The sequence below is a fragment of the Rhodovulum tesquicola genome (assembly GCF_024128855.1).
Taxonomy (GTDB): Bacteria; Pseudomonadota; Alphaproteobacteria; order Rhodobacterales; family Rhodobacteraceae; genus Rhodovulum; species Rhodovulum tesquicola.
This window is the reverse complement of record NZ_JAMYDV010000011.1, coordinates 1-105,248: the sequence shown is the minus strand read 5'-3', so window position 1 is coordinate 105,248 and position 105,248 is coordinate 1. Positions and strand designations below refer to the sequence as shown.

Below are 105,248 nucleotides of genomic sequence, written 5' to 3'. Positions count from 1 at the left end.
CTCGGTGCCGGGGCTCAGGATCGAGGTATCGACCTCGCCCGGCGCGATGGCATTCACCCGAACGCCCAGCGGCCCGAAATCATGCGCCATCTCGCGGGTCAGCGCGGCCAGCGCCGCCTTGGACGTGGCATAGGCCGCCCCCGCAAAGGGATGCACCCGGCTGCCCGCGATCGAGGTCACGTTCACGACCGCACCCTTCGCCGCGACAAGTTCATCCTGCAACCCGCGTGCCAGCACGATCGAGGCGAAGAAGTTCACGTTGAACACATGGCCCCAGATGCGCAGGTCGGTTTCAAGCGTGTTCATCCGCCCGCCGCCCTCGGCCTTGGGCGATATGCCGGCATTGTTGACCAGGGCGTGCAGCTTGCCCTCGGGCAGCTTGCCGCGGACCACCTCGATCGCGCGTCTGGTGGCCGCGGCATCGGCCAGGTCGATCTGGACATGGTTCTCGGCCCCGCCGGGCCAGGGGCAGCGCGGATCGAACGGGTGGCGCGAACAGGTCAGAACCCGCCATCCCTCGGCCGAGAAGCGTTTCACGGTGGCATGCCCGATGCCCCGGCTGGCGCCGGTCAGAAGCAGGATTCTCTGGCTCATCGCGCGTCCCTTCCTTGAGGGGCCACCCTACGCAGGCGCGACGAAAAGACAATCGCCCTTGGCGTGCGGGCCCGGGCGGGATAACAGATGCGCCCAGAGGCCGGACCCGAGAGATGAGAAAACAGACCGCCATGAATCGCGACTGGATCGCCACCGCCCGGACGCTGTCCGAGGCGCTCCCCTATCTGCAGCGCTACACGGGCGCCATCGTCGTGATCAAGTTCGGCGGCCATGCCATGGGCGACGATGCCGAGATGGAAAGTTTCGCGCGCGACGTTGTGCTGATGCGCCAGGTCGGCGTGAACCCGGTGGTCGTGCATGGCGGCGGGCCGATGATCAACGAGATGCTGGCGAAACTGGGCGTGCAGTCCGAGTTCGTGCGCGGCAAGCGGGTGACCGATGCCGCCACCGTCGAGGTGGTGGAAATGGTGCTGTCGGGCCGCGTGAACAAGCGGATCGTGCAGGCGATCAACGATCAGGGCGGCCGCGCGGTGGGCCTGTCGGGCAAGGATGGCGGGCTGATGCTCTGCGAGCAAACCGACGCCGCGCTGGGGTTCGTCGGCACCCCGTCCGAGGTGAACCCCCGCGTGCTGCACAGCCTGTTCGAGGCGGGCATGATCCCGGTCGTGGCGCCGATCGGTGCGGGCCGTGCGGGCGAGACCTTCAACGTCAATGGCGACACCGCGGCGGGGGCCATCGCCGCCGCGCTCAAGGCCGACCGGCTGCTCTTGCTGACCGATGTGGCGGGGGTCAAGGATGCGGGCGGCGAGGTGGTGACGGAACTGACGCCCGACCATATCCGCGCGCTGACCGAAGAAGGCGTGATCGCGGGCGGCATGATTCCCAAGACCGAAACCGCGCTGGCCGCCATCGAGGGCGGCGTGCGGGCGGTGGTCATCCTGGACGGACGAGCCCCCAATGCCTGCCTTCTGGAACTTTTCACCGATCATGGTGCGGGATCGCTGATCCGCGCGCCGCGTCAAACGGGCTAGGCGGCCCGGGAAAGCTGTGACAGGATGCCCCCAACCGACGAGCAGCAAGACGGCCCGCCGATGACCCTGCGCCTGATCCTGGTCCGCCATGCGAAATCCAGCTGGGACGATCCGGGGCAGGACGACCATGACCGTCCGCTGAACGCCCGTGGCCGTGACGCAGCACCCCTTATCGCCGACTGGCTGGCCGAACGCGGGCATGTCCCGGCCGAGGTGGTCGCCTCGACCGCGCGGCGCACCGTCGAGACCTGGGAGCGGATGGCGCCTGCGCTGGGCGAATGTACCGTGATGCGGCGCGATCCCGCGCTGTATCACGCGCCTGCCCAACGGATGCTGGAGGTTCTGAGGCATTGCGCGGCCTCGCCGGTGCTGATGCTGGGGCACAATCCCGGCATCGGGGAGTTTGCCGGGCGGTTGTTGCGGAAGGCGCCGGAAAGCCAGCGTTTTCAGACCTATCCGACCTGCGCGACGCTGGTGGCCGAGTTCGATGCCGGGGATTGGAGCGATGTCGCCTTCGGCACCGGCCGGGTGGTGGACTTCGTGACGCCGCGCGACATCGCGTCCTGACCCGGCCGGGTGGTGCGCCTCAGTCGGCGCCGCCGGGGTTGCCGGTGAAGGTGATCGTCACATCCTCGTCCCGCGCGATGAACTGGCAGGCCAGCCGGTAGCGGGGCGGCATGTCGCGCACCTCGGCGTCCTCGATCTCTTGCGCGGTCAGCTTGCCGAGTTGGGTGAGCGTCAGTTTTTCCTTGTCCGTCAACATGATCGCCTTTTTCCGTTCGGGCGCGTCATAGCTGACCTCGATCAGGCAGGAGCCGCAATTGCCGTCGCGGCATTCGAAGGGGATCGGGATCCGGTTTTCCTCGGCGAGGGCGAGGATGGTCTTGGTGTCGCCAGCGATGGCGTAGACCGCCTTGTCCTTGTGCATCAGGGGCGAAGAGAAGGTCACGATGGCCATGTCACGTTTTCCTGTCCTTGGCGCCCCGGAAGGGGCGGGAATCTCGGGGTTAATCGCTTGCGCGTCCCCGCCGGAGAGCTAGCAGCAAGCGTGCCAAGGCGGCGGATCCCCGAAATCGGAAAACCGTCGGATTTTCATCGGACTTTCATCGGACTTTCTGTCGGGTTCTGGTCGCAAAGCCGACATCCCCGACGCGGGCTGTCGGTGGGGGGATCGGGGGAAGGGGGGGACGCCCCCCAGCGGCCGGGCCTAGCGGAAGGGCAGGGCGTAAAGAAGCCCGCCATTGGTCCATTGCGCGTTCAGCCCGCGCGCCAGACCGACCGGGGTCTTCTGTCCGATATATTTCTCGAACAGCTCGCCGTAATTGCCGCCGGCCTTGATCGCCCTGACGGCCCAGTCCGCTTGCAGGCCAAGCATCGCGCCCAGATCGCCCTCGGTGCCGAGCAGGCGGTTGATCTCGGGGGTCGAGGTCGGGTTGGCGGCCAGCTCGTCGATATTGGCCGAGGTCACGCCGTATTCCTCGGCGGCGATCAGCGCGTTCAGCGTCCAGCGCACGATATCGGCCCAGTCATCGTCGCCATGGCGCACGACGGGCCCCAGCGGTTCCTTGGAGACAAGCTCGGGCAGGATCACATGCGCGGCCGGATCCTCGAAGGTGGCGCGGGTGGCGGCCAGCGCGGAGGCGTCGTTGGTGTAGGCCTCGCATTCGCCCGCGAGGTATTTCTGAACCGCGGTCTCGTCGCTGTCCACCGGCACCGGCTGGAAGCCGGTATTGTTCGCGGCGAACAGCCGCGCCATATTCGCCTGGCTGCCCGCGCCGCCGGGAATGCAGACCGTCGCCTCGTCGAGTTCGCGGGCCGAGGCGATCCCGAGGGATTTCGGCACCATGACCCCCTGGCCGTCGTAATAGCTGACGCCGACGAAGGTGACGTCCTGGCCGACATCGCGCCCGAAGGTCCAGGCGATGTTGCGCGACAGGATGTCGATCTTGCCGTCCGTCAGCAGGTCCATGCCTTCCGCATCGGTGCCGGCGACATGGAACTCCACCGCCGCGGCATCGGACAGCACGGCCGCGGCCACGGCGCGGCAGATCGCCACGTCGAACCCCTGCCAGTTGTCACTTGAATCGGGGGCCGAGAAGCCTACGAGCCGGGAGTTGATGCCGCAGCTGACCTTGCCCCGCTCCCTGACCGCCTCCAGCGTTTCGGCGGGAACGGATCCCGCCCCGAGGCTGGCGGCGGCGAACACGCCGAGCAGGAGGGATCGTATCATTTGCACCTCTTCCCGAGTTTTTCCGCCCCTCGGACGGCCAGTTCTGCCCGCCTTGCCCGGGCAATGGCCCGCCCGGATAACGCACCCCCATCGGCGGTGCAAGATTGGGCAAATTAACCGGGCGAGGTCAAGGCCGCACAGGCCCGCATCTTCCCCCGCCTGTCTTTCCCCCGGCCGGTCCTGCGCATGTGCGCAGACCCGGCACCTGCCGCCAGCCCGGCAGGATCACGGCATCGGGCGCGCGAGATCGAGGAAGCGGCGGGCCTGAAGGAAGTCGCGCCGCCGGGCGGCCGCGACCTCGGCGGCCTCGTCGTCGATGCCCCATTGATCCTGTTGCCAGGTCTCGTCGATGCGCGAGAGATCCCAGAGCCGTTCGATCGGCGCCACCGCCCGGTCGAGCGCGGCCAGCCCGATCACCAGAGAGCCCGACAGCGCCACCAGGTCATGCAGCGCGGTCAGCGCAAAGGCATCCTGTGCCGCCACCCGGGCCGCCAGACGGGCAAGGCTGTCGGCGGGCTGGGCACAGGGCAGGAGGCCCGCGGTCGGGATCAGCGGGGCGCGGAGGCTGTCGCGCGCCCAGTCGAGCAGCGGGTCCCAGGACGCCGCCTGGCGGGCGACCAGTTCGGCGGGGCTGTCGGCGCGGTGGCAGATCAGGTCGCTTTCGCCATAGGCCGCGATCAGGCAAGCGACCTCGGCCTGCTGGGGGCGGACCCGGTCGATGGCGGCATTGGCGGCGCGGGTGACGGGCATGGTCAGCGGGCGCAGTTCGCGCTCCTGCGCGTCCCATTCGGCGGCGGCGGCCTCGGCCATGGCGCGGGTGGGCAGCAGGAAGGCGGCCTTGGCCGGGGTGCGGACCGGGCGGCCGTCGAGCAGCACGGCAAAGCCCGCCTCGGTCTCGTCCACGCTGGCCTCTGCCCAGAAGCGTTTCGGTGCCCAGGCGGTCATGCCCGCCCCCAGAGCCGGTCGAGCGCGCCCGGCAGCGCGGCGAAATCCTCGATCAGCGCATCCGCGGCGGCCAGCCGGTCCGCCGGGTGATAGCCCCAGCGAACGCCCAGCGTGCGCACGCAAGCCGCGCGCCCCATCGCGATGTCGAATTCGGTATCGCCGATCATCACCGCGTTTTCCGGCGCCACCCCGGTTTCGTCAAGCGCGGCCAGCACCATGGCGGGATGCGGCTTGGACGGGTGCAGGTCGGCATGCTGGCGGGTCACGAAATGGCGGGCCAGCCCATGCGCGGCGAGGATCGCGTCGAGCCCGCGGCCCGACTTGCCGGTGGCGATGCCCAGAAGCGTGTTGTCCTGCGCGGCCAGCGCCTCGATCGCGGCGCGTGCGCCGGGATAAAGCGGCGAGGCGGTCTCGGTGCGCCGGGTGAAATACTGGCCGCGATACCGCTCCACCATCCGCGCGCGGCCCTCCTCGGGCAGGTCGGGGGCAAGACGGGCCAGCGCCACGGGCAGCGAGAGCCCGACCACCGACAGCATCGCGGGCAGCGGCGGCGGAGCCAGCCCCTCGGCGGCGAAGGCGGCGGTCATGGCGGCGGCGATATGCGCCTGGCTGTCGACCAGCGTGCCGTCCACGTCGAAGATCACCAGCCGCAGCCCGCTCACGCGAGATCCTCGAACGGGTCGGCGGGCACGTCGCTTTCGGCCCAGCCCAGCATGTCCCAGGTGCGCTTCATGTGCTCGGGCAGGGGCGCGGTGATGGTCAGCACCTTGCCGGTGACCGGATGGGTCAGGCGCAGGTGGCGGGCATGCAGGTGCAGCTTGCGGCTGACCTCGCCGCCCAGCTGCGCGCCCCAGCCCTCGCCCTCGTTGACCTGGCCGGAGCCGCCATATTTGCCGTCGCCGATCACGGGATGGCCGATCTCGGCCATATGCGCGCGCAATTGATGGGTCCGCCCCGTGACCGGCACCAGCGCGCACCAGCTGACGCGCTTGGCCAGCGAGGACAGCACCGCGTAATCGGTCACCGCGCGCTTGGCGTCGGGGGTCTTGTCCACCTTGTCGGGATGGATGCAGCGCATCTTCTCGCCCTCGCCGCCCGCGCCGTGGCCCGGCGCCTTGACCAGCCCGAAGCGGATCGTGCCCATCGCGGGGCTGGGCACGCCCGCGACGGCGGCCCAGTAGATCTTGCGCGTCTCGCGGGCGCGGAAGGCCGCCGTCAGCGCATGCGCCACCGCGCGGGTGCGCGCCAGCAGCAGCACGCCCGAGGTGTCGCGGTCCAGCCGGTGCACCAGCCGGGGCTTGTCCTCCAGCCCGAAGCGCAAGGCCTCGGCCAGCCCGTCGACATGGCGGGTCTGGCCGCTACCGCCCTGGGTCGCCAGCCCCGGCGGCTTGTTCAGCGCGATGATGTGGTCGTCGCGATAAAGCACGCAGGCCCGGATCATCGCCGCATCGGCCTCGCCGACCGCGGCGCGCGGCGGCGCCTCGCCCGGCGCGGGCAGCGGCGGAATGCGCACCTGCTGGCCCTCTTCCAGCCTCGTGGCGGGTTTCACCCGGCCGCCATCCACCCGGATCTCGCCCTTGCGGCACATCTTCTCGATGCGGGTCTGGGGAACATGCGGAAAATGCCGGCGAAACCAGCGGTCCAGCCGCTGCTCGCCCTCGCCCGGCGCCACCGTCAGGGTCTGCACGCCCGTCATGCCATCAGCCCCCGCGCCACCCACAGCCCCGCCGCAATCGCCAGCAGCGACAGCGCGACCGAGGCGAAGACATAGCCCGCCGCCATATGGACCTGCCCGCGCTCGTAAAGCGTCAGCGCATCCAGCGAGAAGGCCGAGAAGGTGGTGAACCCGCCGAGGATCCCGGTCATCAGGAAGGGCGCATAGGCATTGCCGAACTTCCGCGCCAGCACCACCACCAGCACGCCCATCAGGAACGAGCCCAGCACATTCACCGTCAGCGTGCCCCAGGGATAGCCCGGCCCCATCAGCCGGATCGTCGCCAGCCCGGTGAGGTAGCGCCCCAGCGCCCCGATCGCGCCGCCCAACGCCACCTGAAGGATCGTTCCGATGCTTGTCATGGGCCTCCCTTCTGCGCCTTGGCGCGCGTTGTCAACCGCCCCCGGCCCTGGCTTCTTCTGGCCTCAAATATCCCGGGGGGGTCCGGGGGGGCAGCGCCCCCCCGCCGGGTCGCCCCGGCGACAGCCGGGGCGAAACCCCTCGCGGCGCTAGCCCTCGCCCCGCCGCTGGGCACGCAGCCTCGTGAAATGGTCGAGGCGGCGCTTCAGCTCGCGCTCGAAACCCCGCTCCACGGGGCTGTAATAGACGCCGCGGGTCATCGCCTCGGGGAAATAGTCCTGCCCCGAAAAGGCGTCCCGCGCGTCATGGTCGTATTCGTAGCCCGCGCCGTAACCCTCGTCCTTCATCAGCTTCGTCGGTGCGTTCAGGATATGTTTCGGCGGCGGTTCGGACCCGGTGCGTTTCGCCGCCGCCCGCGCGTTCCTGTAGGCGGCATAGCCCGCGTTCGATTTCGGCGCGAGCGCCAGATAGATCACCGCCTGCGCAAGCGCCAGTTCGCCCTCGGGGCTGCCCAGCCGTTCATAGACGGACCACGCATCCAGGCACAGCGTCTGCGCCTGCGGGTCGGCCAACCCGATATCCTCGATCGCCATCCGGGTGATGCGCCGGGCCAGGAAACGCGGATCCTCGCCGCCCTCCAGCATCCGCGCCAGCCAGTAGAGCGCGGCATCGGGGTCCGAGCCGCGCACCGACTTGTGCAGGGCCGAGATCAGGTTGTAATGCGCGTCCCCCGACTTGTCGTATTGCGCGGCGCGTTTCTGCAGCCGCCGGGCCAGCGCCTCGGGCGACAGCGCGCCCTCGACTTTCCAGGCCGCGATCTGCTCGATCAGGTTCAGAAGCGCGCGGCCATCGCCATCGGCCATTTCCAGCAATTGCTCGCGCGCGGGCCCGGTCAGCGGCAGGGCGTGGCCAAGTTCCTGTTCGGCGCGTTGCGCCAGCAGTTCCAGATGCGCCAGATCCAGCCTTTCCAGCACCAGCACCTGCGCCCGGCTCAGGAGTGCCGCGTTCAGTTCGAAGCTGGGATTTTCCGTGGTCGCGCCCACAAGCAGGATCGTGCCATCCTCCATATGCGGCAGGAACCCGTCCTGCTGGGCCTTGTTGAAGCGGTGGATCTCGTCCACGAACAGCAGCGTCCCCTGGCCGTTCGCGTGGCGCAGTTTCGCCGCCTCGAACACCTTCTTCAGATCCGCGACCCCGGTGAAGATCGCGCTGATCTGGACGAAGGAAAGGTCGGTCTCGTCGGCCAGCAGCCGCGCGATGGTGGTCTTGCCCACGCCCGGCGGCCCCCAGAGGATCAGCGAGGACAGCGTGCCCGAGGCCAGCATCACGCCCAGCGGCCCCTCGGGGCCCAGGACATGGTCCTGCCCGATCACCTCGGCCAGCCGTTTCGGGCGCAGCCGGTCGGCCAGCGGGCGGGGGCCTGGCTTGTGCGGGGGGGCGGGGTCGATGCGGTCGAACAGGTCAGCCATCGGCCAAGCCTAGGGCAAGGCGGTCAGACACGGAAGCGCAACACGCCGCGCCGGTCGCCCCGCAGATATTCGACATGCCAGTTGCGCCCGCCCGCGTGGGCGGCCTCGGCCACGTCGGCGGTGCTGCGGATCGGGCGGTCGTTCATCAGCAGCAGGATATCGCCCGGGCGCAGGCCGATCCGGGCGCCCAGTTCGCCCGGATCGGTGACCAGAACGCCCTGCGCCTCGGCGGGCAGGCCGGTCTCCTGCGCGACGGCGGGGTTGAGATTGACGACCGACAGCCCCGCCAGCACGCTGCGCCCGGTGACGGTGAGCGGGGCGCGGGGCGGGGTTTCGGGGGCCGCGATCAGGGCGACGCGGGCGGTCCGTTCGCGGCCCTGGCGCAGGTAGGTGACGGCGATCTCGCCGCCCACGCCCTCGGCCGAGAGGCGGAAGAGCATTTCCTGTGGCGTGTTCACCGGGGCGCCGCCCAGTTCCAGCACGACATCGCCCACCTTGAGCCCCGCCTTGCCGAAGGGGCTGTCGGGGTGCAGGTCGCTGAGCACGACGCCCTGCGGCAGATCGAGGCCGAAACCCTCGGCCAGCGCGGCGTCGACCGGCTGGCCCGAGACGCCCGCCCAGGGGCGCTGGAACCGGTCGCGGCCCGCGCGGGCCTGGTCGACGAAGCGCGTCACCAGATTGGCGGGGATCGCGAAGCCGATGCCGTTCGAGCCGCCCGAGCGCGAGAGGATCGCGGTGTTGATGCCCACGAGGCGGCCCGCCATGTCGACCAGCGCGCCGCCCGAATTGCCCGGGTTGATCGCGGCATCGGTCTGGATGAAATAGCCCCGCCCGCCGCCGATCGACAGGCCCGAGCGCGCCAGTCCCGAGACGATGCCCTGGCTGACGGTCTGGCCGACGCCGAACGGGTTGCCGATGGCGAGCACGAGCTCGCCGACCTCGACCGTGTCGGAATCGCGGAACGGGAGCGCGGGCAGGTCGCGCGCGCCCTGGAGGCGCAGGATGGCGAGGTCGGAGTCCTCGTCCGAGAGCAGCACCTCGGCGTCGTATTCGCGCCGGTCGGTCAGCACCACGCGGATCTCGGTGGCCTGGCCGACGACATGGTAGTTCGACACCACCAGACCGTCGGCGGACACGATCACGCCCGAGCCCAGCGCGTTCTGCACGCGGGGCTGGACCCGGCCGAAATCGCGGAAGAGCTGCGAGAAGAACGGATCGCCCGCGAAGGGGGTGACGCGGTCGGCGACCACGCGGCGGGCGTAGATATTGACCACGGCGGGCGCGGTCTGGCGCACCACGGGGGCGAAGCTGAGGCTGATTTCGGCCGCGCTGGCGGGCGGGCGGCGGTCCTCGGCGGCCAGCGGCTGTGCGGCGAGGGCAAGGCAGAGCAGGACAAGGAGGCGCGTCATGGCGGAATTCGCGGTTGCGATCATTCAGGATATGCGTGCGCCCGGGCCGGAGGTCAACGCCCCGGCACCCCCCGCCCACCCAGGCGGGGGGTTCGGGCAGCCTCAGTGCAGGTTGGACGCGAAGTTCATCGAGACCACCTGGTTCTTGATGCCGTCGATCTCCATCACCGGGCCCATGGCGGTCATGTCGATGCCGACACGCTTGTACCACAGGGTCCAGTTGGCGTTCAGCAGCGTCAGGCACTGGCTGGCGCCCAGGCTGCGGGCGGCCTTGGCCAGTTCCTGCACGAGGTTGAAGTAGATCGGGCGGCGCTGGACCAGCGGCACGCGCTGCGACACGAAGAGCCGCGAGCTTTCCCACACGGTTTCGGCCACGGGGGCCTCGTCATGCAGCAGGTGCGAGGGGATGGTGTCCAGAAGCCCCTTCTGCGCGTCGCGGATCATGTAGGTGTAGATGCCGCAGCGCGCGGTGGTCGGTGTCAGGCGGTTGCCCGCGAGCACCTGGCCCAGCTCGTCATGGACGACGACCCAGCGGCTGGCGGGGGTGTCGTACTGGTCATATTCCATCCCCAGCGCCTCGGGGAGGTCCCATTTGTTGCGCTCGATGAAAAGCTCGCGACGCGCGCGAAGCATGTTTGCGAAAAGCTCGCCATGGTTGTGAAGGTTTTCGAAGGAAAGGGTCGTGGTCTGCATAAGAGCCTCCTGCAGGGTTGGTGGTGTGGTCTGTAACCTTGCGGAGGGCGACGGCCGTCAGAGCAGCCTGTAATCCTTGGCGCGCTGAATCGCTTCGGCTGTGGTGCGCGCCATCAGCCGCTCGCGGGCAGAGGCGAGACGGGCCTTGAGCGCACTTTCCGATATCCCCAGCTTGCTGGCAGCGGCCGCATGGCGGTCGCCGTCCGCGATGCATTTCAGCGCCTCGATCTGAGCCTTTGTCAGCTCTTGCGGCGGCTCGGTCATGTCGTGCAACCGACGCACGAGGGCCTCGATCTTGTCGATCTCGGCATCCTCGAATTCCCGATCTGCTCGTGCCACACTCGCAATGGTCCTGGAGGCGATCGGCCCCCAGGAGATCGTCACGCCGTACCTCAAGCCGAAACGCGCGGCATCCTCGAGAATGCCGAACGGATCGGGGATGTTCTGATTGCTCCACCGTGTCGCGCCGGTGGTTGAGAAGCCCCAGGCGACCATCGGGTCGCGCAGGACATATCCACGTTCGGTGTAGTGGGCCAGCCACTCCGGGTCGTAGCTCTGGAAGGTCATCAGGGGGGAGGTAAAGCGTATGTGGAGCCCGATGTTGTACCCTTGGGGAGCCAACGAGTCGAGAACCCTGAGTTCCCTGTCAAACACGGCCTTTTCGAACATGACTTTTTAGACAAGTTGAAGGTTTTGCAGTCAACCGTAAATTGTTGCACGAGGAGCGCGCGCATTGCATAGTTAAGGGGAGTAGACGGTGCATTCAATCCACCCGAACCATTTCAACCAGTTGATGCGGCTGCCCGCGGGCATCCGGACGGACCTGCTGGAATTCCTGGGCGCGACGCCCGTCGCCGATATCCAGCTTGAGCGGATGCTGCGCGAGATGGACCGACTCGTGGAGGACAGCCGGGCGAGGGCGGGAGCCGAGGTCATGGCCTGAACATCGCGCCCGGGAATTGAGCCTGCGGCCGATTGAACAAGGCCCCGCCATCCGGCGGGGCCTTTTCCTTTTGCGCGGGCATCGGTCCGGGCGGTCCGGGCGTGCCTTATTCCTCGGCGTCGGCCTCGGCCTCGAGCCGGGCGCGGTCGGCCGCACCCTTGGCGTCGGGATCGCGGTCCACCAGCTCGACGATGGCCATCGGCGCCATGTCGCCATAGCGGAAGCCCGCCTTCAGCACGCGGACATAGCCGCCCTGGCGTTCGGCATAGCGCGGACCCAGAACCTCGAACAGCTTGGCCACATGGGCGTCCTGCTTGAGCTGCGCCGCGGCCTGGCGGCGGGCATGCAGGTCGCCGCGCTTGCCCAGCGTCACCAGCTTGTCGGCGATGCGCTTGAGTTCCTTGGCCTTGGGCAGCGTGGTCTTGATCTGTTCATGTTCGATGAGCGAGCCGGCCATGTTGGCGAACATCGCCTTGCGGTGCTCATGGGTGCGGTTCAGGCGGCGATAGCCGCGGGCGTGACGCATTTCTCTTCTCCGGTCTTGCCCTCGTTGGGGCGGTTTTGCTTTGTCCGGCAGCCCATGCGTGCGGGCCGCTCTCCTTGGGGCGGGTTGCCCTTGTCGTCGTTGCGGTGGGTTGGCACCCACCCTACCCGTCCGGCGTAGGGTGGGTGAAACCCACCGTCCCTCAGAACTGGTCCTCGAACTTCTTGGCCAGATCCTCGATGTTCTCGGGCGGCCATTCCTCGACATCCATGCCAAGGTGAAGGCCCATGCCCGAAAGCACTTCCTTGATCTCGTTCAGCGACTTGCGGCCGAAGTTCGGGGTGCGCAGCATCTCGGCTTCGGTCTTCTGGATCAGGTCGCCGATATAGACGATGTTGTCGTTCTTCAGGCAGTTGGCCGAGCGCACCGAAAGTTCCAGCTCGTCCACCTTCTTGAGCAGGAGCGGGTTGAATTCCAGCCCCTCGTCCTCGGAATCGCGGCCGGCGGATTCGGGCTCGTCGAAATTGACGAAGATCGACAGCTGGTCCTGAAGGATGCGGGCGGCATAGGCCACCGCGTCATCGGGGGTGAGCGAGCCGTCGGTCTCGATCTTGAGCGTCAGCTTGTCATAGTCGAGCACCTGGCCCTCGCGGGTCGGCTGCACGTCATAGGCGACCCGCTTGACCGGGGAATAGATCGCGTCGATCGGGATCAGGCCGATCGGTGCATCCTCGGGGCGGTTCTTGTCGGCGGCGACATAGCCCTTGCCGGTATTCACGGTCAGTTCCATGAACAGATCCGCGCCCTCGTCGAGATGGCAGATCACATGGTCGCGGTTCAGCACCTCGATGCCCGCGGTTTCCGAGATCTCGCCCGCGGTGACGACGCCCGGCCCCTTGGCGGAGACGGTCAGCCGCTTGGGCCCCTCGACCTCCATCCGGAGGGCGACGCCCTTGAGGTTGAGGACGATGTCGGTCACGTCCTCGCGCACGCCCGCCACCGAGGAAAACTCGTGCAGGACGTTGTCGATCTGGACCGACGTGATCGCCGCGCCCTGCAGCGAGCTCATCAGCACGCGGCGCAGCGCATTGCCCAGCGTCAGGCCGAAGCCGCGCTCCAGCGGTTCGGCGACCACGGTCGCCTGGCGCGCGGGATCGTTGCCCGTCCGGATGTCGAGTTGCACCGGCTTGATGAGTTCCTGCCAGTTCTTGTGGATCATGTGCGTCTCCTCAATTCCTGTCCTTCGCCCATGTCCGTAGCGAAGGACGCCCGAGGGAAATGGCCTGCGACCCGGGCCGGCATCGCCTGGCCCGGGTAGAAAGAATGCCCGATCAGACCCGGCGGCGCTTGGGCGGACGGCAGCCGTTATGCGCGATGGGGGTCACGTCGCGGATCGAGGTGATGTTGAAGCCGACCGCGGCGAGCGCGCGCAAGGCCGATTCGCGGCCGGAGCCGGGGCCCTGCACCTCGACCTCGAGGGTGCGGACGCCATGTTCCTGCGCCTTGCGGCCGGCATCCTCGGCGGCCATCTGGGCGGCATAGGGGGTCGATTTGCGCGAGCCCTTGAAGCCCATCGTGCCCGCCGACGACCAGGCGATCGCGTTGCCCTGCACGTCGGAGATCAGGATCTTGGTGTTGTTGAAGGAGCTGTTCACATGCGCCACACCGGCGGCGATGTTCTTGCGTTCCTTGCGCTTGATGCGGGTCTTTTCGCGTGCCATCTGTCCTGCCCTCCCTTATTTCTTCTTGCCGGCAATGGCTTTTGCCGGGCCCTTGCGGGTGCGGGCATTGGTGTGGGTGCGCTGGCCGCGCACGGGCAGGTTGCGGCGGTGGCGAAGCCCCCGGTAGCAGCCCAGGTCCATCAGCCGCTTGACGTTCATCTGCACTTCGCGCCGCAGATCACCCTCGACGGTGAGATTGGCGTCGATATGCTCGCGGATGGCCAGAACCTCGGCATCCGACAGGTCGTTGACGCGGCGGGCGGCGTCGATGCCGATCGCGTCGCAGATCGCGCGGGCCGAGGACGGGCCGATGCCGTGGATATAGGTGAGTGCGATGGGGACGCGTTTCCCGGTGGGTATGTTGACGCCAGCGATACGAGCCAAACGTATGTTCCTTCGGTTGCGGTTCCGTAATCCCGGAACCTTTTTTCACAACTGAGGCCCGAAAGCATCCTGCCTTCGGGCCGCTCTGCCCGTTGCCGCCGCGGCGCACGCCTTGTGCGACAAAAGGTCGATTCATGATCGAGACGCCGTGCCTAGGGCGAATCCCGTTTCCCGTCAAGGGGGAGTATCACGCCTTGTCAAGCGCCGCCTTGATCTCGGCCGACACGGCGTCGATCTCGCCCAGCCCGTCGACGACGGAAAGCTGACCCTTGGCGTGGTAATAGCCGATCAGCGGCGAGGTCTTCTTGTAATATTCCATCAGCCGCTGGCGCAGGCTGTCGGCATTGTCGTCGGCGCGGCGGGTGAACTCGGTCGCGCCGCATTTGACGCATGTGCCGTCGGCCGGAATCGGGCGGCTGATGTCGTTATAGACCTCGCCGCAGCCCGCGCAGGTCGAGCGCGCGGTGATCCGCGCCACCAGCGCCTCGTCATCGACGCGCATCTCGATCACGGCATCGAGCCGCTGGCCCATGTTGTCGAGCAGGGCGCCCAGCGCGTCGGCCTGGGCCAGCGTGCGGGGGAAGCCGTCGAAGATGAACCCGCCGCCGCCGCCTTCGAGCTTTTCGGCGATCAGGCCGATCACGATCTCGTCGGTCACCAGTTCGCCGCGATCCATGACCGCCGCCACCCTTTTTCCCATCTCGGTGCCCGAGCTGCGCGCCTCGCGCAGCATGTCGCCGGTGGAAAGCTGGGTCATGCCCCGTTCCTCCACGAGCCGGCGGGCTTGCGTGCCCTTCCCGGCCCCCGGGGGGCCCAACAGGATGATGTTCATCTGCGCGCTGTCCCTTTCCTTGCGCCTTTGCGCTTGCGTCTGAGTTGCGATTTCTCGATCAGCCCCTCGTACTGGTGCGCCAGAAGATGGGACTGGACCTGCTGGATCGTGTCCATCGTCACCGAGACGACGATCAGGACCGACGTGCCGCCGAAATAGAACGGGATGGCAAGCTGGGCGCGCAACACTTCGGGCAGCATGCAGACCAGCGCCAGATAGCCCGAGCCGAGCACCAGGATGCGGGTTACGACATAGTCGAGATATTCCTGCGTGCGCTTGCCCGGCCGGATCCCCGGAACGAAGCCGTTCTGGTTCTTGAGATTCTCGGCCACGTCCTCGGTCTTGAAGGCCACGTTGAACGTGTAGAAATAGGTGAAGAAGATGATCATGCCCGAGAAGAAGGCGAGATAAAGCGGCTGGCCGGGACCGAAATAGGCCAGCAGCGCCGTCATCACCGGCCCCGCCTGGTTGTGCGAGAAGGTCGCCACCGTCGTCGGCAGCAGCAGCAGCGACGAGGCGAAGATCGCCGGGATCACGCCCGCCGGGTTCACCTTGACCGGCAGGTGCGAGGAGCCGCCGTCATAGACCTTCATCCCCACCTGGCGGCGCGGATACTGGATGTGGATCTTTCGCAAGGCCCGTTCCATGAACACCACGAAGGCGATCGTGACCACGACCATCACGATCACGCCGATGATGACCACGGGCGAGAGCGCGCCGGAGCGGCCCTGGCTGAAGAACTGCGCAAGCGCCGCGGGGATTTCCGCGATGATGCCGACGAAGATGATGAGCGAGATGCCGTTGCCGACGCCGCGCGCGGTGATCTGTTCGCCCAGCCACATCAGGAACATGGTGCCGCCGACCAGCGTGATGACCGTGCCCGCGCGGAAGAACCAGCCCGGATCGGAGGCAAGCCCCCCGGCCTCGAGGCTGACGGCAAGGCCATAGGCCTGGAAGGTCGCGAGGAACACCGTGCCGTAGCGGGTATACTGGTTCAGCTTCTTGCGGCCCTGCTCGCCCTCTTTCTTGAGCTGTTCGAGCTGGGGCACCATCGCGGCCAGAAGCTGCACGATGATCGAGGCCGAGATATAGGGCATGATGCCGAGGGCGAAGATGCCCATCCGCCCCAGTGCGCCGCCGGTGAACATCGACAGGATGCCCCCCAGACCGGCCGCGGCCTGGTCCATGAAGTTGCGCAGCTCGACCCCGTCGATGCCGGGCACCGGGATATAGGTGCCCAGGCGATAGACGATCAGAAGACCGAGGGTGTAGAAGATGCGCTGGCGCAGCTCGGTGGCCTTGCCGAAGGCCCCCCAGCTCATGTTCGCGGCCATTTGCTCTGCTGCAGATGCCATGCTGAGCCTCTGTTCAAGGACAACGCCGCCGAAACCGTCTTCCGGCTCCGGCGGCGCAATGGAAAACTAGGTCAGGATGTAAGCGGCCCGGAGCCCGCGAACAACCACTTATTCGGTCGCCTCGGCCGGGGCGGCGGTCTTGAGCGTGCCGCCGGCCTTTTCGACCGCCTCGACAGCCGCGCGCGAGGCGCCGGTCACGTCGAGCGTCAGCTTGCCGGTCACCTCGCCCTTGGCGAGCACGCGGACGCCGTCAAGCTTGCGGCGCACCAGGCCCGAGGCCACCAGCGCATCCTCGGTGATGGGCGCCGTGCCGTCGAGCTTGCCCGCATCGACGAATTTCTGGATCAGGCCGAGATTGACCACCGCATAGGCCTTGCGGTTCGGCTTGGTGAAGCCGCGCTTGGGCAGGCGCTGGTAGAGCGGCATCTGGCCGCCCTCGAAGGCGTTGATCGAGACGCCCGAGCGGGATTTCTGGCCCTTGATGCCGCGCCCGGCGGTCTTGCCCTTGCCCGAGCCCGGGCCACGGCCGACCCGCTTGGCCTTTTTCGCGGCACCCGGGTTGTCACGGAGTTCATTGAGTTTCATGTCGCTTCTCCTGAGCCGGACGCGCCCCCGAAGCGAATTGGGCGGCCACGGCGTTAGCTGGATGTGAGATGGGGCCCGTGGGGGCCACCGGGGGCGTATAGACGGGACTCCGCGCCCATGCAACCCTTTGCGCGCGGCATCGGGACGCGCGTCCGGCAGGGGGCATTGTCTTCGGTCGGGCGGGACGCTGGCGCGGGGAGATGCGAGCGGAACGGGTCTCGCTTGCGCCCTGGTGGCCGATGGCTCGGCGATGGACCGCCGCCTCCGCGGGCCGCAACGGCAGCGCGCCGAGGGGGGAATCTGCCCCGCGAAAAGCCCGCAAAAGAGAAAAGCGCCCCAAGTGATGCGGGGCGCTTTCCGATCCGTAGGGTGGGTGTCAACCCACCGCCCGCTCAGCCGCGTTCTTCGACGATCTCGACGAGATGCGGGATCTTGGCGACCATGCCGCGGATCGAGGGGGTGTCCTCGAGTTCGCGGGTGCGGTGCATCTTGTTCAGGCCCAGGCCGATCAGGATCTGGCGCTGGACGGCGGGGCGGCGGATCGGCGAGCCGATCTGCTTGACCACGATGGTCTTCTTGGTCATGGGATCGCCTCCTTACGCTTCGGCGACGGCTTCGGTCGGCGCGTCATCCCGTTTCAGGATGTCGGCCACCTTCTTGCCGCGGCGCTGCGCCACCTGACGGGGCGAGCTTTCCTTGCGCAGCCCGTCGAGCGTCGCGCGGATCATGTTGTAGGGGTTCTGCGAACCGATGGATTTCGCCACCACGTCCTGGACCCCCAGCATCTCGAACACCGCGCGCATCGGGCCGCCCGCGATGATGCCGGTCCCTTGCGGGGCCGAGCGCATCACGACGCGGCCGGCGCCGTGGCGGCCTTCCATGTCGTGGTGCAGGGTGCGGCCCTCGCGGAGCGGCACGCGCATCATGGACCGCTTGGCCTGTTCGGTGGCCTTGCGGATCGCCTCGGGCACTTCCTTGGCCTTGCCCTTGCCGAAGCCCACGCGGCCCTTCTGGTCGCCCACCACCACGAGGGCTGCAAAGCCGAAGCGCTTGCCGCCCTTCACGGTCTTGGAGACCCGGTTGATCGCCACGAGACGATCGGCGAATTCCGGGGTTTCGTCGCGGTCGCGGCGGTCCCGGCGTTGTTCACGTTCTGCCATGTCTCGTCTCCTCAGAACTTCAGCCCGCCCTCACGGGCGGCATCGGCCAGCGCCTTGACGCGCCCGTGATAGAGGTAGCCGCCGCGGTCGAAATAGCATTCCTCGACCCCGGCCTTCCTGGCCCGCTCGGCGATCGCCGCGCCGACCTTGGCGGCCGCCTCGACATTGTTCTTGCCGACCACGCCCAGATCCTTTTCCAGGCTGGAGGCGGCGGCCAGCGTCACGCCGGCGACATCGTCGATCAGCTGAACGCTGATGTTCTTGTTGCTGCGGAAGACCGACAGGCGCAGGCGCCCGTCGTTCATCTTGCGCAGCTTGTTCCGCACGCGCAGGCGGCGTTTCTGGAACAGGTCCCGTTTGCTGTTTGCCATCTGTCGCGCCCTTACTTCTTCTTGCCTTCCTTGCGGAAGATGAACTCGCCCTTGTAGCGGATGCCCTTGCCCTTGTAGGGCTCGGGGCCGCGCCATTCGCGAATGTTCGCTGCCACCTGGCCGACCTGTTGCTGGTCGATGCCCTCGACGACGATCTCGGTCTGCTTGGGCGTCGTCACGGTGACGCCCTGCGGAACCTCGAAATTCACGTCATGGCTGTAGCCGAGGTTCAGCTTCAGCATGTTGCCCTGGATCTGGGCGCGGTAGCCGACGCCCTGGATTTCGAGCTCGCGCTTGAAGCCCTGGGTGACGCCGGTCACGAGATTCGCGACCATGGTGCGCGACATCCCCCATTGCTGGCGCGCCCGCTTGGAGCTGCCCCGGGGGGTGATGCTGACGGCGTTGTCCTCGACCGCGATGGTGACATCGTCGGTCGCGGTGAAGCTGCGGGTGCCCTTGGGCCCCTTCACTTCGACGGTCTGGCCGGAGACGGATGCGGTCACACCCGACGGCAGCTCGACCGGTCTTTTGCCAATACGAGACATTGCCTTCCTCCTTAGAACACGGTGCAGAGCACTTCGCCGCCGACATTCGCCGAGCGCGCGGCCGCATCCGACATCACGCCCCGAGAGGTCGAGACGATGGACACGCCCAGGCCCTGACGCACCTGCGGCAGCTCGCCAACGCCCATGTAGACGCGGCGGCCGGGTTTCGACACGCGCTTGAGTTCGCGGATCACGGGCTGGCCTTCGAAGTATTTCAGGCTGACTTCGAGTTCGGGCAGGCCGTTGGGGCCGTCCACCTTCTCGTAGCCGCGGATGTAACCTTCGTCGGTCAGCACATCCAGCACCCAGGCGCGCAGCTTGGAGGCCGGGGTGCGGACGGTGGACTTGCCGCGCATCTGCGCGTTGCGGATGCGGGTCAGCATATCGCCGAGAGGATCGTTCACGGACATTTCTTCCCCTCCTTACCAGCTCGACTTCACCATGCCGGGGATCTGGCCCTGAGAGCCGAGTTCCCGAAGCATGATCCGCGAGACCTTGAGCTTGCGGTAATAGGCGTGCGGACGCCCGGTGAGCTGACAGCGGTTGTGCAGCCGCGTCGCCGAGGAGTTGCGCGGCAGCTTGGCGAGCTTGAGCTGCGCCTTGAACCGCTCTTCCATCGGAAGCTCCTCGTTTTTCGCGATCTCCTTCAGGCGGGCGCGCTTGGCAGCGTATTGCTTGACCAGGCGCTGGCGCTTGAGTTCGCGTTCGATCATGGATTTCTTGGCCATTGGTCCTGTTCCTCCCGCGATCAGCTGTTGAACGGCATGTTGAAATGCTTCAACAGCGCCTTCGCTTCCGCGTCGGTTTTCGCGGTGGTGGCGATGACGATGTCCATCCCCCAGACCTCGTCGACCTTGTCATAGTCGATCTCGGGGAAGACGATGTGCTCTTTCAGACCCATCGCGTAATTGCCGCGTCCGTCGAAGGACTTGCCGGGAACGCCGCGGAAGTCGCGGACCCGGGGCATGGCGATGGTGATGAGGCGGTCGAGGAATTCGTACATCCGGTCGCCGCGCAGCGTGACCTTGGCGCCGAGCGGCATGTCCTCGCGGACGCGGAAGCCGGCGATCGACTTCTTGGCCTTGGTGATGACGGCCTTCTGACCGGCGATGCGGGTCAGATCCTCCTGGGCCGACTTGGCCTTCTTGGAGTCGCGGACCGCCTCGGCGCCGCAGCCGATGTTCAGCACGATCTTGTCGAGCCGCGGGATCTGCATGTCGTTCCTATAGCCGAACTCTTCCTTGAGCGCGGCCTTGATGGTCTCGCGGTAGACCGATTTCAGGCGCGGGGTATAGGTGGCGGCATCAAGCATCGATCGCGTCCCCCGTGGTCTTGGCGTAGCGCACCTTCTTGCCGTCCTCGATCTTGAAGCCGACGCGGGTGGGCTTGCCGTTCTTGTCGATGATGGCAAGGTTCGACAGGTCGATCGGCATCGCCTTGGAGATGCGGCCGGCCTGGGTGGTCTGGGTCTGCTTCTGGTGGCGGATCGCCATGTTGATGCCGTCCACCACGGCCTTGCCGCCCTTGGGATCGACGGACGTGATCACGCCCTCGCGGCCCTTGTCCTTGCCGGCGAGCACGATGACCTTGTCGCCCTTCTTGAGCTTGGCAGCCATCACAGCACCTCCGGGGCGAGCGAGATGATCTTCATGAAGTTCTTCGCGCGCAGCTCGCGCACCACCGGCCCGAAGATGCGGGTGCCGACGGGTTCGAGATTGTTGTTGAGGATCACGGCGGCGTTGCGATCGAAGCGGATCGCGGTGCCGTCCTCGCGGCGCACTTCCTTGGCGGTGCGCACGACGACGGCCTTGCGGACATCGCCCTTCTTGACGCGGCCGCGCGGGATCGCCTCTTTCACCGACACCACGATGATGTCGCCGACGCTGGCATATTTCCGCTTGGACCCGCCGAGGACCTTGATGCACTGAACCCGGCGTGCGCCGGAGTTGTCAGCGACATCCAGATTGGTCTGCATCTGGATCATTTGGTTTCTCCCGACCTTTGGGGACGTCTTGCCCCAGGGTTTCGTTCAAACCGGGCTGTGGGGATCAGGTCAGACCTGCGCCACCACCTCCCAGCGTTTCGTCTTGGACTTGGGCGCGCATTCCTGAATGCGCACGATATCGCCGACCTTGAAGGTGTTGGCTTCGTCATGGGCCCGGTATTTCTTGGACTTGCGGATCGTCTTCTGCAGCACGGGGTGCTTGAAGCGACGCTCGACCAGGACCGTCACGGTCTGGTCGTTCTTGTCCGAGGTCACGGTGCCTTGCAGGATACGTTTGGGCATCTGTCTGGCTCCTTACTCGGCCGCCGCGCGGGCTTTTTCGTTCAGAACGGTCTTGACCCGGGCGACATTGCGCCGGATCTGCCGGACACGGGCGGTGTTCTCCATCGCGCCGGTGGCCTGCTGGAAGCGGAGGTTGAACGCCTCCTTCTTCAGGGCCACAAGCTGATCGCGGAGCTGGTCGGGGGTCTTGTCCCGAAGTTCGCTGGCGTTCATGCGCCTTGTTCCTTTCAACATCACCGAAGGGCCCCCCTTGGGTCACCCGGGATTCGGTGGAGTTCGTGTAGAAGCGTCGCCTATAGGGGAGATGCGATGGTGAGGCAAGCCGAAAGTCTCGGGGCGCGATCCTTTCGCAAGGGACGGTGGCGCCCGATCGCGGCGCGCCTCAGCGGGCGCAGTCGGTGCATCTGGTCATCGTGGGATCGAGATCGAGGCGCGGCAGGCCGATGAAATCGCCGCAATCGGCGCACCAGCCGAACTCGCCGTTCCCGATCCGCCGGATCGCGGCGTCCAGCGCCCGGCCGCGGGCGTGGCGGCGGGCATCCTGGGCCGCGGCCATCGCCTGTTGCTGAATGGCGTCCATGCGGCTGAGCCGTCCGACGCTCTGCTGGTCCAGTTCCACGGGCCTGCGATCGGCGGCGGTGCTTGCCGAGGCCGACCGAAGGGCGTCGAGCTCGGCGCGCAGGCGCGGCAGGAACAGCGCCTTCAGCGCATCCGGGTCGGGCGCGTCGGTCATTCGGTTCACCGCATCAGCACGACGGGGCATTTGCAGGTGCGGATCATCGCGGTGGTGGTCGATCCGATGACCAGGGTGCGGATGCGCGAATGGCCATAGGCGCCCATCACCAGAAGGTCGATCCCGCCGCTCTCTGCCAGATCGCCCAGCGCCTTTTCGGGCTGGCCCTTCAGAATGCGCGTCTCGGCCTCGTGGCCGCCGGCCTTCAGCGTGGCCCGCGCATTGTCCAGCGCGCTGCGCAGTTCGGCATTGTCGGACCCGGCGCTGGCTACGATGACCTCGAGCCCGGCAAACAGCGGATCGCGGGCGACGTAGTCGACCGCCTTCATCGCGGATACGCCGCCGTCATAGGCGATCAGCACACGGTTGATCGGCCTGAAGGCACGGTTGGCGACGAAGACCGGCTTGTGGCTGGCGCGCACGATGCGTTCGAAATTCGAGCCCAGATGCGGGCTGTCCGGCCCCGCCGCCTCGCCGCGCTTGCCGATCAGGATCATGTCGGCCACGCCTTCCTTGGCCTCGACGGTGGCCACGATGTCGTCATGGCGCAGCCGCGTGATGACGTTCTCGATCCCCTCGGCCTCGATCAGGGCCTTGGCATCCTCGAGGATCGCGCGGCCCTGGGCCTGGGCGAGCCTGGCGTGCTGTTCGTCCAGCGCGGTGAGCTGTTCCATCAGCGTCGAGCGCGCGCCCAGCCGGATCGAGCCGGACAGGTCGCGCTGTCCCCGCGCGCGGCGCGGGTCGATCACATGGTAGAGCTTGACCTGTGCCCCGGTGCGGCCCGCGATCCAGGCGGCATGGTGGCAGACGCTTTCGGAATAGGCCGAGCCATCGACCAGCGCCATCAGTATTCCAGACATCCTTACCCCCTCAATGTCCCACCAGATCCTTCATCGCGTCCGGCTTGTCATGCACAGCCAGCCGGTCGACGATGGTCTCGGACGCCTTGTTCAGCCCCACGATCTCGACCGTCGCGCCTTCGCGGCGGAACTTGAGCACGGCCATGTCCAGCGCCGCAACGGACGAAACGTCCCAGATATGCGCGCGGCTGACGTCGATGGTGACGCGTTCCAGGGCCTCCTTGAAGTCGAAGGACTTCATGAAATCCTCGGTCGAGGCGAAGAAGAGCTGGCCCTCAACCACATAGGTCCGGGTGCGGCCGTCTTCGGAGATCTCGGATGTGACGCGGAACAGTTGCGCGATCTTGCCCGCGAAGAAGATGCCCGACAGCAGCACGCCGACCAGAACCCCGATCGCCAGGTTGTGGGTGTAGACCACGAAGAACACGGTCGCCAGCATCACGATCGAGGACGAGCGCGGATGTTCGCGCAGGTTCCGGATCGACGACCACGAGAATGTCCCGATCGAGACCATGATCATGATCGCCACCAGCGCGGGCATGGGGATCTGGCCCACCAGATCGCCCAGCACCACGATCAGGAACAGCAGCATCGCGCCTGCGCTAAAGGTCGACAGCCGCCCCCGCCCGCCGGATTTGACGTTGATGATCGACTGCCCGATCATCGCGCAACCCGCCATGCCGCCGATGAACCCGGTCGCGGTGTTGGCGATGCCCTGCCCGATGCATTCCTGGTTGCGGTCGGAGGGCGTGTCGGTCAGGTCGTCGACGATGGTCTGGGTCATCAGGCTTTCCAGCAGGCCGACCGCCGCAACGCCGATGGAATAGGGCAGGATGATCTGCAGCGTCTCCAGGGTCAGCGGGATGTCGGGGATCAGGAAGACCGGCAGCGTGTCGGGCAACGCGCCCATGTCGGACACGGTGCGCACATCGAGGCCCAGCAGCGTCGCCGCAACCGTCAGCACCACTATGGTGACCAGCGGCGAGGGGATCGCGGTGGTCAGCAGCGGGAAGAGATAGATGATCGCAAGGCCGGCCGCGACCATCGCGTAGGTCACCCAGGTCACGCCGGTCAGTTCCGGAATCTGCGCCAGGAAGATCAGGATCGCCAGCGCGTTGACGAAGCCGGTTATGACGGATCGCGAGACGAACCGCATCAGGTGGCCCAGCTTGGCCAGCCCCGCGCCGATCTGGATCAGCCCCGCCAGAACGGTCGCGGCCAGCAGGTATTCCAGCCCGTGTTCCTTGACCAGCGTGACCATCAGCACCGCGGTCGCCGCCGTCGCCGCCGAGATCATGCCCGGACGCCCGCCGGTGATCGCCACGATCACCGCGATCGAGAAGGACGCGTAAAGCCCCACCTTGGGGTCGACGCCCGCGATGATCGAGAACGCGATCGCCTCGGGGATCAGCGCCAGCGCCACGACAAGCCCGGCCAGGATGTCGCCTCGGACATTGCCGATCCACTGGTCGCGGTAGTCGTAAAGCGATTTGATCATGCTCAACTCGATTCCTTTTCATCGCTGCGCGCTGCGATGCGCGGCGGTCTGGATTTTCGGTCTACCGGAGGGTTTTCACCCCGAGGCACCATTCAGCGAGGCGCCGACAAGATGCGGTTCGGACCCTGAATAAAGGGATTCCCGCGAAACGCAAACGGACAAGCCCGCGCAGCGGGGCCTGCCTGCAACTGCGGCCGGCGATGCGGCCTGCGTGGGGAGGGGCCGCGCGATGCGGCGGGCAGCCTGCGGACCGGGCAGGCGGGACCGGGCCGAGAAGGGCCGGGTCAGGTCACGACAGACCGATTGTCAGGGGCGCCGCCTGGCCCGCTTTCCGGTCCGCCCGACGCGACAGGATCTGCTTGCGGTCACGTCGGGGCGGCAGGGAAGTCATGCGGTCATGCCCCGGTCGCATCGCCCGCAAAGCGGCATGCGCGATCTGCGCCGCCCGGCTCAGGCCGAGCCGAGCGCGTGATCCCGGGCGTGGTTCCGGTACTGGGCGATGGCCCAGTACATCTTGCTGCGCGCGGTTAAGGGGGAGGGCGACGGTTCGACCGACGCCTCGTTCTGCTTCAGGATCCATTTCGGACCGATCCGGACCATCCAGCGATGTCCCTGATCCTTGAAATAGAACGGCACGATTCCGTCGATCGTGCCCTTGCCGACGAGTTCGTTCTCTCTTTCCTGAATATCGACCTTGAGTGTCATCTGGTATCCTTTGACTTCAAGCTGCGGGGTTCGCGGCCGCCTGCCACGTCCGTTGCGGGCGGTGTGCCGGAACTTCCTTGATTTATGATGAATGCGATCGAATGGCCGGACCGCCGAAACGTGCATCGGGCCCGCCTTCCCGGAAGACATAGGAATTTCGAGCGGGTTTGTCCACCGTTGCGCGCCCGTCCTGCCGTGGCGCGGATGATCGGCGCGCGGCGTCGTGCGGTGGCGGCCCCGGCGAGGCGTTGCCGGAAGGGTCGGCGGATCATCCCGGCTTCCGGGTCTCGATGCAGGCCGCCCCGGGCCTGTCGAAGACGGCCATCTGGCTGGCGCCGCCGAGGTCGGGATGCTGGCCCGCGATGTCGTGGAACGCGACCGCGTAGCCCGCAGCCCCGGCCACGCGCTGGCACCATTGCCGGAATTTCGCCCGAGGCCATTCGAACCGGTGACCGGGATGGCGCATCCGGTGCGGCGGCACGCCGAGCAGCGGGTTGAACTCGGCATTGGGCGTCGTGATCACGATCATGCGCGGGCGCATTCCGAGGAACAGGGCGCGCTCCAGCTGCGACAGGCGGCCTGGGTCGATATGCTCGATCGTCTCGACGAGAATGGCGCAATCGAACCCGGCCAGATCGGGTGTGGGATCGGTCATCGAGGCTTCGCGCAGGTCGATCCGGGGGGGGAAGGGGCCGAGCGCGTCCAGCCGTCCGCGCAACCGCGCCAGCGCGCCGCGGCAGATATCGACGCCGACGAGTTCCGTGAGGCCGGGCTCTGCGGCCAGCCGCACGAACAGGTCGCCATCCCCGCAGCCGAGATCGACCACCCGGGCCGCACCGCTGTCCCGCAGGACCGCTTGCACCGCCTGCAGCCGCTCCTCGTGCAGCCAGCTTGTCATGCGCCCGTCTCCGGGCGGCGCAGCAGCGCCAAGTCCATGACCGGCAGCTCGCAGGCCCAGCCCCGGTCCTCTGCCGGAAACCGGAAGGTCCAGGCCCGGTCGAACACGAGATGGGTCGGATCCTTGCTGCAATGCCGGTCGACGAACCGTGACTCCCCGGTCTGGAAGCAGGTCTGGAATGCCAGCCATCCGCCGGGGCGGACCGGCGCGCGCAGGCGGTCGAATTCCTGCGCCGGACGGTGAAAATGCTTGGCCGTCCCGGCCCCGCAATTGCCGCGCGCGGCCTTGGAGGCGGTGAAACGGCGCGTCATCGGGACAACCTGTCCAGCATCATTTCCCACATTTCGACACCAGGGCGCCGACCGACGGCGGGGCGTGGTCGCGTTCCCCGAACAGATGGCCCATGGCATCACCGCCCGCAACCGGCCCGGTGGTCCCGGCGGCATTTTCCGAATGGCCCGGTATCGGCCGGTTCGCCCGGAAACCCGGGCGCCGCCGACCGCAATCGCTTGCGTCCCCGACGCGCCGATTGCGCATCGGGGCGGTTGCCATGCACAGGGCGCGCAATGTGGGCGGAGCGCGCAGCGGCGGACTGGGCCAGCCTGCCACAGTGCAGCGATGCCGGCTTCCCCGGGCATTGCCGGAGCCGGGGATATGTGGCATCACCTTTTCAGGTTAATTTCGAGCCGGAGACTTCAGCCGCATGCCCGATTACGACGCCCTCCGCGAGGCCATGGTCGATACCCAGGTCCGGCCCTCGGACGTGACGCGCCTGCCGATCATCGAGGCGCTTCTTGCGGTCCCGCGCGAGGAATTCGTGCCCGCGGGGCTTCGCGGCGCGGCCTATATCGGGGAAAACCTGCCCCTCGCGCCCGGCCGCACCGTGCTGGAGGCGCGCAGCTTCGCCAAGATGCTCGAGGCGGTCGCCCCGGGGCCCGGCGATCTGGTGCTGGATCTGGGCTGCGGGCTTGGCTATTCGGCCGCCGTGATCGCCCGGATGGCTGATGCGGTAATCGCGGTCGAGGAGGATGCGGCGATGGCCCGGGAGGCCGAGACGCTGCTGGCCGAGCAGGGCGTGGACAATGTCGCCGTCGAGCGCGCCGCGCTGGCCGAGGGCGCGCCGCGCCACGGCCCCTATGACGCGATCGTGATCGAGGGCGGGATCGAGCATCTGCCCGAGGCGATCCTCGACCAGCTCAAGGAGGGCGGGCGGATCGTGGCGATCTTCGTCGAGGGCAGCCTGGGCGTCGCGCGCATCGGCCGCAAGGTCGGTGGGGCGGTCAGTTGGCGCTTTCTCTTCAATGCCGGTGCGCCGGTCCTTCCGGGTTTCGCGCGCTTGCCGCAATTCCAGTTCTAGCGGGCAGGGTCCGTTCATCACCGCCGCGCCCGGGACAGAACAAGAGGCCGCGGACAACAAAGAGCGAGGCAGACATGAGCAGTTTCCTGAAAGTGCTGGGTGGCGCGGCCCTGTCGGCGGCGCTGGTTGTCGGGGGGGCGTCCGCGCGCGCCGAGACGCTGACCGACGCGCTGATCGACGCCTACAAGAATTCGCATCTGCTGGACCAGAACCGCGCGGTGCTGCGTGCCGCAGACGAGGATGTCGCCCGCGCCGTGGCGGCGCTGCGGCCGATCATCGACTTCGCGATCAACGGCCGCTACCAGGACGGCAACACCCGCAGCCCGAGCCAGGGGCAGTATTCCTCCAGCGCGCAGGCCGAACTGACCGCGCGGCTGACGCTTTATGACGGTGGCAACAACCGGCTGGCGATCGACGCGGCGCGGGAATCGGTCCTGGCCACCCGTGCGGCGCTTCTGGGGGTCGAGCAGAACGTGCTGCTCGCGGCCGTGCTGGCCTATATGGATGTCTTCGCGGCGGTCCAGAACGTGTCCCTCGCCGAGAACAACGTGCGGCTCATCTCGCAGCAATTGCGCGCCACCGAGGACCGCTTCGAGGTCGGCGAGGTGACCCGCACAGACGTTTCGCTGGCCCAGTCGCGGCTGGCGGCCTCGCGCTCGAACCTCGTGTCGGCGCAGGGCAACCTTGCCATCGCGCGCGAGGCCTACAAGCTTGCCATCGGCCGCTATCCCGGCGCGCTCAGCGGCATTCCGCGTTTTCCGGCGCTGCCCCAGAACTCCGATGCGGCCCGCGCGATCGCGGTCAAGACCCATCCCGAAATCGTTCAGGCCCAGCACAACGTCACCGTGGCCGAGTTGAACCTCGGTCGGGCCAAGGCGGCGATGCGGCCCAGTATCTCGGCGAGCGCCGGGGTGGTGGCCGAGGATGATGGCGGCGAATACGGCTCGGTCGGGCTGTCGCTGAACCAGACGATCTATCAGGGCGGCGGGCTTTACGCCGCCGAGCGTCAGGCCCGGGCCGGGGTCGAGCAGGCGCGCGCGGGGCTGTTGCAGGCCGTGCGGCTGGTCGATGAGCGGGTCGGCAACGCCTGGTCCAGCCTCGCCGTTGCCCGCGCGCAGCTTACCGCGACCGAAGAGCAGATCGCCGCCGCACAGCTTGCCTTCGAGGGCACCCGCGAGGAGGCGCGGCTGGGTGCGCGCACCACGCTTGATGTGCTCGATGCCGAGCAGGAGCTTCTCGATGCCCGCACCGCCCGGGTGCAGGCCGAGGCGAACCAGTATGTCGCGATCTACCGGGTGCTGTCCTCGATGGGTCTCCTGACGGCCCAGCATCTGGACCTGGGCATTCCGACCTACGATCCGCGCGCCTATTACAACGCGGTCTCGAACGCGCCCGCCAAGAGCATCCAGGGCAAGCAGCTCGACAAGGTTCTGGAAAGACTCGGGCGTAACTGACCGGTCCGCAGGCATTGTCTGGGGGCCACCATCCCGCTACGTTCCGGGGTAAGTTGGCAAACAAGGTCTGCGCTGGATCCATGCCGGAAAGCGTCCCCCCTCGCGACGACGAGGTGATCTCGTCGATCCGCCGGAGCGTCGGCGACGAGGCGTCGGCAGGTCCCGGCGCGCCGGGACGGCTGATCCTGACGCCTGCATTGCGGGTCGGGACGGAGGGTGGACCGGCAGAGACACCGCCTGCGCCCGTTCGCGACAAGGCGCCGCCGAGCCCCTCCATGCAGCAGCCCGCAGCCGCCGAGGCGTCGAGCCTCGAACAGAGGATCGCCGAGCTGGAAGCGGCCTTTGCCGGCTGCGACGACGAATGGGAACCCGACGGGACCGAGACGCTTGCGGCGGCCACCGGCTGGTCCAGGCCCGCCGCTGCCCCCGCGCCGCATGAGGGCAGGGCCGCCGAGACGGCATCGTCCCGCGACCCCGTGGCGGGGGCGTCCGGTCCGCTGGCGGTTCAGGACGACGAGGCCTTGCGCAAGCTGGTGGCCACGATCATCCGGCAGGAGCTTCAGGGCGATCTGGGCGAACGGATGACGAAGAACCTGCGCAAGCTTGTGCGGCGCGAGATCAACCGCGCGCTGACCACGCGCGAGACGGACTAGCGCGGGGAGGGGGCGGCCCGGTGGCGATCCCTGCCGGGCGACGAAGACGCAATCCCGCTAAACGCGAAACGCGCCCCGAAGGGCGCGCCCTGGCGTGGTCGGGACGAGGATCAGGCCGCTTCGGCCTCCTGGGCCTGGCGGCGTTCGCTTTCCTCGCGCGACAACGCGACCGATGTGCGCACGCCGCGGGCCACGAATTCCATCAGCCCGGTGACGACGCGCTCGTTCGGGTCGATCCCGGCGCAGGACAGCACCTCGCGCCCATCGCGCGAGCGCGCCCAGCGGGCGATCTGCTCGGGTCCGTTCCCGTATTTCTTGTCATCCGCGATCGCATCGTCCAGCGCGGCCAGCACCACCGCAGCGAACAGTTTTCGGGCGCGGTTGCCCTGTTCGTGATTGAAAGCGGTGCCATCAACGAAATCGGCCATCTCGTCGTCCTTTTATTCTTGCTCTTGCGTTTCGGGCGTGACGCCGAATATGACGGTTTTGCATCGATTCGGTATTTCCGTTTTCGAATACCTCTCATGCGTATAGCGCATGGCTGAGGTTGAAACCACACATGATATTGTCGCGGGGCGGCCCTCTCAACGCCAAGATATGGGGGTGCCGGTTCCGCGTTCAACCCCGTGTTAACCTTCTTGCGCCGCGCGCCGGGATCAGGCCCCGACCGTATCCAGGCATTCCTCGACCATGCCGCGATAGCCGCCGCCGAACAGCCGCAGATGCACCAGCGCGGGCCAGAGCTGATAAAGCGGGCGGCGCGCCTGCCAGCCGGGCTCCGGCGGGTCATAGGCCCCGGCAAGGTCCGCGCCCGGGCGGCCGAACAGATGCAGCATGGCCAGGTCCACCTCGGCATGGCCGTGGTAACAGGCCGGGTCGATCAGCGCGGCGCCCTGCTGCGTGAACAGCACGTTCCCGGCCCACAGATCGCCATGCAGCAAGGCGGGCGGGGGGTGGCGCGGCAAGAGGTCGGGCAGGCGCGCGGCCAGCCGCTCGACCCGTCCTGCGATGCCGACGGGCAGCGCGCCGGGCCAGGCCAGCAGCCGCCGTTCGGCCCAGAAGCCGGGCCAGTCGGGGCAGGGCGCGTTGGGGATGGCCGCCGGGCCGAAGGCATGATCCTCGTCCCAGCCATAGCCCGCGCCCCGGGCCGCGTGCAGCCGCGACAGCGCCCTGCCCAACGCGGCCCATCCGGCCGGTCCGGCCCGCGTCTCGTCGAGATGTTCCATCACCATCAGATCGCCCGCCACCGCGATCACGGCCGGGCAGGGGGCACCGGCCTGCGCCATGGCCGCCAGCATCCGCGCCTCGCGCGCGACAAGTGGCCCGGATTTCGCGACGACAACGCGCCCGTCCGTCAGTGTCGCGCGCACCACCTGCGACAGGCTTCCCCCGTGCAGCGGCACGATCCCCGCGACCGGCATGCCCAGAAGCGCGCCGATCGCGTCCCGGTCAGCCATCGTCCAGCGTGACGGTCGCCGCGCCTGCGCGCATCGGCCCCGCCGCGCGGTCGAGGCGGAGAAAGGCGATGGCCCGGCCGCCCGCCTGCGTGAACAGCACGCCCGCCGGCTTTTCGCCGGCCATCACGGGCGTGCCCACCGGCGCCGCGCCGTCGATGCGCACGGTCGCCAGCCCCTTTTTCAGCTCGGTCTTGTGCTTCATCCGGGCGGTGACTTCCTGGCCGACATAGCAGCCCTTGCGGAAATCGACGCCGTTCAGCCGCTCGAACCCGGCTTCGAGGATATAGGTGTCGTCGGGGACCAGCTCGATTCCGGTCTCGGGGATGCAATGCGCCACCCTGGTCGCGTCCCAGTCGGTCGCGCCTTCGGGACCGGGAACCGGGGAATAGGCCCGCCAGCCAAGCGCGGGATCGCGCGGGTCTGGGAAGGCGCCCGGCGGGGCCGCGCCCAGCCCCCGCAGCACATGCAGCCCGGCAGGTTCGATCCCCACCTTCGCGCGCAGCCGATACATCGACAGCCGCCGGATCAGCGCCTCGGCGATCCCGGTCTTGACGTCGATCAGGATCGCGTCCTCGGTCCCGGCAAGGAAGAAATCGGCCAGATACTTGCCCTGCGGCGTCAGCAGCGCGGCATAGACCAGCCGCCCGTCGATCTGGCGCACGTCATTGGTGACCAGCCCCTGCAGGAACGCCACCCGGTCCTCGCCGGTGATCTTCAGAACCGTCCGGTCGCTGGCGGCCTCGACCTGCATGCGTGTCTCCCTTGCTGGGTGTTCCTTCGGATATAGCGCCCGCGCTTAGCCTTCCGAGGCGAATTGCAGACGGTAGAGCCCGGCATAGAGCCCGCCCCGGGCGAGCAACTCGTCATGGGTGCCCTCTTCGGCGACGCGGCCCTTGTCCATCACCACGATCCTGTCGGCGTTGCGCACCGTGGCAAGGCGATGGGCGATCACCAGCGTCGTGCGTCCCTGCGACAGCCGCGCCAGCGCCTCCTGCACGATCCGTTCGGACTGGGAATCGAGCGCCGAGGTCGCCTCGTCCATCAGCAGGATCGGCGCATCGCGCAACAGCGCGCGGGCGATGGCGACGCGCTGGCGCTGGCCGCCCGACAGGTTCGAGCCGCGCGGCCCGGCCGGGCTGTCCAGCCCCGCGGGCAGGGCGGGCAGGAAATCGGCGATATGGGCGGCCCTGACCACCTCGGCCAGCCGCGCCTCGGACACGTCCTTGCCCAGACAGATATTCTCGCGCAGCGGTTCGTCGAACATCGGCGCCTCCTGCGTGACGACCGAGAACAGGTCGCGCAGTTCCGCCAGCGGCAGCGCATCCACCGGCACGCCGCCCACCAGAACCCGGCCGCGCTGAGGCTCGACCAGCCGGGTCAGCAGGTTGAAGACGGTGGACTTGCCCGCGCCCGACGGCCCCACCAGCGCGGTCATCTGCCCCGCCTTCGCGGTCAGCGTCAGCCCGTTCAGCGCGGGCGCATCGCCATAGGACAGGTGCACGTCGTCCAGAACGATGTCGCATTTGCCACCGGGGGCGGGCAGGGTGCGGGGGCTGGCGGGGGACAGGATCGTCGGGCGTTCCTGGAACACCGCGAAAAGCCGTTCGAGGCTGGCCAGCGCGGCCTGCCAGGCGCCCGAGACCCGGCCCAGGCGGCGCAGCGGCTCGAAGACAAGGGCGATGGCGGTGAAGAAGGCCATGAACTCGCCCACCGTCTTGTCGCCGTCGATGATCTGCATGCCGCCGAAGACCAGCACACCGGCAAAGCCGATCCCGCCCACCACGTCGATCAGCGCCGGGATGGCCGATTGCCCGGCCTCGGACCGGATCTGGACCTGCACATAGCCGTCCACCGTCCTGGCGAAGCGGACATCCTCGCGCGATTCCAGCCGGTTCAGCTTGATCGTGGTGACCCCGTGAAACGTCTCGTCCAGCCGGTTCGAGATCGAGGCGGCGGCCTCGCGCGCGGCCCGCGTGGTGCGCCGCACCCAGCGTTGCAGGATGGCGATCGGGCCGAACAGAAGCGGCACGCCCGCCAGCGCGATCAGCGTCCAGAGCCAGTCGATCGAGACCGCAACCGCGAACAGCGAGATCAGCGCCACCGCGTCCCGCCCCGCCGCGGTGAAGACCGTGTTCCAGATATTCGCCGCGGCCATGGTGTCGCCGCGCACCCGTTCGATCAGGTTGCCGGGCGGCGTCTTCTGGAACCACACGCTGTCCAGCGTCAGCATGTGCCCGACAAGGTCGCGCTGCAACGCCGCCGAAACCGAAAGGCCCACGCGCGCCATCAGCAGCCGCTGCCCGAAACCCGCGATCGCGCGGGCCAGGAACAGGACGATCACCGCCACAGCCACCAGCGGGATCGCGTCGCGGTTCCCGGCGATGAAGATGGTGTCGAACATCGGCTTGAACAGGTAGCTGAGCGCGCCCAGCGTGCCGCCCTCGATGGTCATCAGCGCCATCGCGGCGCCGATCATCCCGATATGGCGGCGCAGATAGCCGCGCCAGAGCCAGCGGATGATGGGTCGGCTGTCGTGCTGCGCGTCCATCGTTCAGCGGCCCCGGTGGCGATGCGCGCGGAACGCCGCCTCGATCGCGTCCGGGTCGTAGCGCGTCGCGATCCAGTCGCGGATCGGCATCGGGTCGGTCATCATGTCGGCCTCGCAGGCGTCGAGCATCTGGTCCAGAACGCCGCTGTCGGAGTTGCGGAAATGGATGAAACGCCAGTGCAGCATGCGCCTTGCCTCGGCAAGCGTCGCACCCTCGACATGCAGAAGATAAAGCGCCGAGGCAATCCCGGACCGGTCCGCCCCCGACTTGCAATGCATCACGAAGGGCTTCTCGATGGTCTCGAACAGGTCGAGCAGCGCCAGCAGATCGGCACGCCGTGCCATCCGGCGGGCATGCATGCGGTGGTTGACCAGCGTCAGCCCCAGCGCGCGGCAGGCCTCGGCCTCGAACAGCTGATGGCTTGCAGGTCCGTCCCGGCGCAGCGACAGCACGGTGCGGATGCCCATGTCGCGATAGCGCCGCAGCCGCCGCGCATCCGGTTGGTTCGACCGCCACGCCCCCGGCGCGAACTGGTGCAGGTTGGTCCAGAAGATGCGCAGGAAGGCATGGTCCATGATCTGGAAATGCCAGAACGCCGCAAACCGTCCGGCAGGCGTCGAGATGTCGCCGTCGAAGGCATCCCGCATCCGGCGATCGAAGGCATCGAGGCGGGTCTTGAGCTGGTCGAACATCGTCTCCCCGGCGCCCTGCGGCACGAGGTGGGGGGATATCCCGAATGGGCCTGCCTGACAAGCGAATGCCGCCCCGGCCCGGGCGTCCCCGCGCGCTCTTGCGGCGCACCGGCGCGCTGGCCTATAGAGCGGGGCGTCGAAAACAGCCGTCGAAGAGGGTTCCATGGCAGGCCATTCGAAATGGGCGAACATCCAGCACCGCAAGAACCGGCAGGACTCGGTGCGGGCCAAGCTGTTCTCCAAGCTGTCCAAGGAGATCACCGTCGCGGCCAAGATGGGCGATCCCGATCCCGACAAGAACCCCCGCCTGCGCCTCGCCGTCAAGGAGGCCAAGGCCAACTCGATGCCCAAGGACAATATCGAGCGCGCGATCAAGAAGGCGCAGGGCGGCGAGGGCGACAATTACGAGGAAATCCGCTACGAAGGCTACGGCCCGGATGGCGTGGCGGTGATCGTCGAGGCGATGACCGACAACCGCAACCGCACCGCGTCGAACGTGCGGTCGCTGTTCACCAAGCATGGCGGCAATCTCGGCGAGACCGGCTCGGTCGCCTTCATGTTCGAGCGCAAGGGCGAGATCCGCTATCCCGCCGCCGTGGGTGACGCCGATTCCGTGATGATGGCCGCGATCGAGGCCGGCGCCGAGGATGCCGAAAGCAGCGAGGACGGCCATGTGATCCTGTGCGCCGATACCGATCTGGGCGAGGTGGCCGCCGCGCTCGAGGCGCAGCTTGGCGAAAGCGAATCGACCCGGCTGATCTGGCAGCCCGGCACCACGACCGAGCTTGACCTCGAGGGCATGCAGAAGCTGATGAAGCTGGTGGATGCGCTGGAGGATGATGACGACGTGCAGCGCGTGACCACCAATTTCGAGGCCAGTGACGAGGTTCTGGCCCAGCTGTGATCCCGGCCGTTCAGCGAAAGCCCGCGATGGCCATATCCGTGGCGCTGGCGACCCGGTTCCGGCCGCCGCGCTTGGCCGCGTAGAGCGCCTGATCGGCGGTATCGAGGGCGCGTTCGAACCCGTCGTTCCGCGGCGTCTCGACCACGGCGCAGCCGAAGGACGCGGTCAGCGGCTTGCCGCCCGGCCCCTTGCCGATCTCTCCCGAGGGCCGGATCCGCAATTCCTCGGCCAGGGCATGGCGCAGGATTTCGGCCAGCGCCTCGGCGCCCGCCAGCGTGGTGTCGGGCAGCACCAGCAGGAACTCCTCCCCGCCCCAGCGCCCGGCGACATCCGACATCCGCAGCCGCGCCGACATCAGCCGCGCGGCGGTTTCCAGCACGCGGTCGCCGACCCCGTGGCCCAGCCGGTCGTTCACCGCCTTGAAATGGTCGAGGTCGCAGATCACCATCGACACCGGTCGCCCGCCACGGCGCGCGGCATGGATCGCATGGCCCGCCATCACCAGGGTTCCACGCCGGTTGGCCAGCCCCGTCAGCGGGTCGATCAGCGAGGCGCGCTGCAATTCGCGCGACAGGGCCCGGCGTTCGCGGTCCAGCCGGTCACGCATCCGGCCCGCGACCAGAACGCCGGTGCAGCAGAACAGGATCATCGCCTGGGCGTAGAACGCGTCCGCCGCACTGGGGCCGTTCGGGTCCATCCGGAAGATCACGATGGCCAGCGCGGTGGGCACGATGGCGGCCAGCGCCATCTCCATGCGCAGCACGCGGGCCAGCTTGTCGTCGCGGAACAGCGTGCGCCAGACGGGGCGCCGGGCCTGGGCGATCTGGGCGCCCAGCACCAGCGGCGTCAGGATCAGCATGGTGAAGGGCGACAACGCGCCGCGCAACTGGCCGATGCCCATGGCATAGCCCAGAAAGGCCGTCAGGCAGATCATCCCGGCGGCGCCTGCCAGAACCATGGCGGGCCATGCCGGGCGGCGGCGGCGCAACGCCAGCGCGCTGGCCAGCGCCAGGATGCCCACGGCCTCGCTGATGCCGGTGACTTCGGGATCCAGCGGCAAGCCGCGACTCAGCCAGATCAACTGCCCCAGCCCGATCATGGCCGCCAGCAGCAGAAGCGTCCGCTCGACCGGACCGCTGCGGGCAAAGGGCCGCTGCATCAGGATTGCCAGCGCCAGGGCGGCAAGGGCGACCAGTGTCAGCGGGGGAATGCCCGCCTCGCCCGGGAAGGGCCGGTGCAGCAACGGGATGTCGGCCAGAAATCCGATCGCCGGGACGGCCGCCAGAAGGAACGAGAACAGCGCCAGCGCCTGCCGCACGGCGGGGGCTGCGCGCACCATCACGAAACGTGGGGTTCCGTGCAGCAGATCGTCGTCTTCCCATGGTCCTGACGAGGGATGCCAGGTTTCTCTCATCGTGGTCTCCGTCGTCTTCGGCATCCGGCCGCCGGTCTCATCATGGCAAACAAGAGGTTAAAGGGACGTTGACGCAGCCTGCGTTGCACCGGCCCCCGATCGCCGGGCCTTGCGTCCCGCGCCTGCCTGGGGTGAAGTCGCGCCATGGCTCGGGGCGCGGACGCATCCGGGGGGCAGCGGCCCCTCGCGGGGATCCTCTGGATGCTGTTGACCGGCGCGAATTTCGTGGCGGTCACGGCCCTGGTCAAGCATGTCGGCGATGCCGTGCCCGCGCCTCAGGCGGCGTTCCTGCGCTATCTGCTGGGGCTGGTCTTTCTCGCGCCGATGCTGGGGCCGCTGCTGCGCGCGGGGATCGACCGGCGCGGGCTGGCGCAGTATTCGGTGAGGGGGCTTGTGCACGCGCTGGGCGTGATCTGCTGGTTCTACGCCATGACCCGAATCCCGATCGCCGAGGTCACGGCGATGAACTATCTCAACCCGGTCTATGTCACGATCGGCGCCGCGCTGGTCTTCGGCGAGCGGTTGGCGCTGCGCCGGATCCTCGCCATCGCGGTGGCCTTTGCGGGCGTTCTGGTGATCCTGCGCCCGGGGTTTCGCGAACTGTCGGACGGCCATCTGGCGATGATCTTCACCGCGCTGTTCTTCGGTGCCTCCTATCTGATGGCCAAGCGGCTGAGCGAGCGCGACTCGGCGGCCGTCGTCGTGGCGATGCTCTCGCTCACGGTGACGCTGGCGCTGGCGCCCCTCGCGCTGGCGGTCTGGGTGACGCCGACGCTGTCGCAACTGTTCTGGCTGTTCCTCGTCGCTTTCTTCGCGACCGCCGGGCATTACTCGATGACCATGGCCTTCCGCGCTGCGCCGCTGGCGGTGACCCAGCCGGTCACCTTCCTGCAACTGGTCTGGGCCACGCTGCTGGGCTGGCTGGTCTTCGACGAGGCGGCGGATGGCTGGGTGATCCTTGGCGGCGCGATGATCGTGGCGGCGGTGGTTTTCATCTCCTGGCGCGAGGCGACGCTGAAACGCCGCGTCACCACCCCGCCGCCCGAGGCCACCAAGCTGTGACGCCACCTTGCCGAGCAACGCCTTTCGCCTAGCTTCCCGGCATGGCCGACGAACTGACCCTCGATATCCGCACGGGCCTGCCCGACGCGCTGCGCGTGCTGCTGGACGAGCACCCGCGCGATCTGTGGGACAGCCATGTCCGCTTTGACGGGCTGACCCGGTTCTGGCTGGAACGCCACCTGATGTTCCGCGCGCTGATCGACCGGATCGGGGCCGAAAGCCGGTCCATCGTCGAGCGCAGCGCCGAGCCCGGACAGGCGGTGCGCAACACGGCCCGCTATGCGCAATTGCTGCTGGACGAGTTGCACGGGCATCACCAGATCGAGGATCTGCACTATTTCCCCCGCCTTCTGGCCGCAGAACCGCGGCTGGTGCGGGGCTTCGACATCCTGGACGGCGACCATCACGCGCTGGACGGGCAGCTTGCGGCGCTGGCGGGCGCGGTCAACGGGCTGATCCGGGCCACGCCTGCCGACCAACGCGACCGGGCCGGGGCGCTCGGGACGACGCTGGCGGGGTTCGGCCGGTTTCTGGACCGGCACTTGGTCGACGAGGAGGATCTGGTGGTGCCCATCCTTCTGAAACATGGCGAGGCGCTTGGCCTCTGAAAAGGCCCGGGTTTGATCGGGGTCAAGGACAGCCCGCGCGCGGGCTTCCTAGGGTCGGTGCGACCCAAGGGACAGATGGAGCCGGAAATGACCAACACGCCGCACGAGCTTGCCGAGGAATTTCCCGACAAGGCGGAGCTGATCCACGCGCTCAAGGCGAAGGATGCCCATTTCGCGCGCCTCTTCGACGAATATCACCAGATCAACGGCGCGGTGCACCGGGCCGAGACCGATATCGAACCGACCGACGATTTTCACCTGAGCGAGATGCGCAAGACGCGGATGACGCTGAAGGACGAGATCGCCCGCATCCTGCGCACCGCGGCGGCCTGAGCCGCAGACCTACCCCGTGGCGGCCTCGCCCTGCGTTTCCGCGGCGGGGCCTTCCACCTCGGCGGCGAATGTGTCGAAGAACTGGTCGGCCAGCCGCCGCGCCGTGCCGTGGATCAACCGAGAGCCTAGCTGCGCGAGCTTGCCGCCGACCTCGGCATGGACGTCATAGATCAGTTCCGTCCCGCCGCCCTCGGCATCTTCCAGCCGCACATCCGCGCGACCCTTGGCAAAGCCGGCAACACCGCCCTTGCCTTCGCCGAGGATGGTATAGCTTTGCCGCTCGATCAGATCCGAGACCTTGACCGCGCCGCGAAAGGTCGCCTTGACCGGGCCGACCTTCTGGGTGACGACCGCCTCGAACCCGTCCTCGATGCTGCCCTCAAGCTCCTGGCATCCGGGGATGCAGGCCTTCAACGTGTCCGGATCGGTCAGGCGCTCCCACACCGCCGCCCGGTCGGCCGCGATGACGCGGCTGCCCGTGAGTTCCATGGATTCCTCCCTGTTCTTCCCATCTTCATTTACGGGCCGAACCGGGCAGACGTCAAAACCTATTCCGCGACCTCGTAGGGCAGCAGGCCGCGCCGGTCGGGATCGACGCTGAGGCGGCGTTCCAGCGGGGGCACCGCGCGCTGGTGGCAATTGCGGCGTTCGCAGATGCGGCAGGAAATCCCGATCGGCTCGAAACCGGCGGCGTTGGTCAGGTCCAGATCGTCGGCATAGACCAGCCGGTCGGCATGCCGGATCTCGCAGCCCAGCCCGATGGCGAAACGGCGCACCGGCGCCCCCCAGGCACCGCCCGGCTTGGTCACGTCGCGCGCAAGGCTCAGATAGCGCACGCCGTCCGGGGTCTCGGCCAGTTGCCTCAGGAACCGGCCCGGCGTCTCGAAGGCGCGATAGACGTTCCACAGGGGGCAGGCCCCGCCGAAGCGCGCGAATTGCAACCGCGTCGCGGAATGGCGCTTGGTGATCGTGCCCGCCTGATCGACACGGACAAAGAAGAAGGGCAGCCCCTTGGCGCCCGGCCGTTGCAGGGTGGAGAGCCTGTGCGCCACCTGCTCGACCGAGGCGCCGAAACGGTCGGCCAGAAGTTCCAGGTCATGGCGGGTTTCCTGCGCGGCCGCGAGGAAGCGCCCATAGGGCAATAGGGCCGCGCCCGCGAAATAGTTCGCCATCCCGATCCGGGCGATGTCGCGCGCCTCGGGGGTCTGGAACCGGGCCAGATCCAGCGTTGCCTCCAGAAGCGGGGATTGCGTGAGAAGGGCAAGCTGATGCAGCAACTGGAACCGCCGGGTCGGACCGTGAAGGCGGGCCGAAAGGGTCAGCGTGCGGGTGCTCTTGTCGAAGTGACGCAGGCCCGGAATATCCGCGGCCCGCAACGTGATGCCGGCCGATTCCAGCGCGTGCTCGGCGCGGCGCTCGGGATCGTCGGGGCCAGCCCCGGCGCGGGAAAACCGTTCGGCGGCGTGATCGACCGCGTCGATGTAATTGTCGCAATAGTGGAAGAAGTCCCGCACCTCTTCCCAGGGCGACGGCCGCAGCCCTGCATCCCCGCGCCCCAGCGCCTCGTCCAGCGAGGCCAGCCGCTCGTGGCTCTGGCGATAGGCCCGGTGCAGTTCCAGGAACGCCCGCGCAAGCGCCGGGGCGTTCGAGGCCGCCAGCCGCAGATCCGCCAGCGGAGGCGCCAGCCCGCCAAAGACCGGATCGGCCACGGCCTCGCGCATGTCCGACACCAGCCGCTCGGCATCGCCCGACGAAAGCTCGGTGACATCGAAGCCGAATTCCGAGGCCAGCGCCAGCAGTACCGTGGACGAGACGGGGCGGTTGTTGTTCTCCATCTGGTTCAGATAGGGCAGCGAGATGCCCAGCCGCGCCGCGAAATCCTTCTGGGTCAGCCCCAGCCGCGTGCGCGTCTCGCGCAGTTTCGCGCCGGCGTAAAGCTTGCGATCGGTCATCGGGGATGCCCCTGCGATTAGCGGATTAGCGATGAGCCCAACTAACCTTTGCAAAGTCTGCGTGCAAGCCGGGTGTCACCCGCGCGGCGGCCTTGGCGCGCCCGGCGGCCCCTCCAGCCGGTCGATCCGGCGGACGTAAAGCACCGCGGCAACGGCCATCAGCGAGGTCGCCAGCATGATCGCCAGCAAGGGCCAGGCTCCGCGCCCCGGCACCAGCAGCGCGCCCGCCAGCGCCGACAGCCCCGCACCGCCCCCGATCATGATCGCGCCGCCCAGCCCGCTGGCCGTCCCCGCCAGATGCGGCCTCACAGACAGCATCCCCGCGGTCGCGTTCGGCAGCGTCATGCCGTTGCCCAGCCCGACCAGCGCCATCACCCCGAAAAATGCCAGCGGATGCGCCAGCCCCAGCCCGATCAGCGCCATCGAGATCACCGGCGCCGCCCCCGCGACCAGCGTGCCATAAAGGATCATGCCGTTGATCCCCACCCGCACCGAGAGGCGCCCGGCCAGGTAGTTTCCGCCCATATAGCCCAGCGCGATGATGCCGAAATACAGGCCCAGCGCCGCCGGGCTGAGGCCGAACACCTCGGACCCGACGAAGGGCGCGCCGCCCAGATAGGCGAAGAACGCCCCCGAGGCGAAGCCTGCGGCCAGCGCATAGCCCCAGAACCGGCGCGAGCGGAACAGTTCGGGATATTCGCGGAACTGCCCCAGCAGGCTGACCTCGCGCGGGCGCGCGGTCTCGCCCAGGTCGGCCCAGGTCAGCGCCAGCACCGCAAGTCCCGCGACCAGCAGCATCGCGAAGCTTGCCTGCCAGCCGAAGACCTGGTCCAGCACCCCGCCGATGGCCGGCCCGATCATCGGCACCAGCGCCATGCCCATCGTGACATAGCCGATCATCGAGGCGGCCTGCGCGTCGTCCACCATGTCGCGCACCACCGCGCGCGACAGCACCATGCCGGTCACGATCACCGCCTGCGCCATGCGGAAGGCCAGGAACAGGCCCGCATTGGGGGCCAGGATGCAGCCCAGCGTCGCGACCAGGAACAGCATGATCGAGACCAGCAGAACCGGGCGCCGCCCGTAGCGGTCGGAAATCGGCCCGATCGCCAGTTGCAGCACCGCGTTCATGCCGAGATACAGCGCCACGGACAGCTGCATCAGGCGGTAATCCGTGCCGAAATGCGCGGTCATGTTGGGCAGCGACGGCAGGAAGATGTTCATCGACAGCGCCGACAGCCCCGCAAGCAGGACCAGCGTCAGGATATGCGGTGGGGTCGTCCGGTCGAGAAGCCGGATCTCTGGTCGTGTCGGCATGTTCTCGGCTTACGGCGTGCCGCGTGATTAGTCCATCCGGTCAAATCCGGCCTGTGGCGGCGTATCTCCGGGCCTGAGGAAGTTAGCGGATTTACAATTAGCAAGCGGACATCTTCCAAAACTTTGCAAATATTCCGAAAGGTTCTTTTATGTCGTGTCCGCCCCCGATAGGTTGCCGCAAATTTCCGCAAGGGGCCAGCGCCGATGAAAGACATCCTGAACGAGCTCGAACGCCGCCGCGACATCGCCCGCATGGGGGGCGGAGAGAAACGCGTCGCGGCCCAGCACCAGAAGGGCAAGCTGACCGCGCGCGAGCGGATCGACCTGTTGCTGGACGAGGGCTCGTTCGAGGAATTCGACATGTTCGTGGCCCATCGCTGCACCGATTTCGGGATGGAGGAGAACCGCCCCTATGGCGATGGCGTCATCACCGGCTGGGGCACGATCAATGGCCGGCAGGTCTATGTCTTTTCGCAGGACTTCACCGTGCTGGGCGGGTCGGTCTCGGCCACCCATGCCCAGAAGATCTGCAAGATCATGGACATGGCGATGCAGAACGGCGCCCCGGTGATCGGCATCAACGACTCGGGCGGGGCGCGCATCCAGGAGGGCGTGGACAGCCTTGCGGGCTATGGCGAGGTGTTCCAGCGCAACATCGAGGCAAGCGGCGTGGTGCCCCAGATCAGCGTCATCATGGGCCCCTGCGCGGGCGGTGCGGTCTACTCGCCGGCGATGACCGATTTCATCTTCATGGTGCGGGATTCGTCCTACATGTTCGTCACCGGCCCCGACGTGGTGAAGACCGTCACCAACGAGGTGGTCACCGCCGAGGAACTGGGCGGTGCATCCACCCACACCCGGAAAAGCTCGGTCGCCGATGGCGCCTTCGAGAACGATGTCGAGGCACTTTACGAGGTGCGGCGTCTGGTCGATTTCCTGCCGCTGAACAACCGCTCGGTCCCGCCCGTGCGCCCCTTCTTCGACAACCCCGAGCGGGTGGATCCCAGCCTCGACACGCTGATCCCCGACAACCCCAACGTGCCCTATGACATGAAGGAACTGATCCTGAAGGTCGCGGACGAGGGCGATTTCTACGAGATCCAGGAGGATTTCGCCAAGAACATCATCACCGGCTTCATCCGTCTGGAGGGCCGCACCGTGGGCGTGGTGGCGAACCAGCCGATGGTTCTGGCGGGGGTTCTGGACATCGACAGCGCGCGCAAGGCCGCGCGCTTCGTGCGGTTCTGCGACTGTTTCGAGATCCCGATCCTGACCTTCGTCGACGTGCCCGGCTTCCTGCCCGGCACCAAGCAGGAATATGACGGCGTCATCAAGCATGGCGCGAAACTGCTGTTCGCCTATGGCGAGGCGACGGTGCCGAAAGTGACCGTCATCACCCGCAAGGCCTATGGCGGGGCCTATGTGGTGATGAGTTCCAAGCATCTGCGCGGCGATATCAACTACGCCTGGCCGACCTCGGAAATCGCGGTGATGGGCGCCAAGGGCGCGACCGAGATCCTCTATCGCTCGGAACTGGGTGACGCCGACAAGATCGCCAAGCGCACGGCCGATTACGAGGACCGCTTTGCCAATCCTTTCGTGGCGGCCGAGCGGGGCTTCATCGACGAGGTGATCCAGCCCCGCTCCACCCGCCGCCGCGTCTGCCGGGCCTTCGCCGCGCTGCGCAACAAGAAGCGCCCGATGCCCTGGAAGAAGCACGACAACATCCCGCTGTGATCCCAGGTCGGGTCGGCGCATCGCGTGTCGGCCCGTGACGGAGGTGGTCCGATGCCCGAGCCTGCCCTTCCCCGAGGCGCCCGCCCGCCCGCCCGACGCGCCGGGCGCCGGGTGGCCCTTGCGCTTGCGCTTGTCCCCGGCGCCCTCGCCGCGCAAGAGGTGATCGACGTGCCCTCGGGCCAGCCCGTCACGCTTTACGAGACCATCACCGGCGAGGCGGAAACCGGGGGGATGGCCGTCCGCTTCCGCTTTCTCGCCCCGCAGATCGCCCGCGACGGCGGCACCATGCCGTTCGAACTGGCCGCGGGCGACATCGAGTTTCTCTGCGACAGCTACGCCTTGCCGCGTCTGTCCGACACCGGCCCCGAGCTTGCCCAGATCGTCATCACGCTGATGGATCGCCCCGTTCCCTTCGGTCAGGCAGACCCCGAGGCCACCCAGTTCTTCGAGGCGTTCCGCCCCGAGGACGGACGCTGCGTGTGGGAGGGTTTCTGACGATGAAGCAACATCTTGCACGCCGAGTCCCGATTTGGCGGATAGCTGCGCCTTTTGAGTCACAGGTGGCAGTTTCGCGGCGCATCCCATGTGCAAAGCGTTGTGATTGGTCTATGATTCGAGTGGGTCCCGGAATTGTGACCTTCAACGTGATCGTGGCCGACCTGGTGTCGGCCCCTGCAAGAAAATGGAGTTCTGGATGTCCAAGAGCATCAAGGCCCTTATGGCGCTGTCCCTCGTGGCCTTCGTCGCGGCCTGCGCCCAACAGGAAGAAGTCGTCTACGTCGAGCCCGAGCCCGTCGTCGGCGAGCCGAAGTACACCAAGTACTGATACGGGCGCGGGGCGGGCCTGGCCCGCCCCGACACCCTCCGCGTCGCCTGCCGCCCGGGAGGAGACGCGATGCTGAAGCACAGGGGCTTTCCCGGCCGCCTTCCGGGCACCGATTTCCAGTTCACGATTCGCAGGGCGAACAAGGACGGCGCGACGCGGCTTGTCGCCCGTGAACGCTATGCCGACCGCCGCAATTCCGACCGCCGCGCCGACGCGGCGTTCATGGCCGCGCTGTGGGAGCATTTCGGCGGCGAACCCTTCGAGCGCGGCAATCTCGATGCAGGGCGGTTGTCCTGGGTCTTTGGCCGCGAGGTCGTGCCTGCCGAAGATCCTTTCGATCCCGAAAGCTACGACGCCCTGCTCAGAATTGACGTGGCGCGCGCCCGAATGGCCTTTCCCGACATCTTCGGCGGCGAGGGTTAGGCATGAATTTGCTCAGGGATTCGGCCTGTCGGCGGGAATCGGCCAAAATTGACTCGCCTGTGCGTTGTGGCCTTTTCTTTTGGGCGCAAGTGAGGAATCCTGACCAAGGACGCGGTGGACTGATACCCCTTCATCCCCGCGTCTTGTACTACCGTTACCCTTCCCCAACCCCCAGGCCTGACCCCATTAGGGTCAGGCCTACCCCCGTTCTTCCCGTCGCCATCCACGGTTTGCCGGCCCGCAGGCGGAACGATTTCCGTTCCGTCCGCGTTCCATCCGCAGTAAACTCCCGGCGCAACAAAAATCCGAACGGAGGCAGAGTAGGATGCGTATTCTCAAGATTCTGGTCGCGGTCGCGGCCGTTGGCTCTCTGGCGGGCTGCATGGCCAACGATACCGAGCGGGCGCTTGCCGGTGCGGTCGGCGGTGCCGTCGTGGCCGATGTGCTCGACACCAATGTCGCGGCCGGGGCGGCCGTGGGCGCCGCTGCGGGCGCGCTGTGCGACGACGCGGGTTTCTGCAGATGATCTGACCGGGCGGGCCTTCGGGTCGGCCTGCGGGAATGTTGACAGGGTCATCGGGGCTGCGGGCTCCGGTGGCCCTTTCTCGTTTATGCGCCGGGGCGGGTGCGGCCCGGCGGAATGCTGGAAAGGACGGAAATGTTCGAGAAGATCCTGATCGCCAACCGGGGGGAGATTGCCTGCCGGGTCATCAAGACCGCCCGCAAGATGGGCATCAAGACGGTGGCCGTCTATTCCGACGCCGACCGCCATGCGCTGCATGTGCGGATGGCGGACGAGGCGATCCATATCGGCCCGCCGCCCGCGAACCAGTCCTATATCGTGATCGACCGGATCATGGAGGCGATCAAGGCCAGCGGCGCGCAGGCGGTCCATCCCGGTTACGGCTTCCTGTCCGAGAACCGGCTGTTCGCCGAGGCGCTGGAGGCCGCGGGCGTCGCCTTCATCGGCCCGCCCGCAAGCGCGATCGAGGCGATGGGCGACAAGATCACTTCCAAGAAACTGGCGGCCGAGGCCGGGGTCTCGACCGTGCCGGGCTATATGGGCCTGATCGGGGATGCCGACGAGGCGGTGAAGATCAGCCGCGAAATCGGCTATCCGGTGATGATCAAGGCCAGCGCGGGCGGCGGCGGCAAGGGCATGCGCATCGCCTGGACCGACGAGGAAACCCGCGAGGGTTTCCAGGCGTCCCGGGCCGAGGCGGCGAACAGCTTCGGCGACGACCGCATCTTCATCGAGAAATTCGTCACCCAGCCCCGCCATATCGAGATCCAGGTGCTGGCCGACAAGCATGGCAACACGCTCTATCTGGGCGAGCGGGAATGCTCGATCCAGCGCCGCAACCAGAAGGTCATCGAGGAAGCCCCCAGCCCCTTCCTTGACGCGGCGACGCGCAAGGCGATGGGCGAACAGGCCTGCGCGCTGGCCCGCGCCGTGGGCTATACCTCGGCCGGGACGGTGGAATTCATCGTCGATGGCAGCCGCAATTTCTACTTCCTGGAAATGAACACCCGGCTTCAGGTGGAGCATCCCGTCACCGAACTGATCACCGGCATCGACCTTGTGGAACAGATGATCCGCGTCGCGGCGGGCGAGAAGCTGTCCTTCGGGCAGGCGGACGTCAAGCTGAACGGCTGGGCCATGGAAAGCCGGCTTTACGCCGAGGATCCCTATCGCAACTTCCTGCCCTCGATCGGGCGGCTGACGCGCTATCGCCCGCCGGCGGAATCGGCGCATGAGGCGGCCGTGGTGCGCAACGATACCGGCGTCTACGAGGGCGGCGAGATCAGCATGTATTACGACCCGATGATCGCCAAGCTCTGCACCTGGGCGCCCACCCGCGACCAGGCCATCGACGAGATGCGCACCGCGCTGGATGCCTTCGAGGTCGAGGGCATCGGCCACAACCTGCCCTTCCTCTCGGCGGTCATGGATCACCCGCGCTTCTGTTCGGGCGAGATCACCACCGCCTTCATCGCCGAGGAATATCCCGACGGTTTCGCGGGCGTCAGCCTGCCGCGCGAGGAACTGCGCCGGGTGGCCGCCGCGGCCGCGGCGATGTTCCGCGTGGCCGAGATCCGGCGCGCGCGCATCTCGGGCACGATGGACAATCACGAACGCAAGGTCGGCAGCGACTGGGTGGTGGTCGCCCAGGGCGAACGCTTCGCGCTGACCATCGACGCCGACCGCCAGGGTTCGACCGTGCGCTTTGCCGAGGGCGACGCCCACCGCGTCACCTCCGACTGGACGCCGGGCAACCCGCTGGCGGTGCTGCATATCGACGGCGTGCCGCTGGTGCTCAAGGTCGGCAAGTCGCCCAACGGCTACCGCATCCGCCATCGCGGCGCCGAGATGAAGGTGGCGGTCTTCACCCCCCGCCAGGCGGAACTTGCCGCGCTGATGCCCGAGAAACTGCCGCCCGACACCTCGAAATTCCTGCTTTGCCCGATGCCGGGCCTGATCGTCTCGGTCGATGTCGAGGAGGGCCAGGAGGTGCAGGAAGGCCAGGCGCTGTGCGTGGTCGAGGCGATGAAGATGCAGAACATCCTGCGCGCCGAACGCAAGGGCATCGTCGCCAGCATCAAGGCCGGCCCCGGCGCCAGCCTTGCGGTCGACGATGTGATCATGGAGTTCGAATGACCTTCCGGGCCGCCCCTTTCCCCCCACCTTCGGGGGCGGCCCGTGGCCGGGCTCAGTCCGACCCGGCGCCGCGGCGGTCGCGGATCTCCTGCTGGCGTAGCGGCATCTTGTCGATCGAACGGGTCAGTTCGCGCACGTCCCAGGGTGCGGGTTTGCGCAAGGCCACGTTGCCGTCCTTGGCCACCAGCACCAGTGCGAAGCCGCGCGGGCGCAACGCCTGGCGGAAGGCGCTGCGGGCGGCCGGATCGGTGTCCGTGATCACCACGACGTCGCGCAGCGCCAGTTCGTCCATCCGCGCGGTCAGCAGGTCCATCTGCTGGGCAAACCGCGGATCGGCCTCGCTGTCGGCGAACACGACCACGGGACGGGCAATCCAGTGGAACTCGTCCGGGCTGACCTCGCGCGCGTCCAGGATCGTCATGTGGTCCGCCTGCCAGCGTTCGAACGGCGTCGCCTCCTCCATCGCACCTGCGGTCAGGGCAAACGGGACGAGGGCGGCAAGTGCAAGAGATACGAGACGTTTTTTCATGAACCCTCCTGTCGCGTCCAGATATAGGCGCGCGGGAACGGAAAGCGAAGCTTGAACCCGCCCGCGGGCGGGGGAACGAGACGAAAAGGGACGATCCGATGACGGACAAGACCAGAAGCTGGGCCGAGATGGCCGCCAAGGAACTGCGCGGCCGCAGCCCCGAGGATCTGACCTGGGAGACGCCCGAGGGCATCCCGGTCAAGCCGCTCTATACCGAAGCGGATATCGCGGGCCTGCCGCATATGGGCTCGGTCCCCGGCGCGGCGCCCTATACCCGCGGTCCGCGCGCCACGATGTATGCCGGTCGGCCCTGGACGATCCGGCAATATGCGGGCTTTTCCACCGCCGAGGAGAGCAACGCCTTCTACCGCAAGGCGCTGGCGGCGGGCCAACAGGGCGTTTCGGTCGCCTTCGACCTGGCGACGCATCGCGGCTATGACAGCGACCATCCCCGCGTGGTGGGCGATGTCGGCAAGGCGGGCGTGGCCATCGACAGCGTCGAGGACATGAAGATCCTGTTCGACGGCATCCCGCTGGATCAGGTCAGCGTGTCCATGACGATGAACGGCGCGGTGATCCCGGTTCTGGCCAGCTTCATCGTCGCGGGCGAGGAACAGGGGGTGGACCGCGCGCTTCTGTCGGGCACGATCCAGAACGACATCCTGAAAGAGTTCATGGTGCGGAACACCTATATCTATCCGCCCGAACCCTCGATGCGGATCGTGGCCGACATCATCGAATACACGTCCACTGACATGCCGCGGTTCAACTCGATCTCGATCTCGGGCTACCACATGCAGGAGGCAGGCGCGAACCTCGTGCAGGAACTGGCCTTCACGCTGGCCGACGGCAAGGAATATGTGAAGACGGCGCTGGCCCGGGGGCTGGATGTCGATGCCTTTGCCGGGCGGCTGTCCTTCTTCTTCGCCATCGGTACGAATTTCTTCATGGAAATCGCCAAGCTGAGGGCGGCGCGCTTCCTTTGGCACCGCATCATGTCGGAGTTCGAGCCGAAGAACCCCGGCTCGCTGATGCTGCGCACTCATTGCCAGACCAGCGGCGTGTCGTTGCAGGAACAGGACCCCTACAACAACATCGTGCGCACGGCCTATGAGGCGATGAGCGCGGTGCTGGGGGGCACGCAATCCCTGCACACCAACAGCTTCGACGAGGCGATCGCGCTGCCCACCGAATTCTCGGCCCGGATCGCGCGCAACACCCAGCTGATCCTTCAGAACGAGACCAAGGTGACCAAGGTGGTCGATCCGCTGGCGGGCTCCTACTATGTCGAGAAGCTGACCGCCGATCTGGCCGAGGCGGCGTGGAATCTGATCGAAGAGGTCGACGAGATGGGCGGCATGACCAAGGCGGTCGCGACCGGCATGCCCAAGCTGCGCATCGAGGAGGCCGCCGCGCGCTGGCAGGCCGCGGTCGACCGCGGCGACGAGGTGATCGTGGGCGTCAACAAGTTCCGCCTGGCCAAGGAGGATCCGATCGACATTCTCGACATCGACAACGTCAAGGTGCGCGACAGCCAGATCGCCCGGCTGGAGCAGATCCGCGCCAGCCGCGACCCGGCGGCCTGCGACGCGGCGCTGTCCGCGCTGGAACAGGCCGCGTTCAGCGGTCAGGGCAACCTGTTGCGCCTTGCGGTCGAGGCCGCCCGGGCGCGCGCCACGGTGGGAGAGATCAGCATGGCGATGGAAAAGGCGTTCGGGCGGCACCGCGCCGAGGTCAAGACGCTCTCGGGCGTCTATGGCGCGGCCTATGAGGGCGACGAGGGGTTCGCCGCGATCCAGAAGGCGGTCGAGGATTTCGCCGAGGCCGAGGGGCGGCGGCCGCGGATGCTGGTGGTCAAGATGGGCCAGGACGGCCATGACCGCGGCGCCAAGGTCATCGCCACGGCCTTTGCCGATATCGGCTTCGACGTCGATGTGGGCCCCTTGTTCCAGACCCCCGAAGAGGCCGCGCAGGATGCCATCGACAACGATGTGCATGTGATCGGCGTCTCGTCGCAGGCGGCGGGCCACAAGACGCTGGCGCCCAAGCTGATCGAGGCGCTCAAGGCGCAGGGGGCCGAGGACATCATCGTGATCTGCGGCGGCGTGATCCCGCAGCAGGATTACGACTTCCTCAAGGCCGCGGGCGTCAAGGCGATCTTCGGGCCGGGCACCAACATTCCGACCGCGGCCAATGACATCCTGCGCCTGATCCGCGAGGCGCGGGCCTGACAGCACGGCCCCGGCGGCGGCGACGCTGCGTCAGATGCAGGCTTGCCATTGCATCCCCGCCCCGGCGGGGATCACATGCACCGGACCCGGCCGACAGGAGTGCCCGCGACATGCTCAGCCTCGATCACCTCGCCATCTCGGCCGAGACGCTTGAGGCGGGCATGGCCGCCGTCGAGGAACGCCTGGAGGTGCGGCTTTCGCCCGGGGGACGGCATGCCGCGATGGGCACCCATAACCGGCTGTTGCGTCTCGGTCCCGGCCTCTATCTCGAAGTCATCGCCATCGACCCCGCGGCGCCCGCGCCCGGCCGCCCGCGCTGGTTCGACCTGGACCGTTTCGCCGGGCCGCCGCGGCTGACGAACTGGATCGTGCGCTGCGACGATCTGGATGCGGCGCTTGCCCGCGCGCCCTCGGGCAGCGGCAGGCCGATCGAGCTTGCCCGCGGCGACCTGCGCTGGCGCATGGCCGTGCCCGAGGATGGGCGGCTGCCCTTTGACGGGCTGTTCCCCGCGCTGATCGACTGGCAGGGGGCGGCGCATCCCGCCGGGCTTCTGCCCGAAACCGGTTGTCGGCTGGCCGCGCTGGAACTGCATCACCCGCGCGCCGACGAGCTGCGCCTTGCGCTGCGCGGCCTGATCGACGACCCGCGGATCGCGCTGCACCAGGCGCCCGCGCCCGCGCTGCGCGCGCTGATCGACACGCCGTCCGGGCGGCGCGCGCTGGAATGACGATCCGCCCGGCCACGGCCCGGGATGCCGCCGCGCTTGTCGCGATCTGGAACCCGATCATCCGCGACACGACGATCATCTTTCATTCCGCCCGGAAGACGCCCGAAGGCGTCGCCGAGATGATCGAGACCCGCACCGCTGCGGGCCATGGCTTTTTCGTCGCCGAGCAGGACAGTGCGATCCTCGGGCTGGCCACCTACGGCCCGTTCCGCCCCGGCGACGGCTATGCCCGCACGATGGAGCACACGATCCTTCTGGCGCCGGGTGGGCAGGGCAGGGGGCTTGGCCGGGCGCTGATGGGCGCGCTGGAGACCCATGCCGCCGATGCGGGGGTGCATGCGATGATCGCGGCCGTCAGCGCCGACAACCCCGGCGGCATCGCCTTTCACGCCGCGCTGGGCTATGCCGAGGTCGGCCGCCTGCCCCAGGTGGGGGTCAAGGCCGGGCGCTTTCTCGATCTTGTGCTGATGCAGAAGATGCTTTCCGTCGCACCTGACACTGGCCCCGCCGCGGGTTAATCTCGCGGTCATGTCGCTGTGGTCCCGCATCTCTGCCGCTGTCTCTGTGCTTGCCAAGGGGGAAAGCCTTGCCACGGTCTTCGACCGCCTGCGCACGCCGCCCGAACGGACGGTGGCCTTCACCATCGCGGTGATCGCGCTGGGCGCCAAGATGGCCAAGGCCGACGGGCAGGTGACGCGCCGCGAGGTCGCGGCCTTCCGCGAGGTCTTTACCATACCGCCGTCGGAGGAAGGGAATGCCGCGCGCGTCTTTGACCTTGCCCGCCAGGACGTGGCCGGGTTCGAGGAATATGCCCGCCGCATCCGCCGCATGTTCCGCGGCCGCAAGGAACCGCTTTGCGACCTGATGGAGGGGCTGTTCTTCATCGCGCTGGCCGATGGCGACTATCACCCCGCCGAGGATGCGTTCCTTGCCCGCGTCGCCGCCGCCTTCGGCCTCAGCGAGGCGCAGTTCCGCACGCTGCGCGCCCGCTTCGTGCCCGATGCCGCGCCCGATCCCTATACCGTGCTGGGCGTCGATCCCGGCTACGATCTTGAGGCCATCCGCAAGGTCTGGCGCAAGGAGGTGCGCGAGACCCATCCCGACCGGATGCATGCCCGCGGCGTGCCCGAAGAGGCGATCCACCTTGCCGAGCGGCGGCTGATCGCGGTCAACGCCGCCTGGGAACAGATCCTTCAGGACCGCGCGGCGTGAGGATCGCCACCTATAACGTCGAATGGTTCAATGCCCTGTTCGACGACCTCGGCACTCTTCTGGACGATGACCAGCCCTCCGCCCGCACGGGCGTCACCCGTCACCAGCAGATCGAGGCGCTGGGCATCGTCTTTACCGCGCTGGACGCCGATGCGGTTCTGGTGGTCGAGGCGCCCGACGATACCGGCCGCCGCTCGACTGTCACGGGGCTTGAGAATTTCGCGCAGGTGATGGGCCTGCGCGCGCGGCGCGTGCTGATCGGCTTCACCTCCGACAGCCAGCAGGAAATCGCGCTGCTCTACGATCCCGACCGGATCAGCGCGCATCACGACCCGCAGGGCGATCCGACCGGAAAGAAGGGCTCGGCCGAGGCGCCGCGCTTTGACGGCGTGTTCCGCTGGGATCTGGACGTGGATGCCGCGGCCGAACTGATCCGCTTTTCCAAGCCGCCGCTGGAACTGGCGGTGCGAAGTGCGGCGGGTTTCGCCTTTCGGATGATCGGGGTGCATGTGAAATCCAAGGCCCCCTATGGCGCCTCGACCCCCGACGAGGTGATGCGCATCTCGATCCAGAACCGGCGCAAGCAACTGGCGCAATGCATCTGGCTGCGCCAGCGGATCGAGGCGCATCTGGCCGAGGGGGAGTCGCTGATCGTTCTGGGCGATTTCAACGATGGCCCGGGGCTGGACGAATACGAAAAGCTGTTCGGCCGGTCCGGGGTCGAGATCGTCATGGGCCTCGACGTGCCGCGCGAGATGCGGCTTTACGATCCCCATGCGCGACAGGCGCAACAGGGCCGATCCGCCGCCCAGCCCGCCACCGCCCGGTTCTACATCCATTCCGAGCGGCACTATCTCTCGGCGCTGCTGGACTATGTGATGATCTCGTCCGACCTGCGCGCGCGCCGCCCGGCCTGGCGGATCTGGCATCCGTTCGACGACCCGGACCTTTACCGCGTGCCCGAACTGCGCGAGGCGCTGCTGGCGGCCTCCGACCATTTCCCGGTCAGCCTCGACATCGAGCTTTGACCCGCCCTTGCCCGCGCCTATACTGCGCCCATGAACCGGATCGCCGCCCTTTGCGTAGCCGCCCTCGTCGCGTTCGGTCCTGCCGCCGCGCAGGAGGCCGAACCCTTGCCGGACGCGAAGATGCGCGAGGGGATGGACCTGCTTGGTCAGGGCATGAGGCTGTTGTTCAAGGGGCTCGGGGACGAGCTGGAACCCGCGCTTCGCGATCTGGCCGAGACGATGCAGCCCGCGCTGCGGCGGCTGGTCGAGATCGTGGACGATTTCGACGCCTACCAGATGCCCGAGCGGCTGCCCAATGGCGATATCCTGATCCGCCGCAAGCCCGACGCGCCGCCCTTGCCCCCACCCGACGATATCGAGATCTAGGCCCGGCGGATCCGCACGCCCGTCTCGACCCCCAGCGCCTTGGCCAGCGAGGCGAACCGCGCCTCGGCCACTTCGCCGAATAGCGGCTCGGCGCGGGCGTCGAGCACCAGTTCCAGCCGCTTCTTCTTGGGGAAATGGCGCAGTTCGGCCAGCGTGTCGGGCGTGTCCGATGAAAACATCGCGCCAAAGCGCAGCGCCTTGCCCAGAACCTCGGCCTGTTGCATCTGGATCGGGTCCAGCAGGCCGAACAGCCGTTCGAACCGGCTGCCTGCGCGGCTGTTCTTGTAGCGGTGCAGCAGCGACACGCCGAGGAACACACGCTCCCAATGCTCCAGCCCGCCCAGATTGGCCTGGGTCGCGGTGTCGAAACAGACCTCGTGGCGATAGTCGGGATGCGCGCGCCAGGCGGTGTCATGCAGGTGGCAGGCCGCCTTGATCAGCCGCCGCTTCTCGGGTCCCGCCGCGCCGAACAGTGGCAGCACGAAATTGTAGAGCCGCTTGCCGAAGCCGGGGAAGCGGGCGGAACTTGCCTCGACGAAACGGCAGGCCTCGACCAGCGGATCGCGGGCGCGCAGCTCGGCCGGCATCTGTTCGTACAAGAGTCCCTCGCGGATGCCATAGCCCGACACGGCGATCTCGCGCGGCTTCAGACGGGCGACCAGCCGTTTCAGCACCTGCACCGCGATCGGCACCAGCGAGAGCCGCTCGATCGAGATGCCGGTGCGGGCGCGGAGCGCGTCGACCCCGGTGGTCTCGATCCAGTCGATCGTGGCGGCCAGCGATTTCCGCGTCATCCGGTATTCGTGCAGCACCGTCAGCGGATAGCCGCGCCGCTCCATGTCGAGCCGGGCGATCGCGCGCCACGACCCGCCCACCAGGAACAACCGGCCCCGCGAACAATCCATGCCGCGGGCCAGCGTCTCGACCTCCTGGGCGATGAACTGGGTCAGCCCCTTCTTGCCGCCCTTGACGTCCTGCAGTTTCAGCGGACCCAGCGGCGAGGTGCGCCGCTTGCCGACCCGGCCGCCGTCCAGTTCGGCCAGTTCGACCGACGAGCCGCCCATGTCGCAGACGATCCCCTCGGCACCGGGCCAGCCCAGCAGCACGCCCTGCGCCGACAGCCGCGCCTCCTCGGCGCCGTCGATCACCCAGGGCCGCAGGCCGGTCTCGCGCTCGATCTGGCGGCGAAAATCGGGGCCGTCCTCGGCATCGCGCATCGCGGCGGTGGCAACCACCGTCAGGGGGGCCGCCCCCATCGCCTCACCCAGAAGGGCAAACCGCTTGAGCGCCGCCAGCGCGCGCCGGCGCCCCTCGGGCGACAGCCGCCCGGTCTGGCCCAGCCCCGCGCCCAGCCCGCACATCACCTTTTCGTTGAAAAAATAGGCCGGGCTGCGGGCCGCGCCGTCGAACACGACCATCCGCACCGAGTTCGACCCGATATCCACGACCCCCACGCGAGAAAGCGCCCGCGCCTCGGGGCCGCCGAACAGGGGGCGGCCAAAGGGTTCCCATGCTTCTGGGCGGTCGTCGCCGCTGCCGTCCATCTGCTGCCTTTCGCCCCTGGCGTGCCGGGACTCTGCCAAGCACGTCCGCCGTCGTCAATCGGCGACGTTCGCCAACCGGGGCACATCGGCCGCCCCCGCGGTGCCACGGCCCGACAGCGACGGGTTTTCCATGAAGAACCTGTGGCAGTTGAACGCGTCCGGTCCCGCCTTGGCCCGCACGAAGCTGCCATCGGGCTGCATGACCCAGCTTTGCGCCTCGTCGGCCAGATTCGCGGACATGACCTGGTCCACGATCTGCGCCTTGACCGTGGGGTTGGTGCATTCCACCAGCGTTTCCACCCGGCGGTTCAGGTTGCGGCCCATCCAGTCGGCCGACGAGATATAGACCCGCGCCCTGGGCGAGGGCAGGCCATAGCCGTTGCCGAAGCAGACGATGCGGGAATGTTCCAGGAAGCGGCCGATGATCGACTTGACGCGGATATTCTCGGACAGCCCCTTGATGCCGGGCCGGATGCCGCAGATCCCGCGCACGACAAGGTCGATCTTCACCCCCGCATTGGACGCGGCATAAAGCGCGTCGATCACGTCGGGCTCGATCAGCGAGTTCATCTTGGCCCAGATCCGCGCGGGCCGCCCGGCGCGGGCATGCCCGGCCTCTTCGGCGATGCGCTGCAACAGCGTGGATTTCAGCGACAAGGGCGAGATCGACAGGTTCTCCAGCCCGTCGGGCTCGGCATAGCCGCCGATATAGTTGAACACCTTGGTCGCATCCCGTCCCAGCGCCGCGTCGCAGGTGAACAGCGACAGGTCGGTATAGATGCGCGCGGTGATCGGGTGGTAGTTGCCGGTGCCGAAATGGGTATAGGTCACCAGGTTCTCGCCCTCGCGGCGGACCACGGTGCTGATCTTGGCATGGGTCTTGTAGTTGATGAAACCATAGACCACATGCGCGCCCGAGCGTTCCAGCCGCCGCGACTGGCGGATATTGGCGGCCTCGTCGAAGCGGGCCTTGAGCTCCACCAGCGCGGTGACCGACTTGCCATCCTCGGCCGCCTCGCACAGCGCCTCGACGATGGGCGAGTTCTTCGACGTGCGGTAGAGCGTCTGCTTGATCGCCACCACGTTCGGGTCGCGCGCGGCCTGCTGCAGGAAGCGGACCACCATGTCGAAGGTCTCGTAGGGGTGGTGCAGCAGCATGTCCTTGTGCCGGATCGCGGCGAACATGTCGCCCTCATGGTCCTGCACCCGTTCGGGCACGCGGGGGGTGAAGCTTTTCCACAGCAGGTCCGGGCGGTCGTCGATCACCAGTTCCTTGAGATCCGCCAGCCCGATCAGACCGCGCACCTCGATCGCGTCCTCCTCGGTGATGTGCAATTCGCGGATGATGACGGAGCGCAATTCCTCGGGCGCGCCCGAGGACATCTTCATGCGCACCACCTCGCCCCGGCGGCGGCGCTTCAGCGCGACCTCGAATTCGCGCACCAGATCCTCGGCCTCTTCCTCGACCTCAAGATCGCTGTCGCGCAGCACGCGGAAGGTGCAACTGCCCACCGCCCGATAGCCCGGGAACAGCAGGTGCAGATGCATCAGCAACGATTCCTCCAGCGGCAGGAACCGCGCCTGCCCTTCGCGCGCGGGCAGGCGGATGAAGCGGTCGATCTGGTGCGGGATCGGCAGCAGCGCCTGCAAGGGCTGGCCGTCCTTCTCGCGCTCCAGCTGCAAGGCCAGGCAGAAGCCGGTATTCGGGATGAAGGGGAAGGGATGCGCCGGATCGATTGCCAGCGGCGAAAGCACGGGAAACACCTGTTGCAGGAAATGCTCGCCCAGATGCACCCGGTCGGCCTTGGTCAGCCGCGAGCGGGTCAGCAGGTGGATTTCCGCCTCTTCCATCAGTTTCTTCAGCCGGTTCCAGCTTGCCTGCTGCGCCTGCAACAGCCGCCGCGCATCGCGGTCGATCAGCACCAGTTGCTCGGCCGGGGTCAGGCCATCATCGGCGGGCGTGGTATTGCCCTTGTTGGCCAGTTCGCGCAGGCCCGCCACGCGCACGGTGTAGAACTCGTCCAGGTTGGTGGCCGAGATCGACACGAAACGCACCCGCTCCAGCAGCGGCACGCGCGGGTTGTCGGCCTCTTCGAGGACACGCCAGTTGAAGCCCAGCCAGCTGAGTTCGCGGTTGAAGAACCGCTTCGGCCCCGTGCGCTGGGCTTCGGGAATCTCGACGGGCGCGGGGAAGGGGGCTTTGAGGAAATCGGCCTGGGTCATGCTCGTGCTTATGAATTCAGGGTGTGACGGCTGAGTGACAGTTATCGGGCCTCGGGCAGGGTCTTGTCCAGCACCGTGCGGGCCAGCCGGAGGCCCGGCCGATGCCCGGTGGCCAGCGCCTCGCGGTCGATGGCGGCGACCGTTTCTGCGGCGGCGGCGAAGGAGCGTTCCATCCGGTCCACGAGATAGCCGATCAGATCGGGTTTCACCGCCAGTTGACGGTCGGCGAACAGCTTGACCAGCACCGCGGCCAGCAGCGCGTCGTCGGGCGGGTCCAGATGCGCCGTTGCGGCGGCCTGCATCCGGCTGGCCAGATCGGGCAGCCCCAGCCCCCAGTCCCGCGCCGGGCCGCGCGCGGTGACCAGCAGCGCGCCGCCCGATGCGGCCAGCAGGTTGTGCAGGTGAAACAGCGCCGTCTCGGCCGTGCGGTCGCCACCGATCCGGTCGGCATCCTCGACCGCCACCGCACCCGTTTCGGCCAGCGCGGGCAGATCCGCGGCCGGGAGATCGGCGGCGTAACGGACCGGGGCGCCGGTCAGTTCCGCCCAGACATTGGCGAGATGGGTCTTGCCCGATCCCTCCGGGCCGATCAGCACCAGCTTGCCGCCCGGCCAGGCGCGCCAATCCTCGATCTGCGCCACGGCGATCTCGTTCGCGGGCGCCACGAAGAAGGCCGCGCGCCCCCGTGCGGGTCGCACGGGCAGGTCGAGGATCAACTGGCGGGCCATGTCAGGCGGCGTCCTCGTCCTTCCCGGATCCGTCGCGCGCATCTTCCAGGGCCGCAAGGCCGCGGTAGAGCCGGCTCTCCCTGTATTGCGCGATCCCGAAACGCGCCATCACCCCCAGAACGGCCGCCACCGGCACCGCGACCAGCATGCCGACAAAGCCGAAGACCGAGCCGAAGGCCGCCAGCGCGAAGATCAGCCAGACCGGATGCAGCCCGACCGACCCGCCCACCAGCTTGGGCGTCAGCACATTGCCCTCGATCATCTGGCCCGCCACGAAGATCGCCGCCGCGCCCGCGATGAACCACCATTCGCCCCAGAACTGGAACAACGCCAGCCCGATCGCCAGCGCGCCGCCCACGATGGCGCCGACATAGGGAATGAACGAGATGATCCCCGCAGTGAATCCCACGACCAGCCCGTATTTCAGCCCCAGCAGGCTCAGCGCCGCGGCGTAGTAGATGCCGAGGATCAGGCAGACCGTGCCCTGGCCGCGGATGAAGCCTGCCAGCGTGCGGTCGATCTCGCCGGCCAGCTGACGCACCTGCGGCGCGTGGTCCAGCGGCAGCAGCCGGTCCACCTGGGCCACCATCCGGTCCCAGTCCAGCAGCAGGTAGAAGGTGATCACCGGCACCAGCACCAGCAGGACGACCACGTTCACGATGCTGGCCAGAGAGGCGATCACCCCGTTCAGCACCTCGCCCCCCCTCGACTGCACCGTGTCGCCGATTCCGGCCAATGTCCGGGAGATCGGCGAGCCGTTGTCGTTCAACGTGGGAAAGCGCTCGACCAGGAAGGCCTGGACCTGGCGCGCGATCTCGGGCGCGGCATTGACCAGGCTGATCGCCTGCTGGATCAGCGTGGGCAGCACCAGCAGCGCCACCGCCACGAAGATCACCACCGCGCCCGCCGTGATCGCCACCGTCGCCCCCGCCCGCGACAGCCCCAGCCGTTCCAGCCGGTCGGCCACGGGATCGAGGAAATAGGCCACCGCCATGCCGATCACGAAGGGGGTGATCACATTGCCGAGAAACCACAAAAGCACCAGGAAGACCGCCGCCGCGATCCCCCAATAGGTCACCTGTTCGCGCACCGGCAATGCCATCCGCCCCTCCCGATCCTGCGCCCTCTCCCGATGCCCCGGGGGCCTCCTGCGAGACGCGCGGCGCTTGTCTGGTCCTGCGCGATGACATAAGGGGTCGGGAACGCGAATTCACGAGGAAAAGGTCGAAAATGCGCCTGTCCCGCTATTTCCTGCCGGTGCTCAAGGAAACCCCCGCCGAGGCGCAGATCGCCAGCCACCGGCTGATGCTGCGCGCGGGCATGATCAAGCAGGCATCCGCGGGCATCTACTCGTGGCTTCCCATGGGCTTCAAGGTGCTGAAACGGATCGAGCAGATCGTCCACGAGGAACAGATCCGCGCGGGCCATATCCCGATGCTGATGCCGACGCTGCAATCGGCCGATCTGTGGCGCGAGTCGGGCCGCTACGACGATTACGGCGAGGAGATGCTGCGCATCAAGGACCGCCATGGCCGCGACATGCTCTACGGGCCGACCAACGAGGAACTCATCACCGACATCTTCCGCGCCCATGTCGGCAGCTACAAGGACCTGCCGCTGACACTCTACCATATCCAGTGGAAATTCCGCGACGAGATCCGCCCCCGCTTCGGCGTGATGCGCGGCCGCGAGTTCTACATGAAGGACGGCTACAATTTCGACATCGACTACGATGCAGCCATCCACGCCTACAACCGCCACATGGTCAGCTATCTGCGCACCTACGAGCGCATGGGGCTGAAGGCGATTCCGATGCGCGCCGATTCAGGCCCCATCGGCGGCGAGGACACGCACGAATTCCTGGTCCTCGCCGATACCGGCGAGTCGGAGGTGTTCTATGACAGCGCCATCCTTGATCTGAAACTGGGCGACCGGCAGGTGAACTATGACGACCGGGCGGAATGCGCCGGGATCGTCAAGGAATGGACCACCCCCTATGCCCGCACCGACGAAACCCATGACGCGGCGATCTATGGCCAGATCCCCGAAGCGCGGCGCAAATCCTCGCGCGGCATCGAGGTCGGCCAGATCTTCTATTTCGGCACCAAGTATTCCGAGCCGATGGGCGCCACCGTCACCAATGACAAGGGCGAGCGCGTGCCGGTCCACATGGGCAGCCACGGCATCGGCGTGTCGCGTCTGGTCGGCGCGCTGATCGAGGCGAACCACGACGAGAACGGCATCATCTGGCCCGAGGGCGTGACCCCCTTCCATTGCGGCATCGTCAACCTGAAACAGGGCGATGCCGAGGCCGACGCCGCCTGCGCCGGGCTTTACAAGGCGCTGGCCGAAAAGGGGCTGGAGCCGCTCTATGACGACCGCGAGGAACGCGCGGGCGCGAAATTCGCCACGATGGACCTGATCGGCCTGCCCTGGCGGATCACCGTCGGGCCGCGGGGCCTGAAATCGGGCGTGGTCGAACTGACCTGCCGCCGCACCGGCACCAGCGAGGAGATGTCCCCCGAGGCGGCCGTGGCCCGGGTGGCCGAGATCTACGCTCCCCACACCGCCACCCATTGGGAGCCGATGGCGAAATCCAGTTTTCACACCTGGCTCTGAGCGGCGCTTCTGCCTTCTTCTGGCCGGAAATATCCCGGGGGTCCGGGGGCAGCGCCCCCGGCCCCGCCTTTCGGCGTCACCCGCGCGGATGCCGGCCCGGCCCGCGATCTTGCCCATTGATTTTCGTCCGCGTTGCTTCACTCTCGCCTGTTGCGCGCGCCGCCACGCGCTGACGCAAGTCACCTTCGACATCCCGGCTGGCGGCCCGGCCCTTCAGAAGGAAATAGGCGCATGATGACAGTGCGCTGCTACCTCGCCCCGTCCGAGATCGAAGGACTCGGCGTCTTCTGCCGTGACGACATATGCAAGGGTCAGAATGTCTGGCGCTTCGACCCGGTGCTGGACATCCGATATCCCGCAAGCATCCTCGACAGCGTCGAGCCGCATGTGCGCGAGTTCCTCGAACGCTATTCCTATCCCGACTGGACCGACCCGACCCGGATCATCCTCGAATGCGACGAGGGGCGGTTCATGAACCATGCCGACGACCCGAACCTGGATTTCTCCGATCAGGTTCACGGCTTCGCGCGCTGGGACATTCCGGCGGGCACCGAACTGACCTGTCATTACGCGACCTTCACGCTGGGCGAGATCCAGATGCAGCCGCCGCGCCATCAGGTCCGGGCCTCGGCCAGCGCGGCCTGACCCCCCAGGACACGACCTCGGCCGCCGGGACCCGCTGGCGGCCGATGCGCGGCGAGGGGGGCCGTTTTGCCGCTTGACGCTGCCGCGACGGCCGACCACTGTCCGCCCGCGCAACCGACAGGATAGCCCCCTTGGCCAACGGCACCGCCCCCTTCGCCCCCTTCGAATGGATGATCGCCTGGCGCTACCTGCGCGCCCGCCGCGCCGAGGGCGGCGTGTCCGTGATGACCTGGATCAGCCTGATCGGCATCACGCTGGCCGTCTTTGCGCTGATCGCCACGCTGGCCGTCCGTGCGGGGTTCCGGGCCGAGTTCGTCGATACGATCCTGGGCGCGAACGCCCATGTGACCGTCTATTCCTCGACCCGCGTGGACGAGCAGGGCGTGGCCAGCCGCACCATCCCCGATTACGAGGCGATGGCCGAACGGCTGCGCGCGGTGCCGGGTGTGACCCGCGTGGCGCCGCTGGTCCGCGGGCAGGTGATGGCGGCCTCCGGGTCGGGCAATTCCGGGGTCGAGGTCTATGGCATCGCGCCCGAAGACCTGGCCACGATCCCGCGCATCGCCGATCCCGAAACCGCGCTGGGCGACATCGCGCGCTTCCCCGAGGGCATCGCCATCGGCACGGGCGTCGCGCGCGAACTGGGCGTGGGCGTGGGCGACCGGATCCGGCTGATCTCGCCCGAGGGGGTCAAGACCCCCTTCGGCACCAGCCCCCGCGTGAACGCCTATGAAATCGTCTATGTCTTCTCGGCGGGCCGCTACGACATCGACCGCAGCCGCGTCTACATGCCCTTTGCCGAGGCGCAGGGCTATTTCAACCGCGAGGGCGTGGCCGACGAACTGGAAGTCATGGTCGCCGATCCCGAAAGGATAGACGAATTGACCCTGCCCTTGCTGCGTGCAGGGGGCGAGCGGGTTCTGCTCTGGACCTGGCGCGACGCCTCGGGGGCGTTCCTGCGCGCGCTCGATATCGAGGACAACGTGATGTTCATCATCCTGTCGATCCTCGTGCTGATCGCGGCAATGAACATCGTCTCGGGGCTGATCATGCTGGTCAAGAACAAGGGGCGCGACATCGGCATCCTGCGCACCATGGGCCTGACCGAAGGCGCGGTGCTGCGCGTCTTCTTCATCTGCGGCGCCTTCGTCGGGCTGATCGGCACCTTCTTCGGCGTGATCCTGGGCTGCCTGTTCGCGATCTGGATCGACCCGATCTTCTCGGCGGTGAACTATGTCGCGGGGGGCGGGGTCTGGGATCCCTCGATCCGCGGCATCTACGAACTGCCCGCCAAGCTTCAGGCCCGCGACGTCGCCTCGGCGGTGATCCTGTCGCTGGGCCTGTCCTTCGTCGTCACGATCTTCCCCGCCCGCCGCGCGGCGCGCATGAACCCGGTGGAGGCGCTGCGCTATGAGTGATCCGGCGCTGGCGCTTGATGGCGTCGAGAAAAGCTACAATCCCGGCACGCCCGGCGAGGTGCGAGTGCTGTCGGGTGCTTCGCTTTCCGTCGCGCCGGGCGAGGTGGTGGCGCTTGTCGCGCCCTCGGGCGCGGGCAAGTCCACCTTGCTGCATATCGCGGGGCTTCTGGACACGCCCGATGCGGGCGCGGTGCGGATCGCCGGGCAGGACATGGCGCGCGCCTCGGATCGAAAGCGCACCGCCGCGCGGCGTGCCGATATCGGCTTCGTCTACCAGTTCCACCACCTGCTGCCCGAATTCACCGCGGCCGAAAACGTGGTGCTGCCCCAGCTTGCCGCCGGCCGCCCCCGCGCCGAGGCCGAGGCCCGGGCGCAGGAGCTTCTGGACCGGATGGGGGTGGGCGCGCGCGCCGATCACCGCCCCGCGGCGCTGTCGGGGGGCGAACAGCAGCGCGTCGCGGTCTGCCGGGCGCTGGCCAACCGCCCGCGGCTGTTGCTGGCGGACGAGCCGACGGGAAATCTCGACCCCGCCACCTCGGACCGGGTCTTTGCCGCGCTGATGGACCTGGTGCGCGGCGCCGGGCTTGCCGCTCTGATCGCGACGCACAACCTTGAACTTGCCGCGCGCATGGACCGCGTGCTGCACCTTCAGGAGGGGCGGCTGGTCTGAACACCTGCGCGCGGTCAGAGCAGCGGCAGCCCGTTACCGTCGAGGAAATGGGCCACCGCCGCACATAACGCCTCCGACCGGTCCGGTTCCCGCGCCCCCTGCGCGAAGCTGTCGGCCAGTTCGACCCCGATGAAGAAGGGCAGAAGGCGCGCCCGCTCGCGCCTCTCCAGCAGGGCCAGCGGGGCGCTCAGGGCGTCCAGGTCGCCCGCATCTATGCCGAAGGCGCGGCGCCCGCCCGGCCGGGGATGGGTCAGGTGCAGATCGACCAGGAACCGGGCGAGATCGCGGGCCACCGGCATCCATTGCGCGACTGCCATCCCGATCCCGCACAGCGCCTCGCCGCTGCGCACCAGGTTGCGGGGCCGGAAATCGCCATGGATGAGGGCCTGGGTCACGGTCGTTCCCGCGACCGTCGGCAGCAACGCCTCAAGCCGCGTGCCCAGCGTCCGGGCCAGCGCCCGGTCCTCGGCCCCGCCGACCCGGGCCAGCTGCCGCGCCGCGTTGCGCACCCAGTGCCGCCCGCCGAAGACCGCCTGCCGGTGCGCCCCGGCCAGCACCGTGGCAAGCCATTCGCCCGCCTCGCCGACCAGCGCGTCGCGCCCGGCAGGCTCTGCCGCCGCAATCTCGGCATCCAGCCCCCTGCCGGTCACCTCTGCGGTCATCGTGATGCCCTCGCCGGGCCAGGCGGCCACAAGCGGCGCGATCCGGAACCGCCCGTCCGCCAGCGCCGTCTCCAGCCGGTCGAATTCGCGCTTGCGGCGGCGTGTCCGATCGACGTGACCCTCGCCATGGAACAGCGTCAGCACCACGGCCGCGCCATTGTATCGGCCACGGAACGCGGCCATCCGCCCGTCGGCGAACAGGGCCTCCTCGTTGTGGAATTGCGCGATTGCGGGGCGCCGTGCCTGAATGGCCCGCAGCAGTTCGGCCGCGTCGAGCAGATGCTCCAGTTCACTCAATTCGCTATTCATTTTCCGAATCTCTGCGCGCGCCCGGGGATCGTCAAGCCCGATCGGCGGTTGATCCCGGTCAAGGCGTCGCGGCCACGCCCCGTCATAGGCTGGGTGCAGAGAATTCGGAGTCCTGCCATGCGCCTCCCGACCGTCCTGCTTGCCCTTGGCCTTGGCGCCACGCCGCTTGCGGCCGAGCCGCCGTCGGGCGTGGCGCTCTTTCGCGCCCATTGCGCGACCTGCCACGGGCTGGACGCGCGCGGCGACGGGCCGATGGCCTCGATCCTGACGGTGGCGATGCCCGATCTGACCCTGCTGACCGCGGGCGCAGGGAATGCCTTTCCGCTGGCACGGGTGATCGCCGTCATCGACGGGCGGACCGAACTTGCCGCCCATGGCGGGCCGATGCCGATCTTCGGCTTCTCGATGCGGGGCGAGGCGGTCGCGCTGACCGCCCCCACGGGCGAGGAGATCCGCACCAGCGCCGAGATCGCCGCCATCGCGCGCTGGCTGGACAGCATCCAGCGCTAGGCCGCCGCGGGTCCGGCCACCTGCCGCCGGATCGCGGGACTCATCGCCACCAGCACCAGCGCGATCGAGAACAGGCACCACACGGCGGGCATCTCGTTGGGGTTGTCGGTCAGCAGGTTCGCAAGGACCGGCCCGAACAGCGCGTGAAAGATCACGAAGCGCCAGGAGCCGTAGATCAGCGGCACCACGAAGGCGGCGAACAGGTAGGTCGGGAAATTCGCCGAAAAGCCCAGCCAGTCCGACAGCGGTGTGAACAGCCCGTTCAGCGGCACTTCCCAGCCGATATGCCATTCCCCCGAGATCGTGCACAGCCCCGGCCCGCACAGCACCTCGCCCGGTCTGCATTGTCCCAGGGCCTCGACCGGCACCAACTGGAACACCATCACCGCCGCCGAGGCCGCGCAGATCGCCCAGACCGCGCGGCGGGTGCGCGCGGGCACCGCATGGGCCACCAGCGCCATCGCGAAGGCATTGATGAAAAAGGGCTGGATCGCGATATGCAGATAGGACAGCAGCGTCACCGCCCGGTTCGCCGGATCGCCGCACTGGTCGACCACCCCGTAGCCTGCGGCCTGCAACCCCTCCATCGCGGTGAAGAAGCCCAGCGTCGCCCAGATCGCCGTGGGCTCGCCCCGCCGCGCCGCGATCACCGTGGCTGCGGCCCCAATCCCCACCATCGCGACGGTCACTCCGGCATTCCAGCACATGCGCTCCCCCTGGCATTTCGCCGGAGTTTGAGCGCGCGAAAGGCCGCCTGGCAAGGGAAAGCAGGAGCGTGCGGGGCAGTGCAGCCGCCGTGCCGGTGCCCGGCCGCTGCGCGGTTTCAGGTCACCGGCTGGGCAAGGACGCCATCCCGGCGATCAGCCGGAATGGCGGCAAGGACGCATCACGTCTCGTCGTCGTCATCCGCGGACATGTCGGTCAGATCGTCCAGCGACACGCTGTCGTCATCGTCGTCCAGCACGTCGTCGCCCAGATCGACATCGGTGGACTCGTCGTCGTCGTCGTCGATCACGGCATCATCGGTTTCCAGATCGTCGTCGACAACGGCCTTGACCGGCGCCGCCTTCTCGGCCAGCAGCGTTCTGCCCTTGCCTGCGGTCAGGCTTTCCAGCGAGAAGCTGTTCCCGCAGCCGGGGCAGGTCATCGGATCGCGCTGAAGGTCGTAGAAGCGGGTCGCGCAACTCGGGCAAACGCGCTTTACGCCCCATTCATCCTTTGGCATGGAGGTCCTCTCGGGGGTGATGTCTTTGCGGTTGCAGCCACCTGCCACAAGTCCCCCGACGTGTCAAAGCCCTTTTGGAATGCTATTGAAGCGGGAAATCGGACGAGGCAGAGATGGACAGCACGCGCCTTCCCGGCGATCCCCCGCTTGAGGTCGCGCTGCGCCGGTCGGCGCGGGCGCGGCGCTATTCGCTGCGCATCTCGCAGCTTGACGGGCGGGTGACGCTGACCCTGCCCCGCCGCGCGCCGATGGCCGAGGGGCTGGCCTTCCTGCGCGAAAAGGAGGGCTGGATCCGCGGCCACCTGGCCGCACGGCCCGACGATCACGCCGTTGCGCTGGGCGGAACCGTGCCGTTCCGCGGCCGCGCGCTGCCCATCGTGACCGGACCCGGCCGCGCGCCGCGCCTGATCGACGAGGCGCTGGCGGTGCCCGGCCCCGCGGCGGGCGTGGCGGGCCGGGTGCAGGCCTTCCTCAAGGCCGAGGCCCGGGCCGCGCTGGCCGAGGCCGTGGACCGCCACGCGGGCGCACTGGGCCGCCCCTATGGACGGCTGACGTTGCGCGACACCCGCTCGCGCTGGGGGTCCTGCACGTCGCGGGGGGATCTGATGTTTTCCTGGCGGCTCATCATGGCGCCGCCGCAGGTGCTGGATTACGTCGCCGCCCACGAGGTCGCGCATCTGGCCGAGATGAACCATTCCCCCGCCTACTGGGCCGTGGTGCGCCGGTTGATGCCCGACTATGCCGCCCCGCGGTCCTGGCTGCGCGCGAACGGGGCGGCGCTGCATCGGGTGCGCTTCGGCGATTGACGTTTGACGCGCCCGTGATCACAGTCGATCCATGCTGATCCAGACCCGGCCGGGCGAGACGGGCACCGCGGCCCATGACCGGCTTTACCGCACGCTCAGAACCCAGATCATGCACGGGGAACTGACCCCGGGGGCCGCGCTGACCTTGCGCGGCATCGGGCGGCAATTCGGCGTGTCGATGACCCCCGCGCGCGAGGCGGTGCGCCGACTGGTGGCCGAAGGCGCGCTGACGCTGTCCTCCTCGGGGCGGGTCGCGACGCCCGAGTTGTCGAACGAGCGGATCGAGGAACTGGCCGCCCTGCGCGCCCTGCTGGAGCCGGAACTCGCCAGCCGCGCGCTGCCGCGTGCCCATATGGCGCTGATCGAGCGGATGCAGAAGATCAATGCCGAGATCGGCGAGGTGGTGGCGCGCGGCGATGCGGTGGGATTCATCCGCACCAATCTGGAGTTTCACCGCGCGCTTTACCTGCGCGCGCAGGCGCCCGCGATGCTGGCCATGGCCGAAACCGTCTGGCTGCAACTCGGCCCCACCATGCGCGCGCTTTACGGACGCCTGGGCCGGACCGAGCCGCCGCAGCACCACCGGATGATCCTGGCGGCGCTGCGGGCGGGCGATGAACCCGCGCTGCGGCTGGCGATCCGGACCGACGTGACCCAGGGGCTGCGGATGCTGGCCACCTGAGCGGGGCCTAGCTGTGGATTGCCCCGTCGCCGCAGGCGAGCGCCGCCTCGCGCACCGCTTCGGAACAGGTGGGGTGGGCGTGGCAGGTGCGGGCGAGGTCTTCGGCGGAGGCGCCGAATTCCATCGCGACGCAGATCTCGTGGATCAGCTCGCCCGCATTGGGGCCCAGGATATGGGCGCCGAGGATGCGGTCGGTTTCCGCGTCGGCCAGGATCTTGACGAATCCGTCGGCGGCGAACATCGCCTTGGCCCGGCCATTGCCCATGAAGGAGAACTTGCCGACCTTGTAGGCGCGGCCTGCTTCCTTCAGGCTTTCCTCGGTCGCGCCGACCGCCGCCACCTCGGGCGCGGTATAGATCACGCCGGGGATAACCCCATAATTCACATGGCCTTTCTGGCCCGCGAGGATTTCCGCGACGGCCATGCCCTCGTCCTCGGCCTTGTGGGCGAGCATGGGGCCCTCGATTGCGTCGCCGATGGCGTAAAGCCCGTTGACGGAGGTCTTGTACTGGCCGTCCGTCGCGATCTGGCCGCGTTGGGTCAGGTCCACCCCCAGCGCGTCGAGGCCGAGGCCCTGGGTGAAGGGTTTGCGCCCCGTGGCGACGAGGACCACATCGCCGTCCACCTGGTGGGTGCTGTCATCCTTGCGGAGCTTGTAGGTCACCTTTGCCTTGGTCTTCAGCGCCTCGGCGGACTGGACGGCGGCGCCGGTGATGATCTCAAGCCCTTGTTTCTTCAGGATGGATCGGAAGCTGCGGGCGATCTCGGCATCCAGGCCGGGGGTGATCTGGTCGAGATATTCCAGCACCGTCACCTGCGTGCCGAGACGGGCATGGACGGAGCCCAGTTCCAGCCCGATCACGCCTGCGCCGATCACGACCAGTTTCTTCGGGATCTTCGGCAGGGACAGCGCGCCGGTGGAGGAGACGATCAGCTTCTCGTCGATCTCGATCCCCGGAAGGGTGGCGGGTTCGGAACCTGTTGCGATCACGATGTTTTTCGCCTTGTGGGTCTCGTCGCCGACGGTGACCAGCCCGGGTTCGGGGATCGTGGCCCAGCCCTTGATCCAGTCGATCTTGTTCTTCTTGAACAGGAATTCGATGCCCTTGGTGTTCTGGGCGATGACCTCGTCCTTGTAGGCGAGCATCTGGGTCCAGTCCACCTTGGGGGCCGCGCCCTTCAGCCCCATCTTCTCGAAATTGTGTTGGGATTCATGGAGTTGGTGGGAGGCATGCAGCAGCGCCTTGGAGGGGATGCAGCCCACGTTCAGGCAGGTGCCGCCCAAGGTCTCGCGGCCTTCGACGCAGGCGGTTTTCAGGCCGAGTTGCGCGCAGCGGATGGCGCAGACATAGCCGCCGGGGCCGGCGCCGATGATGATCACGTCATAGCTTGCCATTGCGGTCTCCCTTGCCGGTTCGGGCTGTCGGAATTCGATCGGACTTTCATCGGAATTTCATCGGACTTCTTTCGGGTCTCGGACCGGGGCAGGGGGGCCGTCTGCCCCCCGCCGCGCCCCTGGCGCGGCCCCCCCCGAGGATATTTCCGGCCAGAAGAAGTCACAGGAGTGCGGCCAGCGTCATCAGCAGCGTGGCGAAGAACCCCACGGCCCAGAGGATCGACCGGCCGGGCACCCAGCCGCGGACATAGGCCGGGACATAGAGGATGCGGGCGCCGAGATAGGTGAAGGCGCAGATGGCGGTGAAGAGCGAGGACTGGCCCGAGAGGGTGACCAGCGCGGTGGCGGCGGTGAAGAGGATCAGCGCCTCGAAATGGTTGTTCAGCGCGCGCTGCATCCGGGCGGTGCGGGGCGAGAGCGGCCGTTCGGGCGGCGTGTCGCGCGGACCGGCGGTGTAGTTGGCGCCCAGTTCCATATTGGCGGGGATCGCCAGAAGGATGAGCTGGACGGCCTGGAGCAGGATGGCGAGGGCGAGGGCATAGAGTTCGGGGGTCATTTTGCTGTGATTCCAGAAATTGCGAAAACCCCACCAATTACGAATGCGAGGAATGCGAGGATGACAGGTGTAAGGAGCCATACCAAATGCCCGGCCGCCCCAGAACCTAATGGAAGTGACTTATTTAATAGGTTCAGCTGAGCCTGGAGGTAGGCAACCGTTGCGCTCAAGAAGGTAAGGGTGATCCCAGCCAAAAATGCCCACATAGCCGATTTGAGCCAGAAAGAATCTAACTCAAACTCACTATTCTCTTTTGCGTTTGCCACAAAGGTGAGGATCACGATGAATGCGCCCGAGTTAAGAGTGATCAGAGTGCGATAGGCAAAGAAGCCGATCTCCCTTATTACTTCAATGTTTGCTTGCCGGACTTCGGCCTGAATTTTTTCGACCTCTTCCACGGCTTACCTCGCCATCATCGTCAAAAGGGCAACCTCACAAATCCATCAACAGCCTTCTCGGATCCTCCAGCGCCTCCTTCACCCGCACGAGGAAGGTCACCGCGCCCTTGCCGTCCACGATCCGGTGGTCGTAGCTGAGCGCGAGGTACATCATCGGGCGGATGACGATCTGGCCGGCGACGACCACGGGGCGGTCCTGGATCTTGTGCATCCCCAGGATGCCCGATTGCGGCGGGTTGAGGATGGGCGAGGACATCAGCGAGCCGTAGACGCCGCCATTCGAGATGGTGAAGGTGCCGCCCTGCATTTCGGCCATCGACAGCTTGCCGTCGCGGGCGCGGATGCCCAGTTCGGCGATGCGTTTCTCGATCTCGGCGAAGCCCATGGCGTGGGCATTGCGCAGCACCGGCACGACGAGGCCCGAGGGGGTGCCGACGGCGATGCCCATATGGACGAATTGCTTGTAGACGATGTCGGTGCCGTCGATCTCGGCATTGACCTCGGGCACTTCGGCGAGCGCGTGGCAGCAGGCCTTGGTGAAGAAGGACATGAAGCCGAGTTTGACGCCGTGCTTCTTTTCGAAGAGATCCTTGTATTCCTTGCGCAGCGCCATGACGCCGGACATGTCGATCTCGTTATAGGTGGTCAGCATCGCCGCGCTGTTCTGCGCGTCCTTGAGCCGGCGCGCGATGGTCTGGCGCAGGCGGGTCATGCGCACCCGTTCCTCGCGCGCGGCATCCTCGGCGGGGATCGGGGCGCGGGCGGCGTCGGGGGCGGGTCTGGGCGGTTCGGCGGGTCTGGGGGCGGGTTTCGGGGCCTCGGCGGCGCGCATGACATCCTCTTTCATGATGCGGCCGTCGCGGCCGGAGCCGGTCACGGCATCGGGGGAGAGGCCCTTTTCGGCCATCAGTTTCTTTGCCGAGGGGGCGTGTTCGATATCCTTGCCGGTGGTCGGGGCGGGCGCCGCGGCGGGTTTGGGCGCGGGGGATGCGGCGGCGCCTTCGCCCGCGACCAGCGTGGCCAGCTGGCCGCCCGCGGCAACCGTGGTACCCTCGGCGGCGAGGATCGCGCCAAGGGTTCCGGCGGCAGGCGCGGGCACCTCGACCGAGACCTTGTCGGTTTCCAGCTCGCACAGGATCTCGTCCCGCTCGACATGGTCGCCCTGGGCCTTGAACCAGGTCGAGACGGTCGCCTCGGCCACGCTTTCGCCAAGCGTGGGGACCATGACGGCGATGTCCTGCGCGGCCTGGGGGGCGGCGTCGGGCCGGGCGGCCCTGGCCTTGCCCGCGGCGGGTTTCGCGGCGCCCTCGGTGATGGTGGCGAGCAGCGCGTCGACCGAGACGGTCTCGCCCTCGGGGGCGACGATCTCGCCCAGCGTTCCGGCGGCGGGGGCGGGCACCTCGACCGTCACCTTGTCGGTTTCCAGCTCGCACAGCATCTCGTCGGCGGCGACGGGATCGCCGGGTTTCTTGAACCAGGTGGCGACGGTGGCTTCGGTGACGCTTTCGCCCAGGGTGGGCACGCGGACTTCGGTGGACATGGGATCACCCTTCGATGGTGAGCGCGTCGTTGACGAGCGCGGCTTGTTGGGCCTTGTGCTGGCTGGCGAGCCCGGTGGCGGGCGAGGCGGCGGCGGGGCGGCCGACATAATGCGGGCGGTGGTGGCGGGCGTTGATGCGGGTCAGCACCCATTCGAGATTGGGCTCGATGAAGGACCAGGCGCCCTGGTTCTTGGGCTCTTCCTGGCACCAGACCACTTCGGCGTCGTGGAAGCGTTCAAGCTCCTTCACCAGGCTCAGCGCCGGGAAGGGGTAGAATTGTTCGATCCGCAAGAGGTAGACATCGTCCAGCCCGCGGGCGTCGCGTTCTTCCAGAAGGTCGTAATAGACCTTGCCGGAGCAGAGCACGACGCGGCGGATCTCGGCGTCGGGTTTCAGCTTGAAGTCCGAGGCGCGGTGGGTTTCGGCGTCGTCCCAGAGCACCCGGTGGAAGGAGGAGCCGGTCAGGAAGGCCTTGGCCTCGGACACCGCCAGCCGGTGGCGCAGGAGCGATTTCGGCGTCATCAGGATCAACGGCTTGCGGAAGCTGCGGTGCAACTGGCGGCGCAGGATGTGGAAATAGTTGGCGGGCGTCGAGCAATTGGCGACGATCCAGTTATCCTCGGCCGACATCTGCAGGAAGCGTTCGAGGCGGGCGGAACTGTGTTCCGGGCCCTGGCCCTCGAAGCCATGGGGCAGCAGGACGACAAGGCCCGACATGCGCAGCCATTTGCGTTCGCCCGAGGAAATGAACTGGTCGAACATGATCTGCGCGCCATTGGCGAAATCGCCGAATTGCGCCTCCCACATCACCAGGGCGTTGGGTTCGGCGAGGCTGTAGCCGTATTCGAAGCCCAGAACGGCATATTCCGACAGCATCGAGTCGATGACGTCGTATTTCGCCTGGCCCTTGCGGATATGGTTCAGCGGGAAATAGCGTTCCTCGGTGTTCTGGTCGATCAGCGCGGAATGGCGCTGGGAAAAGGTGCCGCGGATCGAGTCCTGGCCCGCCAGACGCACCGGGTAGCCCTCGGTCAGCAGGCTGCCGAAGGCCAGCGCCTCGGCGGTGGCCCAGTCGAACCCCTTGCCGGAACCGAACATCTCGCGCTTGGCGTCGAGCAACCGGCCCACCGTCTTGTGCAGGTCGAAGCCCTCGGGCACGGTGGTCAGGCCCTGGCCGATCGCCTGCATCGTCTCTTCGGAGATCGCGGTATCGCCGCGCTGGTAATCATCGCCGCCGCCGCGCTTGATATGGGACCAGCGGCCGTCCAGCCAGTCGGCCTTGTTCGGCTTGTACTCCTTGCCGGCCTCGAATTCCTCGTTCAGATGCGACTGGAACGCGGCCTTCATGTCCTCGATCTCGCCCTCGGGGATCAGCCCGTCGGCCACCAGACGTTCGGTATAGAGTTGCAGCGTCGTCTTGTGCTTCTTGATCTTCTGATACATCAGGGGGTTGGTGAACATCGGCTCATCCCCCTCGTTATGGCCGAAGCGGCGATAGCAGAACATGTCGATCACCACGTCACGCCCGAATTTCTGGCGGAACTCGATGGCGACCTTGGCGGCATGGGTCACCGCCTCGGGGTCGTCGCCATTGACGTGGAAGATCGGCGCCTCGACCATCAGCGCGATATCGGTGGGATAGGGGCTGGACCGGCTGAAATGCGGTGCGGTGGTAAAGCCGATCTGGTTGTTCACGACGATATGGATCGTGCCGCCGGTGCGATGGCCGACCAGCCCCGACATGCCGAAACATTCCGCCACGACGCCCTGGCCCGCAAAGGCCGCATCGCCATGCAGCAGCAGCGGCAGAACGGTGCGCCGCTCGCGGTCGTTCGCCTGTTCCTGCTTGGCGCGCGTCTTGCCCAGCACCACGGGGTTCACCGCCTCGAGATGCGAGGGATTCGCGGTCAGCGACAGGTGCACCACATTGCCGTCGAATTCCCGGTCGCTTGACGCGCCAAGGTGGTATTTCACGTCGCCCGAACCGTCCACATCCTCGGGCTTGAAGCTGCCGCCCTGGAATTCGTGGAAGATCGCGCGATAGGGTTTGCCCATCACATTGGCCAGAACCGACAGGCGGCCCCGGTGCGGCATGCCGATGGCGATTTCCCGGACCCCCAGCGCGCCGCCGCGCTTGATGATCTGTTCCATCGCCGGGATCAGCGCCTCGCCGCCGTCAAGGCCGAACCGCTTGGTGCCCATGTATTTCACATGCAGGAACTTCTCGAAGCCCTCGGCCTCGACCAGCTTGTTCAGGATCGCGCGGCGGCCTTCGCGGGTGAACTTGATTTCCTTGCCGTAGCCCTCGATCCGTTCCTTGAGCCAGGCGGATTGCTCGGGGTCGGAAATGTGCATGTATTGCAGCGCGAAGGTGCCGCAATAGGTGCGTTTCACGATGGCGAGGATCTCGCGCAGCGAGGCGACCTGAAGGCCCAGCACGTTGTCGATGAAGATGGGCCGGTCCATGTCGGCATCGGTGAAGCCGTAGGAGCCGGGGTCGAGTTCCGGGTGCGGCGTGGCGTTGCGCAGGCCCAGCGGGTCCAGATCGGCGACCAGATGGCCGCGTATCCGGTAGGCCCGGATCAGCATCAGCGCCCGGATCGAGTCGAGCACCGCGCGCTTGATCTCGTCATCGGTGACCTTGACGCCCTGTGCCTCGGCCTTTTCGCGGATCTTGTCCTCGGCGGCGCGGGCCTCGCTGACCGGGGGCAGGCCGGGCCATTGGCCATCCAGCGCGGCGGTCAGGTCGTCATTGGGCGCGGGCGGCCAGTCGCGGCGCGCCCAGGAGGGGCCCGCCGCCTCGCGCTTGACCGAGACCTCGTCATCGCCCAGGTCCGCGAAGAAGCGGCGCCATTGCTCGTCGACAGTGTCGGGGTCGTTGGCGTAGCGGGCGTAGAGTTGTTCCACATACTCGGCATTATGCCCTTGCAGGAAGGACGAGTCGTGGAAGGCGGTGTTGGGGCTTTGCTCGGTCATGGAATCCTCCCTCGCGCGTATGGGGGGCGCGGCCGGTTCCCGACGGCCGCGCGCGCCCCTCTGGGGTTATGCCTTGATGGCTGTCAGCACGGCCTCGCCGAGGCGTGCCGGGCTGTCGGCCACCACGATCCCGGCGGCTTTCATCGCCTCGATCTTGTCCTCGGCGCCGCCCTTGCCGCCGGCGACGATGGCGCCCGCGTGCCCCATGCGGCGGCCGGGCGGTGCGGTGCGGCCCGCGATGAAGCCCGCGGTGGGTTTCCTGCGGCCGCGTCTGGCCTCGTCGCGCAGGAACTGGGCGGCTTCCTCCTCGGCCGAGCCGCCGATCTCGCCGATCATGATGATCGCTTGCGTTTCGTCATCGGCGAGGAACCATTCGAGGACGTCGATATGCTCGGTCCCCTTGATCGGGTCGCCGCCGATGCCGACGCAGGTGGACTGGCCGAGGCCCACATCGGTGGTCTGCTTGACCGCCTCATAGGTCAGCGTGCCCGAGCGGGAGACCACGCCCACGCTGCCGCGGCGGTGGATATGGCCGGGCATGATGCCGATCTTGCAGGCCTCGGGCGTGATGACGCCGGGGCAGTTGGGGCCGATCAGCACTGAATCCGACCCTTCGAGCGCGCGCTTGACCGTCATCATGTCCAGCACCGGGATGCCTTCGGTGATGCAGACGATCAGCGGGATCCTGGCGTCGATGGCTTCGAGGATCGAGTCGGCCGCAAAGGGCGGCGGGACATAGATCACCGTGGCATTCGCCCCGGTCTTCGCCACCGCCTCGTGGCAGGAATCGAAGACCGGCAGGTCGAGATGCTTCTGCCCGCCCTTTCCGGGCGTCACGCCGCCGACCATTTTCGTGCCATAGGCGATCGCCTGTTCGGAGTGGAAGGTGCCCTGGGAGCCGGTGAAGCCCTGGCAGATGACCTTGGTGTTTTCGTCGACGAGAACGGCCATTCGCCTTACCCCTTCACCGCTTTGACAATCTTCTCCGCCGCGTCCGACAGGTCGTCCGCCGCGATCACGTCGAGGCCCGAGCCGTTGAGGATCGCCTTGCCCTTCTCGACATTCGTGCCTTCGAGCCGGACCACCAGCGGCACCTTCAGGCCGACCTCGCGGACGGCTTCGACCACGCCTTCGGCGATCACGTCGCAGCGCATGATGCCGCCGAAGATGTTGACGAGGATCCCCTTCACGTTCGGGTCGGAGGTGATGATCTTGAACGCCTCGGTCACCTTCTCCTTGGTCGCGCCGCCGCCCACGTCGAGGAAATTGGCGGGCTCCGCGCCGTAGAGCTTGATGATGTCCATGGTCGCCATCGCCAGCCCCGCGCCATTGACCATGCAGCCGATCTCGCCATCGAGCGCGATGTAGTTCAGGTCATATTTCGAGGCGGCGAGTTCCTTGGGGTCTTCCTCGGTCTCGTCGCGCAGCGACAGGACGTCCTCCTGCCGGTAGAGCGCGTTGGAATCGAAGGCGAACTTGGCGTCGAGGCATTTCAGGTCGCCGGTATCGGTGACGATCAGGGGGTTGATCTCGATCATCTCGCAGTCGCGTTCGAGGAACAGCTTGTAAAGCTGGCCCAGCAGCGTCGAGCATTGCCGGATCTGCTTGCCTTCGAGGCCGAGGGCAAAGGCGACGCGGCGGCCATGCCAGGGCTGGTAGCCGGTCACGGGGTCGATGGTGAAGGACAGGATGCGGTCGGGGGTCCTGGCGGCCACCTCCTCGATATCCATGCCACCCTCGGTCGAGCAGACGAAGGCGATGCGCGAGGATTGCCGGTCGATCAGCATGGCGAGATAAAGCTCGCGCGCGATGTCCGAACCCGCCTCGATATAGACGCGGCTGACCTGCTTGCCCGCGGGGCCGGTCTGGTGGGTGACCAGCGTGCGGCCCAGCATCTTGCGGGCCTCTTCCGCGGCCTCTCCGACCGAGCGGGCCAGCCGGACGCCGCCCTTTTCGCCGGCCTCGGGTTCGAGGAAATGGCCCTTGCCGCGGCCGCCCGCGTGGATCTGCGCCTTGACCACCCAGAGCGGGCCGTCAACCTCGCCCGCGATGGTCTTGGCCTCTTCGGCGCGGGTGACGACATGGCCCTTGGACACCGGCGCGCCATAGCTGCGCAACAGGGCCTTGGCCTGATATTCGTGGATGTTCATCACGCTGTCCCATGCTTGTCGATTTCCGGATCTCTAAGCACGGAACAGGGTGCGACGAAATGGTTTTCGGCCGGGACCGGCGGGATTCCGCGATGTTTTCGACCTTTGTGATCACACCCGAGAAAAGCGTGATCACAAAGCCTCCGGGATTCCGCCGCCCCGTCGGCCGGCATCCTGTCGCCCGAAACGGTGCGGACGTTCGGCCGCCTTGCAAAAACGTTACATGCCGAAGCGATACAGGCGCAAATCGTCCGCATGCGCGGTCCGGAGCGGGTTGCCGGGATGTCCTGTCTGATGCGCCACCTGGCCTTGCTTGGCATGCTTGCCATCGTTTCGCTAGTCGTGGTGCTGTCCGACCGGCAGGCGCAGCTGATCGGTGACCGGCTGCAGGTCGTCCTGCCGCTTGCCGGGCTGGCCTGTGCCATCGCGCAGGGCGATGGCGTGCGCTATACGGGGCGATACCTGCTGCTAGAGTCGGCGATCAAGGGGCCGAAATTCGGCCTGGGCGATGCGCCGATCAACCAGCGGCCGAGTGGCGGCGGGCATGGATTCCCGTCGGGCCACACCGCGGCGGCGAGTTTCGGCGCGACCGCCCTGGTCATGGGCTGCCTGCGCGACAGCCCGGGCGCGCAGGCGCTGGCGGTGCTGTCGGCCGGGTTCGTCGGCGGATCGCGCATCGACGCGGGCAAGCACACGATCTGGCAGACGCTGGCGGGGGCCGTTCTGGGCTATGCGGTGGCCGTGCTGAAGCTCGGGGCGTTCGACCGGGCGTTTCGCGGGCTGTGGCTCCGGGCGGTGACGCCTGTCTTGCGCGGTGTGCGCCGACGGGCGCGGCGCTGGCGCCGTCGCGGTGCCATCCTCGCCCTGTCGGCCCTTGCCGCGGCGACGGGCAGCGCGACGAAGGCCGAGATGGAGCTTTGGGTTTATACCGGCCACCAGTCGGCGCCGCATAGCAATGTGCGCGGATCGGATCCGGCGGGCGCGGGCGATTTCGACTTCACGGCGGGCTGGGAGGGCAGACCCTTCGACATGCCGCCGCATTGGGGCCTGCGCGGGGTCTGGTGGCGGAGCGAGACCTTCGGCTACACGCTGGATTTCAACCACACCAAGATTTATGCCGATGACGAAACGCTGGCGGCGTCGGGCTTCGAAATGCTGGAATTCACCGACGGTCTGAACAACCTGACCGCGGGCATCATCCGGCGATGGCCCGATCCGTCCCGTGCCTGGACACCCTATGCAGGCGCCAGCGCGGGCGTGGTCATCCCCCATGTCGAGGTGCGGACCGGCCCCGGTGCGCCGGTCACGCAGGAATACCAGTTGGTCGGCCCGAGCGTGGCGGTGATCTTCGGGGCGACATGGCGGCTGACCGACCGGACCGCGCTGTTCGGCGAATACAAGGGCACCTGGTCGCGGATCGACGCGGATCTGACGGGCGGCGGCGCGCTGGAAACCGAGGTGATCACCAACGCGCTGAATATCGGGCTGGCCTATCGGTTCTGACGGGCCGGACCGCGCGGGACCGGCCCGGATATGCCCGGGATCAGGCCAGCGTGGGGTCGATACCCTGGCAGGCCTCGACCAGCCCGCGCACCGCGGCGACCGAGTTGTCGAACATCTCCTGCTCGGCCTTGTCCAGCCGGATGTCCACGATCCGCTCGATGCCGTCCGCGCCGATGATGGTGGGCACGCCGACATACATCCCCTTGAGCCCATAGGCGCCATTGACCCAGGCCGCGCAGGGCAGCAGGCGCTTCTGGTCCTTCAGATAGGCCTCGGCCATCTCGATGGCGGAGGTGGCGGGGGCGTAATAGGCCGAGCCGGTCTTGAGCAGGCCGACGATCTCGGCGCCGCCGTCGCGGGTGCGCTGCACGATCGCGTCCAGTTTCTCTTTCGTGGTCCAGCCCATGTCCACCAGATCGGGCAGCGGCACGCCGCCGACGGTGGAATAGCGCACCAGCGGCACCATCGTGTCGCCGTGGCCGCCCAGCACGAAGGCGGTGACATCCTTCATGCTGACGTCGAATTCGAGGCTGAGGAAATGGCGGAAGCGCGCGCTGTCCAGAACGCCGGCCATGCCCACGACCATTTCGTGCGGCAGGCCGGAATATTCGCGCAGCGCCCAGACCATCGCGTCCAGCGGGTTGGTGATGCAGATCACGAAGGCGTCGGGGGCGTTGTCGCGGATGCCCTCGCCCACGGCTTTCATCACCTTGAGGTTGATCCCCAGCAGGTCGTCCCGGCTCATCCCCGGCTTGCGCGGCACGCCCGCGGTGACGATGCAGACATCGGCGCCTGCGATATCGGCATAGTCATTGGTGCCCTTGAGCCGCGCATCGAACCCTTCGGAGGGGCCGGATTCGGCGATGTCGAGCGCCTTGCCCTGCGGCACGCCCTCGGCGATATCGAAAAGCACGACGTCGCCCAGTTCCTTGATCGCGGCGAGATGGGCGAGCGTGCCCCCGATCTGCCCCGCACCGATCAATGCGATCTTGGGTCTGGCCATGTGTCTGTTCCCCGTCTGTTGGTTTCGGCGCGATGGGTAAGCCTTTGCCGTCCATCGCGCAAGGCCGCCGCGGCGCGGCGCACCGGGCGGGCAGGGGGCGGATGGGGGAAAGGGTGCTGCGCCAAGGCGTTGCGGGCGGGGCCGGTGCGCTGCAGGGCGGGGCGCGCGGCGGCGTGCCGGGGCTGTCCGGCGGGGGGCGCGGCCCCCGGACGGGGCCGCGCGCTGATTCTGGGGCTCAGGCGCCTTCGCCCCGGATCAGGCTTTCGGCCAGCGCCTGCCAGGCCTCGCCGCTGGCGATCAGGCAGGTCACGCCCGAGGGCAGGGTGCCGGTGATCGTCCAGCTGCCGGTTTCGGGATTGGCGAAGATCTCGACCACCGCGTTGTTGGCGGCCAGCCCCAGGGCCTGGCGCGACTCGCCGTAGCGGTCGGCCAGAAGCGCGACCAGCGCCTCGCGCGGGGCGCATTGGCGGGCATTTTCGGCCTGGGCCTGAGCCTGGGCCTGAAGCGGGAGGGGCAGGGCGAGCAGAAGCGCGGCAAGCGCGAGGGGGCGGGTCATGGGCAAGGCTCCGTTCGGGGTGGCTGTCAGCGCCGAGCCTGAAGGGGAATGCGCAACAAAGCCTGAGGGCAGCGCGCGCTGCTCTGCATCGCAGCGCAAGATTTTTCTGCGATGCGGCATGAAAGGGGTTGCGGATTATGTCCCGCCTATGGTGATTGGCGCAACAAAATGACCCAAGGGGAGAATCAATGGACCCGCGTGCCCGCCCGTTCCGTTCCGTTCTCTATATTCCGGCCTCGAAGGCGCGGGCGCTGGACAAGGCCCGGACGCTGCCCGCCGATGCGATCATCTTCGATCTGGAGGATGCCGTCGCCCCCGAGGAAAAGCGCGCCGCGCGCGACCTGCTGGCCGCGGCGCTGCGCGAGGGCGGCTTCGGGCCGCGCTTCCTGATCGTGCGGGTGAACGGGCTGGATACCGAATGGGGCGCCGATGACGTGACCGCGATGCGCGGGACCGGCGCGCAGGCGATGCTGCTGCCCAAGGTCGAGACCACGGCGCAACTGGATGCGCTGGGCGATGCGATCCACGGGGTGGAACTCTGGGCGATGATGGAAACGCCGCGCGGCGTGCTGAACGCGGATGCGCTGGCCGCCCATCCTCGGGTCGGCGGCTTCGTGATGGGCACCAATGACCTGATCAAGGAATTGCGCTGCCGCCCGCGCGCCGACCGCCTGCCGCTGGTCACCAGCCTCAGCCAATGCCTGCTGGCGGCGCGTGCGCATGGGATCGTCGCCATCGACGGGGTCTACAACGCCTTTCAGGACGAGGAGGGTCTGCGCGCGGAATGCGCGCAGGGCCGCGACCTGGGCTTTGACGGCAAGAGCCTGATCCACCCCGGACAGATCGCCGCGGCCAATGCGGTCTTTGCGCCGACCATGGCCGAGATCGAACTGTCGCGCCGCCATATCGCCGCCTTCGACGAGGCGCGGCGCAACGGGCTGGGGATCGCCGTTGTGGATGGCCGCATCGTCGAGAATCTGCATATCGTCACGGCACGACAAACGCTCGCCAAGGCGGCGGCGATCGCGCAACTGGAGGCTGTGACATGACCCTTATCATCCTCGGCGTTCTGCTCTGGAGCTTTGCCCATCTGTTCAAGCGGCTGTTCCCCGGCCCGCGTGCGGCGCTGGACCAGCGTTTCGGCGCGGCGTCCAAGGCGTTCTTTGCGGTGCCGCTGGTCCTGTCGGTGGTGCTGATGGTGATCGGCTATCGCGGCAACACCGCGCCCGAGATCTACCAGACGCCCGGGTTCATGGTGCATGCCAACAACACGCTGATGCTGCTGGCGGTGGTGTTCTTTGGCCTCGGCAATTCCAAGAGCCGGGCGCGGCAGTTGTTCCGCCACCCGATGCTTTATGGCTTTGCCACCTGGGCGGTGGCGCATCTGCTGGTGAATGGCGATCTGGCGTCCATCGTGCTGTTCGGCGGGTTGCTGGTCTGGGCGATTGTCGAAGTGCTGCTGATCAACGCAAGGGAGCCGGTCACGACCTGGCGTGGCGGCAGCCTGGCGGGGGACATCAAGCTGGGGGTGATTTCCGTGGTGCTCTACCTGGTGATCCTTGGCGTTCACATGTGGCTGGGCGTCTGGCCCCTGCCGGCGCCGGGCGCGGCCTGATGCGCGCCTATCGCCTGCTGACCGACGAGGATACCGCCGCCTTCTGCCACAAGGTCACCGAGGCGCTGGCCAAAGGGTGGGAACTTTACGGCTCGCCCGCCTATGCGCATGACCCGGCGAGCGGAAGGATGCGCTGTGCGCAGGCGGTGGTGAAGGATGTGCCGGGGCTTTACGCCCCGGATCTCAAGCTGGGAGAGTTGTGAGGTCATGGTGAAGACCAACCCGGGGCGTTTCTTCGAGGATTACCATGTCGGGCAGGTGATCGCGCATGCGGTGCCGCGCACCCTGTCGGGCGGCGAGCGGGCGCTTTACCACGCGCTTTATCCCGCGCGGCACGCGGTCTGTTCCTCGGATGCCTTCGCGCAATCCTGCGGGCTGCCCGGCGCGCCGATGGACGACCTGATCGCGTTCCATACCGTGTTCGGCAAGACCGTGCCGGATATCAGCCTGAACGCCATCGCCAATCTGGGCTATGCCGAGGGGCGCTGGCACCGGCCGGTCTGGCCCGGCGACACGCTGCGCTCCGAATCCGAGGTGATCGGGCTCAAGGAGAACTCGAACGGCAAATCGGGTGTCGTCTGGGTGCGCACGCGGGGGCTGAACCAGCGCGGCGAACTGGTCATGGACTATGTGCGCTGGGTGATGGTGCGCAAGCGCGATGCCACAGCCCCCGCGCCCGAAACGGTGGTGCCCGCGCTGGCCGACAGCGTGGCGCCGCGGGATCTGGTGCTGCCCGAGGGGCTGGATTTCACGCGCTACGATTTCACGCTGGCGGGCGAGCCGCATCGCTGGGGCGATTACGCGGTGGGCGAGGTGATCGACCATGTCGACCGCGTGACGGTCGAGGAGGCCGAGCACATGCTGGCCACGCGGCTGTGGCAGAACACCTCCAAGGTGCATTTCGACGCCACCCTGCGCGAGGATGGCCGGCGGCTGATCTATGGCGGCCATGTCATCAGCCTGGCGCGCACGCTGTCCTTCAACGGGCTGGCGAATGCACAGATGATCGTCGGGCTGAACGCGGGCGCGCATGCCAATCCCTGTTTCGCGGGCGATACGGTCGCGGCCTGGTCCGAGGTGCTGGACAAGGCCGAGACGGCCGCGCCCGGCGTCGGCGCGCTGCGGCTGCGGCTGGTGGCGGTCAAGCCGGGGGCGGTGCCGGGCGCGCTGCGCGGCGAGGACGGGAAATATCTGGGCGATGTGTTGCTGGACCTCGACTACTGGGCGTTGACCCCGATGTAAGGCGGTCCGCCGGGTTGTGATCACATGCCGCGTTGGCGTGATCACAAAACCCGGTTTTTTCGTCCGGCGGACGAAAAATCACGCCCGAAGCGCGGCGCAAGCCGTGACAAGGGCGCAGAAACCGTTATCAGATCGGGCGATAGCTGCGCCCAGACAAGAGGCACGCCATGGCTGACTTCAACCGCGGTAACAGGCCGCTTTCGCCGCATCTTCAGGTCTATCGCCCGCAGATCACCTCTGTCACCTCGATCCTGACCCGGGTCACGGGGAATGCGCTGATCGTGGCGGTGATCCTGATCGTGTGGTGGTTCCTGGCCGCCGCCAAGGGCCCCGAGGCCTTTGCCCGCGCCGATTGGGTGCTGACCTCGTGGTTCGGCGATCTGGTGCTGACCCTGTCGCTCTGGGCGCTGTGGTATCACACGCTGGCGGGCCTGCGGCATCTGCTGTGGGATACCGGCCGCGGGCTGGAGCTGAAGACGGCCGAGGCGCTGGGCTGGGCGGTGATCGGCGGCTCGGCGGTGCTGACGCTGCTGACCGTGCTGGTCGTCTGAGGGGGGAAGCCATGCGTTATCTGACCGACCGCAAGCGCGCGCTGGGCCTTGGCGCCGCCAAGAGCGGGACCGAACATCACTGGATCCTGATCGTGACCGGCGTGGCGCTGGCGGGGCTGATCCCGGCCTTCGTTCTGGTCTTCGGCCGCACGCTGGGCGGCAGCCATGAAGAGGTGGTCGCCACCTTCTCGCGCCCGTTTCCGGCGCTGGTGGCGCTGTTGACCTTGTGGGTGGGGATCTACCATTTCCGCAAGGGCGCGCAGACGGCCATCGAGGATTACACCCGCGGCATCCGCCGCACGATACTGCTGATCGCGATGATCTGCGTCAGCTACACGGCCATGGCGGCCGGTCTTTACGCGGTCATCCGCATCGCGCTGTAAGTTCTTCGAGGGACCAAGATGGCCGCTTACGAATACGAGACGCATGAATACGACGTTGTGGTGGTCGGCGCCGGTGGCGCGGGGCTGCGCGCGACGCTGGGCATGGCCGAACAGGGCCTGCGGACGGCCTGCATCACCAAGGTCTTTCCGACCCGCTCGCACACGGTGGCGGCCCAGGGCGGCATCGCGGCCAGCCTTGGCAACATGGGCCCGGACCATTGGCAGTGGCACATGTATGACACGGTCAAGGGGTCGGACTGGCTGGGCGATACGGACGCCATGGAATACCTCGCGCGCGAGGCGCCCAAGGCGGTCTACGAGTTGGAACATTACGGCGTGCCGTTTTCCCGCACCGAGAAGGGCCGCATCTACCAGCGCCCCTTCGGTGGCCACACCACCGAGTTCGGCGAAGGCCCGCCGGTGCAGCGCACCTGTGCGGCCGCCGACCGCACGGGGCATGCCATCCTGCACACGCTCTATGGCCAGAGCCTGAAACAGAAGGCGGAATTCTTCATCGAGTATTTCGCCATCGACCTGATCATGTCCGAGGACGGGCAATGCCAGGGCGTGGTGGCGTGGAAGCTCGACGACGGCACGATCCATGTCTTTGCCGCCAAGATGGTGGTGCTGGCGACGGGGGGCTATGGCCGGGCCTATTTCAGCGCGACCTCGGCCCATACCTGCACCGGCGATGGCGGCGGCATGGTGGCGCGCGCGGGGCTGCCGCTTCAGGACATGGAATTCGTGCAGTTCCACCCCACCGGCATCTATGGCGCGGGCTGTCTCATCACCGAGGGCGCGCGCGGCGAGGGCGGCTATCTGACGAACTCGGAAGGCGAGCGGTTCATGGAACGCTATGCGCCGACCTACAAGGATCTCGCCTCGCGCGACGTGGTCAGCCGCTGCATGACCATCGAGATCCGCGAGGGCCGGGGCGTCGGGCCGAACAAGGACCATATCCACCTGAACCTGTCCCACCTGCCGCCCGAGGTTCTGGCCGAACGCCTGCCCGGCATTTCCGAAAGCGCCAAGATCTTTGCCGGTGTCGACGTGACGCGCGAGCCGATCCCGGTTCTGCCGACCGTGCATTACAATATGGGCGGCATCCCCACGAACTATTGGGGCGAGGTGCTGAACCCGACCGCGGACAATCCCGACAACATCGCGCCCGGCCTGATGGCGGTGGGCGAGGCGGGCTGTGCCAGCGTGCACGGTGCGAACCGGCTGGGCTCCAACTCGCTGATCGACCTTGTGGTGTTCGGCCGCGCCGCCGCGATCCGGGCCAGGGACGTGGTCGATCCGAACACGGCGGTGCCCAGCCCGAACGGGGCCTCGATCGACGCGGCGCTCTCCCGCTTCGACGGGCTGCGCCATGCCAGGGGCAACCTGACAACCGCCGAATTGCGGCTGGAGATGCAGAAGACCATGCAGGCCGATGCCGCGGTCTTCCGCACCGACAGGACGCTGGCCGAGGGCTGCCAGAAGATGGCCGCCGTCGCGGGCAAGATGGACGACATCAAGGTCACCGACCGGTCGCTGATCTGGAACTCGGACCTGATGGAGACGCTGGAACTGACCAACCTGATGCCCAACGCGCTGGCCACCGTGGTCGCCGCCGAGGCGCGCAAGGAAAGCCGCGGCGCACATGCCCACGAGGACTACCCCGACCGCGACGACACCAACTGGCGCAAGCATTCGCTGGCCTGGGTCGACGGCCCCAGGGTGCGCCTGGCCTACCGCCCGGTCAAGCTGGAGCCGCTGACCACCCTCGACGAGGGCGGCATCGACCCGAAGAAGATCGCGCCCAAGGCGCGGGTCTATTGAGGAGACGGATATGGTTGAACTGACGCTCCCCAAGAACTCGGTGATCCGCAGCGGCAAGACCTGGCCGAAACCGGCGGGGGCCACCAATCTGCGCGAGTTCCGCATCTACCGCTGGGACCCCGACACCGGGGAAAACCCGCGGGTGGATACCTATTTCGTCGATCTCGACACCTGCGGGCCGATGGTCCTGGACGCGCTGATCAAGATCAAGAACGAGATCGACCCGACGCTGACCTTCCGCCGCTCCTGCCGCGAGGGGATCTGCGGCTCTTGTGCCATGAATATCGACGGGATCAACACGCTGGCCTGCACCTACGGCATGGACGAGATCAAGGGCGTGGTGAAGATCTACCCGCTGCCGCACATGCCGGTGGTCAAGGATCTGGTCCCGGACCTGACCCATTTCTACGCCCAGCACGCCTCGATCATGCCCTGGCTGGAGACCGAGACCAACGAGCCGGTCAAGGAATGGCGCCAGTCGCCCGCGGATCGCAGGAAGCTGGACGGGCTTTACGAGTGCATCATGTGCGCCAGCTGCTCGACGGCCTGCCCGTCCTACTGGTGGAACGGCGACAAGTATCTGGGACCGGCCGCGCTGCTGCATGCCTATCGCTGGATCATCGACTCGCGTGACGAGGCGACCGGCGAGCGGCTGGACCAGCTGGAGGATCCGTTCAAGCTCTATCGTTGCCACACGATCATGAACTGCACCAAGACCTGCCCCAAGGGCCTGAACCCGGCCAAGGCGATTGCCGAGATCAAGAAGATGATGGTCGAGCGCGCGATCTGAGGCGACGCGCCTCAGTCCAGCGCCGTCGCCGCCAGCGTCGCATAGTCGATCGACCAGCGCTGCGCGCGGCTGGGGCAGCAACGCGGATCGTCCGGGCCGGGCATCGAGGTGGTCAGTTCCATCCTCTCGGCATGGAAGACCGGCTCGCGCGGCTCGGTGCCGAAAAGCCCCGAGACCGGCCCGGCATAGCGGAACCCCTCCGCATCGCGGGCATAAAGCCCGGCATGGATCGTGAAGCCGCTGGCCGAGCCGGGGATATGGGCATAGAGCACCGCCAGCGCGCGGGTCGCCTCTGCCGGATCGGCATGGTTGGGCATCCAGTAGCTGCCGAGGCTCTCGCCGCCGGGGGCCAGGTCGCGGATCAGGGCGCTGTCCAGATCGCCCCAGTCCTGCGCGCAGGCGGGACCGGCCAATGCGATCAGGCAGCAGGCAAGCAGGGTCTTCATGGCCGCGCTCCTCCGGTGTTAGGAAAAGGGTGTCGGCGCGACCGCGCCCTGTCAAGCCTTGCCCCGGAGGACCGATGCCCGAAACGCCCCCCGACGCCGCCGCCCGCCGCGCCGCGCCCCCGGTGATCTGCTACCCGCCCGACACGCTGCCCGCGCCCGATCTGGCGCTTTACGCCCGCGCGCGCGACGGCGCAGCAAAGACCGCCGAATTGCTGGTGCCCCCGCGCGCGGCGCGCTGTTTCCGGGTGGCGGCAGGGCAGGTCCTGCGGATCTCCTGCCCCGAAGGGTCGCAGGTGGGCGATCTGAACCTGTGGGCGGCGGACGATCTGTCCGAACGGTTCTATTCGGGCAAGACCCGGGCGCTGCATGGCACGCATCTGGGCGTGGGCGACCGGCTGTGGTCCTGCCTGCCCTTCCTGCGGCCGATGGCGACGATCATCGCCGACAGCCTGGGCTGGTACGGGGTCGATGCCGATGGGGCGGGGGTGCATGACGTGATCGGCACGCGCTGCGATCCCTATACGGGCGCGCTGCTGACCGGCGGGCAGTATCACCACCATTGCCATTCCAACCTGGTCCGCGCGCTGGCCGCCGAAACCGGCCTGTCCCCGGATGCGGCCGAGCCGCATGTCCATGACGTGCTGAACCTGTTCATGTGCACGGGATTCACCCGCGACAGCCAACGCTATTTCACCAAGGCCAGCCCCGCGCGCGCGGGCGATCATGTCGAGTTCTTCGCCGAGATCGACCTTCTGGGCGCGCTCTCGGCCTGCCCCTGGGGCGATTGCGGCACGAACAGCCCCATGACGGCCACCTGCCACCCGCTTCTGGTCGAGATCCTCGCCCCCGCCCCCGGCACGCTGGAGGGCCGGCGCTCGCCCGCCCCCGCCCCCTATGACCGCAGTCACGGACTGTGACCCTGGGGGTTTCTTCTTGGCAAAAATACCCATGTCGCGCGGTCTCAACAGGCGCTGCGCTCAGGCGAAGGCGGCCTCCAGCGCAATCTCGACCATGTCCGCGAAACCCTGCTCGCGGGCCTCGGGCGGCAGGGCGGCGCCGGTCGGCAGATGGTCTGAAACGGTCAGCACCGCCAGCGCCCGTGCCCCATGCCGGGCGGCCAGGATATAAAGCTCGGCGGCCTCCATCTCGACCGCCAGAACCCCGTGGCGGGTCATCTGGTCGTTCAGGTCGGGGCGTTCATCGTAGAACACGTCCGACGAATAGATGCCGCCCACATGGGCCGCGATGCCGCGGGCGGTGGCGGCGGCATGCGCGGCGGAGAGCAGGCTGAAATCGGCGCAGGGGGCATAGTTCAACTCGCGAAAGATGCCGCGCGAGGGCGTCGACAGCGTCGAGGCCGTCATCGCCAGCACGATGTCGCGCAAGCCCACATGCGGCTGCATCGCCCCGGCCGAGCCGATGCGGATCAGCGTCTTCGCGCCGTAATCGCGGATCAGTTCGTTGGCATAGATCGACAGCGAGGGCATGCCCATGCCGCTGCCATGGATCGTCACGCGGTTGCCGCGCCAGAAACCGGTAAAGCCCAGCATGCCGCGCACGCGATTGATGCAGACCGGATCGCTCAGAAAGGTCTCGGCCGCCCATTGCGCGCGCATCGGATCGCCGGGCAGCAGCACGGTCTCGGCGATCTCGCCGGGTTTCGCGCCGATATGAATGGTCATGGGGCCTCCGTTCCGGTCGGCGCAGGCTAGCGCGGGCGCGGGCCTGCGGCAATCCGCAGGGTGCTGCGGGGCAGACAGGGAAAGGGCGGTCTACCCGGCGGGCCAGCCTTCGGTGCGGAGCCGGACACAGGCATTCGGTCCCTTGGGATCGAGCAGGTAGAGGTTCGGCCGCTTGCCCAGATAGCCGCGCCAGGTCTTCTCGGGCTGGCTGCCGATCCGGACGCCATGGAGTTTGTGCAATTCGGCCGAAAGCCGGGTGATTTCCATCCTTCCCTTTCCTGGGGCTGCAAGGATCGTTTCGCGGATCTTGCGGTCGAGCGGGGCGATTGCCGGATCGGTCGGCATCGGTTCGGTCTTTGCGGGCGCGGGTGCGGCCACGCTGTTCGATGTCCTGAAGACAGGGGGCGAGGCGGCGCCCAGTTCGATGAATGCGGAACAGGCCGACCGGAAGGCCGGCGCGGAACTGGCCCGGCCCATTCCCAGCACCCGCAACCGCCTTTCGCGCAGGCGGATCGCGAGATGGCGGAAATCCCGGTCGCTGCTGACGATGACAAAGGTCTCGGGCGGATCGGTCAGGGCAAGCTCGATCGCGTCGATGGCCAGAAGCAGGTCGGCCCCGTTCTTTTCCATGCCCGCGCAGAAGAAGCGGAAGCCGGGCACCTCCTGCCAGGGCGTCAGGTTCTGCGCCTGTCCGTAGGTTCGCAGGACATGCGGCTCGCCCCATTCGCGGGCGGCGGTCAGGATTGCGGGCGCATGGGGGGCCGGGACATTGTCGCCATCGACGAAGACCGCCACGCGGCCGATTGCTGAACCCTGAAACATCGCCCGGTCCCCAAATGAATTTCCCCCGTGCCAGGTGCGGAATGGGACGAAAATCGGGCGCGTTACCGCACCAGCGGCTCCAGCGGGTCGTAGATCACGCCGCTGCCCCAGGCGGCCCGGGGCAGGCTGTCGGGCTTGTAGCGGATGGCGGTCATCTCGTCCCGGGCGAAGAAGCGGCGTTCGGTCACCACGCCATCGGGGTCGCGCCAGTCGGCATCCAGCCTGCCGCCGGTGATGGTGCAGCGGAAATAGATGTCGACCTGGTGGAACGGGCGGCCGGGGTCGTGGAACTCGTTCACCAGACAGGGCGCGCCGATGGCGATGCGCAGCCCGGTTTCCTCATGCACCTCGCGGGCGAGGTTGTCGGGCAGGGAACTGCCCCGTTCGACCCCGCCGCCCGGCGCGCACCACAGGTCGCTGATCCCGCCGGGCCAAGCATTGACCAGCAGCAGGCGGTTCTCGTGCAGGATCAGCGCGCGGACGGCAAGGCGGGGCGTGGCGGCGGTCATGGCGCGAGACTGCCCGGCCCGCGCCCCGGGCACAAGCGCGCCGATCCGGGCCTTGCCGGGGCGTCGGGGCGTCTACCGGCGCGCGGCAGGCCCCAGCCAGCGGTTGACATGCCCCATCTTGCGGCCCGGCCGCGCCTCGGCCTTGCCGTAAAGATGGAGCGCCACGGCAGGATCACGGGCCAGCGCGGGCACCTTGTCGATATCCGCGCCGATCAGGTTCTCCATCTCGATATCGGAATGGCGCGACCCGTCGCCCAGCGGCCAGCCTGCAATGGCGCGGACATGCTGCTCGAACTGGTCGATCATGCAGCCATCCTGGGTCCAGTGGCCGGAATTGTGCACCCTGGGCGCGATCTCGTTGACCAGAAGGCCATCGGGGGCGACGAACAGTTCCACCCCCATCACGCCGACATAATCGAGCGCGTTCAGCAGGCGGCCCGCCAGCAGCACGGCATCGGTGCGCTGCGCGGTCGTCAGCGGCGCGGGCACCCGGGTCGTGTGCAGGATGCCGTCGCGATGCACGTTCAGGCCGGGATCGTAGCACGCCACCTCGCCCGTCAGCCCGCGGGCGGCAATCACCGAGATCTCGGCCGTGAAGGACACGAAACCCTCCAGGATCGCGGGCGCCCCGCCCATCGCGGCGAGGGCGGCGGGCGCATCCTCGGGCCGGTTGATCCGCGCCTGGCCCTTGCCGTCATAGCCCAGTCGGCGGGTTTTCAGGATGGCGGGCAGGCCGATCTCGGCCATGGCCTCGGCCAGGTCCACCTCGTCATCCACGGCGGCGAAGGGCGCGGTCTTCAGGCCAAGCTCGGTGACAAAGGCCTTTTCGGTCAGCCGGTCCTGCGACACGGCCAGCGTGCGCCGGTTCGGCCGGATCGCGACCTGCGCCTCGATCGCGTTCAGCGCGGCGGTGGGGATGTTCTCGAACTCGTAGGTGACGACAGCGACCGAGGCGGCAAAGGCGGCCAGCGCCGCGGTATCCTCGTAAGCGGCGGTCGTCACCCTGTCGGCGACATGGCCCGCAGGCGGTTCGGGCGCGGGATCAAAGACATGGCTGCGAAAGCCCAGCCGCGCGGCCGCGACCGACAGCATCCGGCCCAACTGGCCGCCGCCAAGGATGCCGATCGTGGCGCCGGGCGCAAGCGGCTCAGTCATCGGCGGGCTCCTCGGGGATCGAGGCCGAGAGATCGGACCGCCAGCGGTCGAGCCGGGCCGCCAGCACGGGATCGGACAGCGCGAGGATCTGCGCGGCCATCAGCCCGGCATTGGCCGCGCCCGCCGCCCCGATCGCCATGGTGGCGACGGGAAAGCCCTTGGGCATCTGGACGATGGAATAGAGGCTGTCGACCCCGTTCAACGCACGGGTCTGGACCGGCACGCCGATCACCGGCACGCGGGTCTTGGACGCCATCATGCCGGGCAGATGCGCCGCCCCGCCCGCGCCCGCGATGATGACCTGAAGGCCGCGGCCGACAGCGGCCCGGCCATACTCCCACAGCCGGTCGGGGGTGCGATGGGCCGAGACGATGCGCGTTTCATGCGCGACGCCAAGCTCGTCGAGGATCGCGGCGGCCTCCTTCATGGTGGGCCAGTCCGACTGGCTGCCCATGATGATGCCCACTTTCACGTCCGCCATGCAGCGCCCTCCCGGATTCGCGAGCGGGCACTATAGACGGGTGCGGGCCTTACGCAATGATGTCGGGGGTCAGCTGATCCTCGATCAGCGCGATGCGGTCCTTGAGGGCGAGTTTCTGCTTTTTCAGCCGCATCAGCGTGAAGCTGTCGCCGGTCCCGGTGTCCTGAAGGGCGCGGATCGCGTCGTCGAGATCGCGATGCTCACGCCGAAGGACCTCGAGCTTCACGCGCAGGACTTCTTCGGAGTTCATCTCGCTGGCGATGTTCATCGACATTCCCGGGGCTGAGTCGCTGCGTTCCCTGATCCTGTCAAGTTATCGCGTTTGCCCCGCGGCGGGAAGCCGGACTTGCGGCGCGCGCGCGCCATCCCCATATCCCGTCCACGCCGCCGCGGATGCGGGGCGGATCGCACTTCAGGTCGCTTGTTCAAGGACTTGCCCATATGTCGAAACTGACCCTCGGCTCGCATCCCTTCCTGCTGGGATTCGAGCAGCTCGAACGCCTCGTGGAACGGACCGCCAAGACCGGCAACGAGGGCTACCCCCCCTTCAACATCGAACAGACCTCGGAAACGGGCTATCGCATCACGCTGGCGGTGGCGGGCTTTCGCGAGGAGGATCTGGCGATCACCGTCGAGGACCGGCAACTGGTGATCCGCGGCCGACAGGCCGAGGAGGGCGCCGACCGGGTGTTCCTGCATCGCGGCATCGCAGCCCGCCAGTTCCAGCGCAGCTTCGTGCTGGCCGACGGGGTCGAGGTGACGGGCGCGACCATGGAAAACGGCCTGCTGCATGTCGATCTGGAGCGCCTCGTGCCCGAAAGCGTGGTGCAGACGATCCGCATCAGGCGCGCGTGAGGAGGGCAGATTTGATGGACAGGAAACACGAGGTCTTTCCCGAAGGGGGCGAGCGGATCGTCTATGTGCGGCCCGTGAAGCTGGCCGAACTGCCCGAAGAGGTGCAGCGCGAGGCCGGGGGGCTGGACGGGCTTTACGCGCTGCATGCGGCCAGCGGCGAGCGGCTGGCCCTGGTGCGCGACCGCGCGCTGGCCTTCGCGCTGGCGCGGCAGAACGACCTGGCCCCGGTCAACGTGCATTGAGCCGGGGCGCGGGGGGCGCTCTCGCCCCCGTCCGGCGCAGGGCTGACGCCCTGCTTGTCCGGGGTTGGGCGTGGCGCGGCCTTGCGGCCGCGCCCCTCCGGCGGGGATATTTGCAGCCAGAAGAAGCAGGCGGGGCGCGGGTCAGTTGCCCGCGATCAGCCCCATCTGTTCGAGTTTCAGGATCACCTGATGGGCGCAATTGTCGACATCGACGCCGGTGGTGTCGACGCTGAGTTCGGGCGCGGTGGGGGCCTCGTAGGGGTCGGAAATCCCGGTGAATTCCTTGATCTTGCCCTCGCGCGCGAGCCGGTAGAGCCCCTTGCGGTCGCGTTTCTCGCATTCCTCGAGGGGCGTGGCGACATGGACCTCGCAGAAGGCGCCATAGGCCTCGATCATCTCGCGCACGGCGCGGCGCGTGGCGGTATAGGGCGCGATCGGGGCGCAGATCGCGATGCCGCCATTCTTGGTGATCTCGGAGGCGACATAGCCGATCCGGCGGATGTTGATGTCGCGATGTTCCTTGGAGAAGCCGAGTTCCGAGGACAGGTGCTTGCGCACCACGTCGCCATCCAGAAGCGTCACCGGCCGGCCGCCCATCTCCATGAGTTTCACCATCAGCGCGTTGGCGATGGTCGACTTGCCCGAGCCGGACAGGCCGGTGAAGAACACGGTGAAGCCCTGGCTCGCGCGCGGCGGCGAGGTGCGGCGCAGTTCGCCGACCACTTCGGGGAAGGAGAACCAGTCGGGGATATCCAGCCCCTCGCGCAGGCGGCGGCGCAGTTCGGTGCCCGAGATGTCCAGCACGGTCGCCCCTTCGGGCACCTCGTCCACGGGGAAATACTGGGCCTTTTCCTGCACATAGACCATCTGTTTGAAATCGACCATCTCGATGCCGATCTCGTCCGCATAGTGCTTGAACAATTCCTGCGCCTCGTAGGGGCCGTAGAAATCGGCACCCTGGCTGTTCTTGCCGGGGCCCGCATGATCGCGGCCGACGATGAAATGGGTGCAGCCGTGGTTCTTGCGGATCAGCCCGTGCCAGACCGCCTCGCGCGGGCCGGCCATGCGCATGGCGAGGTTCAGCAGGCTCATCGTGGTGGTGGCCTGCGGATACTTGTCCAGCACCGCCTCGTAGCAGCGCACGCGGGTGAAATGGTCGACATCGCCCGGTTTCGTCATGCCGACGACGGGGTGGATCAGCAGGTTGGCCTGCGCCTCGCGCGCGGCGCGGAAGGTCAGTTCCTGATGCGCGCGGTGCAGCGGGTTACGGGTCTGGAAGGCGACGATGCGGCGCCAGCCGAGCTTGCGGAAATAGGCGCGCAGCTCGTTGGGCGTGTCGCGGCGGCCGCGGAAATCGTAATGCACGGGCTGCTGGATTCCGGTAACCGGGCCGCCCAGATAGACCTTTCCGGCGGTGTGGTGCAGGTAGTTGACGCCCGGATGGGCCAGATCGTCGGCGCCGAAGACCTTTTCGGCCTCGCGCGCCTTGTCCGGCGTCCAGCGGTCGGTGACGCTGAGGATTGCGAGGATCACGCCCTCCTGGTCGCGCAGCGCGATGTCCTGGCCGGGCTCGATCCCCGCGGCGAAGTCTTCGGAGACGTCGAGCGTGATCGGCATCGGCCAGAGCGTGCCATCGGCCAGCCGCATGTTCTCGACCACGCTGTCGTAATCGGCCTGGGACAGGAACCCCTTGAGCGGGTTGAACCCGCCATTCATCAGCAGTTCCAGGTCGCAGATCTGGCGCGGCGTCAGATCCCAGCTGGGCAGCGTGCCCGCCTCGATCTTCAGCTTCTGCGCGCTTTCGGGCGAGACAAAGAGTTCGGGGATCGGGGTGAGGTTGGAAAGGGACATGGGAAAACCTGATTTGCTGGGCGCAAGCTGGGATCGGCCGGGCCGTGCCGACCTCGCGGGCGCCATAGCGTGCAAGTGCGGCGCAGTTCAAGCGGAACCCGGGTGCACCCGCGAAGAATGGCCGGATCTGGCGAAAACGCATCGGTTCGGGGGAAATTGTTCGCCGGCTCTCCGGTGCGACAGGGTGCAGGTTCCGGTTGCGGACGGGCCGGTGTCGCGCCGGTGTCGGGGCGGGGGCTGTCATGGCGCCGTCACACCCGCCCGTTAACCATCGCCGCATTCACAGCCATGGAGCCTGGAATGTCTCTGCGTCTTGCCTTGGCAGTCGCCCTGACCGGCCTTGTCGCCCCGGTCAGCGTCGCCGATGCCGCCACCTTCCTGTTCATCCGCCACGCCGAAAGCACCACCAATTCGGGCGCCGCTTCGACGCCCGAGGAGATCCTCGATCCGCCGCTGACTGCGCTGGGCCAGCAGCAGGCGCAGGACCTCGTCGGGGTGCTGAAGGATCTGGACCTGACCCATATCTATGTCAGCAGCTACCAGCGCACCGCGCTGACCATCGCGCCGACGGCGGCCGAATTCGGCCTGACCCCGGTTGTCGAGCCGGAGATCCGGGAATGGAGTTTCGGCGACGGGTCGGCCGGGCTGGACTACAATGCGATCTACGCCATGTTCGGAGAATGGGCGAGCGGGAACACCGCGGCCCGGATCGCGGGCGTGGACGCGTCCGAATCCCTGGACGAACTGGTGGCGCGGATCGTTCCAGCCTATCGGGCGATCATCGACGCGCACAAGGACGAGGACGGCGTGGTGGCGATCGTCGGGCATGGCGGCTCGATCGGCTGGGTCATGCCCTATTTCGCCGAGAACGTGACGCTGGGCTTCGCGCTGTCGAACAACCTGCGCAATACCGGCATCGTCGAGGTCCGTCTGGACAGCGCCGGCCGGCCGATGGTCGCCGACTGGGACGGCATCGCGTTCGAGGTCGAGACGCTGGCGCCGGTGCCGCTGCCCGCCTCGGGGCTGATGCTGCTGGCGGGGCTTGGCGGCATCGCCGCGCTGCGCCGCCGCGCCCGGGCCGCCTGAGCGCCGCGCAGGATCGGGCAGGGGGGCGCAGGCGCCCTCCTCAGCCCTGTTCGGCGAGGAAGCGTTCGGCCTCCAGCGCGGCCATGCAGCCCATGCCCGCCGAGGTGACGGCCTGGCGATACTTGTGGTCCGTCAGGTCGCCCGCGGCAAAGACGCCGGGGATCGAGGTTGCGGTCGAGTCGGGCTGGGTCACGACATAGCCGCCCATATGGGTGTCCAGCTGGCCCAGCACCAGTTCCGAGGCGGGCGCGTGGCCGATCGCGATGAAGACGCCCTTGCAGGGGATCTCGGTCACCGCGCCGGTATGGACATGGCGCACGCGGATCCCCTCGACGCCGGGTGGGGCGTCGGTGCCCGTCACCTCGTCCAGCGAATGGTCCCACAGGATCTCGACCTTGGGATTGTTGAACAGCCGGTGCTGCAACACCTTTTCGGCGCGCAGCTCGTCGCGGCGATGCACCAGCGTCACCTTCGACGCGAACCGCGTCAGGAACAGCGCCTCCTCGACCGCCGCATTGCCGCCGCCGATCACCGCCACGTCCTGCCCGCGATAGAAGAAACCGTCGCAGGTGGCGCAGGCCGAGACGCCGAAGCCCTTGAACTTCTCCTCCGACGGCAGGCCCAGCCATTTCGCCTGGGCCCCCGTGGCCAGGATCAGCGCGTCGCAGCTATAGGTGGTGCCGCTGTCGCCCGTGGCGGTGAAGGGGCGTTTCGACAGGTCCAGCGCGGTGATGATGTCGGCCACGATCTCGGTGCCCATCGCCCTGGCATGGGCCTCCATCTTCTGCATCAGCTCGGGGCCCTGGATCTCGACCTCGCCGGGCCAGTTCTCGACCTCGGTGGTGATGGTCAGCTGGCCGCCGGGCTGGATGCCCTGGATCAGCAGGGGCTCCAGCATCGCGCGGCTGGCATAGACGGCGGCGGTATAGCCCGCCGGACCCGAGCCGATGATCAGAACCTTGCTGTGCCGCGTCTCGCCCATCTGCCGATCTCCTGTCCTGCGGTTTTCCGCGCCGGGCCGATATAGCCACCGCGCCCGCCCCATGGAAGCCCCGCCGTGCCGATCCGTCGCAGCGTTGCGCCGGGGGGGCAGGACCGTTAAAATCTTGCGCAAGCGTGAAACAATATTGCGCAGGACGCACCCCGAACCTATGATCCGCAAAAATTCGAGGGAAGCAGGATGCCCGGCGCAAAGCTCGACGCGATCGACCGCATGATACTGGCCGAGTTGCAGGCCGATGGGCGCATGACCAATGTGGAACTGGCCCGCCGCGTCGGCATCTCGGCGCCGCCCTGCCTGCGCCGGGTGCGCACGCTGGAAGAGGCGGGCTTCATCCGCGGCTATCACGCCGATGTGGACAGCCGGGCGCTGGGCTTCGAGGTGCAGGTCTTTGCGATGGTCGGGCTGCAAAGCCAGGCCGAGGCGGACCTGACGAAATTCGAGAACCGCTGCCGGGCCTGGCCGCTGGTGCGCGAGTGCCACATGCTGAATGGCGAGGTGGATTTCATCCTGAAATGCGTCGCCCCCGACCTCTCGACCTTCCAGAGCTTCCTGACCGAGGAACTGACGGCGGCCGAGAATGTCGCCTCGGTCAAGACCTCGCTGGTGATCCGCGGCGCCAAGGACGATCCCGGCGTTCCCTTCGAGGTGCTCGAGGAACGCCTTGCCCGCCAGGCCTGAGACGGCGGGTCAGGCGGCGCGCATCCGCTCCATCTCGAAGGCGGTCAGCCGGGGCAGGGACATCGGCCCGAACCCCTCGAACCCGCACAGATGCGGGAACAGCGCCAGGAATCGCAGCCGCGCGGCCGGGTCCATCAGGTCGGCGGCATTCTCGCCGGGGTGGTAGCTCTCGACCTCGACGCCATTGGCCAGCAGGATGTGCTGCGCCTCCAGCGCCAGGTGGAACACCCGGGTCGGGCGCGTCACCCGCAGGCCGATCAGCGCCATGCCATCGACAAGGGCCGAGGCCGGCCCGAATGCCGCGCCGGTGCCCAGGATGTCGTGGCAGCCGGGATGGCGGAACAGCATCCGCGCGCGCGGCCCCAAGATCAGGTCGGGCATCGGCCGACCCAGGCCCAGGCTGTCCGCCGTCAGCCGGGTCAGCATCGGCGGCACCGGGCGCAGGGCATCCGTCATCGGCATCAGCACGGTGGATCCCACCCAGATCAGCCGCCGCGCCCCGGCATCGGCCGTGCTCAGCATCACGCCGGGATGCAGATCCTCGACCGCGACCGGCCCGCCGGGCGTGGCGATCAGCGTGCCATGGGCAAAGGCGCAGAAGGCCTCGTCGATATGGGGCTCGGCGGGCAGGGCGCGGACAAAGTGCTGCGGGTAGCCGTCGGGGCAAAGCCCGCTCACCTCGTAGCGGCGCCTGGGCATGGGCTCATCGCCCGGCCCCGCATGCAACGGACGGATCTGCCACAGGCCCGGGGGCACAAGGCGGTCGTGGGTTCCCATGCGATCAGTCCTTCCGGTCCGGTCACATCTGCAAGGGCCCCCACCCGGATGCAGAAAGACAGGACGAACCTGCCGCGATCCCGCCCGACCTGTCAAAGTTTCGCGATTCATTGTGCCGGTGCATCCGGGCAATGCGGGGGGGCGGGGCGGGGATTGTTCGCCGCGGGGGAACGGTGCCGCGCAAACCGGGGCGCGGGCTCGAATCGGGGAACGCTCAGAACTCGACCCGGCTGCCCAGCACCAGGCCCGACGCGCTGGTGCCGTCCAGCCCGACGATGGCGCCCAGGCTGATCCAGCCGCGCCTGCCCACGCGCCGGGCGATGGCGGGGACAAGGCGCAGGCTGTCCGCGCCCTCGGCCGGATCCTCGAAGCGCATCTCGAGGCTGACCTGCATCCGCTCGGACAGGTTCAGTCCCAGCGTCAGGTCCAGCTTGTAGCCCTCGGTCAGCGTCACGGGCAGGCCCGCGACCGCGGGCGGCGCGGTCTCGGAGGCGGCGGCCAGGTGAAAGATGCCCTTCGCGTCCAGATTGACCCAGGCCCAGCCCAGCCCGGTCTGGAAACTGTTGCCCCAGCTCAGCCCCGATTGCAGGACGCCCTCGGCGCCGCCCTCCGCCGCGCCCGCCGCGCCAAGGCCCAACTCGGTGGCGACGCGGCCCGGCAGCCAGTCGAATTCGCGCCCCATGCGCAGGAAGACCACCGCTATCCAGTCCTCGGCCGCCTCGCCCTTGCCCGCGTCCAGGCCCAGCGTCATCCGCGCATTCAGCCCGTATTCGGCATAGACCGAGCTGTAATTCGCGCCCGACCCGGCGATTTCCTGCGAAAAGGCCAGCATCCCCGCGCCATCCTCGCGCAGCCAGGCCCCCGCCTGCGCCAGGGGCGCGGCGAGCGGCCAGAATGTCAGCGCCAGCAGGGCGGTCCATCGCATCGCGCATTCCCTCGTGAGGCGAGCCTTCGGGCAGAATAATCCACCTTTCGTTGCGGGATAGCCTCCGGCGGCATTTCGCCCGCGCGCGCGGTGCCGCGGCCACAGGGGCGGGGGCCGATTTGGGGCTGGGCAAGGTCGACGGCGCGCCCTATGCTGCGGCGCGGCGGAAAACTCGGGCCGCAGAGGGGTGCAGCGGGCATGACCGGCACGATCATCACCATCGCGCAGCAGAAGGGCGGCTCGGGGAAGACGACGCTCGCGGCCAATCTGGCCGTGGAATTCGCGCGCCAGGGGCTGGGCGTCGCGCTGATCGACACCGATCCGCAGGGCAGCCTCGGCCGCTGGTTCATGGCCCGCCTCGAGGGGCGCGAGACGCCGGACATGGAGTTTTCCACCGCCTCGGCCTGGGGCGTGGAATATGAATGCGCGAAACTCGCCCGTGCCCATGACGTCGTGCTGATCGACACACCGCCCAAGGCCGACAGCGACCTGCGCCCCGCCCTGCGCGCTGCCGATCTGGTGCTGGTGCCCGTGGCGGTCAGCCATGTGGACCTCTGGGCGACCGAGGGCGTTCTGGATCTGGCCCGGCGCGAGGACAAGATGGCGCTGGTGGTGCTGAACCGGATCAAGGCGGGCACAAGGCTGGCCGCCGAGGTGGCCGAGACCGCCGCCGGTCTTGCCGCCACGCTGGCGGTTGCCCGGCTGGCCAACCGCGTCGCCTATGCCGAGACGCTGGGCCATGGCCAGGGCGTACAGGAGGCCGCGCGGCGCGGCCCGGCCGCCGCCGAGATCGCCGCGCTCGCCGACGAGGTGCTGGCCTTCGCGCGGGCATGACCTGGGTCAAGGTTGCATCTTCCCGGCTTTGCCATTCTAGATGGAGCGAGGGAGGGCAGACCCCATGTACAACAACATTCTCGTTCCCGTCGCCGTCGATCACGGGCCCCAGCTCGACGACGTGATCGCGCTGGCCCGCAAGCTGCGCGCCGAGGGCGGCAGCATCACCGTGCTGACCGTGGCCGAGGCGATCCCGCCCTATGTGGCGCAATATCTCGCCGCAGATCAGGAGGCGCAGACCCGCGAGGCGATCCGCGCCGATCTGGCCGGCGACCTTCAGGACGCCCCCGATGTCGAGATCCGCGTGGTCACCGGACATGCCGGGATCACCATCGTCGATTATGCCGAGACGCATGACATCGACTGCATCGTGATGCAGTCGCACCGGCCGGGGCTGAAGGATTACTTCCTCGGCTCGACCGCCGCCCGGGTGGTGCGCCACGCGCCCTGCTCGGTGCATGTGCTGCGTTAGTTCCACGAGACCCAAGCGGAGGTTCCCATGCCCACCATATCGCGCAGCGCCGAGTTGCAGACGGTCATCACCACCTTCGAGGTGACCCCCGGCACCTGCCAGGACCTGCTGGACGAATTGCAGGACGCCTATCGCAACTTCATCTCGCGCCAGCCCGGCTTCATCGGCGCGGGGCTGCATGTCAACGACGCCCAGACCCGGATCGCCAATTATTCGCAATGGCAGCGGCGCGACGATTTCCAGGCGATGCTGCGCTCGGACGAGATGCGCGCGCGCAACCGCCGCTTTGCCGAACTGTGCAAGAATTTCGAGCCGGTGATGTACGAGGTCTTCGACAGTTTCAACTGACCCGGCCTTGACCGGCGTCAATGCAGGTTCGTCCGTGCCGGACCACACAGGACCGGATCGCGCCAGACCCGGAGGTGCCGCCGATGCCGTCGCTTGCCCGTTCCGCCCTGCTTGCCGCCGCGCTTGCGCTTGCCCCCGTCGCGGCCCCGGCGCAGCAGCTTGTCGGGGAATATGTGGCCGTCATCGGCCCGCAGGATCTCTACAATTCGCGCGGCGAGCGGCTGCGCGAGCCCTGGCAGATCCTGCGCCAGGACCGTGCCAATTTCCACCGCTTCGGGCAGCGCGACCCGGGCGACGAGGGCGATCCGTTCTTCGCCGACGCGAACAACCGCGCGGCGATGGAACGCATGCTGATGGGCGGCCGGATCGACCCGGTCGCCGCGCGCAGCATCGTCGCGGGCGGAGCGACGGTCGTGGTGCGGATCTGGGGGCAGGGCGGCCGTGGCGATTACGTCACGGTCGATGTCTGGCGCTGAGCGCCGCGACCAGCGCCGCCGCCTCGCGCAGCACCAGCCAGGCATGGCGATGCGGCCGCCCGATCCCGTGGCGCGGCGCGGCCCCGGCCACCCGCAGCCCCGCGCGCGCCGCCAGCAGCCGCGCCCGCGGCAGGTGGTAGTAATCCGTCACCAGCGTCACCTGCGCGATGCCATGTGCGGCCAGGATCGGGGCCGAAAGCGCGATGTTCTGCGCAGTGTTGCGCGCCGCGCATTCCAGCAGCAGGCGGTCTTCGGGCACGCCCTCGGCCCGGCAGATCGCCCCGATCGCCTCGGCCTCGCCATGCGCGCCGCTGGCCAGCACCACCGCCCCGGGCGCCGCGCGCCACAGCGCCGCGCCATGCCGGGCCCGCCGCACCAGCGCCGCGCCGGGCGTGCCGTCGGGCCGCATCGCCGCGCCCAGGATCAGGATCGCATGTCGCACAGGCCAAGCGTGGCGCGGCCCCGCGGCCGGGTCAACTGGCCTGCCTACTGGATCATGCTCCAGCACTCGAACACCGCGTCGATGGCCACCCGCGACCCGCTGAGCGAGAACCGCGCAAAGGGCCGCGACAGGCCCTGTTCATGGACCGCGACCGCGTTGCCCGCCTGCAATTCGCGCAGGAAACGCCGCGTCGCGACATCCTCGCCGAAGAAGAACGAGATCGCGGTTCCGCCCGCGGTCGCCTCGACCGTCCAGCGCGAGCGGTCGATATCGACGAAGATCGGGAAATAGGTATGCCCGCCGAAATCCCACGCCTCGTCCATGATATACATCGCCGCCGCCCCGTCCGAGAACAGCGTGATGTCGAAGGAGGTGCCGTCGCGGTTCACCGTCGCCGCCTCGCACCAATCCTCGCCGGTATGGGTGTTGCGCACATGGGACACATGCCACGCGCCCTGGCGCAGCAGGACCTGTTCGGCGAATTGCGCCGCGGCGGGCGTGGCCGCAAGACAGGTGGCCACGATTGCGACGCTCAGGCGGAAAGACATCTTGCACCCCTCTGCGGATCGACCGGCATTCCCCGGGGGCGCAGGCGCACCCCCGTGGATGGTGCCAGAATCCGGCATCGCGGCATTGACCAAGGTCAATCGCGACCGCGCGGGCGCGCGCCCTCAGGTCGGCTGGGCGCCGACCACCTGCGCGCATTCCTCGACGAGATAGGCGAAATAATCCTTCTCGAAATGCGGCGCGCTCATCAGCAGGGCCACCATGAATTTCAGCTTGGTCGACGCGTCCCGCGCATGGATCGGCCGGGTTTCCAGGATCGTGCGCTCCAGATCCTGCATCTGGTATTTCAGCAGCATGATCCGGCTTTCGATCGCGTCCAGTTCCTGCAGATCGGCGTCCGATCCGTTCAGCACGACGTTCTTGCCGCGCAGCGGCAGGTCGGGTCCGATGACGCTGCGGGCCAGTGTGCCGCGGCGGACGATCCGCGCCGGGGACAGCGGCGCCGCGCCGGACGGGGCGGCCTCCGCGACGCCAGCGGACCGGCCGGGGGCATCCCGCAGGGCCGGGGCGGCGGCGCTGCGGCGCGCGATCTTTCGGCCCAGCGCGGCCTGTTCGTCCAGCGCCTCGGCGCAGAGCTGTTCGAAATACTCGTAATCGAGGATCAGGGCCTGAAGGCCCCGGCTCTGCTCGCTGGGCAACGCGGCGCCCGGCAAGGGTCGTGCCCGGTCGACCGGACCGGCGTTCTGTACAGACATGCCCTACCCCTCGTTCCGTTTATGGTGCGTGGCGGCCCGGCAATTGCGGCCGCCCGTGGATGAGCCGATTTCCGCCTATATGATCGCGCATGAGGCGACTCAACCTGTCTTTTTCGGTATTTCTGGTTGTTAATCATTATGAATTCCAATGATTTGAACGCCGTCAATCAACAATGCAGGGATCTGCCGCCTGTCCGGAAAAGGCACTTGCTGTCCGTCTGTGACCGGAAAGGCACAATTCGCGCCCCGCGCGCGGCCCCGCCGACAGCGCCACGCCGCGCCATCCCGCCCCGCGCCCGGGTCCGATGAAAACCCGATGAAAACCCGAAGCGGGTCCGATCGCCGCGGCCCTGAAAAACAAGGCCGTTCCCCGCGATTCGTCCTGCGGCACGGAATCCGCCCCCCGCCACGCGCCGCCGCTTGACCGGCCCACGAAAGCGCCGCATATCCCGGCCATGACCGATCTCGCACAAATCCGCAACTTCTCCATCGTGGCCCATATCGACCACGGCAAATCCACCCTCGCCGACCGGCTGATCCAGCTGACCGGCACCGTCGCCGAGCGCGACATGAAGGAGCAGTTGCTCGACTCGATGGATATCGAGCGCGAGCGCGGCATCACGATCAAGGCGAACACCGTCCGCATCGAATACCCCGCGAAGGACGGAAAGACCTATGTTCTCAACCTGATAGACACGCCCGGCCATGTCGACTTCGCCTATGAGGTCTCCCGCTCGATGCGCGCGGTCGAGGGATCCTTGCTGGTCGTCGATGCCACGCAAGGGGTCGAGGCGCAGACGCTGGCCAATGTCTACACCGCGCTTGACGCCGATCACGAGATCGTCCCCGTCCTGAACAAGATCGACCTGCCCGCCGCCGAGCCCGAGCGCATCGCCGCCCAGATCGAGGACGTGATCGGCATCGACGCCAGCAACGCCATCCAGATCAGCGCCAAGACCGGCCTCGGCATCCCCGACGTGCTGGAAGCCATCGTCACCCGACTGCCCCCCCCGCATGAGGGCGATCCCGCCAAACCCCTCAAGGCCCTGCTGGTCGACAGCTATTACGACGCCTATCTCGGCGTCGTCGTGCTGGTGCGCATCATCGACGGCGTGCTGAAAAAGGGCGACCGCATCAGGATGATGAAGACCGGCGGCGCCTATCAGGTCGACCGCATCGGCGTCTTCCGCCCCGCCATGCAGGACATCGCGGAACTCGGCCCGGGCGAGATCGGATTTCTGACCGCCTCGATCAAGCAGGTCCGCGACACCCGCGTCGGCGACACCATCACCACCGAGAAGAAGGGCATCAAGACGCCGCTGCCGGGCTTCAAGCCCTCGATCCCGGTGGTGTTCTGCGGCCTCTTCCCGGTCGATGCGAACGAGTTCGAGGACCTGCGCGACGCGATCGAGAAACTCGCGCTGAACGACGCCTCCTTCACCTACGAGATGGAAACCTCGGCCGCGCTGGGCTTCGGCTTCCGCTGCGGGTTCCTGGGGCTGCTGCATCTCGAAGTGGTGCGCGACCGGCTGGAACGCGAATACGGCATCGACCTGATCACCACCGCGCCCAGCGTGATCTACCACATCTACCTGCGCGACGGCACGATGCGGGAATTGCACAACCCCGCCGACATGCCCGACCTGACCCTGGTCGACCATATCGAGGAGCCGCGCATCAAGGCCACGATCATGGTGCCCGACGAATATCTGGGCGACGTGCTGAAACTCTGCCAGGACCGGCGCGGCGAACAGCTCGACCTGACCTATGCCGGCCAGCGCGCCATGGTGGTCTATGACCTGCCGCTGAACGAGGTGGTGTTCGATTTCTACGACCGCCTGAAATCGGTGACCAAGGGCTATGCCAGCTTCGATTACCAGATGTCGGGCTATCGGCAGGATTACCTGGTCAAGATGCAGATCCTGGTCAATGACGAACCCGTCGACGCGCTTTCGGTCATGGTCCATCGCGACCGCGCCGAAACCCGCGGCCGCGTGATGTGCGAGAAGCTCAAGGAACTGATCCCGCGCCACATGTTCAAGATCCCCGTCCAGGCCGCCATCGGTGGCCGCGTCATCGCCCGCGAGACCATCGCGGCGCTGCGCAAGGACGTGACCGCCAAGTGCTATGGCGGCGATGCGACGCGCAAGCGGAAGTTGCTGGACAAGCAGAAGGCGGGCAAGAAGAAGATGCGCCAGTTCGGCAAGGTCGAGATCCCGCAGCAGGCGTTCATCAATGCGTTGAAGATGGATGGGTGATGGGCGACCCCGGCCTTGGCCAGGAAATTGCTCCAATGGACCGATTTTCGAGCCAAACGTCCGGGGACGCTGCCACGGACTGATGCAGCGCTGGTGTTCGTAGATGTATTTTGTGATATTATGGGTTGGCCGATAATGAAATTTAAGTGAATTTGTCGAAATGGCTAAGAAAAATAAAGTGCAAGATAGGCGAATAAATAAGGAAAAGTCCCGACTTGGGCATTGCTATGCTTTCTCAGCGCGGCGGGAACTTGCCCGGGTGAGATACTTTAATCGTATTTTGATGGGTGCCCAATCGAGGTTTGAGTTTGAGTCTGCCTGGAAGGCGTGCGTTGTTCAACTTAGGAGTGTTGCCCATGTCCTACAGAAATCTGATGGGGCGCGCAATGCATTTCTCCGGGCATCTGTCGAGAAGCGCTATGTATTTTGGAAATCGCCAAAAAAATGCGGCAATGACTACTTTGGCTTTATTGAAGACGAAAGAAACTCACTACTGAAGAATGGGCGCAGTAGTATTGTCTGTGAAGTGAAGGAGGACGGAGAGGCGTTGGAGTTTCCTGTGAAAATTATTTTTTTTGGGCAGATGTGCCTCGCCTCAAATGCGATAAGTGAATGCGTTAGTTGGCTTGATCTCGAAATCGCACGGATTGAAGATGCGGCTTGGTCTGAGCGAAGGGTAAAAAAATCGATGCCAACTACGAGAAAGCGACGTACTGGCACAGGAAAGAGTTAGATGTCACATCCCGCGTGATTATACGGTCGTTTCTTGAAGATGTCCGGCCTTTGCCGCTGCCAGTCCTTCAGAGCGTCGATGGGCGTTCGGCCCTTGAGCACTGATTGCGGGAGCTGGCCGTTGTAGAG

General features: G+C 67.5%; 124 protein-coding genes (1 of these 124 running past the window's edge). 49 read left to right on the top strand and 75 right to left on the bottom strand.

All coding sequences use genetic code 11. From position 1 onward, the window contains the following. Positions 1–594 carry the 5' portion of an SDR family NAD(P)-dependent oxidoreductase gene (locus NHN26_RS11360; RefSeq protein ID WP_253089588.1) on the bottom strand. 138 nt of this gene lie to the left of the window's left edge, so the window shows 594 of its 732 coding nt (coding positions 1–594); it begins with the start codon at positions 592–594; the stop codon falls past the left edge of the window. A 113-nt stretch (positions 595–707) separates the two neighbouring features. On the opposite strand from NHN26_RS11360, the gene argB reads away from it, so the two are divergent. Continuing rightward, positions 708–1,586, top strand: a complete 879-nt coding sequence (gene argB, locus NHN26_RS11355; protein WP_253089587.1) for an acetylglutamate kinase — start codon at positions 708–710, stop codon at positions 1,584–1,586. A gap of 60 nt (positions 1,587–1,646) precedes the next feature. Continuing rightward, positions 1,647–2,153, top strand: coding sequence for a SixA phosphatase family protein (locus tag NHN26_RS11350; protein ID WP_253089586.1), 507 nt, complete (start codon positions 1,647–1,649; stop codon positions 2,151–2,153). 19 nt (positions 2,154–2,172) lie between these two features. Here the strand turns inward: NHN26_RS11350 and NHN26_RS11345 are convergent, their stop codons facing one another. From NHN26_RS11345 to NHN26_RS11300, 10 genes are all read right to left on the bottom strand, one after another. Next, a complete protein-coding gene (locus NHN26_RS11345) occupies positions 2,173–2,544 on the bottom strand; it encodes a 2Fe-2S iron-sulfur cluster-binding protein (protein WP_253089585.1) in 372 nt (123 codons plus the stop codon). Positions 2,545–2,793: 249 nt separating this feature from the next. Continuing rightward, complete coding sequence (locus NHN26_RS11340; protein ID WP_253089584.1) at positions 2,794–3,816, bottom strand: amino acid ABC transporter substrate-binding protein; 1,023 nt, start codon at positions 3,814–3,816, stop codon at positions 2,794–2,796. Positions 3,817–4,041: 225 nt separating this feature from the next. Next, complete coding sequence (locus NHN26_RS11335; RefSeq protein WP_253089583.1) at positions 4,042–4,761, bottom strand: ATP12 family chaperone protein; 720 nt, start codon at positions 4,759–4,761, stop codon at positions 4,042–4,044. Further along, entirely contained in the window at positions 4,758–5,423 is a 666-nt protein-coding gene (locus tag NHN26_RS11330) for an HAD-IA family hydrolase (protein WP_253089582.1), read from the bottom strand. The genes NHN26_RS11335 and NHN26_RS11330 overlap by 4 nt, the downstream gene beginning before the upstream one ends. After that, a complete protein-coding gene (locus NHN26_RS11325) occupies positions 5,420–6,457 on the bottom strand; it encodes an RluA family pseudouridine synthase (RefSeq protein ID WP_253089581.1) in 1,038 nt (345 codons plus the stop codon). The genes NHN26_RS11330 and NHN26_RS11325 overlap by 4 nt, the downstream gene beginning before the upstream one ends. Next, positions 6,454–6,837 (bottom strand): fluoride efflux transporter CrcB, encoded by a 384-nt coding sequence (gene crcB, locus NHN26_RS11320; RefSeq protein ID WP_253089580.1) that lies wholly within the window; start codon positions 6,835–6,837, stop codon positions 6,454–6,456. Before crcB ends, NHN26_RS11325 begins: the two co-directional genes overlap by 4 nt. Before the next feature lie 147 nt (positions 6,838–6,984). Continuing rightward, entirely contained in the window at positions 6,985–8,304 is a 1,320-nt protein-coding gene (locus NHN26_RS11315; RefSeq protein ID WP_253089579.1) for a replication-associated recombination protein A, read from the bottom strand. Positions 8,305–8,327: 23 nt separating this feature from the next. Beyond that, entirely contained in the window at positions 8,328–9,713 is a 1,386-nt protein-coding gene (locus NHN26_RS11310) for a Do family serine endopeptidase (RefSeq protein ID WP_253089578.1), read from the bottom strand. A gap of 102 nt (positions 9,714–9,815) precedes the next feature. Then, entirely contained in the window at positions 9,816–10,406 is a 591-nt protein-coding gene (locus tag NHN26_RS11305; RefSeq protein ID WP_253089577.1) for an acyl-homoserine-lactone synthase, read from the bottom strand. Positions 10,407–10,463: 57 nt separating this feature from the next. Then, positions 10,464–11,075, bottom strand: a complete 612-nt coding sequence (locus NHN26_RS11300) for an autoinducer binding domain-containing protein (protein ID WP_132696095.1) — start codon at positions 11,073–11,075, stop codon at positions 10,464–10,466. A gap of 88 nt (positions 11,076–11,163) precedes the next feature. Here NHN26_RS11300 and NHN26_RS11295 point away from each other — a divergent pair, with 88 nt between their 5' ends. Then, positions 11,164–11,349 (top strand): hypothetical protein, encoded by a 186-nt coding sequence (locus NHN26_RS11295; protein WP_253089576.1) that lies wholly within the window; start codon positions 11,164–11,166, stop codon positions 11,347–11,349. A 106-nt stretch (positions 11,350–11,455) separates the two neighbouring features. Here NHN26_RS11295 and rplQ read toward each other — a convergent pair whose 3' ends face one another. The 24 genes from rplQ to NHN26_RS11175 form a co-directional block, all read right to left on the bottom strand. Next, positions 11,456–11,875: a 50S ribosomal protein L17 gene (gene rplQ, locus NHN26_RS11290; protein WP_253089575.1), complete on the bottom strand. Its 420-nt coding sequence runs from the start codon at positions 11,873–11,875 to the stop codon at positions 11,456–11,458. 160 nt (positions 11,876–12,035) lie between these two features. Further along, positions 12,036–13,052, bottom strand: coding sequence for a DNA-directed RNA polymerase subunit alpha (locus tag NHN26_RS11285; RefSeq protein WP_253089574.1), 1,017 nt, complete (start codon positions 13,050–13,052; stop codon positions 12,036–12,038). Between the two features lie 112 nt (positions 13,053–13,164). Next, entirely contained in the window at positions 13,165–13,554 is a 390-nt protein-coding gene (gene rpsK / locus NHN26_RS11280) for a 30S ribosomal protein S11 (RefSeq protein ID WP_253089573.1), read from the bottom strand. Between the two features lie 15 nt (positions 13,555–13,569). Continuing rightward, complete coding sequence (gene rpsM / locus NHN26_RS11275; RefSeq protein ID WP_253089572.1) at positions 13,570–13,938, bottom strand: 30S ribosomal protein S13; 369 nt, start codon at positions 13,936–13,938, stop codon at positions 13,570–13,572. 187 nt (positions 13,939–14,125) lie between these two features. Further along, the gene (locus NHN26_RS11270) at positions 14,126–14,770 is read right to left on the bottom strand and encodes an adenylate kinase (protein WP_253089571.1); all 645 of its coding nucleotides are present in this window, start codon (positions 14,768–14,770) and stop codon (positions 14,126–14,128) included. Further along, positions 14,767–16,125 carry a preprotein translocase subunit SecY gene (secY, locus tag NHN26_RS11265; protein WP_132696088.1) on the bottom strand — a complete coding sequence of 453 codons (1,359 nt, stop codon included), beginning with the start codon at positions 16,123–16,125 and terminating at the stop codon, positions 14,767–14,769. The genes NHN26_RS11270 and secY overlap by 4 nt, the downstream gene beginning before the upstream one ends. Before the next feature lie 108 nt (positions 16,126–16,233). Then, on the bottom strand, positions 16,234–16,710 hold the full coding sequence (gene rplO, locus NHN26_RS11260) for a 50S ribosomal protein L15 (RefSeq protein ID WP_253089570.1): 477 nt from the start codon (positions 16,708–16,710) through the stop codon (positions 16,234–16,236). Positions 16,711–17,102: 392 nt separating this feature from the next. After that, the gene (rpmD, locus tag NHN26_RS11255; RefSeq protein WP_132545871.1) at positions 17,103–17,294 is read right to left on the bottom strand and encodes a 50S ribosomal protein L30; all 192 of its coding nucleotides are present in this window, start codon (positions 17,292–17,294) and stop codon (positions 17,103–17,105) included. A gap of 12 nt (positions 17,295–17,306) precedes the next feature. Next, positions 17,307–17,870, bottom strand: coding sequence for a 30S ribosomal protein S5 (gene rpsE, locus NHN26_RS11250; RefSeq protein WP_253089569.1), 564 nt, complete (start codon positions 17,868–17,870; stop codon positions 17,307–17,309). 11 nt (positions 17,871–17,881) lie between these two features. Further along, the gene (gene rplR, locus NHN26_RS11245) at positions 17,882–18,241 is read right to left on the bottom strand and encodes a 50S ribosomal protein L18 (RefSeq protein WP_132696084.1); all 360 of its coding nucleotides are present in this window, start codon (positions 18,239–18,241) and stop codon (positions 17,882–17,884) included. A gap of 11 nt (positions 18,242–18,252) precedes the next feature. Beyond that, positions 18,253–18,786 carry a 50S ribosomal protein L6 gene (gene rplF, locus NHN26_RS11240; protein ID WP_253089568.1) on the bottom strand — a complete coding sequence of 178 codons (534 nt, stop codon included), beginning with the start codon at positions 18,784–18,786 and terminating at the stop codon, positions 18,253–18,255. A gap of 11 nt (positions 18,787–18,797) precedes the next feature. Further along, entirely contained in the window at positions 18,798–19,196 is a 399-nt protein-coding gene (gene rpsH / locus NHN26_RS11235; RefSeq protein ID WP_207894009.1) for a 30S ribosomal protein S8, read from the bottom strand. A 12-nt stretch (positions 19,197–19,208) separates the two neighbouring features. Next, positions 19,209–19,514: a 30S ribosomal protein S14 gene (gene rpsN, locus NHN26_RS11230; RefSeq protein ID WP_132696082.1), complete on the bottom strand. Its 306-nt coding sequence runs from the start codon at positions 19,512–19,514 to the stop codon at positions 19,209–19,211. Between the two features lie 20 nt (positions 19,515–19,534). After that, positions 19,535–20,098, bottom strand: a complete 564-nt coding sequence (rplE, locus tag NHN26_RS11225; protein ID WP_253089567.1) for a 50S ribosomal protein L5 — start codon at positions 20,096–20,098, stop codon at positions 19,535–19,537. Next, a complete protein-coding gene (gene rplX / locus NHN26_RS11220) occupies positions 20,091–20,402 on the bottom strand; it encodes a 50S ribosomal protein L24 (RefSeq protein WP_253089566.1) in 312 nt (103 codons plus the stop codon). The genes rplE and rplX overlap by 8 nt, the downstream gene beginning before the upstream one ends. Continuing rightward, the gene (gene rplN, locus NHN26_RS11215) at positions 20,402–20,770 is read right to left on the bottom strand and encodes a 50S ribosomal protein L14 (RefSeq protein WP_068344865.1); all 369 of its coding nucleotides are present in this window, start codon (positions 20,768–20,770) and stop codon (positions 20,402–20,404) included. Before rplN ends, rplX begins: the two co-directional genes overlap by 1 nt. A gap of 69 nt (positions 20,771–20,839) precedes the next feature. Further along, the gene (gene rpsQ, locus NHN26_RS11210; RefSeq protein ID WP_132696079.1) at positions 20,840–21,073 is read right to left on the bottom strand and encodes a 30S ribosomal protein S17; all 234 of its coding nucleotides are present in this window, start codon (positions 21,071–21,073) and stop codon (positions 20,840–20,842) included. Positions 21,074–21,085: 12 nt separating this feature from the next. Further along, the gene (rpmC, locus tag NHN26_RS11205) at positions 21,086–21,286 is read right to left on the bottom strand and encodes a 50S ribosomal protein L29 (protein WP_253089565.1); all 201 of its coding nucleotides are present in this window, start codon (positions 21,284–21,286) and stop codon (positions 21,086–21,088) included. Between the two features lie 169 nt (positions 21,287–21,455). Then, positions 21,456–21,806 (bottom strand): TraR/DksA family transcriptional regulator, encoded by a 351-nt coding sequence (locus tag NHN26_RS11200; RefSeq protein ID WP_253089564.1) that lies wholly within the window; start codon positions 21,804–21,806, stop codon positions 21,456–21,458. Positions 21,807–21,811: 5 nt separating this feature from the next. Next, positions 21,812–22,666 (bottom strand): universal stress protein, encoded by an 855-nt coding sequence (locus tag NHN26_RS11195; RefSeq protein ID WP_253089563.1) that lies wholly within the window; start codon positions 22,664–22,666, stop codon positions 21,812–21,814. Positions 22,667–22,676: 10 nt separating this feature from the next. Then, positions 22,677–24,161 carry a SulP family inorganic anion transporter gene (locus NHN26_RS11190; RefSeq protein WP_253089602.1) on the bottom strand — a complete coding sequence of 495 codons (1,485 nt, stop codon included), beginning with the start codon at positions 24,159–24,161 and terminating at the stop codon, positions 22,677–22,679. A 453-nt stretch (positions 24,162–24,614) separates the two neighbouring features. Continuing rightward, entirely contained in the window at positions 24,615–24,869 is a 255-nt protein-coding gene (locus tag NHN26_RS11185) for a hypothetical protein (protein WP_253089562.1), read from the bottom strand. 268 nt (positions 24,870–25,137) lie between these two features. Continuing rightward, complete coding sequence (locus tag NHN26_RS11180; protein ID WP_253089561.1) at positions 25,138–25,767, bottom strand: methyltransferase domain-containing protein; 630 nt, start codon at positions 25,765–25,767, stop codon at positions 25,138–25,140. Continuing rightward, positions 25,764–26,078, bottom strand: coding sequence for a hypothetical protein (locus NHN26_RS11175; RefSeq protein WP_253089560.1), 315 nt, complete (start codon positions 26,076–26,078; stop codon positions 25,764–25,766). Before NHN26_RS11175 ends, NHN26_RS11180 begins: the two co-directional genes overlap by 4 nt. Positions 26,079–26,470: 392 nt before the next feature. Here NHN26_RS11175 and NHN26_RS11170 point away from each other — a divergent pair, with 392 nt between their 5' ends. The 3 genes from NHN26_RS11170 (at position 26,471) to NHN26_RS11160 (ending at position 29,231) form a co-directional block, all read left to right on the top strand. Then, a complete protein-coding gene (locus NHN26_RS11170) occupies positions 26,471–27,124 on the top strand; it encodes a protein-L-isoaspartate O-methyltransferase family protein (RefSeq protein ID WP_253089559.1) in 654 nt (217 codons plus the stop codon). Between the two features lie 74 nt (positions 27,125–27,198). Beyond that, complete coding sequence (locus NHN26_RS11165) at positions 27,199–28,578, top strand: TolC family outer membrane protein (RefSeq protein ID WP_253089558.1); 1,380 nt, start codon at positions 27,199–27,201, stop codon at positions 28,576–28,578. An 80-nt stretch (positions 28,579–28,658) separates the two neighbouring features. After that, positions 28,659–29,231, top strand: coding sequence for a hypothetical protein (locus NHN26_RS11160; protein ID WP_253089557.1), 573 nt, complete (start codon positions 28,659–28,661; stop codon positions 29,229–29,231). A gap of 110 nt (positions 29,232–29,341) precedes the next feature. Here NHN26_RS11160 and NHN26_RS11155 read toward each other — a convergent pair whose 3' ends face one another. The 5 genes from NHN26_RS11155 to NHN26_RS11135 form a co-directional block, all read right to left on the bottom strand. After that, positions 29,342–29,659 carry a DUF6280 family protein gene (locus NHN26_RS11155; protein WP_253089556.1) on the bottom strand — a complete coding sequence of 106 codons (318 nt, stop codon included), beginning with the start codon at positions 29,657–29,659 and terminating at the stop codon, positions 29,342–29,344. Positions 29,660–29,887: 228 nt separating this feature from the next. Then, the gene (locus NHN26_RS11150) at positions 29,888–30,688 is read right to left on the bottom strand and encodes a fructosamine kinase family protein (protein ID WP_253089555.1); all 801 of its coding nucleotides are present in this window, start codon (positions 30,686–30,688) and stop codon (positions 29,888–29,890) included. Further along, on the bottom strand, positions 30,681–31,439 hold the full coding sequence (gene ygfZ / locus NHN26_RS11145) for a CAF17-like 4Fe-4S cluster assembly/insertion protein YgfZ (protein WP_253089554.1): 759 nt from the start codon (positions 31,437–31,439) through the stop codon (positions 30,681–30,683). The genes NHN26_RS11150 and ygfZ overlap by 8 nt, the downstream gene beginning before the upstream one ends. Positions 31,440–31,484: 45 nt before the next feature. After that, positions 31,485–33,236, bottom strand: coding sequence for an ABC transporter ATP-binding protein (locus tag NHN26_RS11140; protein ID WP_253089553.1), 1,752 nt, complete (start codon positions 33,234–33,236; stop codon positions 31,485–31,487). Between the two features lie 3 nt (positions 33,237–33,239). Further along, a complete protein-coding gene (locus NHN26_RS11135) occupies positions 33,240–33,929 on the bottom strand; it encodes a phosphatase domain-containing protein (RefSeq protein ID WP_253089552.1) in 690 nt (229 codons plus the stop codon). A 163-nt stretch (positions 33,930–34,092) separates the two neighbouring features. Here NHN26_RS11135 and NHN26_RS11130 point away from each other — a divergent pair, with 163 nt between their 5' ends. Then, positions 34,093–34,833 (top strand): YebC/PmpR family DNA-binding transcriptional regulator, encoded by a 741-nt coding sequence (locus NHN26_RS11130; protein WP_253089551.1) that lies wholly within the window; start codon positions 34,093–34,095, stop codon positions 34,831–34,833. 10 nt (positions 34,834–34,843) lie between these two features. Here the strand turns inward: NHN26_RS11130 and NHN26_RS11125 are convergent, their stop codons facing one another. Then, the gene (locus NHN26_RS11125) at positions 34,844–36,247 is read right to left on the bottom strand and encodes a GGDEF domain-containing protein (RefSeq protein ID WP_253089550.1); all 1,404 of its coding nucleotides are present in this window, start codon (positions 36,245–36,247) and stop codon (positions 34,844–34,846) included. 144 nt (positions 36,248–36,391) lie between these two features. Between NHN26_RS11125 and NHN26_RS11120 the strand changes: the two genes are divergently transcribed. The 3 genes from NHN26_RS11120 to NHN26_RS11110 all read left to right on the top strand — a co-directional run bounded on the left by NHN26_RS11120 (position 36,392) and on the right by NHN26_RS11110 (position 38,250). After that, entirely contained in the window at positions 36,392–37,309 is a 918-nt protein-coding gene (locus NHN26_RS11120) for a DMT family transporter (RefSeq protein WP_253089549.1), read from the top strand. A gap of 41 nt (positions 37,310–37,350) precedes the next feature. Then, on the top strand, positions 37,351–37,917 hold the full coding sequence (locus tag NHN26_RS11115; protein ID WP_253089548.1) for a hemerythrin domain-containing protein: 567 nt from the start codon (positions 37,351–37,353) through the stop codon (positions 37,915–37,917). Between the two features lie 87 nt (positions 37,918–38,004). Further along, on the top strand, positions 38,005–38,250 hold the full coding sequence (locus tag NHN26_RS11110; protein WP_253089547.1) for an HP1242/YdcH family protein: 246 nt from the start codon (positions 38,005–38,007) through the stop codon (positions 38,248–38,250). Positions 38,251–38,259: 9 nt separating this feature from the next. On the opposite strand, the gene NHN26_RS11105 is transcribed toward NHN26_RS11110, so the two are convergent. The 3 genes from NHN26_RS11105 to NHN26_RS11095 form a co-directional block, all read right to left on the bottom strand. Continuing rightward, on the bottom strand, positions 38,260–38,739 hold the full coding sequence (locus NHN26_RS11105) for an SRPBCC family protein (RefSeq protein ID WP_253089546.1): 480 nt from the start codon (positions 38,737–38,739) through the stop codon (positions 38,260–38,262). Positions 38,740–38,798: 59 nt separating this feature from the next. Next, on the bottom strand, positions 38,799–40,202 hold the full coding sequence (locus NHN26_RS11100; protein ID WP_253089545.1) for a helix-turn-helix domain-containing protein: 1,404 nt from the start codon (positions 40,200–40,202) through the stop codon (positions 38,799–38,801). Positions 40,203–40,277: 75 nt separating this feature from the next. Then, positions 40,278–41,519 (bottom strand): multidrug effflux MFS transporter, encoded by a 1,242-nt coding sequence (locus NHN26_RS11095; RefSeq protein ID WP_253089544.1) that lies wholly within the window; start codon positions 41,517–41,519, stop codon positions 40,278–40,280. 204 nt (positions 41,520–41,723) lie between these two features. On the opposite strand from NHN26_RS11095, the gene NHN26_RS11090 reads away from it, so the two are divergent. The 6 genes from NHN26_RS11090 (at position 41,724) to NHN26_RS11070 (ending at position 47,164) form a co-directional block, all read left to right on the top strand. Beyond that, a complete protein-coding gene (locus NHN26_RS11090) occupies positions 41,724–43,256 on the top strand; it encodes an acyl-CoA carboxylase subunit beta (RefSeq protein WP_253089543.1) in 1,533 nt (510 codons plus the stop codon). Between the two features lie 51 nt (positions 43,257–43,307). After that, positions 43,308–43,751, top strand: coding sequence for a DUF6497 family protein (locus NHN26_RS11085; protein ID WP_253089542.1), 444 nt, complete (start codon positions 43,308–43,310; stop codon positions 43,749–43,751). Between the two features lie 199 nt (positions 43,752–43,950). Then, positions 43,951–44,082 (top strand): hypothetical protein, encoded by a 132-nt coding sequence (locus NHN26_RS17495; RefSeq protein WP_279388172.1) that lies wholly within the window; start codon positions 43,951–43,953, stop codon positions 44,080–44,082. A 69-nt stretch (positions 44,083–44,151) separates the two neighbouring features. After that, a complete protein-coding gene (locus NHN26_RS11080; protein ID WP_253089541.1) occupies positions 44,152–44,505 on the top strand; it encodes a hypothetical protein in 354 nt (117 codons plus the stop codon). Between the two features lie 325 nt (positions 44,506–44,830). Continuing rightward, positions 44,831–45,031, top strand: a complete 201-nt coding sequence (locus tag NHN26_RS11075) for a hypothetical protein (protein WP_253089540.1) — start codon at positions 44,831–44,833, stop codon at positions 45,029–45,031. A 132-nt stretch (positions 45,032–45,163) separates the two neighbouring features. Beyond that, positions 45,164–47,164, top strand: coding sequence for an acetyl-CoA carboxylase biotin carboxylase subunit (locus NHN26_RS11070; protein WP_253089601.1), 2,001 nt, complete (start codon positions 45,164–45,166; stop codon positions 47,162–47,164). A 52-nt stretch (positions 47,165–47,216) separates the two neighbouring features. Here NHN26_RS11070 and NHN26_RS11065 read toward each other — a convergent pair whose 3' ends face one another. Continuing rightward, positions 47,217–47,693, bottom strand: a complete 477-nt coding sequence (locus NHN26_RS11065) for a DUF4174 domain-containing protein (protein ID WP_253089539.1) — start codon at positions 47,691–47,693, stop codon at positions 47,217–47,219. Between the two features lie 98 nt (positions 47,694–47,791). Between NHN26_RS11065 and scpA the strand changes: the two genes are divergently transcribed. The 6 genes from scpA (at position 47,792) to NHN26_RS11035 (ending at position 53,258) form a co-directional block, all read left to right on the top strand. Next, positions 47,792–49,924 carry a methylmalonyl-CoA mutase gene (gene scpA, locus NHN26_RS11060; protein WP_253089538.1) on the top strand — a complete coding sequence of 711 codons (2,133 nt, stop codon included), beginning with the start codon at positions 47,792–47,794 and terminating at the stop codon, positions 49,922–49,924. Positions 49,925–50,034: 110 nt separating this feature from the next. Next, positions 50,035–50,652: a VOC family protein gene (locus tag NHN26_RS11055; protein ID WP_253089537.1), complete on the top strand. Its 618-nt coding sequence runs from the start codon at positions 50,035–50,037 to the stop codon at positions 50,650–50,652. Continuing rightward, the gene (locus NHN26_RS11050) at positions 50,649–51,170 is read left to right on the top strand and encodes a GNAT family N-acetyltransferase (RefSeq protein WP_253089536.1); all 522 of its coding nucleotides are present in this window, start codon (positions 50,649–50,651) and stop codon (positions 51,168–51,170) included. The genes NHN26_RS11055 and NHN26_RS11050 overlap by 4 nt, the downstream gene beginning before the upstream one ends. Positions 51,171–51,180: 10 nt before the next feature. After that, on the top strand, positions 51,181–51,864 hold the full coding sequence (locus tag NHN26_RS11045) for a molecular chaperone DjiA (RefSeq protein ID WP_253089535.1): 684 nt from the start codon (positions 51,181–51,183) through the stop codon (positions 51,862–51,864). Then, a complete protein-coding gene (locus NHN26_RS11040) occupies positions 51,861–52,892 on the top strand; it encodes an endonuclease/exonuclease/phosphatase family protein (protein ID WP_253089534.1) in 1,032 nt (343 codons plus the stop codon). Before NHN26_RS11045 ends, NHN26_RS11040 begins: the two co-directional genes overlap by 4 nt. A 30-nt stretch (positions 52,893–52,922) precedes the next feature. Continuing rightward, positions 52,923–53,258: an AAA+ family ATPase gene (locus tag NHN26_RS11035; RefSeq protein ID WP_253089533.1), complete on the top strand. Its 336-nt coding sequence runs from the start codon at positions 52,923–52,925 to the stop codon at positions 53,256–53,258. Here NHN26_RS11035 and NHN26_RS11030 read toward each other — a convergent pair. The 4 genes from NHN26_RS11030 to NHN26_RS11015 are packed head-to-tail and all read right to left on the bottom strand — an operon-like array spanning position 53,255 to position 58,855. Beyond that, positions 53,255–54,802, bottom strand: coding sequence for a Ppx/GppA family phosphatase (locus tag NHN26_RS11030; protein ID WP_253089532.1), 1,548 nt, complete (start codon positions 54,800–54,802; stop codon positions 53,255–53,257). The two genes, NHN26_RS11035 and NHN26_RS11030, sit on opposite strands and share 4 nt — an antisense overlap. A gap of 54 nt (positions 54,803–54,856) precedes the next feature. After that, the gene (locus NHN26_RS11025; RefSeq protein WP_253089531.1) at positions 54,857–57,025 is read right to left on the bottom strand and encodes an RNA degradosome polyphosphate kinase; all 2,169 of its coding nucleotides are present in this window, start codon (positions 57,023–57,025) and stop codon (positions 54,857–54,859) included. 41 nt (positions 57,026–57,066) lie between these two features. Then, positions 57,067–57,753 (bottom strand): P-loop NTPase family protein, encoded by a 687-nt coding sequence (locus NHN26_RS11020; protein WP_253089530.1) that lies wholly within the window; start codon positions 57,751–57,753, stop codon positions 57,067–57,069. A gap of 1 nt (position 57,754) precedes the next feature. Next, positions 57,755–58,855: an AI-2E family transporter gene (locus tag NHN26_RS11015; protein ID WP_253089529.1), complete on the bottom strand. Its 1,101-nt coding sequence runs from the start codon at positions 58,853–58,855 to the stop codon at positions 57,755–57,757. Positions 58,856–58,983: 128 nt separating this feature from the next. Between NHN26_RS11015 and proS the strand changes: the two genes are divergently transcribed. The 4 genes from proS (at position 58,984) to NHN26_RS10995 (ending at position 63,105) form a co-directional block, all read left to right on the top strand. After that, complete coding sequence (gene proS, locus NHN26_RS11010; protein ID WP_253089528.1) at positions 58,984–60,372, top strand: proline--tRNA ligase; 1,389 nt, start codon at positions 58,984–58,986, stop codon at positions 60,370–60,372. Between the two features lie 231 nt (positions 60,373–60,603). Next, positions 60,604–61,017: an SET domain-containing protein gene (locus NHN26_RS11005; RefSeq protein ID WP_253089527.1), complete on the top strand. Its 414-nt coding sequence runs from the start codon at positions 60,604–60,606 to the stop codon at positions 61,015–61,017. Positions 61,018–61,187: 170 nt separating this feature from the next. Further along, positions 61,188–62,435, top strand: coding sequence for a lipoprotein-releasing ABC transporter permease subunit (locus NHN26_RS11000; RefSeq protein WP_132693211.1), 1,248 nt, complete (start codon positions 61,188–61,190; stop codon positions 62,433–62,435). Further along, complete coding sequence (locus NHN26_RS10995; RefSeq protein WP_253089526.1) at positions 62,428–63,105, top strand: ABC transporter ATP-binding protein; 678 nt, start codon at positions 62,428–62,430, stop codon at positions 63,103–63,105. The genes NHN26_RS11000 and NHN26_RS10995 overlap by 8 nt, the downstream gene beginning before the upstream one ends. A 14-nt stretch (positions 63,106–63,119) precedes the next feature. Here the strand turns inward: NHN26_RS10995 and NHN26_RS10990 are convergent, their stop codons facing one another. Beyond that, on the bottom strand, positions 63,120–64,076 hold the full coding sequence (locus NHN26_RS10990) for a phosphotransferase (protein ID WP_253089525.1): 957 nt from the start codon (positions 64,074–64,076) through the stop codon (positions 63,120–63,122). 117 nt (positions 64,077–64,193) lie between these two features. Here NHN26_RS10990 and NHN26_RS10985 point away from each other — a divergent pair, with 117 nt between their 5' ends. Beyond that, positions 64,194–64,586: a c-type cytochrome gene (locus NHN26_RS10985; protein WP_253089524.1), complete on the top strand. Its 393-nt coding sequence runs from the start codon at positions 64,194–64,196 to the stop codon at positions 64,584–64,586. On the opposite strand, the gene NHN26_RS10980 is transcribed toward NHN26_RS10985, so the two are convergent. Together NHN26_RS10980 and NHN26_RS10975 are read right to left on the bottom strand one after the other, a co-directional pair. Next, positions 64,583–65,293: a DUF5765 domain-containing protein gene (locus tag NHN26_RS10980; protein WP_253089523.1), complete on the bottom strand. Its 711-nt coding sequence runs from the start codon at positions 65,291–65,293 to the stop codon at positions 64,583–64,585. The genes NHN26_RS10985 and NHN26_RS10980 overlap by 4 nt on opposite strands. Before the next feature lie 179 nt (positions 65,294–65,472). Beyond that, entirely contained in the window at positions 65,473–65,811 is a 339-nt protein-coding gene (locus NHN26_RS10975) for a TIGR02300 family protein (RefSeq protein WP_253089522.1), read from the bottom strand. 113 nt (positions 65,812–65,924) lie between these two features. On the opposite strand from NHN26_RS10975, the gene NHN26_RS10970 reads away from it, so the two are divergent. Both NHN26_RS10970 and NHN26_RS10965 read left to right on the top strand, forming a co-directional pair. Beyond that, entirely contained in the window at positions 65,925–66,617 is a 693-nt protein-coding gene (locus NHN26_RS10970) for a M48 family metallopeptidase (protein WP_253089521.1), read from the top strand. A gap of 31 nt (positions 66,618–66,648) precedes the next feature. After that, positions 66,649–67,299 carry a GntR family transcriptional regulator gene (locus NHN26_RS10965; RefSeq protein WP_253089520.1) on the top strand — a complete coding sequence of 217 codons (651 nt, stop codon included), beginning with the start codon at positions 66,649–66,651 and terminating at the stop codon, positions 67,297–67,299. A gap of 7 nt (positions 67,300–67,306) precedes the next feature. Here the strand turns inward: NHN26_RS10965 and lpdA are convergent, their stop codons facing one another. From lpdA to sucC, 7 genes are all read right to left on the bottom strand, one after another. Next, the gene (gene lpdA / locus NHN26_RS10960) at positions 67,307–68,695 is read right to left on the bottom strand and encodes a dihydrolipoyl dehydrogenase (protein WP_253089519.1); all 1,389 of its coding nucleotides are present in this window, start codon (positions 68,693–68,695) and stop codon (positions 67,307–67,309) included. 160 nt (positions 68,696–68,855) lie between these two features. Then, a complete protein-coding gene (locus NHN26_RS10955) occupies positions 68,856–69,251 on the bottom strand; it encodes an MAPEG family protein (RefSeq protein WP_253089518.1) in 396 nt (131 codons plus the stop codon). Beyond that, positions 69,248–69,649: a hypothetical protein gene (locus tag NHN26_RS10950; RefSeq protein ID WP_253089517.1), complete on the bottom strand. Its 402-nt coding sequence runs from the start codon at positions 69,647–69,649 to the stop codon at positions 69,248–69,250. Before NHN26_RS10950 ends, NHN26_RS10955 begins: the two co-directional genes overlap by 4 nt. 34 nt (positions 69,650–69,683) lie before the next feature. Beyond that, the gene (gene odhB, locus NHN26_RS10945) at positions 69,684–71,189 is read right to left on the bottom strand and encodes a 2-oxoglutarate dehydrogenase complex dihydrolipoyllysine-residue succinyltransferase (RefSeq protein WP_253089516.1); all 1,506 of its coding nucleotides are present in this window, start codon (positions 71,187–71,189) and stop codon (positions 69,684–69,686) included. Positions 71,190–71,193: 4 nt separating this feature from the next. Next, positions 71,194–74,166 carry a 2-oxoglutarate dehydrogenase E1 component gene (locus tag NHN26_RS10940; RefSeq protein WP_253089515.1) on the bottom strand — a complete coding sequence of 991 codons (2,973 nt, stop codon included), beginning with the start codon at positions 74,164–74,166 and terminating at the stop codon, positions 71,194–71,196. A gap of 66 nt (positions 74,167–74,232) precedes the next feature. Next, entirely contained in the window at positions 74,233–75,117 is an 885-nt protein-coding gene (gene sucD / locus NHN26_RS10935; RefSeq protein ID WP_253089514.1) for a succinate--CoA ligase subunit alpha, read from the bottom strand. A 5-nt stretch (positions 75,118–75,122) separates the two neighbouring features. Next, on the bottom strand, positions 75,123–76,316 hold the full coding sequence (gene sucC / locus NHN26_RS10930) for an ADP-forming succinate--CoA ligase subunit beta (RefSeq protein ID WP_253089513.1): 1,194 nt from the start codon (positions 76,314–76,316) through the stop codon (positions 75,123–75,125). A gap of 294 nt (positions 76,317–76,610) precedes the next feature. On the opposite strand from sucC, the gene NHN26_RS10925 reads away from it, so the two are divergent. Continuing rightward, positions 76,611–77,819, top strand: a complete 1,209-nt coding sequence (locus tag NHN26_RS10925) for a phosphatase PAP2 family protein (protein WP_253089512.1) — start codon at positions 76,611–76,613, stop codon at positions 77,817–77,819. A gap of 40 nt (positions 77,820–77,859) precedes the next feature. On the opposite strand, the gene mdh is transcribed toward NHN26_RS10925, so the two are convergent. Continuing rightward, entirely contained in the window at positions 77,860–78,822 is a 963-nt protein-coding gene (gene mdh / locus NHN26_RS10920; RefSeq protein WP_253089511.1) for a malate dehydrogenase, read from the bottom strand. 235 nt (positions 78,823–79,057) lie between these two features. Next, positions 79,058–79,378: a hypothetical protein gene (locus NHN26_RS10915; RefSeq protein ID WP_253089510.1), complete on the bottom strand. Its 321-nt coding sequence runs from the start codon at positions 79,376–79,378 to the stop codon at positions 79,058–79,060. Positions 79,379–79,566: 188 nt separating this feature from the next. Between NHN26_RS10915 and NHN26_RS10910 the strand changes: the two genes are divergently transcribed. The 8 genes from NHN26_RS10910 to NHN26_RS10875 all read left to right on the top strand — a co-directional run bounded on the left by NHN26_RS10910 (position 79,567) and on the right by NHN26_RS10875 (position 85,783). Next, positions 79,567–80,427, top strand: coding sequence for an HpcH/HpaI aldolase/citrate lyase family protein (locus tag NHN26_RS10910; RefSeq protein WP_253089509.1), 861 nt, complete (start codon positions 79,567–79,569; stop codon positions 80,425–80,427). Beyond that, positions 80,424–80,993, top strand: coding sequence for an NnrU family protein (locus NHN26_RS10905; protein ID WP_253089508.1), 570 nt, complete (start codon positions 80,424–80,426; stop codon positions 80,991–80,993). The genes NHN26_RS10910 and NHN26_RS10905 overlap by 4 nt, the downstream gene beginning before the upstream one ends. Next, the gene (locus tag NHN26_RS10900; RefSeq protein WP_253089507.1) at positions 80,993–81,196 is read left to right on the top strand and encodes a DUF1737 domain-containing protein; all 204 of its coding nucleotides are present in this window, start codon (positions 80,993–80,995) and stop codon (positions 81,194–81,196) included. The genes NHN26_RS10905 and NHN26_RS10900 overlap by 1 nt, the downstream gene beginning before the upstream one ends. A gap of 4 nt (positions 81,197–81,200) precedes the next feature. Further along, on the top strand, positions 81,201–82,235 hold the full coding sequence (locus NHN26_RS10895) for a MaoC family dehydratase (RefSeq protein WP_253089506.1): 1,035 nt from the start codon (positions 81,201–81,203) through the stop codon (positions 82,233–82,235). A 167-nt stretch (positions 82,236–82,402) separates the two neighbouring features. Then, positions 82,403–82,786: a succinate dehydrogenase, cytochrome b556 subunit gene (sdhC, locus tag NHN26_RS10890; protein ID WP_253089505.1), complete on the top strand. Its 384-nt coding sequence runs from the start codon at positions 82,403–82,405 to the stop codon at positions 82,784–82,786. An 11-nt stretch (positions 82,787–82,797) separates the two neighbouring features. Then, positions 82,798–83,169 (top strand): succinate dehydrogenase, hydrophobic membrane anchor protein, encoded by a 372-nt coding sequence (sdhD, locus tag NHN26_RS10885; RefSeq protein ID WP_253089504.1) that lies wholly within the window; start codon positions 82,798–82,800, stop codon positions 83,167–83,169. A gap of 18 nt (positions 83,170–83,187) precedes the next feature. Further along, entirely contained in the window at positions 83,188–84,993 is a 1,806-nt protein-coding gene (gene sdhA, locus NHN26_RS10880; protein WP_253089503.1) for a succinate dehydrogenase flavoprotein subunit, read from the top strand. Positions 84,994–85,003: 10 nt separating this feature from the next. Then, on the top strand, positions 85,004–85,783 hold the full coding sequence (locus tag NHN26_RS10875) for a succinate dehydrogenase iron-sulfur subunit (RefSeq protein WP_253089502.1): 780 nt from the start codon (positions 85,004–85,006) through the stop codon (positions 85,781–85,783). Between the two features lie 11 nt (positions 85,784–85,794). Here NHN26_RS10875 and NHN26_RS10870 read toward each other — a convergent pair whose 3' ends face one another. Next, positions 85,795–86,229 (bottom strand): hypothetical protein, encoded by a 435-nt coding sequence (locus tag NHN26_RS10870; RefSeq protein ID WP_253089501.1) that lies wholly within the window; start codon positions 86,227–86,229, stop codon positions 85,795–85,797. Positions 86,230–86,303: 74 nt separating this feature from the next. On the opposite strand from NHN26_RS10870, the gene NHN26_RS10865 reads away from it, so the two are divergent. Then, complete coding sequence (locus NHN26_RS10865; protein ID WP_253089500.1) at positions 86,304–87,146, top strand: urea carboxylase-associated family protein; 843 nt, start codon at positions 86,304–86,306, stop codon at positions 87,144–87,146. Positions 87,147–87,206: 60 nt separating this feature from the next. Here the strand turns inward: NHN26_RS10865 and deoD are convergent, their stop codons facing one another. From deoD to NHN26_RS10835, 6 genes are all read right to left on the bottom strand, one after another. Beyond that, complete coding sequence (gene deoD, locus NHN26_RS10860; protein ID WP_253089499.1) at positions 87,207–87,911, bottom strand: purine-nucleoside phosphorylase; 705 nt, start codon at positions 87,909–87,911, stop codon at positions 87,207–87,209. A 90-nt stretch (positions 87,912–88,001) separates the two neighbouring features. After that, positions 88,002–88,733 (bottom strand): NYN domain-containing protein, encoded by a 732-nt coding sequence (locus tag NHN26_RS10855; protein ID WP_253089498.1) that lies wholly within the window; start codon positions 88,731–88,733, stop codon positions 88,002–88,004. Positions 88,734–88,795: 62 nt separating this feature from the next. Further along, complete coding sequence (locus NHN26_RS10850; RefSeq protein WP_253089497.1) at positions 88,796–89,242, bottom strand: NUDIX domain-containing protein; 447 nt, start codon at positions 89,240–89,242, stop codon at positions 88,796–88,798. 72 nt (positions 89,243–89,314) lie between these two features. Beyond that, entirely contained in the window at positions 89,315–90,397 is a 1,083-nt protein-coding gene (locus NHN26_RS10845; protein WP_253089496.1) for a 5-(carboxyamino)imidazole ribonucleotide synthase, read from the bottom strand. Beyond that, on the bottom strand, positions 90,390–90,878 hold the full coding sequence (purE, locus tag NHN26_RS10840; protein ID WP_253089495.1) for a 5-(carboxyamino)imidazole ribonucleotide mutase: 489 nt from the start codon (positions 90,876–90,878) through the stop codon (positions 90,390–90,392). The genes NHN26_RS10845 and purE overlap by 8 nt, the downstream gene beginning before the upstream one ends. Before the next feature lie 49 nt (positions 90,879–90,927). Further along, positions 90,928–91,146, bottom strand: coding sequence for a YdcH family protein (locus tag NHN26_RS10835; RefSeq protein WP_132693209.1), 219 nt, complete (start codon positions 91,144–91,146; stop codon positions 90,928–90,930). A 173-nt stretch (positions 91,147–91,319) separates the two neighbouring features. Here NHN26_RS10835 and NHN26_RS10830 point away from each other — a divergent pair, with 173 nt between their 5' ends. Continuing rightward, positions 91,320–91,733: an Hsp20 family protein gene (locus NHN26_RS10830; RefSeq protein ID WP_253089494.1), complete on the top strand. Its 414-nt coding sequence runs from the start codon at positions 91,320–91,322 to the stop codon at positions 91,731–91,733. 14 nt (positions 91,734–91,747) lie between these two features. After that, the gene (locus NHN26_RS10825) at positions 91,748–91,975 is read left to right on the top strand and encodes a DUF1150 family protein (RefSeq protein WP_132693025.1); all 228 of its coding nucleotides are present in this window, start codon (positions 91,748–91,750) and stop codon (positions 91,973–91,975) included. A gap of 141 nt (positions 91,976–92,116) precedes the next feature. On the opposite strand, the gene NHN26_RS10820 is transcribed toward NHN26_RS10825, so the two are convergent. Further along, on the bottom strand, positions 92,117–93,826 hold the full coding sequence (locus NHN26_RS10820) for a bifunctional sulfate adenylyltransferase/adenylylsulfate kinase (RefSeq protein ID WP_253089493.1): 1,710 nt from the start codon (positions 93,824–93,826) through the stop codon (positions 92,117–92,119). Between the two features lie 300 nt (positions 93,827–94,126). Here NHN26_RS10820 and NHN26_RS10815 point away from each other — a divergent pair, with 300 nt between their 5' ends. Continuing rightward, entirely contained in the window at positions 94,127–94,912 is a 786-nt protein-coding gene (locus tag NHN26_RS10815) for a histidine phosphatase family protein (protein WP_253089492.1), read from the top strand. 40 nt (positions 94,913–94,952) lie between these two features. On the opposite strand, the gene trxB is transcribed toward NHN26_RS10815, so the two are convergent. Further along, on the bottom strand, positions 94,953–95,894 hold the full coding sequence (trxB, locus tag NHN26_RS10810; protein WP_253089491.1) for a thioredoxin-disulfide reductase: 942 nt from the start codon (positions 95,892–95,894) through the stop codon (positions 94,953–94,955). A gap of 198 nt (positions 95,895–96,092) precedes the next feature. Here trxB and NHN26_RS10805 point away from each other — a divergent pair, with 198 nt between their 5' ends. Further along, on the top strand, positions 96,093–96,593 hold the full coding sequence (locus NHN26_RS10805; protein WP_253089490.1) for an Lrp/AsnC family transcriptional regulator: 501 nt from the start codon (positions 96,093–96,095) through the stop codon (positions 96,591–96,593). Positions 96,594–96,602: 9 nt separating this feature from the next. Here the strand turns inward: NHN26_RS10805 and NHN26_RS10800 are convergent, their stop codons facing one another. Continuing rightward, on the bottom strand, positions 96,603–97,370 hold the full coding sequence (locus NHN26_RS10800; protein ID WP_253089489.1) for a Hint domain-containing protein: 768 nt from the start codon (positions 97,368–97,370) through the stop codon (positions 96,603–96,605). Between the two features lie 214 nt (positions 97,371–97,584). Beyond that, on the bottom strand, positions 97,585–98,295 hold the full coding sequence (locus NHN26_RS10795; protein WP_253089488.1) for a hypothetical protein: 711 nt from the start codon (positions 98,293–98,295) through the stop codon (positions 97,585–97,587). A gap of 198 nt (positions 98,296–98,493) precedes the next feature. Between NHN26_RS10795 and parA the strand changes: the two genes are divergently transcribed. The 4 genes from parA (at position 98,494) to NHN26_RS10775 (ending at position 100,425) form a co-directional block, all read left to right on the top strand. Further along, positions 98,494–99,129 (top strand): ParA family partition ATPase, encoded by a 636-nt coding sequence (gene parA, locus NHN26_RS10790; RefSeq protein ID WP_253089487.1) that lies wholly within the window; start codon positions 98,494–98,496, stop codon positions 99,127–99,129. A 64-nt stretch (positions 99,130–99,193) separates the two neighbouring features. After that, complete coding sequence (locus NHN26_RS10785; RefSeq protein WP_132693016.1) at positions 99,194–99,601, top strand: universal stress protein; 408 nt, start codon at positions 99,194–99,196, stop codon at positions 99,599–99,601. Positions 99,602–99,628: 27 nt separating this feature from the next. After that, positions 99,629–99,949, top strand: coding sequence for an antibiotic biosynthesis monooxygenase family protein (locus NHN26_RS10780; RefSeq protein ID WP_132693015.1), 321 nt, complete (start codon positions 99,629–99,631; stop codon positions 99,947–99,949). 83 nt (positions 99,950–100,032) lie between these two features. After that, positions 100,033–100,425: a hypothetical protein gene (locus NHN26_RS10775; RefSeq protein ID WP_253089486.1), complete on the top strand. Its 393-nt coding sequence runs from the start codon at positions 100,033–100,035 to the stop codon at positions 100,423–100,425. Here NHN26_RS10775 and NHN26_RS10770 read toward each other — a convergent pair. The 3 genes from NHN26_RS10770 to NHN26_RS10760 form a co-directional block, all read right to left on the bottom strand. Continuing rightward, the gene (locus NHN26_RS10770; RefSeq protein ID WP_253089485.1) at positions 100,403–100,867 is read right to left on the bottom strand and encodes a YdcF family protein; all 465 of its coding nucleotides are present in this window, start codon (positions 100,865–100,867) and stop codon (positions 100,403–100,405) included. The two genes, NHN26_RS10775 and NHN26_RS10770, sit on opposite strands and share 23 nt — an antisense overlap. A gap of 44 nt (positions 100,868–100,911) precedes the next feature. Then, positions 100,912–101,415: a hypothetical protein gene (locus NHN26_RS10765; protein WP_253089484.1), complete on the bottom strand. Its 504-nt coding sequence runs from the start codon at positions 101,413–101,415 to the stop codon at positions 100,912–100,914. A gap of 123 nt (positions 101,416–101,538) precedes the next feature. Then, positions 101,539–102,129 carry a hypothetical protein gene (locus NHN26_RS10760; protein WP_253089483.1) on the bottom strand — a complete coding sequence of 197 codons (591 nt, stop codon included), beginning with the start codon at positions 102,127–102,129 and terminating at the stop codon, positions 101,539–101,541. A gap of 455 nt (positions 102,130–102,584) precedes the next feature. On the opposite strand from NHN26_RS10760, the gene lepA reads away from it, so the two are divergent. Both lepA and NHN26_RS10750 read left to right on the top strand, forming a co-directional pair. Then, positions 102,585–104,387 carry a translation elongation factor 4 gene (gene lepA / locus NHN26_RS10755; protein WP_253089482.1) on the top strand — a complete coding sequence of 601 codons (1,803 nt, stop codon included), beginning with the start codon at positions 102,585–102,587 and terminating at the stop codon, positions 104,385–104,387. Positions 104,388–104,547: 160 nt separating this feature from the next. Then, positions 104,548–105,120: a hypothetical protein gene (locus NHN26_RS10750; protein WP_253089481.1), complete on the top strand. Its 573-nt coding sequence runs from the start codon at positions 104,548–104,550 to the stop codon at positions 105,118–105,120. The last annotated feature ends 128 nt before the right edge of the window (positions 105,121–105,248 follow it).

What these genes read in the sequence shown, in the direction of transcription:
- NHN26_RS11005 (WP_253089527.1), top strand. Translation starts at nt 60,604, where the DNA reads ATGATGACAGTGCGCTGCTACCTCGCCCCGTCCGAGATCGAAGGACTC.
- ygfZ (WP_253089554.1), bottom strand. Translation starts at nt 31,439, where the DNA reads ATGCAGGTCGAGGCCGCCAGCGACCGGACGGTTCTGAAGATCACCGGC.
- rplR (WP_132696084.1), bottom strand. Translation starts at nt 18,241, where the DNA reads ATGGCAAACAGCAAACGGGACCTGTTCCAGAAACGCCGCCTGCGCGTG.
- sdhD (WP_253089504.1), top strand. Translation starts at nt 82,798, where the DNA reads ATGCGTTATCTGACCGACCGCAAGCGCGCGCTGGGCCTTGGCGCCGCC.
- NHN26_RS11300 (WP_132696095.1), bottom strand. Translation starts at nt 11,075, where the DNA reads ATGTTCGAAAAGGCCGTGTTTGACAGGGAACTCAGGGTTCTCGACTCG.
- NHN26_RS11110 (WP_253089547.1), top strand. Translation starts at nt 38,005, where the DNA reads ATGACCAACACGCCGCACGAGCTTGCCGAGGAATTTCCCGACAAGGCG.
- sucC (WP_253089513.1), bottom strand. Translation starts at nt 76,316, where the DNA reads ATGAACATCCACGAATATCAGGCCAAGGCCCTGTTGCGCAGCTATGGC.
- NHN26_RS10850 (WP_253089497.1), bottom strand. Translation starts at nt 89,242, where the DNA reads ATGACCGCCGCCACGCCCCGCCTTGCCGTCCGCGCGCTGATCCTGCAC.
- NHN26_RS10845 (WP_253089496.1), bottom strand. Translation starts at nt 90,397, where the DNA reads ATGACTGAGCCGCTTGCGCCCGGCGCCACGATCGGCATCCTTGGCGGC.
- NHN26_RS10800 (WP_253089489.1), bottom strand. Translation starts at nt 97,370, where the DNA reads ATGGGAACCCACGACCGCCTTGTGCCCCCGGGCCTGTGGCAGATCCGT.
- rpsN (WP_132696082.1), bottom strand. Translation starts at nt 19,514, where the DNA reads ATGGCCAAGAAATCCATGATCGAACGCGAACTCAAGCGCCAGCGCCTG.
- NHN26_RS11125 (WP_253089550.1), bottom strand. Translation starts at nt 36,247, where the DNA reads ATGAGAGAAACCTGGCATCCCTCGTCAGGACCATGGGAAGACGACGAT.
- NHN26_RS10805 (WP_253089490.1), top strand. Translation starts at nt 96,093, where the DNA reads ATGCCCGGCGCAAAGCTCGACGCGATCGACCGCATGATACTGGCCGAG.
- NHN26_RS10970 (WP_253089521.1), top strand. Translation starts at nt 65,925, where the DNA reads ATGGACAGCACGCGCCTTCCCGGCGATCCCCCGCTTGAGGTCGCGCTG.
- argB (WP_253089587.1), top strand. Translation starts at nt 708, where the DNA reads ATGAGAAAACAGACCGCCATGAATCGCGACTGGATCGCCACCGCCCGG.
- rplX (WP_253089566.1), bottom strand. Translation starts at nt 20,402, where the DNA reads ATGGCTGCCAAGCTCAAGAAGGGCGACAAGGTCATCGTGCTCGCCGGC.
- NHN26_RS11340 (WP_253089584.1), bottom strand. Translation starts at nt 3,816, where the DNA reads ATGATACGATCCCTCCTGCTCGGCGTGTTCGCCGCCGCCAGCCTCGGG.
- NHN26_RS11270 (WP_253089571.1), bottom strand. Translation starts at nt 14,770, where the DNA reads ATGAACATCATCCTGTTGGGCCCCCCGGGGGCCGGGAAGGGCACGCAA.
- rpsE (WP_253089569.1), bottom strand. Translation starts at nt 17,870, where the DNA reads ATGGCAGAACGTGAACAACGCCGGGACCGCCGCGACCGCGACGAAACC.
- NHN26_RS10955 (WP_253089518.1), bottom strand. Translation starts at nt 69,251, where the DNA reads ATGACCCCCGAACTCTATGCCCTCGCCCTCGCCATCCTGCTCCAGGCC.
- NHN26_RS10785 (WP_132693016.1), top strand. Translation starts at nt 99,194, where the DNA reads ATGTACAACAACATTCTCGTTCCCGTCGCCGTCGATCACGGGCCCCAG.
- NHN26_RS11150 (WP_253089555.1), bottom strand. Translation starts at nt 30,688, where the DNA reads ATGGCTGACCGGGACGCGATCGGCGCGCTTCTGGGCATGCCGGTCGCG.
- NHN26_RS11025 (WP_253089531.1), bottom strand. Translation starts at nt 57,025, where the DNA reads ATGACCCAGGCCGATTTCCTCAAAGCCCCCTTCCCCGCGCCCGTCGAG.
- NHN26_RS11090 (WP_253089543.1), top strand. Translation starts at nt 41,724, where the DNA reads ATGAAAGACATCCTGAACGAGCTCGAACGCCGCCGCGACATCGCCCGC.
- scpA (WP_253089538.1), top strand. Translation starts at nt 47,792, where the DNA reads ATGACGGACAAGACCAGAAGCTGGGCCGAGATGGCCGCCAAGGAACTG.
- rpsH (WP_207894009.1), bottom strand. Translation starts at nt 19,196, where the DNA reads ATGTCCGTGAACGATCCTCTCGGCGATATGCTGACCCGCATCCGCAAC.
- NHN26_RS10825 (WP_132693025.1), top strand. Translation starts at nt 91,748, where the DNA reads ATGGACAGGAAACACGAGGTCTTTCCCGAAGGGGGCGAGCGGATCGTC.
- NHN26_RS11035 (WP_253089533.1), top strand. Translation starts at nt 52,923, where the DNA reads ATGAACCGGATCGCCGCCCTTTGCGTAGCCGCCCTCGTCGCGTTCGGT.
- NHN26_RS17495 (WP_279388172.1), top strand. Translation starts at nt 43,951, where the DNA reads ATGTCCAAGAGCATCAAGGCCCTTATGGCGCTGTCCCTCGTGGCCTTC.
- mdh (WP_253089511.1), bottom strand. Translation starts at nt 78,822, where the DNA reads ATGGCCAGACCCAAGATCGCATTGATCGGTGCGGGGCAGATCGGGGGC.
- sdhA (WP_253089503.1), top strand. Translation starts at nt 83,188, where the DNA reads ATGGCCGCTTACGAATACGAGACGCATGAATACGACGTTGTGGTGGTC.
- NHN26_RS11055 (WP_253089537.1), top strand. Translation starts at nt 50,035, where the DNA reads ATGCTCAGCCTCGATCACCTCGCCATCTCGGCCGAGACGCTTGAGGCG.
- NHN26_RS10990 (WP_253089525.1), bottom strand. Translation starts at nt 64,076, where the DNA reads ATGAATAGCGAATTGAGTGAACTGGAGCATCTGCTCGACGCGGCCGAA.
- NHN26_RS11135 (WP_253089552.1), bottom strand. Translation starts at nt 33,929, where the DNA reads ATGTTCGACCAGCTCAAGACCCGCCTCGATGCCTTCGATCGCCGGATG.
- rplF (WP_253089568.1), bottom strand. Translation starts at nt 18,786, where the DNA reads ATGTCTCGTATTGGCAAAAGACCGGTCGAGCTGCCGTCGGGTGTGACC.
- NHN26_RS11305 (WP_253089577.1), bottom strand. Translation starts at nt 10,406, where the DNA reads ATGCAGACCACGACCCTTTCCTTCGAAAACCTTCACAACCATGGCGAG.
- NHN26_RS11155 (WP_253089556.1), bottom strand. Translation starts at nt 29,659, where the DNA reads ATGGCCGATTTCGTTGATGGCACCGCTTTCAATCACGAACAGGGCAAC.
- NHN26_RS11015 (WP_253089529.1), bottom strand. Translation starts at nt 58,855, where the DNA reads ATGGCATTGCCGGTGCGCGAACAGGTGACCTATTGGGGGATCGCGGCG.
- NHN26_RS11100 (WP_253089545.1), bottom strand. Translation starts at nt 40,202, where the DNA reads ATGACCGATCGCAAGCTTTACGCCGGCGCGAAACTGCGCGAGACGCGC.
- NHN26_RS11175 (WP_253089560.1), bottom strand. Translation starts at nt 26,078, where the DNA reads ATGACGCGCCGTTTCACCGCCTCCAAGGCCGCGCGCGGCAATTGCGGG.
- rpsQ (WP_132696079.1), bottom strand. Translation starts at nt 21,073, where the DNA reads ATGCCCAAACGTATCCTGCAAGGCACCGTGACCTCGGACAAGAACGAC.
- NHN26_RS10980 (WP_253089523.1), bottom strand. Translation starts at nt 65,293, where the DNA reads ATGTGCTGGAATGCCGGAGTGACCGTCGCGATGGTGGGGATTGGGGCC.
- NHN26_RS10830 (WP_253089494.1), top strand. Translation starts at nt 91,320, where the DNA reads ATGTCGAAACTGACCCTCGGCTCGCATCCCTTCCTGCTGGGATTCGAG.
- lpdA (WP_253089519.1), bottom strand. Translation starts at nt 68,695, where the DNA reads ATGGCAAGCTATGACGTGATCATCATCGGCGCCGGCCCCGGCGGCTAT.
- NHN26_RS11185 (WP_253089562.1), bottom strand. Translation starts at nt 24,869, where the DNA reads ATGACACTCAAGGTCGATATTCAGGAAAGAGAGAACGAACTCGTCGGC.
- NHN26_RS11095 (WP_253089544.1), bottom strand. Translation starts at nt 41,519, where the DNA reads ATGCCGACACGACCAGAGATCCGGCTTCTCGACCGGACGACCCCACCG.
- NHN26_RS10915 (WP_253089510.1), bottom strand. Translation starts at nt 79,378, where the DNA reads ATGACCCGCCCCCTCGCGCTTGCCGCGCTTCTGCTCGCCCTGCCCCTC.
- NHN26_RS10985 (WP_253089524.1), top strand. Translation starts at nt 64,194, where the DNA reads ATGCGCCTCCCGACCGTCCTGCTTGCCCTTGGCCTTGGCGCCACGCCG.
- NHN26_RS11120 (WP_253089549.1), top strand. Translation starts at nt 36,392, where the DNA reads ATGGCTCGGGGCGCGGACGCATCCGGGGGGCAGCGGCCCCTCGCGGGG.
- NHN26_RS10875 (WP_253089502.1), top strand. Translation starts at nt 85,004, where the DNA reads ATGGTTGAACTGACGCTCCCCAAGAACTCGGTGATCCGCAGCGGCAAG.
- rpmD (WP_132545871.1), bottom strand. Translation starts at nt 17,294, where the DNA reads ATGACCAAGAAGACCATCGTGGTCAAGCAGATCGGCTCGCCGATCCGC.
- NHN26_RS10835 (WP_132693209.1), bottom strand. Translation starts at nt 91,146, where the DNA reads ATGAACATCGCCAGCGAGATGAACTCCGAAGAAGTCCTGCGCGTGAAG.
- NHN26_RS10795 (WP_253089488.1), bottom strand. Translation starts at nt 98,295, where the DNA reads ATGCGATGGACCGCCCTGCTGGCGCTGACATTCTGGCCGCTCGCCGCG.
- NHN26_RS10815 (WP_253089492.1), top strand. Translation starts at nt 94,127, where the DNA reads ATGTCTCTGCGTCTTGCCTTGGCAGTCGCCCTGACCGGCCTTGTCGCC.
- NHN26_RS11105 (WP_253089546.1), bottom strand. Translation starts at nt 38,739, where the DNA reads ATGGAACTCACGGGCAGCCGCGTCATCGCGGCCGACCGGGCGGCGGTG.
- NHN26_RS10865 (WP_253089500.1), top strand. Translation starts at nt 86,304, where the DNA reads ATGCCCGAAACGCCCCCCGACGCCGCCGCCCGCCGCGCCGCGCCCCCG.
- deoD (WP_253089499.1), bottom strand. Translation starts at nt 87,911, where the DNA reads ATGACCATTCATATCGGCGCGAAACCCGGCGAGATCGCCGAGACCGTG.
- NHN26_RS11115 (WP_253089548.1), top strand. Translation starts at nt 37,351, where the DNA reads ATGGCCGACGAACTGACCCTCGATATCCGCACGGGCCTGCCCGACGCG.
- NHN26_RS11085 (WP_253089542.1), top strand. Translation starts at nt 43,308, where the DNA reads ATGCCCGAGCCTGCCCTTCCCCGAGGCGCCCGCCCGCCCGCCCGACGC.
- NHN26_RS10820 (WP_253089493.1), bottom strand. Translation starts at nt 93,826, where the DNA reads ATGTCCCTTTCCAACCTCACCCCGATCCCCGAACTCTTTGTCTCGCCC.
- NHN26_RS10900 (WP_253089507.1), top strand. Translation starts at nt 80,993, where the DNA reads ATGCGCGCCTATCGCCTGCTGACCGACGAGGATACCGCCGCCTTCTGC.
- rpsK (WP_253089573.1), bottom strand. Translation starts at nt 13,554, where the DNA reads ATGGCACGCGAAAAGACCCGCATCAAGCGCAAGGAACGCAAGAACATC.
- NHN26_RS10780 (WP_132693015.1), top strand. Translation starts at nt 99,629, where the DNA reads ATGCCCACCATATCGCGCAGCGCCGAGTTGCAGACGGTCATCACCACC.
- NHN26_RS11310 (WP_253089578.1), bottom strand. Translation starts at nt 9,713, where the DNA reads ATGACGCGCCTCCTTGTCCTGCTCTGCCTTGCCCTCGCCGCACAGCCG.
- proS (WP_253089528.1), top strand. Translation starts at nt 58,984, where the DNA reads ATGCGCCTGTCCCGCTATTTCCTGCCGGTGCTCAAGGAAACCCCCGCC.
- NHN26_RS11195 (WP_253089563.1), bottom strand. Translation starts at nt 22,666, where the DNA reads ATGTCTGGAATACTGATGGCGCTGGTCGATGGCTCGGCCTATTCCGAA.
- NHN26_RS10910 (WP_253089509.1), top strand. Translation starts at nt 79,567, where the DNA reads ATGGACCCGCGTGCCCGCCCGTTCCGTTCCGTTCTCTATATTCCGGCC.
- NHN26_RS10995 (WP_253089526.1), top strand. Translation starts at nt 62,428, where the DNA reads ATGAGTGATCCGGCGCTGGCGCTTGATGGCGTCGAGAAAAGCTACAAT.
- NHN26_RS11020 (WP_253089530.1), bottom strand. Translation starts at nt 57,753, where the DNA reads ATGGCCCGCCAGTTGATCCTCGACCTGCCCGTGCGACCCGCACGGGGG.
- NHN26_RS11165 (WP_253089558.1), top strand. Translation starts at nt 27,199, where the DNA reads ATGAGCAGTTTCCTGAAAGTGCTGGGTGGCGCGGCCCTGTCGGCGGCG.
- rplO (WP_253089570.1), bottom strand. Translation starts at nt 16,710, where the DNA reads ATGAAACTCAATGAACTCCGTGACAACCCGGGTGCCGCGAAAAAGGCC.
- NHN26_RS11045 (WP_253089535.1), top strand. Translation starts at nt 51,181, where the DNA reads ATGTCGCTGTGGTCCCGCATCTCTGCCGCTGTCTCTGTGCTTGCCAAG.
- NHN26_RS10870 (WP_253089501.1), bottom strand. Translation starts at nt 86,229, where the DNA reads ATGAAGACCCTGCTTGCCTGCTGCCTGATCGCATTGGCCGGTCCCGCC.
- NHN26_RS10765 (WP_253089484.1), bottom strand. Translation starts at nt 101,415, where the DNA reads ATGTCTTTCCGCCTGAGCGTCGCAATCGTGGCCACCTGTCTTGCGGCC.
- NHN26_RS10905 (WP_253089508.1), top strand. Translation starts at nt 80,424, where the DNA reads ATGACCCTTATCATCCTCGGCGTTCTGCTCTGGAGCTTTGCCCATCTG.
- NHN26_RS10775 (WP_253089486.1), top strand. Translation starts at nt 100,033, where the DNA reads ATGCCGTCGCTTGCCCGTTCCGCCCTGCTTGCCGCCGCGCTTGCGCTT.
- NHN26_RS11200 (WP_253089564.1), bottom strand. Translation starts at nt 21,806, where the DNA reads ATGACCGACGCGCCCGACCCGGATGCGCTGAAGGCGCTGTTCCTGCCG.
- lepA (WP_253089482.1), top strand. Translation starts at nt 102,585, where the DNA reads ATGACCGATCTCGCACAAATCCGCAACTTCTCCATCGTGGCCCATATC.
- rplN (WP_068344865.1), bottom strand. Translation starts at nt 20,770, where the DNA reads ATGATCCAGATGCAGACCAATCTGGATGTCGCTGACAACTCCGGCGCA.
- NHN26_RS11130 (WP_253089551.1), top strand. Translation starts at nt 34,093, where the DNA reads ATGGCAGGCCATTCGAAATGGGCGAACATCCAGCACCGCAAGAACCGG.
- rpmC (WP_253089565.1), bottom strand. Translation starts at nt 21,286, where the DNA reads ATGAACGCCAGCGAACTTCGGGACAAGACCCCCGACCAGCTCCGCGAT.
- NHN26_RS11345 (WP_253089585.1), bottom strand. Translation starts at nt 2,544, where the DNA reads ATGGCCATCGTGACCTTCTCTTCGCCCCTGATGCACAAGGACAAGGCG.
- NHN26_RS11065 (WP_253089539.1), bottom strand. Translation starts at nt 47,693, where the DNA reads ATGAAAAAACGTCTCGTATCTCTTGCACTTGCCGCCCTCGTCCCGTTT.
- sucD (WP_253089514.1), bottom strand. Translation starts at nt 75,117, where the DNA reads ATGGCCGTTCTCGTCGACGAAAACACCAAGGTCATCTGCCAGGGCTTC.
- parA (WP_253089487.1), top strand. Translation starts at nt 98,494, where the DNA reads ATGACCGGCACGATCATCACCATCGCGCAGCAGAAGGGCGGCTCGGGG.
- NHN26_RS11050 (WP_253089536.1), top strand. Translation starts at nt 50,649, where the DNA reads ATGACGATCCGCCCGGCCACGGCCCGGGATGCCGCCGCGCTTGTCGCG.
- NHN26_RS10925 (WP_253089512.1), top strand. Translation starts at nt 76,611, where the DNA reads ATGCGCCACCTGGCCTTGCTTGGCATGCTTGCCATCGTTTCGCTAGTC.
- NHN26_RS10760 (WP_253089483.1), bottom strand. Translation starts at nt 102,129, where the DNA reads ATGTCTGTACAGAACGCCGGTCCGGTCGACCGGGCACGACCCTTGCCG.
- odhB (WP_253089516.1), bottom strand. Translation starts at nt 71,189, where the DNA reads ATGTCCACCGAAGTCCGCGTGCCCACCCTGGGCGAAAGCGTCACCGAA.
- NHN26_RS10895 (WP_253089506.1), top strand. Translation starts at nt 81,201, where the DNA reads ATGGTGAAGACCAACCCGGGGCGTTTCTTCGAGGATTACCATGTCGGG.
- NHN26_RS11000 (WP_132693211.1), top strand. Translation starts at nt 61,188, where the DNA reads ATGATCGCCTGGCGCTACCTGCGCGCCCGCCGCGCCGAGGGCGGCGTG.
- trxB (WP_253089491.1), bottom strand. Translation starts at nt 95,894, where the DNA reads ATGGGCGAGACGCGGCACAGCAAGGTTCTGATCATCGGCTCGGGTCCG.
- secY (WP_132696088.1), bottom strand. Translation starts at nt 16,125, where the DNA reads ATGGCATCTGCAGCAGAGCAAATGGCCGCGAACATGAGCTGGGGGGCC.
- NHN26_RS11075 (WP_253089540.1), top strand. Translation starts at nt 44,831, where the DNA reads ATGCGTATTCTCAAGATTCTGGTCGCGGTCGCGGCCGTTGGCTCTCTG.
- NHN26_RS11080 (WP_253089541.1), top strand. Translation starts at nt 44,152, where the DNA reads ATGCTGAAGCACAGGGGCTTTCCCGGCCGCCTTCCGGGCACCGATTTC.
- rplE (WP_253089567.1), bottom strand. Translation starts at nt 20,098, where the DNA reads ATGCTTGATGCCGCCACCTATACCCCGCGCCTGAAATCGGTCTACCGC.
- NHN26_RS10750 (WP_253089481.1), top strand. Translation starts at nt 104,548, where the DNA reads ATGGCTAAGAAAAATAAAGTGCAAGATAGGCGAATAAATAAGGAAAAG.
- NHN26_RS11315 (WP_253089579.1), bottom strand. Translation starts at nt 8,304, where the DNA reads ATGGCTGACCTGTTCGACCGCATCGACCCCGCCCCCCCGCACAAGCCA.
- NHN26_RS11070 (WP_253089601.1), top strand. Translation starts at nt 45,164, where the DNA reads ATGTTCGAGAAGATCCTGATCGCCAACCGGGGGGAGATTGCCTGCCGG.
- crcB (WP_253089580.1), bottom strand. Translation starts at nt 6,837, where the DNA reads ATGACAAGCATCGGAACGATCCTTCAGGTGGCGTTGGGCGGCGCGATC.
- rplQ (WP_253089575.1), bottom strand. Translation starts at nt 11,875, where the DNA reads ATGCGTCACGCCCGCGGCTATCGCCGCCTGAACCGCACCCATGAGCAC.
- NHN26_RS11160 (WP_253089557.1), top strand. Translation starts at nt 28,659, where the DNA reads ATGCCGGAAAGCGTCCCCCCTCGCGACGACGAGGTGATCTCGTCGATC.
- purE (WP_253089495.1), bottom strand. Translation starts at nt 90,878, where the DNA reads ATGGCGGACGTGAAAGTGGGCATCATCATGGGCAGCCAGTCGGACTGG.
- NHN26_RS11180 (WP_253089561.1), bottom strand. Translation starts at nt 25,767, where the DNA reads ATGACAAGCTGGCTGCACGAGGAGCGGCTGCAGGCGGTGCAAGCGGTC.
- NHN26_RS11335 (WP_253089583.1), bottom strand. Translation starts at nt 4,761, where the DNA reads ATGACCGCCTGGGCACCGAAACGCTTCTGGGCAGAGGCCAGCGTGGAC.
- NHN26_RS11325 (WP_253089581.1), bottom strand. Translation starts at nt 6,457, where the DNA reads ATGACGGGCGTGCAGACCCTGACGGTGGCGCCGGGCGAGGGCGAGCAG.
- NHN26_RS10940 (WP_253089515.1), bottom strand. Translation starts at nt 74,166, where the DNA reads ATGACCGAGCAAAGCCCCAACACCGCCTTCCACGACTCGTCCTTCCTG.
- NHN26_RS10965 (WP_253089520.1), top strand. Translation starts at nt 66,649, where the DNA reads ATGCTGATCCAGACCCGGCCGGGCGAGACGGGCACCGCGGCCCATGAC.
- NHN26_RS11030 (WP_253089532.1), bottom strand. Translation starts at nt 54,802, where the DNA reads ATGGACGGCAGCGGCGACGACCGCCCAGAAGCATGGGAACCCTTTGGC.
- NHN26_RS11285 (WP_253089574.1), bottom strand. Translation starts at nt 13,052, where the DNA reads ATGATCCACAAGAACTGGCAGGAACTCATCAAGCCGGTGCAACTCGAC.
- NHN26_RS11350 (WP_253089586.1), top strand. Translation starts at nt 1,647, where the DNA reads ATGACCCTGCGCCTGATCCTGGTCCGCCATGCGAAATCCAGCTGGGAC.
- NHN26_RS10855 (WP_253089498.1), bottom strand. Translation starts at nt 88,733, where the DNA reads ATGTTTCAGGGTTCAGCAATCGGCCGCGTGGCGGTCTTCGTCGATGGC.
- NHN26_RS11170 (WP_253089559.1), top strand. Translation starts at nt 26,471, where the DNA reads ATGCCCGATTACGACGCCCTCCGCGAGGCCATGGTCGATACCCAGGTC.
- sdhC (WP_253089505.1), top strand. Translation starts at nt 82,403, where the DNA reads ATGGCTGACTTCAACCGCGGTAACAGGCCGCTTTCGCCGCATCTTCAG.
- NHN26_RS11140 (WP_253089553.1), bottom strand. Translation starts at nt 33,236, where the DNA reads ATGGACGCGCAGCACGACAGCCGACCCATCATCCGCTGGCTCTGGCGC.
- NHN26_RS10975 (WP_253089522.1), bottom strand. Translation starts at nt 65,811, where the DNA reads ATGCCAAAGGATGAATGGGGCGTAAAGCGCGTTTGCCCGAGTTGCGCG.